Origin of the sequence: Haemophilus sp. oral taxon 036 (genome assembly GCF_002998595.1) — a bacterium.
GTDB lineage: Bacteria > Pseudomonadota > Gammaproteobacteria > Enterobacterales > Pasteurellaceae > Haemophilus > Haemophilus haemolyticus_K.
In genome coordinates, this window is record NZ_CP027235.1 from 461,371 (window position 1) to 547,500 (window position 86,130).

Below are 86,130 nucleotides of genomic sequence, written 5' to 3' on the forward strand. Positions count from 1 at the left end.
GACCGCATAAAAGTGACCACGCGGTGCATTGTATTCTTTTGCAAATGAATAACCGCCCCAAAGAACAATTAAGCGTGGATTTTCTTCATCGGCATAAATAATTTTTTCGCCGTTGCCGTTTGCAGTTGAACGCCAGCTGTTATATTGATTTGGATATTTTTCTGCAAATTTTTCATTTACAGATTCAATTTTCAAATCTGGTTTTACTGGTTCAACAGGTTGTTCTAATGGCTTATAAACCATATCAGCTACCGCTGAGTTAAATAAGCTTAAACTCGCGAAAGACGCTGCCACAATGAGGCTTTTTTTGAATGCGTTCACGATAATCACTCCATTTGTTGTAATAAAAAGGTTAGGTTAAATAGAAAGTTGAGAATTATTCTTAATACCACATAAAGTATGTGGATATAGATTCATTCGAGCGTAAAATAACAAAATAAAAAAGTTTTTCTACTGTCTCTGTAGAAAAACTTGAGATCGATCAAACTTATTTTTCAAAATACCAAAATATAGGTACAAACCCAATAAGAGTTAACTCTTTTTTGTTAAATTTTGAGAGGTTATACCTATTATTTTTTCTGACATCTAGAACAAAAAAAGCTATTTCTTTGTCCAATTACTAAACTTTCAATTTTTGTACCGCACTTCGGACAAGGTTTATCTTTATTGCCATATACCAATAATTCTTGTACAAAATAACCTGGGCGCCCATCTGGCTGTAAAAAATCTTTAAGTGTAGTTCCACCTTGAATAATGGCTTTTCTCAAAACATCTTTAATCGTATTCACTAAGGAAATACATTGATTGCGGGTCAAATTTTTAGCGAGTTTTAAGGGATGAATACCACAAATAAACAAACTTTCATTCGCATAAATATTTCCAACGCCCACCACCACAGCGTTATCCATCAAGAAGGTTTTAAGTGCGGTCGATTTTTGACGAGATTTTTTGAATAAATATTCGGCATTAAATTCATCAGAAAGCGGTTCAGGTCCTAGCTTTAAGAAAAGATGAAAGTCATCTAAATTCTCCGTCCACAACCATGCACCGAAACGACGAGGATCGTTATAACGTAATAATTTGCCATTGTTCATCACAATATCAATATGATCATGTTTATCTATTGCGCTATCCTGTGGCACAATTCGCACCGAACCTGACATGCCCAAATGCCCGATGATATAGCCTTTTTCCGTGTGAATAATCAAATATTTTGCTCGCCGAGTGAGATCGACAATTTTTACATGTTTAAGGGTTATCAATTCCTCTGATACAGTCCAGCGCAATTTGGGCTGGCGCACGACAACTTTCTCAATCGTAAAATTCTTAAGATAAGGGCTAATACCGCGTAGTGCAGTTTCGACTTCGGGAAGTTCCGGCATGATTTATTCCTTAATGAATTTGTGATACAAAAAAACCCGAACAATGTCGGGCTTTTTCTAAATAAGCAAAATTATTTGATTTTTGCTTCTTTATAGATAACGTGTTTACGCACTACTGGATCAAATTTTTTGATTTCCATTTTTTCAGGCATATTACGTTTGTTTTTATCAGTTGTGTAGAAGTGACCTGTCTCTGCAGTAGAAACTAAACGGATTTTCTCACGAGCGCCTTTAGCTGCCATTTTTTAGCTCCTTAGATTTTTTCGCCACGAGCACGGATTTCAGCTAATACTGCATCAATGCCTTTTTTATCAATAATACGCATACCTTTCGCAGTTAAACGTAAGGTTACGAAACGGTTTTCACTTTCAACCCAGAAACGGTGAGTGTGAAGGTTTGGAAGAAAACGACGACGTGTCGCATTCATCGCGTGTGAGCGGTTATTACCCACAGCTGGACGCTTGCCTGTTACTTGACAAACTCTAGACATAATAATCTCCAATAATTAAATATAAGCTCGAGCTTACGGTTCGGATTGTTTAAAGCCAGTTAAAACCAGCTTGCTACCTCGTCAGGTCGCGCTAATCCGACCCGCTTACTATATTAAAGGTCGCAAATTATACTGGCTTTGTTTTCATTTCTCAAGTGTAAATGCGATTTTCCTAGATGTAATCGGTAAAAAAATGGTCAACATTATAAAAATTTATAATAAAAAGTTCTCTGCAAAAGAATAGCAATCTGTTTTTCCGACAATTAAGTGATCAAGCACTCTGATTTCCATTAGTTCTGCAGACTCCTGAATTTTTTTAGTAATAAGCTGATCCGAATAACTCGGCTCCGTTATACCCGAAGGATGATTATGCGCCAAAATTAAAGCCGCCGCATTACAATAAAGTGCCTCTTTAATTATTTCCCGAGGATAAACCGCTGATACATTAATTGTACCTAAAAATAACCGCTCTTTTTTAATCAGACGATGTTGATTGTCCAAAAATAAAACCATAAACACTTCTCTTTCCTCATGTTGCAATTCAGTGAGTAAAAAAAGTTTTACCGTTTCAGGATCATTAATAATCGGTGTACTTAACATCTCTTGCTTTAAATAACGCTTGGTCATTTCCGTAGTCGCTTGCAGCTGAATAAATTGCGTAATGCCTAAGCCTTTTACGGAACAGAAGGCCTTTTCATCTGCAGAAAGTAACGCATGCAAAGAGCCAAAATGTGATAAGACATTTTTCGAAAGCTGAATGAGGGGGCAGCCTTTTATGCCAGTTCGTAAAAAGATCGCTAGCAATTCATAATCAGCGAGCGTTTCTACACCAAATTTAAGCAATTTTTCCCGTGGCATTAAATCATCATTGTTTTCCATAAAATATTAAACGCAAAATAGAAAAAATTTTGACCGCTCTTTTCTTGTTTTACGACTAACTTATACAAAGTCTGCGATATGTATCGTAAAAATAGCATTGGGCATTCAATAAAATTAAAGTAAAATAACTGAATTGTGGCTAAGTACTAACAAAGGTTGAAACATGAAATTAAACGGAAAGCATATTGTAGTTGGCATAACTGGCGGCATTGCTGCCTATAAAACAATAGAGTTGATTCGTTTATTACGCAAAGCAAAAGCTGAAGTACGTGTAGTATTAACCCCCGCTGCGGCAGAATTTGTTACGCCTTTAACGCTTCAAGCCATTTCAGGCAATGCTGTCGCACAATCTTTACTTGATCCACAAGCAGAGCTGGCAATGGGGCATATTGAGCTTGCCAAATGGGCCGATGCCATTATTATTGCGCCAGCTAGTGCAGACTTTATTGCCCGTCTTACTGTAGGCATGGCGAATGATTTACTTTCGACAATTTGCCTTGCGACTGAGGCGCCAATTTTTCTTGCCCCAGCAATGAATCAGCAGATGTATCGCCAATCCATTACTCAACAAAATTTAACGGCTCTTCAAACGCGTGGAATTGAGCTTATTGGCCCGAATAGTGGTTTTCAGGCTTGCGGCGATATGGGGAAAGGACGTATGTCAGAACCAGAGGAAATTTTTACCGCACTTTCTGACTTTTTCTCTCAAAAACAAGATCTACAGGGATTAAATGTCGCCATTACAGCAGGCCCAACGCGTGAGGCAATCGATCCTGTTCGTTATATTTCTAACCATAGTTCAGGGAAAATGGGATTTGCGATTGCTGAAGCATTTGCCGAACGTGGGGCGAACGTCACGCTAATTTCAGGGCCAGTGAATTTAACAACACCAAAAAATGTAAATAGAATTAATGTCATCTCAGCACAAGAAATGTGGCAAGTTTCTCTTGAAAGTGCGGTGAAAAATCAAATTTTTATTGGCTGTGCGGCTGTTGCTGATTACAGAGTAGCTGAAGTTGCTGACCAAAAAATTAAAAAATCTGGCGATGAAATATCTATCAAGTTAATTAAAAATCCCGATATTATCTCAGATGTAGGCCATTTAAAAACACATCGTCCTTTTACTGTTGGATTTGCGGCCGAAACCCAAAATGTTGATGATTATGCAAAAGATAAACTTGAACGCAAAAATCTTGATATGATTTGTGCCAACGATGTATCTGGCGGACAAGTTTTTAACGCTGATGAAAATGCCTTGCAGCTTTTCTGGAAAAATTGTCATAAAAAATTATCGCTAAAATCAAAAGTGGAACTTGCAGCTGATTTAGTTAATGAAATCATTGAACGCTATCAAAAAACCTTATAATTCCAACCGCACTTTTACCTAAAAATGAATTTCAAACGGAGTATGACATGAAAAAAATTGACGTAAAAATTTTAGATTCTCGCATTGGAAATGAATTTCCTCTGCCAACTTATGCAACTGAAGGTTCGGCAGGTCTTGATTTACGTGCTTTGATCGATGAAAGCTTTGAAATTCAACCAGGTGAAACCAAATTAATTCCGACGGGCCTTTCAATTTATATTGCAGATCCAAATTTAGCGGCAGTGATTTTGCCTCGCTCTGGTCTTGGTCATAAACACGGCATTGTGCTGGGAAACCTCGTTGGGTTAATTGACTCCGATTATCAAGGGCCATTAATGGTATCAATGTGGAACCGTGGAAATGAGCCATTCAAAATTGAAGTCGGCGATCGCATTGCTCAACTTGTTTTCGTGCCAGTGGTACAAGCTGAATTTAATATTGTAGAAGATTTTCAACAAACCGAACGTGGTGAAGGCGGTTTCGGTCATTCAGGTAAACAATAATTTATGGTAGAAGAACAATTATCTTTATCGGGCGTGGAAGAAATTACGCCTAAAATTGAAACACCAAAAATTGAAAAAAGAACGGTAAAAGAACGTCGTCAACAAGTGCTTACTGTATTGATACATATGCTTCATTCCGAACGCGGTATGGAACGTATGACAACGGCTCGTCTAGCAAAAGAAGTTGGGGTATCTGAAGCTGCGTTATATCGTTACTTTCCAAGCAAAACAAAAATGTTTGAAGCCTTAATCGAGCATATCGAAAATACCCTACTAAGCCGTATTACCGCTTCTATGCGTAACGAAACCCAAACAATGAATCGCATTCATGATATTTTACAAACGATCTTAGATTTTGCCCGTAAAAATCCTGGGTTAACTCGAATTCTAACGGGCCATGCATTAATGTTTGAAGATGCGCAATTGCAAGTTCGAGTCGCACAATTTTTTAATCGTCTTGAAATGCAGTTTGTCAATATTTTACAAATGCGAAAATTGCGTGAAGGACGCGGCTTTAATGTGGATGAACGCATAATTGCTTCGCATTTAGTCACACTATGTGAAGGACAATTTATGCGCTATGTTCGTACTAATTTCCGTCTGAATGCAAGCCAGTCTTTCGAACAACAATGGCGTTTTATCGAGCCACTTTTTGCCTAATTGACTTTACCGAGTAAATATATGATTATTCCTTGGCAAGAACTGGAAGCAGAAACATTAGATAATATCGTAGAAAGCGTAATTTTACGCGAAGGAACCGATTACGGTATAGAAGAACTTTCACTCAACCAAAAAAAACAACTTTTACTGACTCAAATTCGCAATGGAATTGCGGTGATTGTATGGTCTGAATTGCATGAATCCATTGACATCAAAAATAAAACGGAATTTTTGAAACAGGAATGTAAGGAGCACGAATGTCAAATGAATTAACCGAAATTGATGAAGCATCAGTTCCACCACAGGAAGAAGAATCAACGACTCGAGATCCTATTTTAGACTGGTTTCTTACGCATTGCCACTTACACAAATATCCAGCAAAATCTACGCTAATTCATGCGGGAGAGGATGCAACTACACTTTATTATGTGATTAAAGGTACTGTAATGGTCTCTGCAAAAGATGATGAAGGAAAAGAAATGATCCTAACTTATCTAGGAGCCGGACAATTCTTTGGAGAAGCAGGGCTATTTGATGAAGGCTCAAAACGTTCAGCATGGGTTAAAACAAAAACAACATGTGAAATTGCTGAAATTTCCTATAAAAAATATCGTCAATTAATTCAAGCTAACCCAGAAATCTTAATGTTTTTAACCGCACAATTGGCAAGACGTTTACAAAATACTTCACGCCAAGTGAGTAATTTAGCATTCTTAGATGTGGCAGGTCGTATTGCTCAAACTCTAATGAACTTAGCTAAACAGCCTGAAGCAATGACACATCCTGATGGAATGCAAATCAAAATTACACGTCAAGAAATTGGACAAATGGTTGGTTGTTCACGAGAAACTGTAGGACGTATTATTAAGATGTTAGAGGATCAAAATCTTATTCATGCCCATGGAAAAACCATTGTTGTATATGGAGCAAGATAATTTTTCATCATAAATTATTCAATAATGAAACCATCCAAAATCAATTTGGATGGTTTTTGTTTAATTAGAAATAATATTCAAAACATTAATTGACAATTAATATAAAGGATTCTATCATTATTCAACTTCTTACGAATATAGTGGGAAGACAGGATTGGTCTCCTGATATAGTGGCTTTTAAAGGTTTATAACCTTATTGCATAGTTTTATGCCGCAAAAGCTAGAACACCAAGATGCATTTTCTAATCTATGGTGGGCTAGGTAGAAATCCCGCAGGGATGCGTGCAGTAAGCCACTTGCTGTTAAGACCAATTCTGCTTAGTTCCACCACCCTTCTTTCAAATCCCCAACCTTTTTATATTTCTTTAACTCTTCTTTTTTCTTTGTAGTAAAACTAATACTTCATAATGAGATGTTTGTGGAAACATATCAAAGAGTTGAATTTTCAATGGTTTATAAAAAGTGAGATACTGTAAATCCTTACCCATTGTTACAGAATTACAACTAGAATATAAAATAAAGTCCGATTGCATTTCGTTAAGAAATTCACTTAATTCCTTTCCAATTCCACGACGTGGTGGATTTACAATCACAAGATCTGGCTTATTCTCATTCTGATTTTTCATTACACTTGCGGCGTCTAGTGACTGGAAATCTACATGTTCTAAACCCAATATTTTAGCGGAATGACTCGCAGCAAAAATAGCGGATGAGGAAATTTCAATTCCAGTCAACTCAATACGTTTTCCCCATTTTTCCTGTAAAGCTTTAGCGCAATGTAAGCCAAATCCTCCCACGCCACAAAATAAATCCCAGACTTTATAGATTGGTAATTCACTCACCCATTTCTGGGCTGTAGCATATAATCCCGCCGCCACTTTAGGGTTAGTTTGAAAGAAACCTTGTGGGCGAATAAAGAGCGGAATATCATTGAAATTTTCAGGCAAAAATTGTTGTTCTGTCAGAAAAATTTCTTGTTCACCTTCTAAAATGGCCGCGTGCTGTGGCTGTAAATTAATGCTAACCACTTCTAAGTGCGGTAATTTTGCCAATAATTTTGGTAATTCTCGACGAATTAATGGCAATTTATGTTCTGTGCGCAACACAAAGCGCAACATTAATTTTCCCATCGCGATACTTTCTGTGAGCAGAATATATTTAAGCTCGCCTTTTTGTTTAGCAATGTTATAAGGTACTAAACCAGCACGGCCAATAAAATCCTTAAGAACAGGAAAAATCAATGAAAAATGAGTTGGATAAAGGGGACAATCACACAAATCAATCGAGCTTTGTGGATCATTAGGATTTTTTAAAATGCCAAGTATCGGGCGTTCAACACTGCCACTAACAACCATTTTAGCTTTATTACGAAAGCCTTGTTCATTAGATTGAAAAGGAGCCAACCATTGAGGTCCATCGCAATTAATAGAAATCAGTTGCTGCTTTAAATGATGTTGTTTTTCAGTCAGCTGCTGACTATAAGGTATTTCAAGCCATTGACAAGAACGACATTCATTTTGTTGATAGTATCGACAATCAATCATTTTCTTGCAGCCTGAATATCTAGCCAACGGCTTTGAATATCTGCGAGACTTCGATGATTCAGTTTCCAACGTTGATCTAAAACCAAGTCATTCCAATTAATCACTCCGCGTTTAAACAAACTTTGTAAACGAGCTTGACGAGCCATAAAGGGCGGTTCATTTTCAGTAAGTTTTAGATTATCTAATACTTGAATGACACCTTCACGTTCATTGCACAGTAATAAAAGATCACAACCTGCATTGAGTGCTTTTTTGCTACGCTCTACAAAATCACCCATTACGCCAGCACCTTTCATACCGAGATCATCGGAAAAAATTGCGCCTTGGAAATTTAGTTGTTTTCGTAAGATTTCTTTCAACCAATATTTTGAACCACTTGCTGGTTGACTATCACATTGTCTATAAATGACATGCGCAGGCATAATGGCATCGAGTTTATTTTGTGAAATCAACTGTTGGAAAGGTTGAAGATCGTAACTAAAAATTTCATCTTTTGTACGATCATCATAAGGTGTCTCTAAATGAGAATCAGCTAATACATGACCATGACCAGGGAAGTGTTTACCTGTAGAGGCCATACCTGCTTGATGCATACCATCAATAAAAGCGGTTGCTAAATTTACCGCACTTTTTACATCAGATGAAAAACTACGATCACCAATCGCTCGACATTCGTGTCCCAAATCCAACACTGGCGCAAAACTCAAGTCAATATCCAAAGCGATCATTTCTACCGCCATTTGCCAACCTGCTTCTTTAGCAAAACTCACTTGTTCAGTTGCTGACAATGTTTCTTGAAAAGCCTGCATTGAAGGTAACATTGTGAATCCATCGCGGAAACGTTGAACTCGTCCGCCTTCTTGATCCACCGTAATCAATAAAGGCTTTTTCACTCGTTGACGAACAGAACGAATCAATTCTTGAATTTGTTCTCTATCTTCAAAATTTCGAGTAAATAAAATCAATCCCGCAACAAGAGGGTGAGAAAGTAACTCAACTTCCTCTTGTTCCAACTCTTTTCCTTTTAAATCAATTAACAACGTGCTCATAAATTATTTTAAATAAAGTCGGTAATTTTTACTTTCTACAGTAGGTTTAATTAAATCAATCGATTTCTCTTCTTGTGGTTTTAGTAAAAATTGAGCGGAATAGCTTTCTTGCTGATTTTCCCAAGTTTGGGTTACCCCTAAATGATCGTACCAATACAAGTAGTAACTTATATTCAAAAGTTGCTGACTTTTATTTTTTATAACCGCTGATTTTTGACTCGTTTCAACTTGAATTAAAGGTGAAAGATTAGATGTGATATTCAAAATCGGCTTCGTTGAATAAGTTAAGTTTTCTACTGAACTTGAACAAGCAGCGAGCACAAGGCTCGCCAAAATTAGAAAATATTTTTTCATTATTTCGCTAACATTCTACCTAAAGGTTCACCACCGACTAAATGCATATGTAAATGGAATACTTCTTGTCCACCATGTTTATTACAATTCACAATTAGGCGGTAACCGTCTTCCGCAATACCTTCTTCTTTAGCGAGTTTAGCCGCTACACTAAATAATCGACCTAGCGTTAGTTCATCTTGCTCCGTCACGTCATTCACTGTTGGGATTACTTTATTTGGAATGATCAAAATATGTGTTTTAGCTTGCGGTGAAATATCACGAAACGCAGTGACTAATTCATCTTGATAGACGATATTTGCAGGAATTTCTTTACGGATAATTTTGCTAAAAATTGTTTCCTCTGCCATTGTTTGCTCCCTATAAAAAAGTGCGGTGAATTTACCGCACTTTTTATCAAAATTTATCTGAGATTGCAATTTAATCAATTATTGCTGTGCTTCATCATCTTGATTAATGAAAGAGTCATTGACTTCAATTTTTGCTCTCTCACGCAATCCTTGCATTAATTGCGCTTGAACTTCAGCCTGACTTGTACGTAATAATTGGGCACTAAATTGGCTTAATTCTTTATCGTTAAGCACGCCGTCTTCTACTTTATTTAAAGCAATAATAACTACATCGCCTTTCTCATTATGAGCAACTTGGTAAACCGTTTTACCTGATGTTGGTTTAGCAATTGAAAATACATCATTTGTTAAAATTGGATCTTTATTTTCACTTAAAGTAAAACTCTGCTCACTTGAGAAATTAATTCCATCCACTTTCGATTCAGCATTTTCGCTTAATGCTTTCACCACTTGTTGTGCTTTTTCGTTAAGAACATTTTCAGACTTCTGGCGTTTTAAGAACATTTCAATATCTGCTTTCGCATCTTCCAATGTTCTCACACCTTCAGGTTTGTGCTCTAACACACGCACTACAATAGCGTGATAATCGCCAACATTCAAAGGCTCTGAATTAGCGCCTCCATTGGCAATATCAGATTCAAAAACCGCAGAAACTACATTAGGGAAATTTAATTCTGCAGGTACATTTTGACGAGAAAAATAACCGCTTTCTTGAACTTTAACACCTGCAACTTGTGCCGCACTATTCAACGATTTACTATCCTCAAAAGCCTTATCACGAACTTGCTTTTCAATTGCGTAATAACGATTTTCTAACAAGGATTTACGAACTAAATCTGCAACCTGTGCTTTCACTTCATCTAAAGTTTGAGCTTTACGCTCTTGCACTAAAACAATATGGTAATTGCCATCCACATTGATTGGTTGGCTATATTGACCTACCTGCAATGCAGCTGCAGCATCTTCAAAGGCTTTTGGTAATTCATTCGCATTTACCCAACCTAAATCACCACCATTCTCACCAGAAACTTTATCTAAAGATTTAGCTTTAGCTACATCAGCGAAATTTGCACCTTTTTGTAATTCATCGTAAGCCACCTTAGCATCTTGATCATTTGCAAATTGAATATGTGCTAAACGCTGAGTCATAAATTGAGCTTTATTATCTTGATAATATTGCGCAATTTCTACATCTTTAACTTCGATACCTTTTTCGATTTGGCTACCAGAGAGATCAATATATTGAACCTTCACTTGCTCTGGCTGAACAAAAGATTTTTGATTAGCCTCGTAATAAGCTTTAATTTCATCATCAGATACCGCTTGCTTTGCCATTTCATCAGCAAGAGATAATGTTGCTAAACGAACTGAACGCTTTTGAAAGAAAACTTCTGCGGTATTTTTTGCTTGAGCAGGCACGATAAACTCACTGTTAGCAACACCACTTTGCATTTGTTCAAGGGTTAATGCGCCACGCAAAATAGCTGCATAACCATCTGACGTTAAACGATTTTGTTGTAATACTTGTTGATAAACACCGTTATCAAATTTTCCATTAACTTGAAAATTAGGATCCGTCACGATTGCTCGTTTAATCATTTCATCACTGACGCCTAATTTTAATTCTTTCGCATATTGACGGAGCAATTCTTGATCAATCATTCGATTAATGGTGCTTTGACGAAGTGCGGTAACAAATTCAGGAGAATCTGACTGAGCCATAAATGCTTCGCCTTCGCGTTGTGCACGAGCCTCAAATTCTTGGTTATAGCGATTTAAAAAATCTTGTTGCGAAATCACTTCACCATTAACTTTTGCAGCGTAAGTATCATTTGAACTAAAAAGATAGCCAGACATACCGCCGACTAAAAACGATAACGTGATCAAAGCCAGAATAAACTTAGCAGCCTTTGAATTTGATAAATTGTGCATTTTTTCAATTAACATTCTATAACCCTTGTTATAAATATAAAATTTTCCCCGATTATAATCTAAACGTAGAAAATTAGCATCTTAAAAAGTGAAAACACCGTGCTCATAAAGCAAGCTAATGCCAATTCCAATCAGCACTATGCCACCCAAAATCTCCGCTTTTGATCTAAATTTTTGCCCAAGAAAATGACCGCACTCTACTCTTGCTATTTTCCAATACAGAAAGAACTAAAAATATTACCTAGCAAGTCATCTGATGTGAATTCACCTGTAATTTCACTCAAGTGAGTTTGTACTAAGCGTAATTCTTCCGCTAAAAGTTCTCCCGCGTGAAATTCTGTAAGTTGAACCAAACCGATTTGTAAATGCTCTGCGGCTTTCTCAAGGGCATCTAAATGACGACGACGAGCTAAAAAGCCGCCTTCCATGCCTGTTTGGAAACCCATTGCTTGTTTCAAATGATCACGTAAAAGTTGTACACCATCATGTGTTTGAGCAGAAAGACTAATCATTTGATACCCGTCTTCTTCGCTTTTATTTGCTTGTTCGCCATTTAAATCAATTTTGTTTCGAACAATAGTGACAGGCAACGTTGTGGGTAATTTTGCTAAAAATTCTGACCGAACTTTACTTAAATCTGCACTTTCAGGATCGCTACTATCTAACATCAAAATAATACGATCGGCTTGTTCAATCTCCGTCCATGCGCGAGAAATGCCAATGCGCTCGACTTCATCGGTTGCATCTCGAAGACCCGCTGTATCAATAATATGCAATGGCATACCGTCGATATGAATATGCTCACGCAGTACATCACGCGTTGTACCCGCAATATCTGTAACGATAGCCGCTTCGCGACCAGCAAGCGCATTAAGCAAGCTAGATTTGCCTGCATTTGGGCGACCGGCAATCACCACTTTCATGCCTTCACGTAAAATAGAACCTTGTTTGGCTTCTGAGCGAACATCTTCTAACTGATTAATAATACCGCGTAAGTTTGCTTCAATTTTTCCATCCGCCAAGAAATCAATTTCTTCATCAGGAAAATCAATGCTTGCTTCTACATAGGTGCGTAAGTAAATAACAGAATCAACTAATTCATTTACTTTCTTTGAAAATTCACCTTGTAAAGATTTTAATGCTGAGCGTGCGGCTTGTTCTGATGTTGCATCAATTAAATCCGCAATGGCTTCCGCTTGAGCAAGATCCAATTTATCATTCAAAAAAGCTTGTTCAGAAAACTCACCTGGTCTGGCCAAACGGATTCCATCAATTTGTAAAATACGTTTGAGTAATAAATCTAATACAACCTGCCCACCGTGACCTTGCAATTCCAATACATCCTCACCAGTAAATGAATTTGGTGATTTGAAGTAAAGGGCAATCCCTTGATCTAAAACAGTGCCATCAGCATCCTTAAAAGGGAGATAATCAGCCATTCTTGGCTTAGGACATTTTCCCAACACCGCTTGTGCAACTTCTGTTGCTAAAGGCCCAGAGACTCTTAAAATCCCAATACCACCACGACCTGGCGCAGTAGCTTGAGCAACGATTGTTTCTTTCATAAAAAACTCTTTAAAATCTAGCCGCACTTTTAATTTAGAGGGATAACCCTTATCCCTGTTTCTACTAAAAAAACTCTATCTCTACAAAATGCGGAATATATTAAGATCAAATAATAAAGAAAGGCACTATTCGTGCCTTTCTTTTTGCCAGTTAGTGACTATTTCTTACGGGAATGTAACCCTTTTTTCTCTAACCCTCGATAAATTAATTGCTGTTGTGCAATTGTAATTAAGTTAGAAACTAACCAGTACAACACTAAACCAGCAGGGAACCATAAAAAGAAGAACATAAAGACTAATGGCATAAAGTTCATCACTTTTTGCTGCATTGGATCAGCCACTGGTGTTGGCGACATTTTTTGCAACAAGAACATTGAGATACCCATTAAAATAGGGAAAATATAATAAGGATCTTGTGCTGATAAATCTTGAATCCAACCAAAGAACGGAGCGTGACGTAATTCAACTGCTTCCATAAACGTCCAATACAATGCGATGAAGATTGGCATTTGAAGAAGAATTGGCAAACAACCACCAAGTGGATTTACTTTTTCTTCTTTATAAAGTTTCATCATTTCTTGGCTCATACGTTGGCGATCATCACCGAAACGTTCACGCATTTCTTGCATTTTAGGTTGCAACATACGCATTTTAGCCATTGAAGTATATTGTGCTTTCGTAAGTGGATACAAAATTGCTTTCACCACGATTGTTACACAGATAATCGCTAAACCCCAGTTAGACACAATCCCTTGAATAAAGGTTAATAACCAGAATAACGGTTTAGCAATAAACCAAGCCCAACCATAATCAACTGTTAAATCTAAGTGATTTGCCACAGTAGCCATTTGATTTTGAAGTTTAGGGCCAGTCCATAATGAACTTGTAATCGTCTCTTGACCACCAGCAGGAATAGTGACAACTGGGCCACGATAACCGATTGAAGCGACATTATTTTTAGTATCTGTAATTGTGTAAAGCTGATTATTTACATCTTGATTAGGGATCCAGGCAGATACGAAATAATGCTGTAATACTGCAACCCAACCAGCTTTAGTATCAATAGAAAGATTATTATCCTTCATATCGCCAAAACTATATTTTTTATAGTTAGTTTCTGAAGAAGAATATGCGCCACCAGTGTAAGTTGGCATTGCGACATTACCAGAGCTTTCAACAATAGAATGTTTTAATTGACCATAAGGTTCCACTTCAATAGCTTGACCACTTTGGTTATCAATCTTGTAATCTACGCCTAAATCATAGCTACCGCGTTTTAATACAAATATTTTTTGATAAGTCACACCATCTTTTTCAAAAAGAAGAGGAACTGAAAGAGACGCTTGACCATCTGCTAATTTAAAATTATCGCCTTCAATTTGATATTGCGCACGACCAGAACGAGTATCGATACCGTTCTTACCAATTAAACCACTTTGTGCAATATACACATGTTCTTTGGTGTCTTTTAATAACTCAAACGGTGTTTTTGAATCCAATTCTGCATCATATTTTAATAATTCAGAACTAATTACATCACCACCTAAAGTATCAACTTTCAAACGGAATACATCGTTTTCAAGGGTAATAATACGGCCATGAGTTTGAGAATCTGCTACAACTTGTGAATTAGAAGAAGGAGAACTTGCCGGAACATCAGAATTGGCAGTCATTGAAGTTGTTTGCTCAGTTGGCACCTGTGGATTTTTATCCAACTGCCATTGCTGATAAACAAGGAAAGAAATAAAAATTAGCGCTAACACTAATAGGCTACGTCTTGAGTCCATTATTTTTTCTCATCGTTATTATTGATTTTAGGTGGAACAGGATCGAATCCACCAGCGTTCAAGGGGTGACATTTTAATACACGTTTTAGAGTAAGCCAACTACCTTTTAACAATCCATGTGTTTTTAACGCTTCAATGCCATAGCAAGAACAAGTAGGCACAAACCGACAACGCGGTCCGATAAGAGGACTAATAACAAATTGATAGAAACGAATAAATCCAATTAAGATTTTTGCACCAAACGAATGTGTCGTTGCCATAATTTTTCTAAGATTTGCACAAAAGAGCTATTATCAAGATTACCAATACCACCTTTTGCAACAAAAACAAAATCACATGCGGGTAAACGATGTTGCGATAAACGAAAACTTTCTCGTACTAAGCGTTTAATACGATTACGATCATGAGCTCGTTTTAAGTGTTTTTTAGCGACAGTCAAACCTAAGCGAGGATGCTCAAGATTATTTTTTCTGGCAAGGATGGTTATTTCTGGAGTGCTAGCTCTGAACGGTTGTTCGAAGACATTTTTGAATTGAATGGGAGTTAACAAACGTAACTCCCTTGAAAAGTTCAGCTTAACCACTAAGAACGGTGATTATGCAGATAAACTTTTACGACCTTTAGCACGACGACGCGCTAAAACTTGACGGCCATTTTTAGTTGCCATACGAGCACGGAAACCGTGAGTACGACTACGTTTTAATACAGAAGGTTGAAATGTACGTTTCATTGTAATCTACCTAAATCCAGATTATGAGTTAATAAAAATAGAGCGCAATTTTAATCATAAAATACGCGTTCGTCAAATAAGAAACGGAAATTTTTCGGGAAAAACTCTCGGACTTCCAAAATCGGGAGGATTATACGGATTTTTGTATAAATCTCAAGCCGATTTTTTAGAAGATCTTTCCACGCATTTATTGTAAAATCTCCGCCAATTTTTACCGCACTTTTCTCTATTAAAAAAACAACAAGGATCCTTTTGTGAATCTCTCAAATCTTTGGCAAAGTTGCCTGTTACAACTTCAAGATCAAGTTTCAGCCAGCGATCTTAGCACTTGGCTTCGTCCTTTACAGGCTGATGTGGTGGCGGATAACCACATTGTTTTATATGCTTCTAATATGTTTGTGAAAGGTTGGGTGGAAACTCATTATCTCGCACAAATCCAGCAAATTTGTCAAACACTTGCACAAAATCCTGAACTGCGTATTTCTTTAAAAGAAGGGATCAAGCCTGCACCTAAAGTAGTAGAAAGCGTACCAAGTGGCAATCCTAAAACAGAAAGTGCGGTAGATTTTCAAGCTGAATCTACTGCTTCAGTAAAATTTGAATCTCATCTAAACACTAAACACTTATTTGATAACTTTGTTGAAGGTAAATCGAACCAACTCGCACGCGCAGTCGGTCAAAAACTTGCTCAAGCACCAGGCGAACCTTCGGCCAATCCTTTCTTTTTATATGGTGGTACAGGTTTAGGTAAAACCCACTTGTTACACGCGATTGGCAACGGCATTTTAGCCAATAAACCGAATGCGCGTGTGCTTTATATTCACGCAAATAACTTTATGCAACATATGGTAAAAGCAGTGCGTGATAATAAAATGGATCAGTTCAAAAAATTCTATCGTTCTCTCGATGCACTTTTAGTAGATGACATTCAATTTTTCGCTGAAAAAGAAAAAACTCAAGAAGAATTCTTCCATATATTCAATAACTTATTTGAAACTGGTCGCCAAATTATCTTAACATCAGATCGTTATCCTAAAGAAATTGAAAAAATTGAAGAACGTTTAAAATCACGTTTTGGCTGGGGCTTAACAACAGCCATTGAGCCGCCCGATCTTGAAACGCGTGTAGCGATTTTATTGAAAAAGGCGGAAGAACATAATATGAACTTGCCAGAAGAAGTCGCTTTCTTCATTGCTCAACGCTTGCGTACCAACGTGCGTGAACTTGAGGGTGCGTTAAATCGCGTGAAAGCAATGCAAGACTTCAAAGGTGGCGACATTGATATTGATTTCGTGCGTGACACCTTAAAAGATATTTTGGCTCTTCAAGAACGCTTAGTTACTATTGAAAACATTCAAAAGGTAGTGGCTGAATATTATCGAATTAAGGTTTCAGATTTAAAATCAAAAAGTCGTGCGCGCTCAGTGACTCGTCCACGCCAAATTGCAATGGCATTAGCAAAAGAATTAACAAACCGCAGTTTGCCAGAAATCGGTCGCGCCTTTGACCGTGATCACACGACCGTATTAAACGCTTGCCGCGAAGTACCAAAATTCCGCGAACAAGACAATAGTATTCAAGAAGATTGGGCGAATTTGATCCGCACTTTGTCCGCATAAAAAGGAGAACGCAATGCAATTTAGTATTTCAAGAGAAAATTTATTAAAACCGTTGCAACAAGTATGTGGCGTATTGAGTAATCGTCCAAACATTCCTGTATTAAACAACGTGTTGTTGCAAATTGAAGACAATCGTCTGACTATCACAGGCACAGATTTGGAAGTTGAACTCTCTAGTCAAACTCAGCTTTCATCGTCTTCTGAGAATGGCACCTTTACGATTCCAGCAAAAAAATTCTTAGATATTTGCCGCACTTTATCTGATGATTCAGAAATCACGGTTACTTTTGAAGAAGACCGTGCATTAGTGCAGTCTGGACGTAGCCGTTTTACGCTAACAACCCAACCTGCCGAAGAATATCCCAACCTCACGGATTGGCAGTCTGAAGTAGATTTTGAACTACCGCAAAATACCTTGCGCCGTTTAATTGAAGCCACTCAATTTTCTATGGCAAACCAAGATGCGCGCTATTTCTTGAATGGTATGAAGTTTGAAACAGAAGGCAATTTATTGCGTACAGTGGCAACAGATGGCCATAGACTTGCAGTGTGCACCATCTCGCTTGAACAAGAATTACAAAATCATTCTGTGATTTTACCGCGTAAAGGCGTGTTAGAACTGGTTCGTTTATTAGAAACAAGTGATGAGCCGGCACGTTTACAAATCGGTACCAACAATTTACGTATCCATTTAAAAAATATTGTATGTACATCAAAATTAATTGATGGTCGTTTCCCTGACTATCGCCGAGTGTTGCCTCGTAATGCAACGAAAATTGTCGAAGGCAGCTGGGAAATTCTTAAACAAGCCTTTGTTCGCGCATCAATCTTATCGAATGAGCGCGTGCGTAGCGTGCGTTTAAATTTAAGCGAAAACCAACTAAAAATTACCGCCTCTAACACCGAGCATGAAGAAGCGGAAGAAATCGTTGATGTTAATTACAATGGCGAAGAATTAGAAGTGGGATTTAATGTCACCTATATTCTTGATGTACTAAATGCACTTAAATGCAATCAAGTTCGCATGCGTCTAACTGATGCCTCTTCTAGTTGCTTAATCGAAAACTGCGAAGACAGCAGTAGCGAATATGTAATTATGCCAATGCGTTTATAATATGGCGATTTCGCGTTTATTGGTCGAAAAATTTCGTAACTTAACAGCCGTGGATCTGAATTTTGATCCCGGCTTTAACTTTTTGGTCGGTAACAATGGCAGCGGGAAAACGAGCCTATTAGAAGCAATTTTTTATCTTGGTCACGGACGCTCATTCAAGAGTGCGGTAACAAATCGCATCATTTCTTACGACGAACCTCACTTTACCTTATTTGGACAAATCCAAGAAAGCCAACATCAATGGTCAGTGGGGTTACAAAAACTTCGTCAAGGCAACACGTTAGTAAAAATTAACGGTGAAGATGGCAATAAAATTTCCGATCTTGCTCATCTTTTGCCAATGCAATTAATCACCCCAGAGGGCTTAACCTTACTGAATGGTGGTCCAAGTTATCGTCGGGCATTTTTGGATTGGGGACTTTTTCACCATCAAACAAGTTTTTATACTGCTTGGAGCAATCTTAATCGATTACTCAAACAAAGAAATGCAGCGCTTGCACAAAATCAGCCCTACTCCGCTATTAAAGTTTGGGATGTCGAGCTTGCCAAACTCGCTCATCAAGTGAGTCAATGGCGTGCCGAATATGCAGAAGCACTACGCCCTAAAATCGAGCAAACTTGCCAACTTTTCCTCCCTGAATTAGAAATTAATGTCAGCTTTCATCAAGGATGGGAAAAAAATACGGATTACGCTGAGGTTCTTGAGCAAAATTTTGAACGAGATCGTGCCTTAAATTACACATTTTCTGGACCTCAAAAAGCTGATTTTCGTTTCAAAGCACAGGGATTGCCAGTGGAAGATGTACTTTCTCGCGGACAGCTTAAACTTTTAATGTGCGCATTGAGACTGGCTCAAGGCGAGCATTTAATGAAAGAAAAGCAACGCCATTGTATTTTTTTGATCGATGATTTTGCATCGGAATTGGATCAATATAAGCGAGCACTGTTGGCAGAACGATTACAACAAAGTGGCTCACAAGTGTTTGTCACAGCCATTACTCAAGAACAATTAAAAGAGATGCAAGTCGAAAACAGAAAAATGTTTTCAGTCGATAATGGAATCATTAAAACCTTAGATTAGATCAAAAAGTACGGTGAAAAATCACCGCACTTTCATCTTTTTTAGCGCAAGAACGCTGGGATGTTTTTCTCGTATTCTGAGATTTTGTCTTCATGCTGAAGGGTTAAACCGATATTATCCAAGCCGTTTAACAAACAATGACGGCGGAATTCATCCAGTTCAAAGGTATAAACTTTGTCGCCGACTGTCACGGTCATGGCTTCTAAATCAACATGGAGCTGATTGCCTTCATTTGCCCACACCCACTGGAAGATTTCTTCTACTTCTTCTTCGCTTAAACGGATCGGTAACATATGATTGTTCAAGCTGTTGTTATAGAAAATATCTGCAAAACTTGGTGCGATCATCACTTTGAAACCGTAATCGGCTAATGCCCAAGGCGCATGTTCACGAGATGAACCACAGCCAAGGTTTTTACGTGCTAATAAAATGGTCGCGCCTTGATATTGTGGATAATTCAACACAAAATCTGGATTTGGTTTAGTGCCTTCTACATCCAAATAACGCCATTCATGGAATAAGTGTTTACCGAAACCTACGCGCGTAATGGCTTGTAAAAATTGTTTTGGAATAATCGCATCCGTATCCACGTTTGCCGCATCCAATGGCACTACTAGGCCTGAAAGTTGTTTAAATCCTGCCATTTTCTGCTCCTTAGTTTAATGTTACGTCACGAATATCAACGAATTTACCGAACATTCCCGCAGCCGCTGCCATCGCAGGGCTCACCAAGTGAGTACGACCATTACGGCCTTGGCGACCTTCAAAGTTACGGTTTGAAGTAGAAGCACAACGTTCCCATTCGCCTAAACGGTCATCGTTCATTCCTAAGCACATTGAACAACCTGGATTACGCCATTCAGCACCTGCTTCAATAAAGATTTTATCCAAGCCTTCTTTTTCCGCTTGTTCTTTCACTAAACCGGAACCTGGTACCACTAAAATCCGTTTTACATTGTCGGCTTTTTTACGACCTTTCATCACTGCCGCTGCTGCGCGTAAATCTTCAATGCGCGAGTTGGTGCAAGATCCGATAAATACTTGATCAACTTTAACTTCTTTTAAATTAGTGCCAGCTTCTAAGCCAATATAATGTAAGGCTTTTTCTGCCGAAGCACGCTGTACAGGATCTGCCATTTCTTGCGGATTTGGTACGGTTTCATTCACAGAGATCACCTGCCCCGGGTTGGTACCCCAAGTTACTTGTGGTGCAATGTTTTTTGCTTCTAATGTTACCACCGTATCAAATTTTGCATCGTCATCAGATTTTAAGGTTTTCCAATAAGCGACAGCATCATCCCAATCTTTACCTTTCGGTGCATGTGGACGACCTTTTAAGTATTCGAAAGTGGTTTCATCTGGTGCGATTAAGCCGGCTTTCGCGCCCATTTCAATCGCCATGTTGCACACCGTCATTCTGCCTTCCATAGAAAGATCTCGAATAGCCTCGCCGCAGAATTCCACTACATGGCCTGTGCCGCCCGCCATAGTGGTTTTACCGATAATGGCAAGAATAATGTCTTTGGCGGTAATGCCCGGTGCCACTTTGCCGCGAACTTCAATTTTCATGCTTTTTGCGCGAGCTTGTTTTAAGGTTTGTGTGGCTAATACGTGTTCTACTTCGGAGGTGCCGATACCAAATGCCAAAGCACCAAATGCGCCGTGTGTTGCGGTGTGTGAATCGCCACAAACGATCGTCATGCCTGGTAAGGTTAAGCCTTGTTCAGGCCCCATCACATGTACGATTCCCTGCTCTTTTGTTGTCATATCAAATAATTTGATACCCGTCGCTTTGGTATTTTTATCAAGTTCTAACACTTGGATTTTCGCTTGTCCTTCAAGTTTGTTCACATCACGTACTTGAGTAGAAATGCTGTGATCCATTGTGCCAAAAGTTTTATTCACTTGGCGCACTTGGCGCCCCGCAACACGCAAACCATCAAAGGCTTGTGGACTAGTCACTTCATGGATCAAATGACGGTTAATATACAAAATCGGCGTTTCGCCCTCTGCTTCATACACAATGTGCGAATCAAATAATTTTTCGTAAAGAGTTTTTGCCATAATATTTCTCAATTCGTTAGAGGCTTTTGTTAGGGTAAGTACGGTTAAAATCCGAGGTATTTTTGAACCGCACTTTCATTGTTTTTTATTAGATTGCTTCAGCAATCAATGTACCCATTTCCGCCGTTGAAACAGGAGCAGAATCATCGGCTAAATCACCAGTACGGTGACCTTTTGCTAAGACTTTTTGTACCGCATTTTCAATGGCATCTGCGGCTTCGTTTAAGTTGAAGCTGTAACGCAGCATCATTGCCGCAGAAAGAATTTGTGCGATTGGATTAGCAATGCCTTTGCCTGCGATATCTGGGGCGGAACCGCCAGCCGGTTCATATAGGCCGAAACCTTCTTCGTTTAAGCTAGCGGATGGCAACATCCCCATAGAACCCGTGATCATTGCCGCTTCGTCAGAAATAATGTCGCCGAAAATATTAGAGCAAAGTAAAACATCAAAAGATTCTGGTGCTTTGATTAATTGCATTGTGGCATTGTCGATATAAATGTGTTCTAAAGTGACTTCAGGGTAGTTTTTTGCCATTTCTGTCACGGTTTCACGCCATAAAATAGAAGACTGCAATACGTTCGCTTTATCCACAGAAGTGACTTTTTTATTGCGTTTCATCGCTGCCTCAAAAGCCGCACGTGCAATGCGTTCAATTTCATATTTGTAATAAACTTCGGTATCGAATGCTTTGGTTTGTGCACCTTCGCCTTCACGGCCTTTAGGCTGACCGAAATAAATCCCGCCCGTTAATTCACGCACTACCACCATATCAAATCCTTTCGCCGCAATATCCGCACGTAATGGGCAGAATTTTTCTAAGCCTTTATAAAGGGTTGCCGGGCGAAGGTTACAGAATAATTTGAAGTGTTTACGCAATGGCAATAACGCACCACGTTCCGGTTGTTGATCCGGTGGTAAATTTGTCCATTTTGGCCCCCCTACAGAACCAAACAAAATCGCATCCGCTTCATCACAACCTTTTAAGGTTTCTGCAGGTAATGGGCAACCACAATGATCAATTGCAGCACCACCTACATAAAATTCATTGAAGTTAAGTTTAAAACCGAATTTTTCTTGAACTTTATTTAATACTTTAATGGCTTCAGCCATCACTTCTGGACCAATACCGTCTCCCGGTAGAACAGCGATGTTGTATGATTGCATATTATTTTTCCTATTTCAGTCACACTAAAGTGCGGTTAATTTTTTTCACATTTTCTCCCCTCTTTTATAAAGAGGGGAATTGGGTTAATGATGTTTGTGGCTTTTAATATCGGCGACTTTATGCGCTCGATAAATCGCATTGATCGCGTGGACTAAAGCAAGTGCAGAAGATTCAACGATGTCTGTTGCTAAACCAACACCATGGAATTTACGCCCTTCGTGTTCAACGACAATATCCACTTGCCCTAATGCTTCTGCCCCCTCGCCTTTAGCGGTTAAGTTATAGTGAGACATTTTGATTTCTAAGCCAGTTAAATTTAAGATGGCGTTGTAAACCGCATCCACTGGGCCATTGCCGCCAATTGAAGACGTACTTAATTTTTCGCCATCCAACTTCAATTGAACAAAGGCTGTTGCAGGATATTCTTTCGTTGAATGAGCAGAAAGTTTATCTAATATCAAACGATCCTCATCGCCTTGTTGCATATCAATAAACGCCAAGGCTTCTAAGTCATAATCAAATACCTGACCTTTTTTATCCGCTAATTTTAAGAACGCATCATACAATTTATCCAAATCATAATCTTGTTCATTATAGCCCATATCCGTCATATGGCCTTTCACAGCCGCACGACCAGAACGTGCAGTTAAATTCAATTTTTCTTTTTTTAAACCGATCGTTTCTGGAGACATAATTTCGTAGGTATTTTTGTTTTTCAACATACCATCTTGATGGATGCCAGAAGAGTGCGCAAAAGCATTTGAACCCACAATGGCTTTATTCGGCTGAATCGGCATATTGCAAAGCTGGCTAACCATTTGACTCACACGATGAATTTCTTGCGTGTTGATGCGTGTATCCACACCCATAAATTCTTGGCGAACTTTCATTGCCATCACCACTTCTTCCAAGGCGGTATTGCCTGCTCGCTCGCCGATACCGTTGATAGTACATTCAATTTGACGCGCACCATTTTGTACTGCAGTTAAAGAATTAGCGGTTGCCATACCTAAGTCATTATGGCAATGAACAGAAATCACAGCTTTGTCGATATTCGGCACGCGGTTGCGCACTTGAGCAATAATGTTGCCGTATTCATTTGGTAAACAAAAACCTACTGTATCGGGAATATTTACTGTAGTTGCACCCGCATTGATTGCTGCTTCAACAATACGACAGATATTATCAATACCTGTACGGCCGGCATCTTCGCAAGAGAACTCAACATCATCCGTATAATTACGTGCGCGTTTCACTGCTGCAACAGCCATTTCTACCACATCATCAAAAGAACGTTTTAATTTCGCTTCAACGTGCAATGCTGAACTTGCAATAAAAGTATGAATACGGAATGCTTCAGAGACTTTCAATGCTTCGTATGCAGCATCAATGTCTTTATCTACAGCTCGAGATAACGCGGCAACACGAGAATTTTTGATATGACGCGCAATGGTTTGAACAGACTCAAAATCTCCTTGAGAAGAAACGGGGAACCCCACTTCCATTACATCCACGCCTAAACGTTCAAGTGCTAAAGCAATCTGTAATTTCTCTTTTACCGTCAAACTTGCTTTTAATGCCTGTTCCCCATCACGCAAAGTCGTATCAAAAATAATAACGCGATCTATCATAATTTATATCCTTCTTAAATCACTCCGAAAGTGCGGCGCATTTTCCTGTATTTTTTAGACAAAAAACCCGCAGCTTATAAAGTGCGGGTTTAAAATTGGGTATTTACATCTGATGTTTTTCATCCACAACTTAGCCGCACACAAAATGTGAGAGCAGCAGGTTGAGAGATAAAGAAACAATACGAGACATAAATAAAAATCCTTCTGTGTAAAACACTTTTCATATTACGAATAAAAAACTGGCTGTCAAACTATTTTTTAGCGTTTTATATCAAAAACAATCATCTCAACACAAAACAAAATATACATTTAACTAATAAATTCAAAATAAAAAGAATATTCAACCAAGTAGATTATAATCGGCAAATTTTTATTATTGAATTTTCTACATTTTCAAAATAAGAAAAATTTTGCAATTTTTTACTCATCAAAAAGAATTTTTGCGATCTATATCGCAAAATGCTTTCAAGTTAATCGTTTCTTTCACTCGTTTTTTCCATACTAAATTTTCAAATCAAAAAGGAAAAAGCATGCACGATATTACTTACACGCTACTCCGCCTAATGCAAGTCCCTAAACTTGGCGGAGTGGGCATTGATAAAATTTTATCCAATATTACGCTAGATGAGTTGCTCAATTATGATGATGTTGCTTTTCGACAAATGGGATGGGGAGCCATTCAAATTCGTCGTTGGTTCAAGCCTGAAACAAAATTTATTGAGCCAGCGCTAGAGTGGTCACAAAAAGAGGGAAATCATTTGGTGAATTATTTTTCCCCTTTTTACCCCTTTCTATTGAAACAGATAGCGAGCTTTCCTCCTCTGCTATTTGTAAAAGGAAATTTAACCGCACTTTCACAACGTCAAATTGCTATGGTGGGAAGTCGCTACTGCACAGCTTATGGTGAATATTGGGCTAAATATTTTGCTACGGAACTTTCATTGGCTGGCTTTACGATTACCAGTGGACTTGCGTTGGGAATAGATGGGCATTGCCATCAAGCAGTTGTTGATATTCAAGGACAAACCATTGCAGTTTTAGGAAGCGGATTAGAACAAATTTATCCCGTAAAGCATCGAAAACTTTCAGAACTCATTTTGCAAAACAACGGTACATTAGTTTCTGAGTTTTTACCAAACCAAGCACCAATTGCGATAAACTTCCCTCGTCGTAATAGGATTATTAGCGGGCTTTCGGTTGGGACATTAGTGGTTGAAGCCACGGAAAAAAGCGGCTCTCTGATTACCGCTCGGTATGCATTGGAACAAAACCGAGAGGTTTTTGCTGTGCCAGGCAATATTCAAAGTGAATTTAGCCAAGGTTGTAATCGTCTCATTAAACAAGGCGCAATGTTGGTGGAAAATGCAAAGGATATTTTGGAAACCCTCTACCAACATTCGATCCATAGCCAAACTGAAATCGATTTTGACCAGATCGCAGTGCCTAATTACACGCCACCACCCGATCCTCGCCGATTAGTAGAAGCACCAAGTCACCCGAAACTTTACTCGCGTATCGGTTACACGCCTGTGAGCATTGATGATTTAGCTGAAGAATTTAACTTGAGTGTCGATGTTTTACTTGTTCAGTTGCTCGATCTTGAATTGCAAGATTTAATTTTGAATGAAAATGGACTATACAAGCGTGTCTAACGCTATAAAAAACGGCTGAAAATCATTAAATTTTCAGCCACAATTAATCACTGATTTTATTCTTTTAATACTCGAACACTTCCTAAAGAATGATCCAATTGCTGGATTTTCGTTCTCAACACATCTTCTATTTGTAGTGTTTTATTCTTTTCTTGTGTTAATTCAAAACTCAAATTGAGAGCCACAATCGAAAGCACACGATCAAGCTGAATAAGGCCTGTCTTTTCTTTCATTTCGGAAACCAATATATCTAAATTACGCGCAGCTTGGCGCAGTAATTCTTCTTGTTCAACGGGCACGTTTAAACGCAAGACCTGACCCAAAACTAAAATTTCGACCAATTTTAACGACATTTGATTTCCTTAAATTAAATATTTGAGTGGTTGATATTATGCCATAGCAAAAAACGTTCGTCACAAATTTTACATTGAATCCGCCGTTCGCTCATCACCATAAATTACGCTATAATGCCCGCATTTTTCAGTTTAAAACGAGATTTTTATGGCCCAAATTGCAACAAATCCGCTTGTGCTAGTGGATGGTTCTTCTTATTTATATCGTGCATTTCATGCCTTTCCTCCTTTAACTAATGCCGCAGGTGAGCCAACAGGTGCGATGTATGGCGTTTTAAATATGTTAAAAAGCCTCATCTCACAAGTGCAGCCCACTCATATAGCTGTTGTTTTTGATGCAAAAGGGAAAACATTTCGTGATGAAATGTTTGAACAATATAAATCTCACCGTCCACCAATGCCTGATGATTTACGCAAACAAATTCAGCCTTTGCACGATATGATTCGTGCACTGGGGATTCCGCTTTTAGTGGTGGAAGGGGTTGAAGCTGATGATGTGATCGGCACTCTCGCACTACAAGCATCGCGTTTGGGTAAAAAAGTGCTCATTAGTACTGGCGATAAAGATATGGCACAGTTAGTTGATGACAATATTATGCTCATCAACACCATGAATAATAGCTTATTGGATCGCGAGGGCGTGATTGAAAAATACGGTATTCCACCTGAACTCATTATTGATTATCTAGCACTCATGGGCGATAGTGCAGATAATATTCCGGGCGTTGCTGGCGTTGGCGAAAAAACCGCTCTTGGTTTACTGCAAGGTATCGGAAGTATGGCTGAAATTTATGCCAATCTTGAGAAAGTAGCAGAATTGCCAATTCGTGGGGCGAAAAAACTAGGTGAAAAATTATTGGCAGAAAAAACTAATGCCGATCTTTCTTATACATTAGCAACCATCAAAACAGATGTTGAACTTAACGTGACAACAGATGAATTGTTGCTTGGAGAAAGCAAAAACGATCAACTTATTGAATATTTTGCTCGCTACGAATTTAAACGCTGGCTTAATGAAGTGATAAATGGCGCAGACTCCATAACCCAAACCGGTGAACAACCAGTGAAAATGAACCAGTATCAGGCGACATCACCAGCTCAAAATTCGGTGGGAAATAGTGCGGTGGAGAACGCGCCTAAAATTCAAATCGATCGTACAAAATATGAAACCTTGCTCACTCAAACAGATTTAACGCGCTGGATTGAAAAACTCAATGCAGCAAAACTCATTGCAGTCGATACTGAAACAGACAGTCTTGATTATATGTCTGCAAATTTAGTAGGTATCTCTTTTGGTCTTGAAAATGGCGAAGCAGCTTATTTACCATTGCAATTAGATTATTTGGATGCACCAAAAACACTCGAAAAATCGACCGCACTTGCGGCTATCAAACCAATTTTAGAAAATCCTGACATTCACAAAATTGGACAAAATATTAAATTTGATGAAAGTATTTTTGCCCGTCATGGCATTGAATTACAAGGTGTTGAATTTGATACGATGTTGCTTTCTTATACGCTAAATAGTACGGGTCGTCATAATATGGACGATTTAGCTAAACGTTATTTAGGGCATGAGACTATCGCATTTGAAAGCATTGCAGGAAAAGGGAAAGGTCAGCTTACGTTTAATCAAATTCCATTAGAACAAGCCACAGAATACGCGGCAGAAGATGCTGATGTGACAATGAAATTACAGCAAGCGCTGTGGTTGAAACTGCAAGAAGAACCAACACTTGTTGAATTATATAAAACAATGGAATTACCATTACTTCATGTGCTTTCTCGTATGGAACGCTCAGGCGTTTTGATTGATAGTGATGCCCTCTTTATACAATCTAACGAAATTGCTGCAAGATTAACCGCACTTGAGGAACAAGCTTACGCATTAGCAGGTCAGCCATTTAATTTGGCCTCCACCAAACAATTACAAGAAATTTTGTTCGATAAACTTGGACTACCTGTTTTACAAAAAACGCCAAAAGGTGCGCCATCAACGAATGAAGAAGTATTGGAAGAATTAGCCTATAGCCACGAATTACCAAAAATTTTGGTCGAACATCGTGGGTTGAGCAAACTCAAATCCACTTACACGGATAAACTGCCTCAAATGGTCAATTCACAAACAGGCCGAGTACATACTTCTTACCATCAAGCAGTCACGGCAACAGGGCGTTTATCATCAAGTGATCCAAACCTACAAAATATTCCAATTCGGAATGAAGAAGGTCGTCGTATTCGACAAGCATTTATCGCACGTGAAGGTTATTCTATTGTCGCCGCTGACTATTCTCAAATCGAGTTACGTATTATGGCGCATCTTTCGGGCGATCAAGGTTTAATTAACGCCTTCTCTCAGGGCAAGGATATTCACCGATCCACGGCTGCTGAAATTTTCGGTGTATCATTAGATGAAGTCTCCAGTGAGCAACGTCGCAATGCTAAAGCGATTAATTTCGGCTTAATTTATGGAATGTCTGCCTTTGGACTTTCACGTCAACTGGGAATTTCCCGTCCAGATGCACAAAAATACATGGATTTATATTTCCAACGCTACCCTGGCGTACAGCAATTTATGACCGATATCCGTGAAAAAGCGAAAGCACAAGGCTATGTGGAAACGCTATTTGGTCGCCGTTTATATTTACCTGATATTAATTCTAGCAACGCAATGCGTCGTAAAGGGGCTGAACGTGTAGCAATTAATGCACCGATGCAAGGCACGGCTGCAGATATTATTAAACGAGCGATGATTAAAATTGATGAAGTAATCCGTCACGATCCAGATATTGAAATGATTATGCAAGTACATGATGAATTAGTGTTTGAAGTGCGGTCAGAAAAAGTAGAATTTTTCCGTGAGCAAATTAAACAACACATGGAAGCCGCTGCTGAATTAGTCGTTCCATTGATTGTGGAAGTGGGTGTTGGACAAAATTGGGATGAAGCGCACTAAGGAATTTATCCATGAATAAAGTTATTCAAAGTCACCACTTTACGGCAGAACGCGCCTGGGGAGCCCTTGATATTACCAATATGAATGGTATTTCCGTGCGTCTTCACTGGACAGATAAACCTTACAAATGGCATATCAATGACGGTGAAGAAGTCTTTGCAGTGATGGATGGTACGGTCGAAATGCGCTACAAAGAAAATGGCCAAGAGAAAGCCGTATTGCTCCATACGGGTGATATTTTTTATGCGAGTATCGGTACCGAACATGTAGCTCATCCACAAGGCGAAGCGCGTATATTAGTCATAGAGAAAGAAGACAGTATTTAAAAAGAATTTTATGAATCAAGAAAGACTCAACGAAATCGAAAAAACATTAATTCAAATTGTAGAACGCGATGTGGTTCCCGCACTTGGCTGTACTGAGCCTATTTCTCTGGCACTTGCAGCAGCAACAGCGGCTAAATATTTAGGAAAAATACCTGAACGCATTGAAGCCAAAGTGTCTCCTAACTTAATGAAAAATGGGTTAGGCGTTGCAGTACCAGGAACCGGCATGGTGGGCTTACCAATTGCCGCAGCGATTGGTGCTTTGGGCGGTGACCCTGAAGGTGAGTTAGAAGTGTTAAAGCACATCACGCCAGAGCAAGTTTCCCAAGCTAAAGCGATGCTTGATAAAAAGCTCGTTAATGTGGATATTCATCAAACCGAGCATATTTTATATTCAGAAGCGGTGTTGTTTACGGATAATGACCGAGTGAAAGTCGCCATTCAAGATCAACACACTAACATCATTTTGATTGAAAAAAATGGCGAGATCATTTTTGAGAAAGAGCACGATAAATGCGCTGATTGTGATCCTTATGATATTTTCAAGCAGGTGAGCGCACGTGAAATTTTTGAATTTTCTTGTGAAGTTGGGCTCGATAAAATCCACTTTATCGGACAAGCCGCTGAGATCAATCGTGCACTATCTAACGAAGGATTACGGGAAAATTACGGCCTACATATTGGTAGAACGCTACGCAAACAAGTCGGTAGCGGTTTAATGTCGGATGATTTACTCAGTAAAATAATGATTGAAACCACCGCCGCCTCCGATGCCCGCATGGGTGGGGCTACATTACCGGCAATGAGTAATTCAGGTTCAGGCAACCAAGGTATTGCCGCCACTATGCCCGTAGTTGTGGTCGCCGATTATTTAAACGTGAGTGAAGAAAAACGTCTCCGCGCCCTCTTCTTATCACACTTAATGGCCATTTATATCCACAGTAAATTACCCAAACTCTCTGCGCTTTGCGCAGTAACAACCGCATCAATGGGAAGCTGTGCAGGTATCGCTTATTTACTTACAGGTAAATTCGAAACAGTGAGCATGGGGATTTGCAGCATGATCGGCGATATCAGTGGCATTATCTGCGATGGAGCATCGAATAGCTGTGCAATGAAAGTCTCCACCAGCGTTGCTTCAGGCTATAAATCAGTACTTATGGCAATGGATGAGACCCACGTTACGGGCAATGAAGGTATCGTTGAGCATGATCTCGATCGCACTATCGATAATCTATGCTCAATTGCTTCGAAGAGTATGCACCACATCGATCGCCAAGTAATTGAAATTATGGTGAGTAAACCCTGCCCTTAACACTAAGATAACTTACGACAAAGTGCGGTCAGAAAACACTCAAATTTTTGACTGCACTTTTTTTATATCAAAAAAACATATTTTCTAGCTAAAAGTTATTGGCGCTACCTTCTTATTTTTTTAGAAAATACCAACCTACTTAGTTCTAAAATAGAAGGAATATTTATGCTTTTAACCGGATTACTTTGCGGAATTTTACTCGGATTTGTGATGCAGCGTGGGCGCTTTTGTATTGCTGGCGCATTTCGCGATATGTATGTCACCAAAAATAACAAAATGTTTGTAGCCCTTTTATTGGCGATTACCGTGCAATCTATTGGTTTCTTTCTCTTAAAAGAAATCGGTATATTAAATGTGGATCCGGCTGAAAATTTTGCTTTTCTAGCCGTGATTATCGGTGCCTTTGTGTTTGGTATCGGCATTGTTCTTGCTGGCGGTTGTGCAACAGGCACATGGTACCGAGCTGCAGAAGGCTTAGTCGGCAGTTGGGTCGCGTTATTCACTTATATATTATTAAGTGCCATCATGCGCACCGGCCCATTAGGCGAATTCAATAAAGCTTTACGCAGTATCAATATCGAACAACGCAACATTTACGATACATTCGGTATTTCACCTTGGTGGTTAGTCGCATTATTAACTTTAGTGACAGCCTTTTATGTATACAAACATCTCAGTAAACCAAGCGTAAAAATCGCGGCATTAAAACCAAAGAAAACGGGACTTGCTCACTTATTATTTGAAAAACGCTGGCACCCATTTTTCTCTGCTGTATTAATCGGATTAATCGCACTTGCTGCTTGGCCACTCAGTATCGCTACTGGTCGTGAGTTTGGACTTGGGATCACGGGTCCATCCGCTAATATTATGCAATTCCTCGTTACTGGCGACGGTAAATTTATTAACTGGGGCGTATTCTTAGTTTTAGGGATTTTTATCGGCTCATTCATCGGCGCGAAAGCAAGCAATGAATTTCGTGTCCGCGTACCGGATGCCACCACGATTCTACGCAGCGGACTCGGCGGTATTCTTATGGGTATTGGCGCAACCCTTGCGGGGGGCTGTTCTATCGGTAATGGCTTAGTCGAAACAGCCTTTTTCTCCTGGCAAGGTTGGGTATCATTGCCATTGATGATTCTCGGCACTTGGGTAGCCGCCTACTTCACCATTATCCGACCACAACGTTTAAAACTAGCAAAAGCATCATAAGGAGTTTATATGATCATTAAATTACCAACACTCGGACTTGTTTGCCCCTTTCCTCTCGTTGAAGCTAAGGAAGCCATGGCTAAGTTAAATAAAGGCGATGGCCTAGAAATTGAATTTGACTGCACCCAAGCTACTGAAGCCATTCCTGCTTGGGCGGCAGAAGAAGGCTATGAAGTGACAAACTTCGAGCAAATTGATGATGCAAAATGGTCAATTACGGTGATTAAATAATAAAAAAGGGCGGTTAAAAACAAAAACATGTTTAACCGCCCTTTTTCAAAAATTAAATTAATTTAACAGGTACTTTTACGACTAATTTTTTAATTTTTTCTGTTTTTCCATTCACTATGCAGCAAGGTTTATGAGGTTCGTAAGGATAAAATACAGCGAACATTTTTGGCTTCATTGTGACGGTGAATTTATCATCAATATCTTCACAAAGTTGATAATCATCCGCTTCGTTGTAAGATTCATACTTAGACAAATCAGGATAATTAGCGCCAACTTCTATATTTTCCGTACCGCGGATTAACACCTGAACATCTAAGTATTCATGATGTAACTCTGCTTTTTTACTGCTTGATTCTGCAGTTTCTGGTTCCATTACGTTCATATAAATTTGATCGTTAATATCATGGCGACCATTTTCTAACGCATTCAAATCTAACGTATTCAAATAATCACATACTTCAGCAATCACTTTTGGTAAACCAACTTTAAAATTAGGGCTGGTTAAGTTGCTAATAATCATAGAATTTTCCTTATCGTGGATAAAAGTTATCCTATGATACCAAGTCAGTTAAATGAAATAAAGTTACCGATTACATCATCTCTCTTGATTAGTCCAATTCGCTCTTACAGTACCGAGTGGAAGAGAGCAAATATCTTGCCAAGTTATTGACGCATAAAGTCTAAACAATGAAATTACGGCATTAACACAAGTATTCTCAGAAAAAATATTATCGAGAGGCTTATGAGGACCTGTAAAATGAAAAATAACAGGAGAAATATCAAAACTATTAATTGAAATCATATGATCTAATTGAAAATTATAACGCTTGTCTAATGGAATCCACTGATCCTCAAAATAGTAATTTAGAATATCTTGATCACCATAAATTAAACTTTCTTTTAACTTTTCATGTAATTCAACTAATTCTTTAGAAAATGATGAAATACCTAATCGATACTTCTCCATATTAAAATATAAAACTCCCGCATTAAAATAATCCCTATTCTTATAAGGATGGCCTATGCGAGTTACATAAGGATCTAAAACTGCGGCCAATGAATGACTAGAAAAATCTAAGCATTCAAAAGGAAGCGTAATATTGCCATTAAGCACGATATCACAATCAAGATAAATCCAATAAGGAATATCACTATAATGAAGTAAGCGATCAATATAAAATCTTAAATAAGTAGCAGAAGTAATATAATTATTTGCACTAAAAGAATCTAATTCTGATTTATCTATATGAACTAATTGTAATGTTGAATAGCGTTTAGCAAAATAAGGTTGAAGATCATTTTGCCACGACTCAGAAATATCTCCTGTATGTAAAATAAAAACAGAGAGATTTTCATGGTGCATTAATAAAGATTTCAGTGTAATTTCTACATAAGGAAGATAGTTGGCATCACTAGCCATAATTACATTATATTTCATAAGGGGAATCTAATTTGAGTGAGTCACAATCAACTTTTTAGAGCAAAATAAAAGTGACACAATCATAACAAGTTGACAATGTGAAATAAAGTTACCCACTAAGGCAAAACATCCTGTATAATGCTCAGGCTTTATTTTCTACATTAGCGTGCGGCTATCAAAAGCAATTTTAAGCGCTCGAAAGTGCGGTTATTTTTACAAAAGATTTCTTTTGCTAGTCGCAATCTGGAAAATAAAGCATTGTTTTTAATATAAATTTTAAGGAAAACATTGTGAATCCAATTGTTAAACAATTTAAATACGGTCAACATACCGTTACTCTAGAAACCGGCACAATTGCACGTCAAGCAACGGCTGCGGTCATGGCAAGCATGGACGATACCACGGTATTCGTGACTGTTGTTGCTAAAAAAGATGTAAAAGAAGGTCAAGACTTCTTCCCATTAACTGTAAACTACCAAGAGCGTACTTATGCAGCAGGTAAAATCCCAGGTGGTTTCTTCAAACGTGAAGGTCGTCCATCTGAAGGCGAAACCTTAATTGCACGTTTAATCGACCGTCCAATTCGCCCATTATTCCCAGAAGGTTTCTTCAACGAAATCCAAGTTGTGGCAACTGTGGTTTCTGTAAACCCACAAATCAGCCCTGACTTAGTGGCAATGATCGGTGCTTCTGCAGCATTAACCTTATCTGGCGTGCCTTTCAATGGCCCTATCGGTGCGGCGCGTGTTGGTTTTATTGACAACCAATTCGTATTAAACCCAACGATGGCTGAACAAAAACAAAGCCGTTTGGACTTAGTGGTTGCAGGTACAGACAAAGCCGTATTAATGGTTGAATCTGAAGCTGACATTTTAACTGAAGAACAAATGTTAGCGGCAGTAGTATTCGGTCATCAACAACAACAAGTTGTGGTTGAAGCAATCAAAGAATTTGCAAAAGAAGCAGGCAAACCACGTTGGGATTGGGTTGCGCCACAACCAAATACAGATTTAATCAACAAAGTAAAAGCAATTGCTGAAGCACGTTTAGGCGATGCATACCGCATTACTGAAAAACAAGCTCGTTACGAACAGATCGATGCAATTAAAGCAGATGTGATTGCGCAAATCACAGCTGAAGATGAAGAAATCAGTGAAGGTAAAATCGTGGATATTTTCACCGCACTTGAAAGCCAAATCGTTCGTGGCCGTATCATTGCTGGTGAACCACGTATTGATGGTCGTACCGTTGATACCGTTCGTGCATTAGATATTTGTACTGGTGTATTACCACGTACTCACGGTTCTGCAATTTTCACCCGTGGTGAAACGCAAGCATTAGCTGTTGCAACGTTAGGTACTGAACGTGATGCACAAATCATTGATGAATTAACAGGTGAACGTCAAGATCACTTCTTATTCCACTACAACTTCCCTCCATACTCTGTAGGTGAAACCGGTATGATCGGCTCACCAAAACGTCGTGAAATTGGTCACGGTCGTTTAGCAAAACGCGGTGTATCGGCTGTTATGCCAAGCCTTGCAGAATTCCCGTATGTTGTGCGTGTTGTATCTGAAATCACTGAATCTAACGGTTCTTCTTCTATGGCATCTGTATGTGGTGCATCTTTGGCGTTAATGGATGCAGGTGTACCAATCAAAGCTGCTGTTGCAGGTATCGCAATGGGCTTAGTGAAAGAAGAAGAGAAATTCGTGGTGCTTTCAGATATTTTAGGTGATGAAGACCACTTAGGTGATATGGACTTTAAAGTAGCGGGTACACGCGAAGGTGTAACAGCACTTCAAATGGACATCAAAATTGAAGGTATCACCCCTGAAATTATGCAAATTGCATTAAACCAAGCGAAAAGTGCACGTATGCACATTCTTGGTGTAATGGAACAAGCAATCCCTGCTCCACGTGCTGATATCTCCGATTATGCACCGCGCATCTATACAATGAAAATTGATCCTAAAAAAATCAAAGACGTCATTGGTAAAGGTGGTGCAACAATTCGTTCACTAACTGAAGAAACTGGCACTTCTATCGATATCGATGATGATGGTACAGTGAAAATTGCCGCAGTAGATAGCAATGCAGCGAAAAACGTAATGGGACGTATTGAAGAAATCATTGCAGAAGTTGAAACTGGCGCAATTTACAAAGGTAAAGTCACTCGCCTTGCTGATTTTGGCGCATTCGTAGCAATCGTTGGAAATAAAGAAGGTTTAGTTCATATTTCTCAAATTGCTGAAGAGCGCGTAGAAAAAGTTAGCGATTACCTCCAAGTGGGCCAAGAAGTAAACGTAAAAGTTGTTGAAATCGATCGTCAAGGTCGTATTCGTTTAACAATGAAAGACTTGGCTCCAAAACAAGAAACTGAAATTAACCAAGAAGATTCTGTAGAAGAACAAGAATAATCTTGGAATATCGAATCAGAACTTGGTAGCACTCGCTACCAAGTTTTGTTGTTTTCCAACTTTTAGGCATCAAGAAAGCAAATGCGGTGTTTTCGCTTATCTCGTCATTTTATAGTCTATTTATTTAGCTTATGTGCGATCTTACTCCTTGCAGGCTGTGTTCAGTCTAGGGGTGGTTTTGTGTCTAAAAATCATGTCGTGTTGGCTGAACAAAATCCGAATACTCACTTTGAACAAGAAGTGATGATAGTGCGGTTAAGCCAAGTACTACTTGTTGGAAAAATGAGTAATGAAGAACGTGCATCGCTACATTTTGAACGTGGCGTACTCTATGATTCCCTTGGATTATGGGGCCTTGCTCGTTACGATTTTACTCAAGCCCTTACATTACAGCCTAAAATGGCATCTGTGTACAATTACTTAGGGCTTTATTTATTGCTTGAAGAAGATTACGACGGCGCATTGGAAGCATTCAATACGGTATTTGAATTAGATTCAAGTTATGACTATACCCACCTTAATCGTGGTTTAAATTTTTATTATGTAGGGCGCTACCATCTTGCTCAGCAAGATTTCTTACAGTTCTACCAAGCCGATACAAAAGATCCCTATCGTGTCTTATGGCTATATTTGAACGAACAAAAATTAAAACCACAGGAAGCCCAAACAAACCTTGTTGAACGAGCAAAAGGGCTATCAGAGGACTTTTGGGGTACACACATCGTTCAATATTACTTAGGACACATCTCTGTAGAAGAATTACAACAACGTGCGAGTGAATTTGCCGAAAATTCACAACAATATGCTGAAATTCTCACAGAAACCTATTTTTATCTAGCAAAACAAAAACTCAATGTAGGGCTAGTAGATGAAGCAGCAGCTTTATTTAAACTAGCTATGGCAAATCAGGTTTATAACTTTGTTGAGTATCGTTTTGCCGCGTTTGAACTAATGAAATTAAAACCGGTTCAAACAGAAGACGAAAAAGAAGAGAAAAGTGCGGTAACAAAAGCGATTGTTTTCTAAAAATCAATCCAAAACTCACCGCTCTTTGCAGTAGAACGAATAGAAAAATTCATTCGCTTTGCTCAACTTAATAAACCGAAGGCCTCTTTGAGCTTTCCTTATTTATATTCGAGTATTTTAATGACTGACAAAATTACTTTTAATGACTTAGGCTTACCTGAGTTCATCTTAAAAGCTGTTTCTGACTTAGGTTTTGAAACCCCTTCTCCAATTCAACAAGCTTGTATCCCACATTTGCTCAGTGGCAATGATGTGCTAGGTATGGCACAAACGGGTAGTGGTAAAACCGCTGCCTTTGCACTGCCTTTATTAGCGCAAATCGATCCAAGTGAAAAACATCCACAAATGTTAGTGATGGCGCCTACTCGAGAACTTGCTATTCAAGTTGCCGATGCGTGCGAACAATTTGTTAAATATGCTCATGGCTCGCGCATTGTTACCTTATATGGTGGTCAACGTTATGACATCCAGCTTCGTGCACTAAAACAAGGCGCACAAGTGGTTGTGGGTACACCTGGTCGTATTCTTGACCATATTCGTCGCGGAACATTAAATCTTTCTGAACTTCGTTTTATCGTATTAGATGAAGCAGATGAGATGCTACGCATGGGTTTCATTGATGATGTAGAAACCGTCATGGCAGAATTACCAGAAAATCACCAAACAGCGTTATTCTCTGCAACAATGCCTGAACCGATCCGTCGTATTACGAAACGTTTTATGAATGATCCAAAAGAAGTGAAGATCAAAGTTAATAACGAAAATGCCCCAGATATCGACCAAAGTTGCTGGTATGTGCACGGCGTGCGTAAAAATGAAGCCCTTCTTCGTTTCTTAGAAGTGGAAGATTTTGATGCGGCAATTATCTTTGCTCGCACTAAAACAGCTACTTTAGACATTACAGAACTACTTGAAAAAAATGGTTTCCGTTCTGCCGCACTTAATGGTGATATGACACAACAACTCCGCGAACAAACCCTCGATCGTTTACGTAACGGCAGTTTAGATATTGTTGTGGCAACCGATGTGGCCGCACGCGGTATTGATATTGAGCGTATCAGCCTTGTGGTGAACTACGACATTCCGCTTGATGCAGAATCTTATGTGCACCGAATTGGACGTACTGGTCGTGCAGGCCGTTCTGGTCGTGCTTTATTATTCGTTGAGCCTCGTGAGCGTCGTTTACTTCGTAATATTGAACACCTAATGAAAAAAGGTATCAATGAAGTAGAATTGCCAAATCATCTTGTGTTACAAGAATGCCGCCGCAAAAAATTCGTCGCAAAAATTACGAAACAACTCGAGCATCACGATTTAGAACAATATCGTAGTTTATTAGAAGACTTATTCACAGCCGATCAAGATCAAGAAGATATTGCAGCTGCAATGTTAATGTTGCTACAAGGCAAACAAAAATTAATTCTTCCACCAGATCCACCAATGGAAAAACGTCGTCGTGAACGTAATGAACGAGGTGATCGCCGTGACAATCCACGTTCAGCTGAACGTCGTGGAGAACGTAAAGGCTATGGAAATCCACAACCAATGGATTTATATCGTATCGAAGTCGGTCGTGCGGATGGTGTAGAAGTTCGCCATATCGTGGGTGCGATTGCTAACGAAGGTGATATCAATAGCCGCTATATTGGTCATATCAAACTTTATGATGACCACACTACCGTTGAATTGCCACAAGGTATGCCGAAAGAATTATTGCAACAATTCGGTAAAACACGCGTATTGAATAAACAAATGCAAATGTCTTTCTTAGGTGCTGTGAAGTCTGATAGTTCTCGCGGTGGCGATGATTTTAATGGTAAACGTAAAGGCCGTGGTGGCGATTTCCGTGGAGAACGCGGACGTAATGAACGCAGTAATGACAATCGTGGAAATCGTAAATTTAATGAAAAAAGTAACCGCTCTTTTAGCGATAAACCACGCCGTGATCGCCGAGGGTAATATCCTTACGATATAAAGAATAGTGCTGTTTCCTAATGTTTTTTGCATCATTTAAAATTTAGCACTATTCGGTGAACAAAGCTTAGCCCCTTGAACCTCAAGGGGCTTTTTATTGTCTATTGCTTAAATTCTAGCTACAATCCCGCAAGCTTTTTATATAGGAAAAATCATTGAAAGGTCTCTTTTTACGTATTATTACTGCCTTGGCTTTATTGCTTTGGGCTATTGATATGGTATTCCCATGGCAATTTCTACGCTATGCTGAAGAAAACCACTATACAGCAATTCAAGAACGAGGCTCACTCATTGTGGGCACAATAAACAACCCTATTTCTTATTTTATCAATAAAGACGGTGAACGAGGCTTTGAATATGAATTGGCTAAAGCATTTGCTGATTCATTGAGTGTAGAACTCGAAATTAAAACTTTCGATAATCAAGAACAATTATTTAATGAGCTAGATAAGCATAATATTGATTTAGCTGCGGCTCACCTTTTATATCATCCTAATAATGCAGAACATTTCCAAATTGGCCCAGCATATCATTCAGCTTCATGGCAATTAGCTTATCAAAAAAATGAACAACGCCCTAAAAATCTAGGCGATATCAAGAAAGAAATTTATATCGCTAACAATTCATCATTGGAAGAAAAACTAAAAGAATTACAAAAACAATATCCACAATTAACTTGGAAAAGAAATCAAGCGTTTACTCAAGAAGAACTATTGCTACAGCTGTCTGAAGGCAAAATTCCTTACGTTATTGCCAATTCCATTGATATCGCGGCTATCCAACAAATCAAACCAGAATTAGCCATTGCCTTTGATATTACTGATGAAGCAAACATTCACTGGTATTTACCGAATAATGCCTACAATGATCTGCAAGCTGCCTTACTCAATTTTATGAATAATGCACAAGAAACAGGGCTAGTCGATAATTTAAAAGAAAAATATTTAGGGCATATTTCACAATTTGATTACGTGGATACGCGCTCTTATATGAACGCAATTGAAAATACACTGCCACAATTCTCACCGCTCTTTGAAAAATACAAAGGTGAATTAGATTGGCGATTACTCGCGGCCGTCGCTTATCAAGAGTCTCATTGGAATCCTGATGCAACATCGCCTACGGGCGTGCGTGGCATAATGATGTTAACTAAAGATACCGCGCAACATATGAAAATCAGCGATAGAACAGATCCTGAACAAAGCATTAAAGCGGGCTCAGAATATTTACACTGGCTGATTAGTCAAATTCCAGAAACCATTGAAAAAGAAGAAAGAATTTGGTTTGCCTTAGCCGCCTATAACATGGGACTAGGCCACTTAATTGATGCACGTCGTTTAACTAAAAACCTTGGAGGAAATCCAGATAATTGGCTCGATGTGAAAAAAAATCTGCCTTTATTAGCAGAAAAACGCTATTATTCCCAACTGAAATACGGCTATGCACGAGGCTATGAAGCCCATCAATATGTAGAAAATATTCGCCGCTATATGAATAGCATTGTGAATTATCATCGGGTCCAAGAAAATCAAACAACAAATGATAATGCCAACAATGAAAGTGCGGTTGAAAATTCAGAAGAAATAAAAGGAAAAAAGGATAAATAAAATGTTAAAACGCAAAACTTTTCTTAAAAAGAAAACCAATTTACAACAAACCTCTTTATCTCGAAATTCACGTTTAAGACGTTTAAAACATCGAAAAAAGCAACAATTTGCACGCCATGCACTTCAATTTGTGGTACAAGATATTTGTTGTTAACAAAATGAAAAGGATTGAGCATTGCTCAATCCTTTTTTACCTCTACTAAGAACACACAATCTTAACTGCAAGTCCGCCCTGAGATGTTTCACGATACTTGGCGTTCATGTCTTTGCCTGTTTCGTACATTGTTTCAATCACTTTATCCAAGGTTACTCTTGGATTAGTGGTACGGCGTAAAGCCATACGTGATGCATTGATTGCTTTAACTGAAGCAATTGCATTGCGTTCGATACAAGGTACTTGAACTTGACCGCCGACAGGGTCGCAAGTTAATCCTAAGTTATGCTCCATTGCAATCTCAGCTGCGATGCATACTTGCAGTGGATTGCCACCCAAAATTTCAGCTAGTCCCGCAGCAGCCATTGAACAGGCTACACCCACTTCACCTTGGCAACCCACTTCTGCGCCAGAAATCGAAGCATTCATTTTATAAAGTGAACCAATCATCCCTGCTGCTAATAAATAGCGTTCAATGATTTCAGATGTTAATGGTGAGATGAACTTCTCATAGTAAGCTAATACAGCAGGAATAATCCCGCATGCGCCGTTTGTTGGTGCTGTGACTACACGTCCACCCGCTGCATTTTCTTCATTGACAGCAAGCGCAAACATATTAACCCAGTCGATCACTCGCATTGGATCGTTGGACAAATTAGTATTTGCTTGCAACATACGATAAAGAGATGCTGCACGACGTGGCACACGTAATGGCCCAGGTAAAATTCCTTCAGTGTGAATACCGTGTTCGATACAAGCTTGCATCGTCTTCCAGACATTCTCTAAATGAGCACTGACAGCTTCTTTGCCATGCAAGGCGACTTCATTTTCTAGCATCACAGTGGAAAGCATTAAGCCGTTATCACTGCAATGTTTCAAAATATCTTCTGCATTTTTGTAAGGATAAGGCATTTGGACCGTATTTTTTTCTTCTTGGCCAAAATGGGCTTCATCGACAATAAAACCACCCCCGATCGAATAATAGGTTTGGCGATAAAGTTCTGTGCGATTTTCATCAAGAGCGGTAATTGTCATGCCATTTTCGTGCAATTTTAAAAAAGTGCGGTGGAAAATGAGATTATTTTCAAAATCAAATTTTACCGTTTTTTGACCAACATTAATTGGTAAAAGAGCAGTTTGTTTCACTTTCTCGATGAAACCTGAAATCATATCGATATCCACATTATGTGGTAAATAACCCGCTAACCCCATAATGATGGCGATATCCGTACTATGACCTCTCCCTGTCATTGAAAGAGAACCATATACATCCACATGAATTTCAGCGGTTTGTTCAAACTGATTTCGTTCAATTAAGTCGTCTATAAATTGTTTGCCGGCTTTCATCGGACCGACAGTGTGGGAACTGGATGGCCCAATTCCCACTTTAAACATATCAAATACGCTAATCATAAATTTCTCAAAATTCGCTAAACTTTAAAGGGCGCTTATAATAATCCATAAACAACCGCAGAGATAGCGATTAATCCCATAATCGTTACAAAAACATTGCTGAAACGTCCGCTGTAGCGTTTCATCGCTGGGATTTTGCGAATCGCGTACATTGGCATGATAAACAAAATCATCGCAATGATTGGGCCGCCAAGAGATTCGATTAAGCCTAAGATACTTGGATTAATAATCGCAACGCCCCATAAAGTGAATAAGAAGAAAAGAGCGGTCGCATAATTGAGTTTTTTACGATTTACAGATTCGCCTTTCATTTTCAAATATAAGCCTTCTAAGCCTTCACGTGCGCCCATATAGTGACCAAAGAATGAGCTAGTAATCGCTAAGAATGCGACAAGCGGGCCAAAATAAGAGATATATGGATTATCAAATTTATTCGCTAAGAAAGACAAGATACTGATATTTTGTGCTTTTGCTGCCACTAATTCTTCAGGTGTTAATGTTAATACACAGCTAAATACGAAGAACATTACGAAGAATAACAAAATCGTTGAGGTGCCTTTTTCTGTATGGCCGATATGGCGTTCTGCACCATCGAAAGTTTTGTATTCACGGAATTGTGAGCAAGTGAAAGATGAAATTGCTGGTGAATGGTTAAATGAGAATACTAACACAGGAATAGTAAGCCACAATGTTGTGATGAAACCGCCTGCTGTTGGGAATTCATGTAACATCGCACCATTCCATTCTGGAATTAAGTAAATAGAAAGTGCGAATAAAATTAATACTAACGGGTAAACAAGCCATTCTGTGATTTTTAACATCACTTTTTCATTAAATAGCATGACGGAAATCAATATTGCAATTAATACAAAAGAGAGAACGGCTCGGTTTGGTGACGCCATGCCAAGTTGATTCACAATGAAAGAATCGACAGTGTTAGTAATACCGTTACCGTAAATTAAAAGAATAGGGAAAATAGCAAAGAAATAAAGTAGGGTGATAAGTTTACCCGCTGTTTTACCAAAGTGTTCTTCAACTACTTCCGTAATATCGCTGCCAGGATTTTTTGATGAAAGTACAAAATAGGCTAAGCCACGGTGAGCAAAATAGGTCATAGGTCCGACAATAATTGCCATTAAAACTAACGGCCAAAATCCCCCCATCCCTGCGTTAATCGGTAGGAATAAGACACCTGCGCCAACCGCCGTACCGAAAAGGTTTAACATCCATGTTGCATCAAATTTGTTCCATTTGAGTTTTTCTGTTGGTTTCATAGTTTGCTCCAAAGCATAAATTACTTAAATTTGTCAATTTGCAGAGCAAAATATGCCCTAACAAAATTTGAGTATTATGTTATGCCGATAAATAGAGAATCTCAAAGAGCAAATTCTAAAATTGTGATCAAGTTAAAATTTTTTTATAAAAAGTGCGGTAAATTCGAACAATAAAAAATCGGTACTCCTATAAGAGTACCGACTATATAAAAGAGTTTTAAAATATTTCTTTCTATGAGCGTTTCATTACTTCAAAAAACTCTTCATTGGTTTTTGCAACCATAAGTTTATCAATAAGGAATTCCATTGCTTCTACCTCTCCCATAGGATTAAGAATTTTACGTAGAATCCACATTTTTTGAAGCTCTTCAGGTGAAGTAAGTAAATCTTCCTTACGAGTACCTGAACGATTGAAATCAATTGCAGGGAATACACGTTTTTCTGCGATTTTACGAGAAAGGTGTAATTCCATATTACCTGTACCTTTAAATTCTTCGAAAATAACTTCATCCATTTTCGAACCGGTATCTACTAGCGCAGTCGCAATAATAGTTAAACTGCCGCCTTCTTCCACATTACGTGCAGCACCAAAGAAACGTTTTGGACGATGCAATGCATTAGCATCCACACCACCAGATAAAATTTTACCTGAAGCTGGAGTGACTGTATTGTAAGCGCGCGCTAAACGCGTAATAGAGTCAAGCAGAATTACCACATCTTTTTTATGCTCTACTGAACGTTTCGCTTTTTCGATTACCATTTCTGCCACTTGAACGTGACGAGTTGCAGGCTCATCAAAAGTAGAAGCAATCACTTCACCTTTTACAGAACGTTGCATTTCTGTCACTTCTTCTGGGCGTTCATCGATCAATAACACGATAAGCTCCACATCAGGATAATTATGCGTGATACTTTGCGCAATGTTTTGCAGCAACATGGTTTTACCCGCTTTTGGCGGAGCAACAATCAAACCACGTTGACCTTTACCAATTGGTGATGCTAAATCCAAAATACGTGCGGTTAAATCTTCTGTTGAGCCATTTCCTCGCTCCATTCTTAAACGAGAGTTAGCATGTAATGGCGTTAAGTTTTCAAATAAGATTTTGCTGCGAGAAACTTCAGGTTTGTCATCATTAACTTGATCGACTTTTAAAAGTGCAAAATAGCGTTCGCCTTCTTTTGGTGGACGAATTTTGCCTTCGATTTTATCACCAGTTTGAAGATTAAAACGACGAATTTGACTTGGGGAAACATAGATATCATCGGGGCCTGCAAGGTAGGAACTGTCAGCAGAACGAAGAAAACCAAAACCATCCGGTAAGATTTCTAACACACCACCGCCGAAAATATCTTCGCCACTTTTGGCGTGCTGTTTTAAGATTGCAAAGACAATATCTTGTTTACGCAAACGTGCTAAATTCTCTAAGCCCATTTGTTCTTCGCCAAGTTTCACAAGATCAGAAACAGGCGTATTTTTAAGTTCAGTTAAATGCATAATGAATAAATATTGGAATTAATAAGAATTGATGATTCGAATGGTGAGCCAATGCTCTTTGAATGGGCGTAAATTACCACTAAAACCCTGTACTGTCTAGCGTTTCTTTATATTTAATCTAAAAAATTACCGCACTTTTCTTTCTCTTTTTAACATAGAAGTTTAGCCGTCTAGATTGTTATTTATTTGATTTTTCATTAGAATACGGACAATTTGTAAGGTTATCAATAAGCACTAAGGTAAATTATGGCAGATTGGGACGGAAAATATATCAGCCCTTATGCAGAACATGGCAAAAAAAGCGAGCAAGTAAAAAAAATCACTGTGTCTATTCCAATCAAAGTATTGGAAATTTTGACGAATGAACGCACTCGCCGCCAATTAAAAAGTTTACGTCATGCAACTAACAGTGAATTACTTTGCGAAGCATTTTTGCATGCTTTCACCGGTCAACCTTTGCCCACCGATGCAGATTTAATGAAAGAGCGTAACGATGAAATTCCCGAAGATGCTAAAGTGCTTATGCGTGAATTAGGTGTCGATCCAGAAAGCTGGGAATATTAACCGCACTTTCCATTTATCCTTTTAACCCATTCAAAATTGAACACTCAGGGCAGTCATTGCCCTGACAGTTATCATGCCAACGTTGCAATTCTTGTACCATCTTTTGTAACTGTTCTATTTGTTGATTCAACATCGCAATATGTTGAGCCGTTAGCGCTTTTACTTCGCGGCTGCTACGCTTAGGATTATCTTGTAGTTCTAATAATTGTGCGATTTGATGTAGCGAAAATCCCACATCGCGTGAGTGTCGAATAAAATGCAACCTTTCTAAATCACTTTCTCCATAATTTCGATAGCCTGACAAACTACGCACAGCGGGTTTAATTAAACCCATTTTTTCATAATCACGGATTTGTTTCGTAGATAAACCTACTAATTTTGCGGCTTCACTAATATTCATAAAAAATTTCTTGACCTTAACCTTACGTAAAGGTTTATAGTGTAGCCATCAATAAAACGACTCACAAGGAGTAAAAATGAAAACTATCACATTAAACATAGAAGGCATGCATTGCGGCGGTTGCGTAAAAAGTGTTACTCGAGTTTTAACTGAATTAGATGGTGTACAGTCTGCTGATGTGCAATTAGAAGGGAAAGCAAATATTACTTTTGATGAAAATCGAGTTAATGTTGCACAGTTGATTGAGGTAATTGAAGATGCCGGATTTGACGCCACAGAGTAAAAAAATTTCGATTCAGATTGGTGGGATGACCTGCCAATCTTGTGCCAATCGCATTGAAAAAGTTTTAAATAAAAAACCATTTGTGCAACAAGCGGGAGTGAATTTTGCCGCCGAAGAAGCACAAGTTGTATTTGACTCTACGCAAGCAAGCGAAACTCAAATTATAGAGATTATCCATAAAACAGGTTTCTCTGCTCATATCAAACAAGCCAACGAATTACCAATAGAAGAAAAAAATACATCACTTCCTTGGCGATTAATCGTACTTTGGATAATCAATATTCCATTTCTAATTGGTATGCTTAGCATGATGAGTGGCTCACATAGCTTGATGCTTCCCCCTATTTGGCAATTTGCATTAGCGAGCATTGTGCAACTTTGGTTAGCCATTCCATTTTATCGCGGAGCAATCGGTAGTATTCGTGGTGGACTTGCCAATATGGATGTCCTTGTCAGTACAGGAACACTCACCATTTATCTTTATTCTGCTTTCATGTTGTTTTACCACGCCAATCATGCAATGGGGCATGTTTACTTTGAAGCTTCTGTTATGGTAATTAGTTTTGTCAGTCTTGGAAAATTTCTTGAAGAGCGCACTAAAAAGCACAGCCTAAATAGTTTAAGCATGCTCTTGCAACTGACACCGAAAAAAGTCACTGCTCTACGTAATGACAAATGGACTGAAATTGCTCTTGATCAAGTCAATATCGGCGAAATCATTCGTGCGAATCAAGGCGAGCGTATTGCGGCAGACGGTATAATTGAAAGTGGAAATGGGTGGTGTGATGAAAGTCATTTAACGGGTGAATCTCGCCCAGAAGAAAAACAGAAAGGTGGAAAAGTATTAGCTGGGGCGATGGTAACAGAAGGTTCTATTATCTATCGAGCAAATCAGCTTGGTAGCCAAACTTTACTTGGCGATATGATGAATGCATTATCAGATGCGCAAGGCTCAAAAGCGCCAATTGCACGATTTGCTGACAAAGTTGCGTCAGTGTTTGTGCCTGCTGTATTACTGATTTCACTTATTACTTTCGCCCTCACTTACGTTCTAACTAATGATAGTGTGTCTTCACTTATTCACGCGGTATCCGTGCTTGTGATTGCCTGCCCTTGTGCCTTGGGATTAGCCACACCAGCATCCATAATGGTTGGTTTAGGTAAAACGGTCAATGCTGGCGTATGGTTTAAAAATGCAGCAGCGATGGAGGAAACTGCCCACGTGGATACTGTTGTGCTTGATAAAACAGGCACGCTAACAAAAGGCGAGCTTGAAATCTCTGCTTTATGGCAGCCACAAAGTGCGGTATATTCTGAAGAAGATTTGTATCGTTTTGCCGCAGCCGTTGAACGACAAGCTAACCACCCAATTGCAAAAGCCATTGTGCAAGCAGCAGAACAAAAAATGTTAGACATTCCCACCGCACTTTTTTCAGAGATGGAAGTTGGTCAAGGCATTCAAGCCGAATTAGAACAAGTAGGAACAATAAAAGTCGGTAAACCAGATTATTGCGGTTTAATCTTGCCTAAAAATTTAGAGGATGTCTGGCAAATTGCGAGTATTGTCGCGGTATCTATAAATGATGAACCCATTGGTGCATTTGCACTAACGGATACCTTAAAAAACGATAGCTTGCACGCCATTCAACGCTTACAACAACAAAATATTGATGTGGTAATTATGAGTGGCGATCAACAATCTGTCGTGGATTACATAGCTAAACAACTCGGCATTAAGAAAGCCTTTGGTGGACTCAGTCCTAGAGATAAGGCGGAACAAATTCAAAAGCTGAAAGCTCTAGGTCATGTTGTAGCAATGGTAGGTGATGGAATAAATGATGCGCCTGCTTTAGCCGCTGCAAATGTCAGTTTTGCGATGAAATCAGGTTCAGATATTGCAGAACAAACGGCCTCAGCAACGCTTATGCAACATTCGGTGAATCAACTTGTAGATGCGCTTTTTATTGCAAGGGCGACCTTGAAAAATATCAAACAAAATCTATTTTTTGCTTTGATTTACAATATTCTCGGCATACCCCTTGCTGCTTTAGGTTTTCTCAATCCAGTCATTGCAGGCGCCGCGATGGCGATGAGTTCAATTTCTGTATTGATGAATGCCTTAAGATTGAAAAAAGTAAAAATATGACAACTACCCTTTTGATTCATTGATGATACGCTTCACTAATTTTTGCAAATCGGGAATGACCTTTTCGCCAAACCAAGGATTTCTTTCTATCCAAAATTGATTTCTAGGTGAAGGATGAACTAAAGGAATAAAGTGCGGTAAAAATTTTTGATAATTTTTAACTGTTTCAGTTACGTTATTTTTATTATCCGAAAGGTAAAATTTCTGTGCATATTGACCAATCAAAAGGGTTAACTGAATATTCGGTAAATTTTCTAGAATCTGGGAATGCCATTTTTCTGCAAACCCAGACCTTGGAGGTAAGTCTCCAGATTTTCCTTTTCCAGGATAATAGAAATCCATAGGAAGAACCGCAAACATCCCTGAATTATAAAAATAATCGTAATCCACACCTAGCCAATCACGCAGACGATCACCGCTTTTATCATTCCAATATAAACGAGTTTGCTCAGCCTTTAATCCAGGTGCTTGACCAACAATATTAATCCTAGCTGTTTTAGGGGCCGAAAATAAAGGAAAAATTCCACGTTCTGTAAACTCTTTATTTTGGGAATCAGCGATAATACTTGAAGTTATTTCGTCTAAATTTTTAAGCATAATAGATGAGATTAGAAATGAGTATATAAAGTCTATTTGAAAAATATAACAAATCAAAACTCTAAATGATATAAATAGGTATATTTATTAAAATTATATTGTAGGCAATACAAAAGTAAAAACTCGTTATTGAAATAAGATTTCTATCTTCTACTTTAATTCTTTTCATGAAATCATGAATAGATTATAAAAAACAAAAACCCCAGTCCTTCAACTGGGGTTCTTCTGTTTTTATTTTATTTTATTTAATTTAGATTCATATTTGGTAACCTGGCGGTGCCCTACTCTCACATGGGGAAGCCCCACACTACCATCGGCATTACAGCGTTTCACTTCTGAGTTCGGTATGGTGTCAGGTGGTTCCACCGCACTATCGCCGCCAGGATAATTCTTTGATAACTTTTATTCTAATTTCTATCTATGTTCTTCATTGGCTACAAGCTGAACATTTAGTTAATTTCTTTTTCTTTCACTCTGTTTTCCAAAAACACTTGAGCGTTGTATAGTTAAGCCTCTCGGGCAATTAGTACAGGTTAGCTCAATGACTCACATCACTTACACACCCTGCCTATCTACGTCTTAGTCTTAAACAACCCTTACAGGTTTATAACCTGGGAGAACTCATCTCTTGGCAAGTTTCGTGCTTAGATGCTTTCAGCACTTATCTCTTCCGCACTTAGCTACCCGGCAATGCGTCTGGCGACACAACCGGAACACCAGTGGTGCGTCCACTCCGGTCCTCTCGTACTAGGAGCAGCCCCAACCAATTCTCCAACGCCCACGGCAGATAGGGACCGAACTGTCTCACGACGTTCTAAACCCAGCTCGCGTACCACTTTAAATGGCGAACAGCCATACCCTTGGGACCTACTTCAGCCCCAGGATGTGATGAGCCGACATCGAGGTGCCAAACACCGCCGTCGATATGAACTCTTGGGCGGTATCAGCCTGTTATCCCCGGAGTACCTTTTATCCGTTGAGCGATGGCCCTTCCATTCAGAACCACCGGATCACTATGACCTACTTTCGTACCTGCTCGACTTGTCTGTCTCGCAGTTAAGCTTGCTTATACCATTGCACTAACCTCACGATGTCCGACCGTGATTAGCAAACCTTCGTGCTCCTCCGTTACTCTTTGGGAGGAGACCGCCCCAGTCAAACTACCCACCAGACACTGTCCGAGACCGCGTTCCGCAATCTTCGTTAGAACATCAAACGTTAAAGGGTGGTATTTCAAGGTCGACTCCAACAATACTGGCGTATCATCTTCATAGTCTCCCACCTATCCTACACATCAAAATTCAATGTTCAGTGTCAAGCTATAGTAAAGGTTCACGGGGTCTTTCCGTCTAGCCGCGGGTACACCGCATCTTCACGGCGATTTCAATTTCACTGAGTCTCGGGTGGAGACAGCCTGGCCATCATTATGCCATTCGTGCAGGTCGGAACTTACCCGACAAGGAATTTCGCTACCTTAGGACCGTTATAGTTACGGCCGCCGTTTACTGGGGCTTCGATCAGGAGCTTCTCTTTCGATTACACCATCAATTAACCTTCCAGCACCGGGCAGGCATCACACCCTATACGTCCACTTTCGTGTTTGCAGAGTGCTGTGTTTTTAATAAACAGTTGCAGCCAGCTGGTATCTTCGACCGGTTCAACCTTCAGGGGCTAGCCCTTACAATCTACGCCGGCGCACCTTCTCCCGAAGTTACGGTGCTATTTTGCCTAGTTCCTTCACCCGAGTTCTCTCAAGCGCCTGAGTATTCTCTACCTGACCACCTGTGTCGGTTTTCAGTACGGTTTAGTAAAGCCTTTCGCTTAGTGGCTTTTCCTGGAAGTGTGGTATCAGTTACTTCAGCTCCTTAGAGCCTCGTCATCATCTCTCAGTGTTAAGGAAGTCCGGATTTGCCTAAACTTCCCACCTACCAACTTAAACGCACATATCCAACAGTGCGATAACCTAACCTACTCCGTCCCCACATCGCAGCTTTACCAAGTACAGGAATATTAACCTGTTTCCCATCGACTACGCTCTTCAGCCTCGCCTTAGGGGCCGACTCACCCTGCCCCGATTAACGTTGGACAGGAACCCTTGGTCTTCCGGCGAACGGGTTTTTCACCCGTTTTATCGTTACTTATGTCAGCATTCGCACTTGTGATACGTCCAGCATGCTTCTCAACACACCTTCTTCCGCTTACACAACGCTCCCCTACCCAACAGACTTACGTCTGATGCCGCAGCTTCGGTGCTATATTTCAGCCCCGTTACATCTTCCGCGCAGGCCGACTCGACTAGTGAGCTATTACGCTTTCTTTAAATGATGGCTGCTTCTAAGCCAACATCCTAGCTGTCTAAGCCTTCCCACTTCGTTTCCCACTTAATATAGACTTTGGGACCTTAGCTGGCGGTCTGGGTTGTTTCCCTCTCCACGACGGACGTTAGCACCCGCCGTGTGTCTCCTGAGTATCACTCTTTGGTATTCGTAGTTTGCATCGGGTTGGTAATCCGGGATGGACCCCTAGCCGAAACAGTGCTCTACCCCCAAAGGTGTCCGCTCAAGGCTCTACCTAAATAGATTTCGGGGAGAACCAGCTATCTCCCGGTTTGATTGGCCTTTCACCCCCAGCCACAAGTCATCCGCTAATTTTTCAACATTAGTCGGTTCGGTCCTCCAGTTAGTGTTACCCAACCTTCAACCTGCCCATGGCTAGATCACCGGGTTTCGGGTCTATACCTTGCAACTAGTCGCCCAGTTAAGACTCGGTTTCCCTTCGGCTCCCCTATTCGGTTAACCTCGCTACAAAATATAAGTCGCTGACCCATTATACAAAAGGTACGCAGTCACCCTTGCGGGCTCCCACTGCTTGTACGTACAAGGTTTCAGGTTCTATTTCACTCCCCTCACCGGGGTTCTTTTCGCCTTTCCTTCACAGTACTGGTTCACTATCGGTCAATCAGGAGTATTTAGCCTTGGAGGATGGTCCCCCCATCTTCAAACAGGATATCACGTGTCCCGCCCTACTTCTCGTTAACTTAGTACCACAGCCTGGATGTCGAGTACGGGGCTATCACCCTGTGTCGCTAAGCTTCCCAGCTTATTCCTCTATCTCTGCTGTTATCATTAACAGGCTCTTTCGCTTTCGCTCGCCGCTACTGACGAAATCTCGGTTGATTTCTTTTCCTCGGGGTACTTAGATGTTTCAGTTCTCCCGGTTTGCCTCAACAAGCTATGTATTCACTTGTTGATAGTGGATTCTTCACCCACTGGGTTTCCCCATTCGGATATCTTGGATTAAACGCCTCTTATCGACTCATCCAAGCTTTTCGCAGATTAGCACGTCCTTCTTCGCCTCTGATTGCCAAGGCATCCACCTTGTACGCTTAGTCACTTAACTATACAACCTCAAATGTTTTCAATCACTTTAAGTTTTCACTTCAAAGTGAGGTCAATTTGATGCGTATTTTCATTCAACTAAACACTTGATTGCTTTTGTTCAATCAAGATTTATCACAAAACAGGTTTGCTTTCAGAGTTTCCTTCTCAGTTCCCTCTTTTCACTTTCCTATCTTGCCTACTCAGACTTTCTCTCGAAAATCTCTTGTTTTCAGCTTGTTTCCAATTTTTTAAAGAACACTAAGATAATCTAACAAAGTTATCTTTAATTGGCGTCCCCACGGGGATTCGAACCCCGGTTACCGCCGTGAAAGGGCGATGTCCTAGGCCTCTAGACGATGGGGACATCAATTAAAGATACTCTATCTTCTTTTTATCTTTCAACGTTGCTTTCGCTTCGTTTTCAATCTTGTCTACAACTATCAGTCAATCTGTGTGAGCACTCGCTGTCTCTCGTCTTTGGTAAGGAGGTGATCCAACCGCAGGTTCCCCTACGGTTACCTTGTTACGACTTCACCCCAGTCATGAATCATACCGTGGTAAACGCCCTCCAAAAGGTTAAGCTATCTACTTCTGGTACAACCCACTCCCATGGTGTGACGGGCGGTGTGTACAAGGCCCGGGAACGTATTCACCGCGACATTCTGATTCGCGATTACTAGCGATTCCGACTTCATGGAGTCGAGTTGCAGACTCCAATCCGGACTTAGACGTACTTTCTGAGATTCGCTCCACCTCGCGGCATCGCCGCCCTCTGTATACGCCATTGTAGCACGTGTGTAGCCCTACTCGTAAGGGCCATGATGACTTGACGTCATCCCCACCTTCCTCCAGTTTATCACTGGCAGTCTCCTTTGAGTTCCCGACCGAATCGCTGGCAACAAAGGATAAGGGTTGCGCTCGTTGCGGGACTTAACCCAACATTTCACAACACGAGCTGACGACAGCCATGCAGCACCTGTCTCATGGTTCCCGAAGGCACTCCCGTATCTCTACAGGATTCCATGGATGTCAAGAGTAGGTAAGGTTCTTCGCGTTGCATCGAATTAAACCACATGCTCCACCGCTTGTGCGGGCCCCCGTCAATTCATTTGAGTTTTAACCTTGCGGCCGTACTCCCCAGGCGGTCGATTTATCACGTTAGCTACGGGCACCAAGCTTTAAGCCCAATCCCCAAATCGACAGCGTTTACAGCGTGGACTACCAGGGTATCTAATCCTGTTTGCTCCCCACGCTTTCGCACATGAGCGTCAGTACATTCCCAAGGGGCTGCCTTCGCCTTCGGTATTCCTCCACATCTCTACGCATTTCACCGCTACACGTGGAATTCTACCCCTCCCTAAAGTACTCTAGTTACCCAGTCTGAAATGCAATTCCCAGGTTAAGCCCGGGGCTTTCACACCTCACTTAAATAACCGCCTGCGTGCCCTTTACGCCCAGTTATTCCGATTAACGCTCGCACCCTCCGTATTACCGCGGCTGCTGGCACGGAGTTAGCCGGTGCTTCTTCTGTATTTAACGTCAATAATGTATGCTATTAACATACACTCCTTCCTCAATACCGAAAGAACTTTACAACCCGAAGGCCTTCTTCATTCACGCGGCATGGCTGCGTCAGGGTTGCCCCCATTGCGCAATATTCCCCACTGCTGCCTCCCGTAGGAGTCTGGACCGTGTCTCAGTTCCAGTGTGGCTGGTCATCCTCTCAGACCAGCTAGAGATCGCAGGCTTGGTAGGCCTTTACCCCACCAACTACCTAATCCCACTTGGGCTCATCTCATGGCATGCGGCCTTGCGGTCCCGCACTTTCATCTTCCGATTCTACGCGGTATTAGCTACAGTTTCCCGTAGTTATCCCCCTCCATAAGCCAGATTCCCAAGCATTACTCACCCGTCCGCCACTCGTCAGCAAGAAAGCAAGCTTTCTCCTGCTACCGTTCGACTTGCATGTGTTAAGCCTGCCGCCAGCGTTCAATCTGAGCCATGATCAAACTCTTCAATTCAAGTTCAATCGCTCAATAAACTGCTTAGCTATAAATAAAACACTACTTAAAAAGTAATTATGAATTTTTCAGTTAAGCACCTATTAAGACTTCAAAATTAAAAATATTTTAAAAACAAGTCAATCAACAAGTGCCCACACAGATTGTCTGATATATTGTTAAAGAGCAAAATAAAGTGGTCGGCGAGATAGGATTCGAACCTACGACCCACTGGTCCCAAACCAGTTGCGCTACCAAGCTGCGCTACTCGCCGTCAGATCTTATAAAGATAAGATGGGGTGGCTAATGGGATTCGAACCCACGACAACTGGAATCACAATCCAGGGCTCTACCAACTGAGCTATAGCCACCATTAAAAGTTGTTATTGCACTGACCTGGCGCGCTCGACAAGATTCGAACTTGCGACCTTTGGCTCCGGAGGCCAACGCTCTATCCAACTGAGCTACGAACGCGTTATTGCGTCGTTGCGGGGGCGTATATTAATGATTTAATAAAACCTTGTCTAGCACTTTTTGAAAAAAAATGTTTGAGCGATAGTTTTTTATTCAGTTTGTTTAAAATTCACTATTTTTTCGACTATTTTTACAACTTGGCAAATCATTATATATGTTGAATCATCCAACAATTATGAATTTGTTTATTACGTTCAAAATCTAGCGGTAACGTTTTATGCGAAATTTCTACCGCACTTAAACCTAATTCTTCCAACGCAACTAAATTCATTTTGAATCCACGTTTATTATTCGAGAAAACAATTGTGCCATTATTCGACAAAACTCGTTTTAGGTTGCTCATTAATTTCACATGATCTCGTTGAACATCCCAACTCTCTTCCATACGTTTAGAATTCGAAAACGTCGGTGGATCTACAAATATCAAATCAAATTGACGATCACATTTTTCTAACCATTGAAGGCAATCTGCTTGAATTAATTTATGTTGTTTACCTTCAATATCATTCAAAATAAGATTTTGCTCCGCCCAATTAAGATAAGTATTGGACATGTCAACGGTAGTTGTCGATTTAGCACCACCAAGTGCTGCATGAACAGTTGCTGAGCCGGTATAAGCAAATAAGTTTAAGAAATCTTTACCTTTTGCCAAGTCACCAATCATTTTTCTTGTTAAACGGTGATCTAAGAATAATCCAGTGTCTAAATAATCCGTCAAATTTACCCAAAGTTGTATTCCATATTCATTCACATAAAAGTATTCACCTTTATTGGCTAACTTCTCATATTGATTGGCACCTTTTTGTTTCTGACGAACTTTGAGGATCAACTTATTCGTTTCTACACCTGTAACGTACAAAGTTGCAGTAACCGCATCTAATAAACGTTGACGCGCTTTATTTTCATCAATATTTTTCGGTGCTGCATATTCTTGCACAACAATGTAATCTGCATAACGATCGACGGCTAAATTATATTCAGGCAAATCAGCATCATATAAACGATAAGCATCTAATCCTTGTTGCTTTGCCCATTTACTAATTTTCTTAATATTTTTTTGTAATCGATTAGCAAAATCGGTTGCCACCTCCGAAGTGCGGTTAAATTCTAGTTCATTTTCAGCTGTAATTTCGTCAGATTTTCGTTCTGAAACTTGATAATTCTTCTGCACACAATCTAGTGGGCCATTTTTTGCTTTAAACTGTCGGCTGGCACGCATTCTCAAACAATCAAGCAACGTGGATTCGCTACTAAAAACAGAAACATTCCAACCACAAAATTCTTTTTTAAGTCTTTGCCCAAATACAGAATATAGCGCGATTAAAGCTGGTGTTGTTCCTAAACGTTCCCCATAAGGTGGATTACAGATAACCGTACCGATTTCATTTAAACGAGGATTTTTCAACGCTGCAACATCACATTGTTGCCATTTAATTAAATGTGAAACGCCTGCATTTTGTGCATTCTTCTGCGCCTTTTTTAATACGCGGTGATCGAGGTCAAATCCATAAAAGTGCGGTTGAATTTCACTTTGTTTTTCTTCTGCTAATTCAATCGCTTCATTTTTTACTTTTTCCCAAGCAGCTTGATTATGCGCTTTCCAAAAATCAAATCCCCAATGTAAACGATAAAATTGCGGCGCAATTTTGGCTTCTATTTGCGCTGCTTCAATTAAAAGAGTACCTGAACCACACATTGGATCTACTAATGGAGAACCCGCTTGCCAACCTGAACGCATAACAATTGCCGCCGCTAGAGTTTCACGTAAAGGCGCTTGACCAGTATCTTCACGATAGCCTCGTAAATGCAATGCTTCCCCACTTAAATCTAAAGAAATCACTAAATTTTCACGATTCAAATAAGCATGGATACGTACGTCCGGCTGAATTTTATCTACACCAGGGCGAGTTTTACCCTGACGTTCAAAGTAATCGACAATTCCATCTTTAACGCGCATCGCACCAAATTGAGTATGACGAATTTCTTGGTTGGTTCCATTAAAATCTACAAAGAATGTAACTCGTTCATCAAATTGCGCTAACCAATTAAAGCCCGAAACAGCCGCATAAAGATCCAAATCACTGTAAATCTTGGTTTCAATCAAAGGAAATAAAATGCGTGAAGCAAGGCGTGACCAAAGCAAAGTACGGTATAAAGTTTCGTCATCAGCTTGATAATGAACGCCACCTTGAACCACTTTTGCCTCTTGTGCGCCAAGTTCAGTGAGTTCAACTTTTAATAATTCTTCAAAGCCACGAGAAGTCGTTGCAAATAATTGTTTCATTTAGGTACCGGTTTTGAAAATTTTGAGGGATTATAGCATAGAAAAAGATGATCTAATTGAGATCATCATAGCGAGTTAAACTGTAAAAAGAAAAGCCCTGATTTTCTTAAATCAGGGCTTTAGAATTTGTTGGTTGCGGGGGCCGGATTTGAACCGACGGCCTTCGGGTTATGAGCCCGACGAGCTACCAAGCTGCTCCACCCCGCGTCTGATGTGGTGCACTATACGCTATTAATATTTTTTTGCAAGAATTAAACAAAAGTTTATGTTTCATTTGTTAATAAAATGTTCAATGTGAGTTTTTATTAATCAGCTTGACTAAATAACACTGGTTGTTTTGAAGGATTTTTGATAGCGTATGCAGCCTTATTTAAGCTTATTTAGGATTAAAAATGTCAGTTCGAAAATTTTTCTCATTAAAAACATTTTCTATTGCAGTGACAACCGCACTTTTAGTTGCCTGTGGCTCTTCTAATACCACAAAAACTCAAATTCCCACCACCTCAAATGGCAGCGATCCTCAACAATTTGGTGCGAAATATTCCGGTCGTAATTATCAACAAGCTGTGTTTATGCCAGTTTCTCAAGTTGAAAACCAAAGTGCGGTCATTAATCAGGGCGATTTTTTAACTCAACTTTCAAATGTACAAAGTTATTCAAGCAAACTATCTGATCGTTTCTATGGTAACTATGAAAAAATTACGAATTGGGTACTTTCTGGCGCCAATGTAAGTGAGCTTTCTAAATTTGGTATTAACCCGCAAATTATGCGTGGGTTCGATGGATATCAAAATGTTTTGATGACAGGCTACTACTCTCCTGTCCTTCATGCACGTCGTTCACCGCAAGGTCAATTCCAAAATCCAATTTATCGTATGCCAGTAAATAAACGTTTTAGCCGTGCGCAAATCTATGCCGGTGCATTAGCGGGTCAAGGATTAGAATTAGCATATAGTGATTCCATGTTAGAGAACTTTTTACTTGGGGTACAAGGCAGCGGTTACGTAGATTTTGGTGATGGCAATCTTAATTACTTCGCTTATGCAGGTCAAAATGGCTTTCCCTACACAGCTGTTGGCCGTTTATTGGTTGAAGATGGTGAAGTACCAAAAGAGAAAATGTCTATTCAAGCAATTCGTGAATGGGGCAATCGTAATCCTTCTCGCGTACAAAGTTTGTTAGAACGTAATTCTTCTTATGTATTCTTTAAAAATGATCCGAGTGGCAAAGTAAAAGGTTCTGCTGGTGTACCGCTTGTACCAATGGCTTCTGTGGCATCAGATCGTAGCGTTGTACCATCTGGTACTGTTCTTTTAGTCGAAGTACCTGACATTGATAATAACGGAAACTGGCTTGGCACACACAAATTGCATTTAATGGTTGCACTTGATGTGGGCGGTGCGGTGAAAGGCCACCACTTTGACTTATATCGTGGCATTGGTGATCAAGCGGGTCATATTGCAGGATTATCAAAACACTATGGCCGAGTATGGGTGTTGCAATAATGGCTCCAGTGGACAATTATGAACAGCGATTTGGCGGTATTGGTCGACTTTATACAGCTGATGGACTCGCGCGCTTACGCAAAGCCCATATTTGTGTAATAGGCATTGGAGGCGTGGGTTCTTGGGTCGTAGAAGCCTTAGCACGTTCGGGAATTGGTGAACTCACATTAATTGATATGGATGATATTTGCGTCACGAATATCAATCGCCAACTTCCTGCGATGAGCGGCACAATCGGCAAACTAAAAACTGAAGTGATGTCAGAGCGAGTAAAATTAATTAACCCAGAATGTACCGTCAATATTATTGATGATTTTATCTCGCCAGAAAATCAATCAGATTACCTCAACCGAGGCTATGACTATGTCATTGATGCCATTGACAATGTGAGAACTAAAGCGTCGCTGATTGCTTATTGTAAACGCAACAAAATTAATGTGATTACTATTGGTGGTGCTGGCGGTCAAACTGATCCAACCCAAATTCAAATTGCCGATCTTAGTAAAACCATTCAAGATCCACTCCTAGCCAAAGTGCGGTCGGATTTGCGCAAGGATTACAATTTTAGCCAAAATCCAAAACGCAAATTTAGTATCGATGCGGTATTTTCAACACAACCTCTAATATTCCCACAAATGACTGAAGGTTGTGCAATTTCTGCCACAATGAATTGCGCAAACGGATTTGGCGCAGCCACGATGATTACGGCAACCTTTGGTTTTTTTGCTGTTTCTCGTGTAATAGATAAATTACTAAAGAAAAAATCTTAATCTCCTCTTGAAAATGCACATTGACCATAAATGTGCATTTTTTATCGAATGAAACCTATTTACTTTGAAAATGAAAAATTTTCCCTCAGATTCTCTATAAAATCGTTGCAATTTATATAAAAAGGCGTAGTCTTTTTCCCTTTGAGAATTATTACTAACAAGTAAGGAAACAGAAATATGAAAAAACTTTTAAAAATTAGCGCCGTTTCTGCCGCACTTTTAAGTGCGCCAATGATGGCGAATGCCGATGTATTGGCATCAGTAAAACCTTTAGGTTTTATTGTTTCATCTATTGCAGATGGCGTAACTGGCACACAAGTCCTTGTTCCTGCAGGCGCCTCTCCGCATGACTACAATTTGAAATTATCTGATATTCAAAAAGTAAAATCTGCAGATTTAGTTGTATGGATTGGTGAGGATGTTGATTCATTTTTAGACAAACCAATTAGCCAAATTGAACGTAAAAAAGTGATTACCATTGCAGATCTTGCTGATGTAGAACCTTTATTAAGTCAAGCTCACCACGAGCATTTCCATGAAGATGGCGATCACGATCATAAACATAAACATAAACATGAACATGAGCACAAACACGAACATAAACACGATCACGAACATGAACACGACCATGATCATAAGCACGAGCATGAACACCACGACCATGATCACGATCACCATGATCATGACGAAGGTTTAACAACAAACTGGCACGTTTGGTATTCTCCAGCGATCAGCAAAATTGTTGCACAAAAAGTAGCGGATAAATTAACTGCACAATTCCCAGATAAAAAAGATTTAATTGCACAAAATCTTTCAGATTTTAACCGCACTTTGGCAGAACAAGGTGAAAAAATCACAGCACAACTTGCGAATGTTAAAGATAAAGGTTTCTACGTTTTCCACGATGCTTATGGTTATTTCAACGATGCTTATGGTTTAAAACAAACCGGTTACTTCACCATCAATCCATTAGTTGCACCAGGTGCAAAAACTTTAGCGCACATTAAAGAAGAAATCGCAGAACATAAAGTAAATTGCTTATTCGCAGAACCACAATTTACGCCAAAAGTGATTGAATCTTTAGCTCAAAATACTAAAGTCAATGTAGGACAACTCGACCCAATTGGCGATAAAGTCACTTTAGGCAAAAATTCTTATGCAACATTCTTACAATCTACTGCAGATAGTTATATGGAATGCTTAGCTAAATAAACCATTCTAAAAACAATGACCGCACATAAAAGTGCGGTCATTTTCTTTTCTAAATTTGATATTTTGTTTTATCTCCAATATCAAAATGCAAAGGCATTCGCCATTTTTGTATCGCTAAAACTAAAAGTAATACACCAGAAATAATAGAAAAAATGCGTAATGCGATAAGATTATTTAACACCCATGAAAACCACAAGCAAGCCACAAATATCGGCTGTAAATTTAAAAAAGGTACGCGGAAACAAAAATATTCTTTAAAACACAAACCACCTAAAGTAAGTAACGTACCGCCAAGGGCCAAAGCGGGATAATGATTAATATAAAAAAGTAATCCTATCCAAGTAGCAAATTGAAAAAGCAATCGGAAGGATTTGAGATAAATATGTAATGAAGAAGCACAGCAAGTTGCCGCAATTAGTATAAATGTAAGCGGTAAATCTGGATACCAACTCATGGCAAGAATAGCCAACGCCGCTATCACAAAGCCAGAGCGATAAATAATGACGGTCAGATTATCTAAAAAATCCATCGGTGATTTAATATGTGGATCAGCCATTCTACAAAGATTCCTTTTATAAATTACAAATTAAATGTTACGTTAACTCAATAAAAAGTGCGGTCAACTTAAAAACATTTTCTAAATTAACCGCACTTTTATTATTTCTGTTTAAGCTTATCAAGAATTTTTTGATGAATGCCACCAAAACTGCCGTTAGACATCACCAAAATATGATCTGTAGGTTGGGCCTCAGCTACAATCATATCGACTAATCGATCTAAATTTGCATTCCAATAGGCAGGTTGTACACATTGGTTTGCAATATCTGCCACTTCCCAAGGAAGCTGTTCTGGTTGAAGCATAAACACTTCATCAGCTCGACCAAGTGCAGGCGCAATTTCATCTTTATGAACGCCCATTTTCATTGTGTTAGAACGAGGTTCAAGCACTGCAAGAATTCGCACTCCGCCCCCTACTTTATCTCGTAAAGCGGTTAGCGTAGCGAGAATAGCTTCTGGATGATGAGCAAAATCATCATAAACGGTGATGCCATTAACTTCGCCTTTTACTTCTAAACGACGTTTAGCATTTACAAAAGATCCCAATGCTTTACATGCTTCTTCAATAGACACACCCGCATGATGAGCAGCCGCTATTGCCATTAAAGCATTATGCATATTATGTTGTCCGACTACATTCCATTTTACTTCTGCCACTTTTTCACCATGATGGAAGACCGCAAAATGTGAGGCATCATTTGTTATACGTTCAGCAAACCACTCATTATCTTTGCCTAAAAATTGTTGTTGTGACCAACATCCCAATGCCAGCGTTTCTTTTACACTTTGTTCACTCGCCGAAGTTAATACCAAGCCACTTGCCGGAATAGTTCGAATCATATGATGAAATTGGCGTTGGATCGCTTTGAGATCATCAAAAATATCTGCATGGTCAAAACTAATGTTATTTACGATAAGTGTACGAGGATTGTAATGGACAAATTTCGAACGTTTATCAAAGAAAGCTGTATCATATTCATCAGCCTCAATAACAAAATAAGGGCTGTCTCCTAAACGAGCTGAAATGCCAAAATTACCGGCAATTCCGCCAATTAAAAATCCTGGTTTTAAGCCATTTTGTTCTAAGATCCACGTTAGCATGCCTGTTGTAGTTGTCTTTCCATGCGTACCAGAAACTGCCAATACCCAACGATCGCGCAATAAATGATCATGTAACCATTGAGGACCAGATGTGTATTTCAAATTATTTTCCAACACATATTCTACGCAAGGATTACCGCGTTTCATCGCATTACCAATGATTACCATATCAGGCGCTGGTTGTAATTGTGCGACATCATAATTTGGAATAATCTCGATACCTTGCTCTTCTAAAAAAGTGCTCATTGGAGGGTAAACATTAGTATCGGAACCCGTCACGTGATAGCCCATTTGTTTAGCAATCATCGCCACGCCGCCCATAAACGTCCCACAAATACCTAAGATATGAATATGTTTCATTGTACTTCTCTACTTAACTTATCAAGGAAAATGAAAAGTATAATAAAACAACTTCTATGAACTTTCAAAATAAAAGACTGTCATAAAGGCTCGCATAGGCTATAATTGATCACTTGAAAAACGAGTACAACTCAACTAACAAAATATAATGAAGGAATTTACAATGAAATTTAATAAATCTTTTCTCTTTGCAAGTATCATCGCAGGTTCAATTGCATTAACAGCTTGTAACGATAAAGAAGAAAAAGTAGCAGAAAAACCTGCAGCAACAGAAACTACTCAACCGACTCAACAAGCAGTACAACAACCTCAAGTAAAAACGGATGATTTAGTCACTCAAGCAAATGCAGAGTTTCTAAAAGTTGCGAATGTAAAAGTAACAAATGTTTCTGTAACAGATGATTTAAAATCGTTTTCTATCACTTATGAAATTACAAACTTAAGTGATAAAGCTATTTTAGAAGCGCAATGGTTAACTGTTTATAAAGAAAATAACCAACCATTCTATGTGGCAAATCTTCCAGCATTACAATTTGGAAAAACAATTGCTCCAAAAGCTAGCGAAACAGTAACATTATCAACAACTGAAGAAGCCGTGCTTTCTCAAATTCGTCCGCACTTGCAACAAGGGAAAAATATCCAAGTAGACATTATCGGGACTTCAGTACATTTTGCTGACGGTTCGAAAATTGGCTTAGTGTCAGAGCAAAAATAATCCTATAAAAAAATGCCTGTGTAAAACAGGCATTTTTTTATCCGCACTTTCAGGCAATTCGCTCAAATCCAGCTTTTAAATCTGCAATCAATTCATCTACATCTTCAAAGCCGATATGCACACGAATTAATGAACCAGTAAGGTTACGTTTAATATTTGGACGAATATGTGCAATTTCTTCTGGTTGATTACAAAGAATTAGAGACTCAAATCCTCCCCATGAATAAGCCATAGTGAACAGTCGAAAATGATCCATGAAATGTGAGACTTGTTCCGATGTCAATCGCTTAGTTAGTTCAAAAGAAAATAAGCCACTGCTACCACTAAAGTCTCGTAAAAAGAATTCATGACCAGGGCAACTTGGTAAGGCTGGATGGTACACAGTTTTTACTTCTGGTTGCTCACTCAACCATTTTGCTACTTTAATACTGCTTTCCTGATGTTGTTTTAATCGTACACCCAATGTACGAATACCACGAGCAGTCGTATAAGCAGAATCTGCATCCACCATTTGCCCCATTAAATAGGAATGTTCTCTAAGCTGATCCCAAGTTCGGGCATTAGCAACAGCAGTACCAATCATAATATCAGAATGCCCCACTAAATATTTCGTACCCGCTTGAATAGAAATATCAATGTCATGCTCTAACGCTTTAAATAGAACACCTGCCGACCAAGTATTATCAATCATAATCACAATATTAGGATTCACCTTTCTTGCAACCTTCACAATAGTCGGAATATCTGGAATTTCCATTGTAATAGAACTCGGTGCTTCCAAGAAAAGTACTTTTGTATTAGGTTGAATAAGCGTTGCAATATCAGCACCAATAAGAGGATCGTAATAAGTGGTATCGATCTGCATTTTTTTCAGCACAATATTACAGAAATCTTGGGTTGGCTCGTAAGCTGCGCCACTCATTAACACATGATCGCCAGTTTTTACAAAAGAAAGAATCGAATTAGTTACTGCTGCTGCACCACAAGGATAAAGATAACAACCTGCGCCGCCCTCCATTTCGCACATTAAATCTTGTAAAGCAAAATGTGTTAGCGTCCCTCTTCTGCCATAAAATAATTCGCCTTTTGCTCTATGTTGAGTAGCGTGTTTTTTATCTTCAATACTGTCAAATACTAATGAAGAAGCTCGCTGTAAAACGGGGTTTACAGATCCTTGTGAAAAGCGTTTTTTACGCCCTGCATGGACAAATGTTGTTGAGAGATTGTGTTGTTGCATATTTCCACCTTATTTTAGATAAGATTAATTGCTTTAATAGATAAAATCGAGTATAAAATGTCGGCGTTTCAAATAGAACCGCGCCGCTATTTTGTGTGGCAAAACTTTAACTTAACTTTATATAGGAATTATGACTATGGTATTAGTAACCCGTCAAGCACCAGATTTTACTTCATCTGCTGTATTAGGCAATGGCGAAATCGTTGATAACTTCAACTTTAAAAAACACATTGCTGGAAAAGCTGCAGTAATCTTTTTCTACCCATTAGACTTTACCTTTGTTTGCCCTTCTGAGTTAATCGCATTTGACCACCGTTATGAAGAATTCAAAAAACGTGGCGTAGAAGTAGTTGGTGTTTCTATCGACTCTCAATTCACTCACAATGCATGGCGTAACACCCCAACTGAAAATGGTGGTATCGGCCAAGTTAAATATGCATTAGCAGCAGACGTAAAACACGAAATTGCTCAAGCATACGGTATTGAACATCCTGAAGCAGGCGTTGCATTACGCGCTTCATTCTTAATCGACAAAAATGGTGTCGTTCGTCACCAAGTAGTAAACGATCTTCCATTAGGTCGTAACATCGATGAAATGTTACGTATGGTTGATGCATTACAATTCCACGAAGATCACGGTGAAGTTTGCCCTGCTCAATGGGAAAAAGGTAAAGAAGGGATGCAAGATAACCCTGAAGGCGTTGCAAAATACTTAAAACAAAACGCTGATAAACTTTAATTCGTAATTATTTACAAGAAAGCCACATAATGTGGCTTTTTTTATATTCTTAGATACTTTAGAATAGGTGTATCTCTAACACCAAGAGCGGTTCATTTCTATGAAATTTAATATTCCTATTTTCCTAACGATGTTTCGCGTAATTCTGATTCCGTTTTTCGTGATTGCATTTTATTTACCTATCGAATCCTCCTCTTTTATTACTACATTCATATTCTTTATTGCCGGTGTTACTGATTGGCTTGATGGTTATTTGGCTCGTAAATGGAAACAAACTACAAGATTTGGCGCTTTTTTGGATCCTGTTGCGGATAAAGTAATGGTTGTCGCCGCCTTGGTTCTCATCGTTGAATATCAACACTCTCTGTGGATTACGATTCCTGCGATTATTATGATTTCTCGCGAAATTATTATTTCCGCATTACGTGAATGGATGGCTGAACTCGGAGAGCGTAGTAAAGTTGCTGTCTCTTGGTGGGGAAAATGGAAAACAACCGCACAAATGTTAGCCCTAGGCGGATTATTATGGCGTTACAATAACTATATGGAAATTGCCGCTATAATCTTGCTTTACATCGCAGCCATTTTAACAGTATGGTCAATGATCCAATATTTACAGGCAGCAAAAGGTAGCCTACTAGATGACCTAAAACTCTAATTTTGGATAAAGTGCGATATTTTCTAGCGTACTTTTATTATTTTGTCTTATTTTTAATCAAATAAAGCTTTTTTTTATTTTTTTATTTGACACAAGACTATAAAACCGTAAAATACGCCCCGTTGTCAATCAGCAATGCTGATTAGCGATAAATGCGGGAATAGCTCAGTTGGTAGAGCACGACCTTGCCAAGGTCGGGGTCGCGAGTTCGAGCCTCGTTTCCCGCTCCAATTTGCCCGAGTGGTGGAATCGGTAGACACAAGGGATTTAAAATCCCTCGCCTTTCGAGGCGTGCCAGTTCAAGTCTGGCTTCGGGCACCATTTAAAACCAAATCTGAAGATTTTAAAAATATTTAAAATCAATTTATGGGTCGTTAGCTCAGTCGGTAGAGCAGCGGACTTTTAATCCGTTGGTCGAAGGTTCGAATCCTTCACGACCCACCACTCTCTGATTTAGTTGTCCAGTTGGGTTGTTAGCTCAGTTGGTAGAGCAGCGGACTCTTAATCCGTCGGTCGAGAGTTCGAGCCTCTCACAACCCACCATCCTTATTTTTATTATTATTCATCTCTAATATTTTAAATTTCTTTAATTTGCTTAAATTCTTGACTATTTTTAGCGGTTATTGTGGTAGAATACCCTTAAATTTTAGTCGGGCATCATTATGTTGGAAAATATTCGTATTGTTTTAATTGAGACTTCGCATAGCGGTAATATTGGTTCTGCTGCTAGAGCAATGAAAACAATGGGATTGACCCAGATTTGTCTTGTTTCACCAAAATCTGTTGATGAACAATCTTATGTTCTTTCAGCTGGCGCAGAAGATATAGTAAAAAATGCCAGAGTTGTCGATAGTTTTGATGAAGCTGTCTATGATTGCTCTTTAGTGATTGGAACAAGTGCTCGTTTACGTCATTTGCAAAGTACATTGATCGAGCCTCGAGAATGCGCGGAAAAAGTTGTAGCGCATGAAGGCAAGATAGCTATTGTGTTTGGTCGTGAACGTATTGGATTAACGAATGAAGAATTGTTGAAATGTCATTACCATTTGAATATCCCAGCTAATCCTGATTATTCTTCTTTAAATTTGGCAATGGCGGTACAGTTGGTAAGCTATGAATTGCGTATGGCATTTTTAGCTAAAGATAAGAAGGAAAATTCACTTTCTTTAATAGAACAAAACTATCCAACTGCAGAACAACTTGCTTATTTTTTTGAGCATACTGAGCGTGTATATCAATCACTAGGATTCATTCAAAATCAAGGTGTTATGCATAAATTAAAGCGTTTATATTATCGCGCTCAACTTGAAAAAAATGAATTAAATATTTTAAATGGCATGCTAAGTGCGGTCGAAAAACGAATTGATCTTGATTTAGATTAATTGACTGATTTAGTAGGATATGTAAATATTGCAACATCACTTTTTAGGAACACTTTATGAAACTTACATCAAAAGGTCGTTATGCAGTCACTGCGGTTTTAGATATCGCTTTAAATGCAGAAAAAGGTCCTGTGAGCCTTGCAGATATTTCTGAACGTCAACATATTTCGTTATCTTATTTAGAACAACTTTTTGCTAAATTACGTCGTGATGGATTAGTAAAAAGTGTTCGTGGACCTGGTGGAGGTTATCAGCTAGGTTTACCAAGTGACCAAATTTCAGTGGGAATGATTATTTCAGCGGTAAATGAAAATATTCATGTGACAAAATGTCTTGGTCGTGGAAATTGTCAAAATGGCGTAGAATGTTTAACTCATACATTGTGGGAAGATCTGAGTAATCGCATTGAAAGTTTTCTCAATGAAATTACTTTGGCTGAATTGGTGAGTAAACGTGAATCAAAACGCCAAACTCATAGCGATTTTGAGAATTTATTAATTGTTAATCAATAAAGGAAAGTAGTCCGTACAGTGCAAAATGCATTAAAAGTGCGGTCAAATTTAGAATGATTTAGGAGTGAAAAATGAAATTACCTATTTATTTAGACTATGCAGCAACTTGTCCTGTGGACGAGCGTGTTGCGAAGAAAATGATGGAGTTTTTAACCATTGACGGTACATTCGGTAACCCAGCTTCTCGCTCGCATAAATTTGGTTGGCAAGCAGAAGAAGCGGTTGACGTGGCTCGTAATCAAATTGCGGATCTTATTGGTGCCGATTCTCGTGAAATTGTGTTTACTTCTGGTGCGACAGAATCAGATAACCTTGCAATTAAAGGCGCTGCGCATTTTTATCAAACTAAAGGTAAACATATTATCACTTGCAAAACTGAGCATAAAGCCGTCTTAGATACTTGTCGTCAATTAGAGCGCGAAGGTTTTGAAGTGACTTATTTATCACCCGAGTCTGATGGTTTAATTGATTTAGAAAAATTTAAAGCCGCACTTCGTCCAGATACTATTTTAGTTTCAATTATGCATGCCAATAATGAAATTGGTGTGTTGCAAGATATTAAAGCTATTGGTGAGCTTTGTCGTGCAAATAAAACTATTTTCCATGTGGACGCAACTCAAAGTGTGGGCAAAGTTGCGATTAACTTGGAAGAGTTGCCAGTTGATTTATTATCTATGTCTAGCCATAAACTTTATGGGCCTAAAGGTATTGGTGCGTTATATGTTCGTCGTAAACCACGTATCCGTTTAGAAGCGATTATTCATGGTGGTGGTCATGAGCGCGGAATGCGTTCAGGTACATTACCTGTTCACCAAATCGTGGGAATGGGCGAGGCCTATCGAATTGCAAAAGAAGAAATGGCATCAGAAATGCCACGTTTAAAAGCTCTTCGTGATCGTTTATATAATGGCTTAAAAGGTATTGAAGAAACCTACGTAAATGGCTCAATGGAGCACCGTTTAGATAGCAATTTAAATATTAGCTTTAACTATGTTGAAGGTGAATCTTTAATGATGGCGTTGCGTGATATCGCTGTATCTTCTGGTTCTGCTTGTACATCAGCTAGCCTAGAGCCATCTTATGTATTGCGCGCACTTGGTTTAAATGATGAATTGGCACACAGTTCAATTCGTTTTACACTTGGCCGTTATACTACTGAAGAAGAAATTGATTACACTATTAATTTAGTAAAAGGTGCGGTGGAAAAACTTCGTGCATTATCGCCATTATGGGATATGTTTAAAGAAGGTATCGACCTCAGTACAATTGAGTGGTCAGCTCACTAGGATTTAACTGCTATTATTAAATGGCGTTTCTCAAGGATTTAAAAAAGGAAAGTTAAAATGGCTTATAGCGAAAAAGTAATCGATCATTATGAAAATCCACGCAATGTGGGTTCTATGGATAAAAAAGATAGCAATGTTGGTACTGGCATGGTGGGTGCGCCAGCTTGTGGTGATGTAATGCAGTTACAAATTAAAGTAAATGATAACGGCATTATTGAAGATGCAAAATTCAAGACTTATGGTTGCGGTTCTGCTATTGCATCTAGCTCATTAATTACAGAGTGGGTGAAAGGTAAATCTTTAGAAGAAGCAGGCGCTATCAAAAATAGCCAAATTGCAGAAGAATTAGAATTGCCACCAGTAAAAGTACACTGTTCTATTTTGGCGGAAGATGCAATTAAAGCGGCAATTGCTGATTACAAATCCAAAAAAGGCGAATAATATGAAAAAGTGCGGTCGGTTTTGACCGCACTTTTAGTGGTTTTGGGGGATATATGAGTATTACATTAACAGAAAAAGCCGCTCAACGAGTGAAAGCTTTTTTGGATAATCGTGGCAAGGGTATTGGTTTGCGTTTAGGAGTGAAAACATCAGGCTGTTCTGGCTTAGCTTATGTGCTTGAATTTGTTGATGTCTTAAATGAAGAAGATCAAGTTTTTGAACAGCACGGTGTGAATATTATTGTTGATCCAAAAAGCTTAGTTTATCTCAATGGTATTGAGTTGGATTATGTGAAAGAAGGCTTAAATGAAGGCTTCAAATACAATAATCCAAATGTAAAAGAATCTTGTGGCTGTGGTGAAAGTTTCCATATTTAAGGTAATAATCTGATGTTAAATCCTTTTCAAATTTTTGATTTACCCATTGATTTTCAGTTAGATGAGAAGGCGCTAAATACACGTTATTTAGAATTGCAAAAGACGCTACATCCAGATAATTTTGTATCAAGTAGTGCGTTAGAACAACGCGTTGCGATGCAAAAATCCACCGAAGTGAATGATGCCTTAAAAACGTTAAAAGACCCAATTTTGCGAGCGGAAGCTATTATTGCGCTTAATACTGGTGAACAGATAGATCTTGAACAAAAAAGTACACAAGATGTGGCGTTTTTAATGCAACAGTTACAGTGGCGAGAACAACTAGAAGAACTTGAACATCAGAAAGATGAAGGTGCATTAAACGTTTTTGTAAAAGAAATTAAACAAGAAACTCAGTCATTATTAACCGCACTTTCGGATAGTCTGAAATCCCAACAATGGACGAAAGCATCTCAACAGTGTGATAAATTACGTTTTACTAGTAAGCTTTCTGAAGAAATTGAACGTGTAGAAGAACGCCTTTTTGAACTGTAATAGATCTATATCTCAATATCCCTTGATATTATGCAAACTCTCGAACAACTAATATCTCCAGAAAACTCTGCTTGGCCTATACTTTCCCAATGGATTGAAAGTGCACAGAATCATTGTTATGTCATTAAAAAAGATCAATCAAGTGCAGAACGTGAACTTTTTACCATGCAAATGCCTACGTCATCACCAATGGGGGCTGTGATTTATGAAACAGGTGGAATTTTAATTCATCATGGTTGGTTGCGTATTTTAGGTTCAGGAAGTTTTAAATTACCGCGTGGATTGATGGATTGGAATTTTAGTAAGTCTTTTAGTGAGTCTGGTGAAAAACCAAAGTATTTATTGGTTGCTGATGATGTGATAGGCGGTTACTTTGCATTAAATGGTGGTTCCTTAGGCGATAACCTTGGCAAAATTTATTATTTTTCACCAAAAGATCTTACTTGGCATAATTTAAATTTTACTTATACAGAATTTTTAGCTTGGGCATTGAATGGTGATTTAGAGGCTTTTTATCAAGGTCTATTTTGGCAAAATTGGCAAGATGATGTGAAACAATTGGATGGTAATCAAATTTTTGTATTCTCGCCTGACTTTAGCGAAGAGAGAAAAATAGCGATTGATGAACGTCAAAAACACGAAGTCAATATTGAAACCCATTACCAATCAAGCTTTGCAGAAAAAAATAAATTTGATTTGGCGTATTCCGTCGCATAACCAGTAGAAAAATAGCATATGGCATTATTACAAATTGCAGAACCAGGACAAGCTGCTGCACCGCATCAACATCGTTTAGCCGTTGGGATTGATTTGGGAACAACCAATTCTTTGGTTGCATCCGTGCGTAGTGGGCAATCCGTGATTCTTAATGATGAAAAAGAGCGTAGTCTTTTACCATCAGTTGTTCATTATGGCGTTGAAGAGACGAAAGTTGGTTTAGAAGCCTTTGAACAAGCCTCACTTGATCCAAAAAATACGATAATTTCGGTAAAACGCCTAATTGGTCGTAGCCTTGCTGATGTTCAGTCTCGTTATCCTAGTTTGCCTTATGAATTTGTGGCGAGCGAAAATGGATTACCTTTAATTGTTACGGCACAGGGGCCTAAAAGTCCAATTGAAGTGTCTTCAGATATTTTATCACGCTTAAATCACATTGCAGAACAACGACTTGGTGGTGAGCTTTCTGGGGTTGTGATTACGGTTCCTGCTTATTTCGATGATGCTCAACGTCAAAGTACTAAGGATGCTGCGCGTTTAGCTGGGCTAAATGTATTACGTTTATTGAATGAACCTACTGCAGCTGCAGTCGCTTATGGATTAGATAGCGGACAGGAAGGGATTATTGCCGTTTATGATTTAGGTGGTGGTACATTTGATATTTCAATTTTACGCTTATCAAAAGGTGTCTTTGAAGTTCTAGCCACGGGTGGCGATACTGCGCTAGGTGGTGATGATTTTGACCATTTAATAGCAGATTGGGTCGTTGAACAAACCCAAGTAAAACCACAAACCCCAAATCAACAGCGCGAACTGATAACGCTTGCTAGCCAAGCCAAAATTGCTTTAAGTACTGAGAAAAGTGCGGTAATTTCTTGGCAGAATTTTTCAGTAGAAATTTCACGAGAACAATTTAATGATTTGATTCATTCACTGGTAAAACGTTCATTGCTAACTTGTCGCCGAGCTTTGAAAGATGCCAATGTTGAATCTAAAGAAGTGCAAGCGGTGGTAATGGTTGGTGGTTCAACTCGAGTGCCATATGTACGAGAACAGGTTGGCGAGTTTTTTGGTCAAACCCCACTCACTTCCATTGATCCAGATAAAGTTGTAGCACTTGGTGCCGCAATTCAAGCGGATGTTTTAGTCGGTAATAAAACTGATTCTGATATGTTGTTGCTGGATGTTGTTCCGCTTTCTTTAGGCATTGAGACGATGGGTGGATTGGTGGAAAAAATTATTCCACGTAACACAACAATTCCTGTGGCTCGTGCACAAGAGTTTACTACTTTCAAAGATGGTCAAACAGCAATGACCGTTCATGTCGTACAAGGTGAACGTGAGCTGGTAGATGATTGTCGCTCTTTAGGGCGTTTTACTCTACGAGGTATTCCGGCAATGGCTGCGGGTGCTGCTCATATTCGAGTGACTTATCAAGTCGATGCAGATGGTTTATTAAGTGTGACTGCAATGGAAAAATCGACGAAAGTGCAGGCATCAATTCAAATTAAACCTTCTTATGGTTTAACAGATGAAGAAGTGACCGCAATGATAAAATCTTCTTTTGATAATGCACAAGAGGATTTACAAGCTCGCGAATTAGCCGAGCAGCGAGTAGAAGCAGATCGTGTGATTGAAAGTGTGATTGTTGCGTTGCAAGTTGATGGTGCTGAATTGCTTAGCACAGAAGAGTTCCATCATATTGAAAGTGTGTTAAAACAATTAATGGATGTAAAACATGATTCAGATCGTGATGCAATCGCGCAAGCAATTAAAGCCTTGGATATTGCTACACAAGAATTTGCAGCACGTCGAATGAATGCATCGATTAATAAAGCTTTGACAGGCAAAAATTTGTCAGATATTGAAAAACCGTAAAAGTGCGGTCAGATTATTAAATAATTTTGAGGAAAGTGTTATGCCAAAAGTGATTTTTTTACCTAATGAAGAATTTTGTCCCGAAGGTATGGTTGTTGATGCTGCGGCAGGTGATAATTTATTAGAAGTTGCACACAATGCAGGAGTAGAAATTCATCATGCTTGTGATGGCTCCTGTGCTTGTACAACCTGCCATGTGATTATCCGTGAAGGTTTTGACTCTCTAAATGAAACGAGTGATCAAGAAGAAGATATGCTGGATAAAGCTTGGGGATTAGAAATGGATAGTCGTTTATCTTGCCAATGTGTGGTGGGAGACGAAGATCTTGTGGTAGAAATTCCGAAATATAACATTAACCATGCCAATGAGGCCGCCCACTAATGAAATGGACAGATGCCCAATTAATAGCGGAAGAACTTTACGATCGTAATCCAAATTTAGATCCAAAAACAGTTCGTTTTACTGATTTACATAAATGGATTTGTGAACTTGAGGATTTTGACGATGATCCTAATAAATCAAATGAATCAATTCTTGAGGCTATTTTATTGAAATGGTTGGATGAATTTGAATAAATATAAAAAACCTAAGTCAGTGACTTAGGTTTTTTATCAAAATTTGATGGCGGAGGAATAGGGATTCGAACCCTAGGAGGGCGTAAACCCTCGCCGGTTTTCAAGACCGGTGCCTTCAACCACTCGACCATTCCTCCGTGATTTAATGCGCACGCATAATACGTTTTTTGAGAAAGACCGTCAAGCAGAAATTATCTCGTTTTTATCAAGTGATTATTTTTACTGCAACCCCAAAATAAAAAGAATTGACGTAATAAAAATCACGCCAATTCTAACTTTTTATTTTAGATTACTCTGATTCTGCTCGGGTAGGCTCAGAATATACATGGCTAATCGCACAATGATGCCCTGCTGACCCTTTACCATAAAAATAATAACGAGAATCTTGCCATTCAATAATTGGGAATGGCTGAGGCATTTCATCACTCGCTTTTGCCAAAGTCATCTCCGCTTTTGTATGAGTAACTGAAGAAATAGTCCCTAAACGCCCATTAAACTCATAAGTACGAACAAAGGTTGGTTCATTTACAATTTCAGGCTCATTTACGGTAATCGTTGACTCAATAGACTCAACCATTTCTTGAGGTTTATGAGAATTTAAACGCTCTAAAGATTCTTGTACTTTTTTCTGTACAGATTCATTAGCTGGCTGAGTAATAAAATCTAATGCTGGTTTTACTTCAAGAGATTTTTCTTCAACAACAATTCCCATTGCTGGCGTGATAAAACCTTTTTTAGTTTTCTCTTGCTCGAGCAATTCATCCACAGATAAGAAATTATTTTCTTTCTGAGCGTTCACTGTTGAATAGTCTACCCAAGCTTTTCCACTTGCCAATTCAGGTGAAGCCACTGCAGCAAATAATGGCATTGGTGATTTTGGCTCTTGATTACGGCGACGACGTTGATTATTAGCTGCACGTAAATGACGTGGAGTACGACGTTGACGATCTTGACGTTCAGAACGTTCTTGGTTTTGACGAGCTGGTTTTTCATCATCTTGAACGGCCTGAAGTTCGACAACCGCCACTTCTGGCATTTGTTCAACAATGTTTTCGTTATTTTCAACAGCCATCTCATTATCTTCAACACGCACGCGTTTACGTAAATCACGACGTTGACGGCGTTGAGTCACTTGCTCAGTTTTTTCATCTTTAGCCTCAAAAACCGGTGTAGAATTTACCGCACTTTCAGCGATACTTTCTTCCACTAAGTTACGGCGCGGACGGCGTTGATTACGCTCACGAATATTACGAACTTGTTCTTCGGTTCTTTCCGTTTCGTTATTTTCAGAACGAGGACGACGAGAAGTTCGACGATCCTGTGGACGACGTTGATTACGATTAGAATTGCGCGAAGTGCGGTTATTTTTTGGTTTATTTTCTTCGGATTCAGAAGCAAACAAGCCTTTAATCTTCGCGATAATTTTCGCTAACAAAGACGGTTCATTCGATTTACGCTCAACTGGAGTCGGAGCAGCTTCAGAAATAGAAAGCGCCACTGCCGCACTTTCAACTGCGGGTTGTTCAGCAACAACAGTTGTTTCCACATTACGAGAAACAAGAGATTCCTCAGTGCTTTCATCTTTCTCACAGTGAATTTTCGCTAAGTTATAGCTTAATTCATTCACTTCTTCGCCATCGCGTAAACGGAAAACGCTAAAGTGAGGTGTTTCCATTGCTTCATTTGGCGCAACAATAACATCTACATTGTGACGTTTTTCAATATTGCTAATTGCTTTACGTTTTTCGTTAAGAAGATAAGAAGCAATTTGTACAGGCACAATCGTATGCACTTGCTTGGTGTTTTCTTTTAACGCTTCTTCCTCGATTAAACGCAAGATAGACAAGGAAAGAGACTCGTTATCACGCACTTTACCTGTTCCTTGACAACGAGGACAAATGTGATGTGAAGACTCACCTAATGAAGGACTTAAACGCTGACGCGACATTTCTAACAAACCAAAACGAGAAATGCGGCTAATTTGAATACGAGCACGATCTTGGCGAACGGCATCACGAATACGATTTTCCACTTCACGTTGGTGACGAACTGGCGTCATATCAATGAAATCGATAACCACTAAACCACCTAAGTCACGCAAGCGTAATTGGCGAGCAATTTCATCTGCCGCTTCAAGGTTAGTATTCAATGCAGTTTCTTCAATATCGCCACCACGGGTAGAACGCGCGGAGTTAATATCAATAGCAGTTAAGGCTTCAGTTACATCAATAACGATTGAACCGCCAGAAGGTAAACGCACTTCACGTTGGAATGCTGACTCGATTTGAGATTCGATCTGATAGTGGCTGAAAAGAGGCACTTCGCCTTGATAAAGTTTCACGCGATTGATGAAATCTGGGCGAACAAGTTTGATATGCTCTTTTGCTTTCTCAAACACTTTAGGGCTATCAATAAGGATCTCGCCTATATCACGGCGCAAATAATCACGAATAGCACGTACAATCACATCACTTTCTTGGTGAATCAAGAAAGGCGCTGGACGATTTTGAGATGCTTGTTTAATTGCTTCCCAATGGTGAAGTAAAACTTTTAAGTCCCACTGCAACTCTTCTGGAGATTTGCCCACACCAGCGGTACGAACAATCAAGCCTACGCCTTCAGGCACATCTAATGAACTTAATGCCTCTTTTAATTCAGTGCGCTCATCCCCTTCGATACGACGAGAGATCCCACCCGCACGCGGATTATTTGGCATAATGACCAAATAACTACCCGCAAGAGAAACAAAAGTGGTTAAGGCTGCGCCTTTGTTTCCGCGTTCTTCCTTATTAACTTGAACAATAACTTCTTGGCCTTCGCTCAAGATATCGCGAATATTCGGACGACCTTGGAAAACATAATCATCGGGAAAATATTCACGAGCAATTTCTTTTAATGGCAAAAAACCATGACGTTCTGCACCATAATCCACAAAAGCCGCTTCTAAGCTTGGCTCAACGCGAGTAATTTTCCCTTTGTAGATATTCGCTTTTTTTTGCTCATGTCCTGGGCTTTCAATATCCAGGTCAAATAAGCGCTGTCCGTCAACTAGCGCTACACGCAACTCTTCTTTTTGAGTCGCATTGATTAACATTCTTTTCATTGTCAATTCTCTTATTAAATATTTTAAAAGACCTCAAAATAAACTGCACTTTGCTTCGTTATCGACCTCGTGTTTCTCGCGCCAGTCAATCTCACGACTGTATGTTGCTGGGTGCATTGATAACGTTATTAAGCATAAACGTTTGCTTTATAAAACAACGCGATATTCCGCACGCGTTGCAAGCGGCTAATTCATTTTAAGAAAAATGTTGATTATCAATGTCTTATGCCGATTGCCGCATTGAGTTTTCACCAACAAAACTTATCCTTTTTTACGCAAATTCTTAGGCGTAAAAAGACGCTCTATTATCCATGGAAAATAGGGAATTAGCAAGGTATATATGGTTTAATAAATATCGGTTTTATAAATATAAATTAATTATTTCATCTTTGATGATTTCGACTGTCTTTCCTATACGATCACATCAAATTTTGCTAGACTTACCCCCAAAAATTTTCCTATAAATGAATTATCAAGATCAACTCTCTCACATATTCTCTCTCAATGGACAATTAAGTCAAAATATAAAGGACTTCAGTCCAAGGGCAGAACAACTCAGCATGGCTCAAGCCGTTGGTGATACCATTTATAATAAGTCTTCTCTTGTTATTGAAGCAGGTACAGGCACGGGCAAAACTTTGGCATATCTAGCACCAGTATTACTATTTAACAAAAAAACCATTATTTCGACTGGATCCAAAAATTTACAAGATCAGCTTTTCAATCGAGATCTTCCTGCTATCAAAAAAGCGCTTAATTTCACAGGAAAAATAGCCTTACTCAAAGGAAGAACAAACTATCTATGTTTAGAACGATTAGATCAAGTTATTGCACAAGGAGTGCTTGGTGATAAATCTGTTTTAACGGATTTAAGTAAAGTTAGAAAGTGGAATAACAGCACAAAAACAGGTGATTTTACTGAATGTGTAGAACTTGCCGAAGACAGCCCTATCATTTCACAGCTAACTAGTACCGCGGAAAGTTGTTTAGGAACGGATTGTCCTAATTATAGCGAATGCTATGTTGCAGCAGCTCGGAGAAAAGCACTAAATGCGGATCTAGTGGTCATTAATCATCATTTGTTTTTTGCTGATATGGCTGTGAAAGAAACTGGATTTGGGGAATTAATTCCTCATGCAGAAGTGATTATTTTTGATGAAGCACATCAATTGCCCGATATTGCCAGTCAATATTTTGGGCAATCGCTCACCTCTCGACAGCTATTTGATTTATGCAAAGATATTAATGTTGTTTATCGTACCGAACTAAAAGATATGCTGCAACTTGGCAGCACATCAGATACATTACTTAAAGTTGTACAGGATTTTCGTCTTTTATTAGGTGAAGAAAATAATACTCGTGGAAATTGGCGTGAATTTTATAAACAAAGTGCGGTAAAAAAAGCCTTTGATTTATTACAAGAAAAAATTAATTTTCTCTCCGAGGTGATTAAGCTTACATTAGGGCGTTCACAAACACTTGATAGTATTTTTGAACGTGTCGAATCAATAAAAAGTCAATTAAAGCGCCTAACCGAAACTAATATTGTGGGGTTTTGTTATTGGTATGAGGGAAATGGTCGTCAATTCGGCTTACATATTACACCGCTAACCGTGGCCGACAAATTTGGAGAACAACTGAAGATCAAAGAGGCCGCATGGATTTTTACTTCTGCAACATTAGAAGTAGGTGGAACCTTTAATCATTTTTGTCAACGATTAGGGATTGAACATGCAACACAAAAGATTTTACATAGTCCATTTAATTATCCTGAACAATCGTTACTTTGTGTTCCTCGTTATTTGCCAACTACCAATAAAACGCATACTTTAACATCATTAGGTGAAATGTTACTGCCAGTAATTGAAGCCAATAAAGGACGCTGCTTTGTACTTTGCACTTCTTATACAATGATGCGAGGATTAGCAGAATATTTTCGTGAAAAAAGTATGCTTTCAATTTTAGTGCAGGGAGAAACCTCTAAAGGCAAATTATTGGAACAATTCACTTATACCTCTCATAGTGTACTTGTTGCAACATCTAGTTTTTGGGAAGGAATCGATGTTCGCGGTGATGCACTTTCCCTGGTGATTATCGATAAACTTCCGTTTACTGCACCTGATGACCCTTTATTAAAAGCACGTATTGAAGATTGCAAGCTACAGGGAGGCGATCCATTCAATGATATTCAAATTCCAGAAGCCGTGATTACGCTAAAGCAAGGCGTTGGGCGTCTAATTCGAGGTGTAAGCGATCGTGGCGTAGTGATTATTTGTGATAATCGTTTGGTTATGAGAAATTATGGCGAAACGTTTTTAAAGAGTTTGCCAAACTCAAGTCGTACCCGAGATCTCAATAAAGTGATACAATTCTTACAAAATCAATAAATGAGAAAAAATAATGACAAAGCTAACTTTATTAGCATTAGATACCTCTACTGAAGCCTGCTCAGTTGCACTACTATATAACGGTGAAAAAACACATTTAAATGAATTAGCGCAACGCACACACACCAAACGAATTCTTCCTATGGTTGATAAAATCTTGGCAAACTCAGGCTTGCATTTAAATCAAGTTAATGCTCTGGCTTTTGGGCGTGGTCCTGGTAGTTTTACAGGTGTAAGAGTGGGGGCTGGTATCGCACAAGGTTTAGCATTAGGTGCTGATTTACCAGTTATTCCTATATCAAATTTAACAGCAATGGCACAGGCTGCATTTGAATTATATCAAGCAAAAAAAGTTGCAGCCGCAATCGATGCGCGCATGGGGGAAGTATATTTTTCACAACTTATATGTGAAGATGTACACACTAATTTTGGAGAGGTTTCTCAATGGAGAGAAATAACACCGGAGCAAGTTTGCCCACCTGAACAAGCAATTTCTCAACTTCAAAATAACGATATTTTTTATGTAGGTACAGGTTGGGCTGCTTACCCACAATTTACAGAAAAAAATCTGAACGGTTCAGAAATTGAATTGCCAAATGCCTTATATATGTTATCCCTTGCTCAAACAGCATGGAAACAGCAACAAACTATTTCAGCGTTAGAAATTGAGCCTATTTATTTACGAAATGAAGTCACGTGGAAAAAGTTACCTGGACGCGAATAATATCATCATGGAGAATAAGTGAAAATGAAAGGGAAAATAAGCATATTTTTGACCACACTTTGTTTAGGTCTAACAGGCTGTATTACTCCACCAAGAGGATTAGAAAATGAACAGTTTTCTATTACTAGCTATAAAGAAATTACATCTCAAGATCTGAGTTGCCACTGTAAAAATATCCGATTAGGCGGCAAAATTGTACAAACTACCATTTTACCTCATCATACTAAAATCGAAGTACTTAGTTTACCAGTATCATCTTTATCTGGAAAACCTTTCGTAGAATCACAATCTGATGGCCGTTTTATTGTTTATTTCGATGGTTTTATAGATCCCGAAAATTTAAAAGACCGTTATATCACAATTGGCGGACAATTAATTAGTTCAGAACCAGGTAAAATAGAACAGGCTAATTATACTTATCCTGTTATTAAACCAAATAAATACCGTCTTTGGACGCTAAGTACAAACTATTATTATCCTGAAGATGATTGGGACGATGATTGGGGATTCTGGAGATGGCGATACCAACCTCGGTATATCCAACCCGAAATTCGCTATTATTTGAATTAAATGATAAAATCTTGGAAATTTTCCAATAAACTAGGATAAAAAATGGAAAAAATTTGGTTTCAAAACTATCCAGAAGGTTCTGAAAAATTTCTGGATACATCAAAATATGAGTCAATTCTGGATATGTTTGATAAAGCTGTACGTGAGCACCCCGACCGTCCAGCTTATATCAATATGGGACAAATACTTACATTCCGAAAATTAGAAGAGCGTAGTCGTGCTTTTGCTGCCTATTTACAAAACGAATTTAAACTTCAACGTGGCGATCGTGTAGCATTGATGATGCCAAACTTATTGCAGTACCCTATTGCACTTTTTGGTATTTTACGGGCTGGTCTGATCGCAGTAAATGTTAACCCACTTTACACACCAAGAGAATTAGAACATCAACTACAAGACAGTGGTGCGGTGGCAATCATTGTTGTATCTAATTTTGCCTCAACTTTAGAAAAAGTTGTCTTCAACACAAATGTAAAACATGTCATTTTAACAAGGATGGGGGATCAGCTCTCTTTCGGTAAACGTACAATCGTTAATTTCGTTGTAAAATATATCAAAAAGCTCGTCCCTAAATACAAGTTGCCACATGCAGTAACATTTCGAGAAGTATTAAGCATCGGAAAATATCGTCAATATGTACGCCCCGATGTTGTTCGAGGAGATCTGGCATTCCTACAATATACTGGAGGTACAACTGGTGTCGCTAAAGGGGCAATGTTAACGCATGGAAATATTATTACTAATGTTTTCCAAGCTAAATGGATCGCAGAACCCTTTATTGGTGATCATACGCGTACTCATTCTGCAATTTTAGCCTTACCGCTCTATCACGTTTTTGCATTAACCGTAAATTGCTTATTATTTTTAGAATTAGGCGTTACCGCAATTTTAATCACTAATCCACGTGATATTGATGGTTTTGTAAAAGAGCTAAAAAAATATCAATTTGAAGCTATTACAGGAGTAAATACGTTATTTAATGCTTTATTGAATAACGAAAACTTCAAAGAGGTGGATTTTTCAGCATTAAAACTCTCTGTCGGTGGAGGAATGGCAATTCAACAATCAGTTGCAACACGTTGGCATGCTCTAACGGGTTGTAATATTATTGAAGGCTACGGCATGACAGAGTGTTCACCGCTTATTGCTGCTTGCCCAATTAATGTAGTAAAACACAATGGCACCATAGGCGTACCAGTTCCAAATACTGACATTAAAATTATCCAAGATGATGGAACCGAAGCCAAAATTGGTGAACCTGGCGAATTATGGGTAAAAGGCGAACAAGTCATGAAAGGTTATTGGCAACGCCCAGAGGCAACAAGTGAAGTTTTAAAAGATGGTTGGATGGCAACTGGCGATATTGTAATTATGGATGAAACTTATAGCCTTCGTATTGTTGATCGTAAAAAAGATATGATACTAGTTTCAGGCTTTAACGTATATCCAAATGAAATTGAAGACGTAGTAATGCTTAATGATAAAGTCTCAGAAGCTGTTGCTATCGGGGTACCACATGAAGTATCAGGTGAAACTATCAAAATTTTTGTAGTAAAAAAAGATGATAGTCTAACACGTGATGAAATTCGCCAGCATTGTCGACAATATCTTACAGGCTATAAAGTTCCAAAAGAAATTGAATTCCGTGATGAATTACCAAAAACGAATGTAGGAAAAATTCTACGTCGCGTACTTCGAGATGAAGAAATCGCAAAACGTTCCGTTCATTAAATAAATGGGATAGCAATATCCCATTTCCTTGTTAAATCTTCCTGTTGAAATACGACAATGATAAAAGAATGCCAAAATTTACCGCACTTTTCTCTTATTACAACTAATACTGAGCTTTCAGAAATTTGCCTTTTGGCCCAACAACAGGATATAGTTGCGTTAGACACCGAATTTATACGCATATCAACTTATTTCCCAAAACTGGGATTAATCCAACTTTATGACGGCAAACGAGTGTCTTTAATTGATCCACTTATAATCACTGATTTTTCGCCTTTTGTTAAACTACTTGCTGATTCTCATGTTCTCAAAGTATTACATTCTTGTAGTGAAGACTTAGTAGTGTTCTCGCAGGAATTTAATCAGTTGCCTACCCCCATGATAGATACACAAATTATGGCTCGTTTCCTTGGACTCGGTATGTCTGCAGGTTTGGCAAAATTAGTCCAACAATATCTGAATATAAAAATAGATAAAGGTGCAACTCGTACTGATTGGATTAAACGTCCTCTTTCAAAAATACAATTACAATATGCGGCGGGTGATGTATGGTATTTACTTCCTCTGTATCACATTCTGCAACAAGAACTCTCCCAAACGCCTTGGTTAAAAGCTGTAAAGGAAGACTGTGAACTCGCACTTATCAAAACATATAAATTAAAAGAACGAGATTCGAATAAAGCCTATTTGGATATTCCAAATGCATGGAAACTGAAGCCTTTAGAATTAGCTCGCTTAAAAGTTTTAGCAACATGGCGACAAAATATTGCTGTAAAGCGAAATTTAGCCTTGTCTTATATTGTAAAATCAGAACATCTTTGGAAAGTAGCAAAGTACAATCCTCGTAATATAGCTGAGATGCTTGAACTGGGTCTAACTCATAATGAGATCCGAATCTATGGAAAAAAAATTCTTCAGCTCCTTGTCCAAGCTAGCCAGATATCTCCTAATAATTATCCACAGAAAATAGTTAGAATTTCTGAAGATCCTCGTTATAAACAAACAATTCGTTCACTACAAGAGCAAGTGACTGCACTCACTCCAGTAGGGCTATCACCAGAAATCATAGCGAGTAAACGAACATTAGAAGAATTAATAAAATGGGTATGGAAAAAAGAATGTTCACCCAATAAATTACCAGAATTACTCATAGGCTGGCGTAAACAAATAGGTGATATATTAGTGAAAGAAATCAAAATAATAACAAATTCCTAGTCTACATATCCAAGAGATCTGAATTAAGTTAACCTCTAATTAGAAGTATTATCTAGTATCTAAACTAAAAAATAGTAATATTTATCTCTCAAGAGATATCTAAAAGATTATTAAGAATACATAAGTTCTGTATATCACAAATCCAATAATACTTGATTTTTTCTAAATAATCGGAATATAGGCCCATATCTCTTTCGGCACGAGCTATTATCTTTAATTCTATTTTTTATAATAGTAGTTAATTAAAATCCATAAACAAAAACCCCAGTCCTTCAACTGGGGTTCTTCTGTTTTTATTTTATTTTATTTAATTTAGATTCATATTTGGTAACCTGGCGGTGCCCTACTCTCACATGGGGAAGCCCCACACTACCATCGGCATTACAGCGTTTCACTTCTGAGTTCGGTATGGTGTCAGGTGGTTCCACCGCACTATCGCCGCCAGGATAATTCTTTGATAACTTTTATTCTAATTTCTATCTATGTTCTTCATTGGCTACAAGCTGAACATTTAGTTAATTTCTTTTTCTTTCACTCTGTTTTCCAAAAACACTTGAGCGTTGTATAGTTAAGCCTCTCGGGCAATTAGTACAGGTTAGCTCAATGACTCACATCACTTACACACCCTGCCTATCTACGTCTTAGTCTTAAACAACCCTTACAGGTTTATAACCTGGGAGAACTCATCTCTTGGCAAGTTTCGTGCTTAGATGCTTTCAGCACTTATCTCTTCCGCACTTAGCTACCCGGCAATGCGTCTGGCGACACAACCGGAACACCAGTGGTGCGTCCACTCCGGTCCTCTCGTACTAGGAGCAGCCCCAACCAATTCTCCAACGCCCACGGCAGATAGGGACCGAACTGTCTCACGACGTTCTAAACCCAGCTCGCGTACCACTTTAAATGGCGAACAGCCATACCCTTGGGACCTACTTCAGCCCCAGGATGTGATGAGCCGACATCGAGGTGCCAAACACCGCCGTCGATATGAACTCTTGGGCGGTATCAGCCTGTTATCCCCGGAGTACCTTTTATCCGTTGAGCGATGGCCCTTCCATTCAGAACCACCGGATCACTATGACCTACTTTCGTACCTGCTCGACTTGTCTGTCTCGCAGTTAAGCTTGCTTATACCATTGCACTAACCTCACGATGTCCGACCGTGATTAGCAAACCTTCGTGCTCCTCCGTTACTCTTTGGGAGGAGACCGCCCCAGTCAAACTACCCACCAGACACTGTCCGAGACCGCGTTCCGCAATCTTCGTTAGAACATCAAACGTTAAAGGGTGGTATTTCAAGGTCGACTCCAACAATACTGGCGTATCATCTTCATAGTCTCCCACCTATCCTACACATCAAAATTCAATGTTCAGTGTCAAGCTATAGTAAAGGTTCACGGGGTCTTTCCGTCTAGCCGCGGGTACACCGCATCTTCACGGCGATTTCAATTTCACTGAGTCTCGGGTGGAGACAGCCTGGCCATCATTATGCCATTCGTGCAGGTCGGAACTTACCCGACAAGGAATTTCGCTACCTTAGGACCGTTATAGTTACGGCCGCCGTTTACTGGGGCTTCGATCAGGAGCTTCTCTTTCGATTACACCATCAATTAACCTTCCAGCACCGGGCAGGCATCACACCCTATACGTCCACTTTCGTGTTTGCAGAGTGCTGTGTTTTTAATAAACAGTTGCAGCCAGCTGGTATCTTCGACCGGTTCAACCTTCAGGGGCTAGCCCTTACAATCTACGCCGGCGCACCTTCTCCCGAAGTTACGGTGCTATTTTGCCTAGTTCCTTCACCCGAGTTCTCTCAAGCGCCTGAGTATTCTCTACCTGACCACCTGTGTCGGTTTTCAGTACGGTTTAGTAAAGCCTTTCGCTTAGTGGCTTTTCCTGGAAGTGTGGTATCAGTTACTTCAGCTCCTTAGAGCCTCGTCATCATCTCTCAGTGTTAAGGAAGTCCGGATTTGCCTAAACTTCCCACCTACCAACTTAAACGCACATATCCAACAGTGCGATAACCTAACCTACTCCGTCCCCACATCGCAGCTTTACCAAGTACAGGAATATTAACCTGTTTCCCATCGACTACGCTCTTCAGCCTCGCCTTAGGGGCCGACTCACCCTGCCCCGATTAACGTTGGACAGGAACCCTTGGTCTTCCGGCGAACGGGTTTTTCACCCGTTTTATCGTTACTTATGTCAGCATTCGCACTTGTGATACGTCCAGCATGCTTCTCAACACACCTTCTTCCGCTTACACAACGCTCCCCTACCCAACAGACTTACGTCTGATGCCGCAGCTTCGGTGCTATATTTCAGCCCCGTTACATCTTCCGCGCAGGCCGACTCGACTAGTGAGCTATTACGCTTTCTTTAAATGATGGCTGCTTCTAAGCCAACATCCTAGCTGTCTAAGCCTTCCCACTTCGTTTCCCACTTAATATAGACTTTGGGACCTTAGCTGGCGGTCTGGGTTGTTTCCCTCTCCACGACGGACGTTAGCACCCGCCGTGTGTCTCCTGAGTATCACTCTTTGGTATTCGTAGTTTGCATCGGGTTGGTAATCCGGGATGGACCCCTAGCCGAAACAGTGCTCTACCCCCAAAGGTGTCCGCTCAAGGCTCTACCTAAATAGATTTCGGGGAGAACCAGCTATCTCCCGGTTTGATTGGCCTTTCACCC

75 protein-coding genes, 10 tRNA genes and 5 rRNA genes (2 of these 90 cut by a window edge) are annotated in these 86,130 nt (G+C 39.3%); 47 read left to right on the forward strand and 43 right to left on the reverse strand.

Annotated elements, in window-relative coordinates; all coding sequences use genetic code 11:
• The 5 genes from nrfA to radC all read right to left on the reverse strand — a co-directional run.
• Positions 1-321, reverse strand: the 5' end (the start) of a protein-coding gene (gene nrfA / locus C3V42_RS02210) for an ammonia-forming nitrite reductase cytochrome c552 subunit (protein ID WP_048954238.1). It extends 1,206 nt beyond the left edge of the window; the window shows 321 of its 1,527 coding nt (coding positions 1-321); its start codon is at positions 319-321; its stop codon lies beyond the left edge, outside the window.
• A gap of 248 nt (positions 322-569) precedes the next feature.
• Positions 570-1,382 (reverse strand): DNA-formamidopyrimidine glycosylase, encoded by an 813-nt coding sequence (gene mutM / locus C3V42_RS02215; protein ID WP_106013498.1) that lies wholly within the window; start codon positions 1,380-1,382, stop codon positions 570-572.
• 71 nt (positions 1,383-1,453) lie between these two features.
• Entirely contained in the window at positions 1,454-1,624 is a 171-nt protein-coding gene (gene rpmG / locus C3V42_RS02220; protein WP_005613503.1) for a 50S ribosomal protein L33, read from the reverse strand.
• An 11-nt stretch (positions 1,625-1,635) separates the two neighbouring features.
• Positions 1,636-1,872, reverse strand: coding sequence for a 50S ribosomal protein L28 (rpmB, locus tag C3V42_RS02225; protein WP_005542826.1), 237 nt, complete (start codon positions 1,870-1,872; stop codon positions 1,636-1,638).
• 213 nt (positions 1,873-2,085) lie between these two features.
• On the reverse strand, positions 2,086-2,751 hold the full coding sequence (gene radC, locus C3V42_RS02230; RefSeq protein WP_106013499.1) for a DNA repair protein RadC: 666 nt from the start codon (positions 2,749-2,751) through the stop codon (positions 2,086-2,088).
• A 163-nt stretch (positions 2,752-2,914) separates the two neighbouring features.
• Between radC and coaBC the strand changes: the two genes are divergently transcribed.
• The 5 genes from coaBC to crp are packed head-to-tail and all read left to right on the forward strand — an operon-like array spanning position 2,915 to position 6,215.
• Entirely contained in the window at positions 2,915-4,117 is a 1,203-nt protein-coding gene (coaBC, locus tag C3V42_RS02235) for a bifunctional phosphopantothenoylcysteine decarboxylase/phosphopantothenate--cysteine ligase CoaBC (RefSeq protein WP_106013500.1), read from the forward strand.
• A gap of 47 nt (positions 4,118-4,164) precedes the next feature.
• Complete coding sequence (gene dut / locus C3V42_RS02240) at positions 4,165-4,620, forward strand: dUTP diphosphatase (RefSeq protein WP_005631431.1); 456 nt, start codon at positions 4,165-4,167, stop codon at positions 4,618-4,620.
• A 3-nt stretch (positions 4,621-4,623) separates the two neighbouring features.
• Positions 4,624-5,280, forward strand: coding sequence for a nucleoid occlusion factor SlmA (gene slmA / locus C3V42_RS02245; RefSeq protein ID WP_048954244.1), 657 nt, complete (start codon positions 4,624-4,626; stop codon positions 5,278-5,280).
• Positions 5,281-5,301: 21 nt separating this feature from the next.
• On the forward strand, positions 5,302-5,553 hold the full coding sequence (locus C3V42_RS02250) for a YheU family protein (protein WP_005631427.1): 252 nt from the start codon (positions 5,302-5,304) through the stop codon (positions 5,551-5,553).
• Entirely contained in the window at positions 5,538-6,215 is a 678-nt protein-coding gene (crp, locus tag C3V42_RS02255) for a cAMP-activated global transcriptional regulator CRP (RefSeq protein ID WP_048954245.1), read from the forward strand. The genes C3V42_RS02250 and crp overlap by 16 nt, the downstream gene beginning before the upstream one ends.
• A gap of 365 nt (positions 6,216-6,580) precedes the next feature.
• Here crp and rlmC read toward each other — a convergent pair whose 3' ends face one another.
• The 10 genes from rlmC to rpmH all read right to left on the reverse strand — a co-directional run bounded on the left by rlmC (position 6,581) and on the right by rpmH (position 15,526).
• Positions 6,581-7,759: a 23S rRNA (uracil(747)-C(5))-methyltransferase RlmC gene (gene rlmC / locus C3V42_RS02260; protein ID WP_106013501.1), complete on the reverse strand. Its 1,179-nt coding sequence runs from the start codon at positions 7,757-7,759 to the stop codon at positions 6,581-6,583.
• Positions 7,756-8,808 carry a beta-N-acetylhexosaminidase gene (nagZ, locus tag C3V42_RS02265; protein WP_106013502.1) on the reverse strand — a complete coding sequence of 351 codons (1,053 nt, stop codon included), beginning with the start codon at positions 8,806-8,808 and terminating at the stop codon, positions 7,756-7,758. Before nagZ ends, rlmC begins: the two co-directional genes overlap by 4 nt.
• 3 nt (positions 8,809-8,811) lie before the next feature.
• Positions 8,812-9,162: a DUF1425 domain-containing protein gene (locus tag C3V42_RS02270; protein WP_106013503.1), complete on the reverse strand. Its 351-nt coding sequence runs from the start codon at positions 9,160-9,162 to the stop codon at positions 8,812-8,814.
• Positions 9,162-9,512 (reverse strand): purine nucleoside phosphoramidase, encoded by a 351-nt coding sequence (gene hinT / locus C3V42_RS02275; RefSeq protein WP_065246130.1) that lies wholly within the window; start codon positions 9,510-9,512, stop codon positions 9,162-9,164. The genes C3V42_RS02270 and hinT overlap by 1 nt, the downstream gene beginning before the upstream one ends.
• 78 nt (positions 9,513-9,590) lie before the next feature.
• Complete coding sequence (gene ppiD, locus C3V42_RS02280) at positions 9,591-11,459, reverse strand: peptidylprolyl isomerase (RefSeq protein ID WP_106013504.1); 1,869 nt, start codon at positions 11,457-11,459, stop codon at positions 9,591-9,593.
• A 191-nt stretch (positions 11,460-11,650) separates the two neighbouring features.
• Complete coding sequence (mnmE, locus tag C3V42_RS02285) at positions 11,651-13,009, reverse strand: tRNA uridine-5-carboxymethylaminomethyl(34) synthesis GTPase MnmE (protein ID WP_106013505.1); 1,359 nt, start codon at positions 13,007-13,009, stop codon at positions 11,651-11,653.
• Positions 13,010-13,167: 158 nt separating this feature from the next.
• Complete coding sequence (gene yidC / locus C3V42_RS02290) at positions 13,168-14,796, reverse strand: membrane protein insertase YidC (RefSeq protein ID WP_106013506.1); 1,629 nt, start codon at positions 14,794-14,796, stop codon at positions 13,168-13,170.
• Complete coding sequence (gene yidD / locus C3V42_RS02295) at positions 14,796-15,056, reverse strand: membrane protein insertion efficiency factor YidD (protein WP_106013507.1); 261 nt, start codon at positions 15,054-15,056, stop codon at positions 14,796-14,798. The genes yidC and yidD overlap by 1 nt, the downstream gene beginning before the upstream one ends.
• Positions 15,020-15,379 carry a ribonuclease P protein component gene (gene rnpA / locus C3V42_RS02300; protein ID WP_106013508.1) on the reverse strand — a complete coding sequence of 120 codons (360 nt, stop codon included), beginning with the start codon at positions 15,377-15,379 and terminating at the stop codon, positions 15,020-15,022. Before rnpA ends, yidD begins: the two co-directional genes overlap by 37 nt.
• 12 nt (positions 15,380-15,391) lie before the next feature.
• Complete coding sequence (gene rpmH, locus C3V42_RS02305) at positions 15,392-15,526, reverse strand: 50S ribosomal protein L34 (RefSeq protein ID WP_005539760.1); 135 nt, start codon at positions 15,524-15,526, stop codon at positions 15,392-15,394.
• A 254-nt stretch (positions 15,527-15,780) separates the two neighbouring features.
• On the opposite strand from rpmH, the gene dnaA reads away from it, so the two are divergent.
• The 3 genes from dnaA to recF are packed head-to-tail and all read left to right on the forward strand — an operon-like array spanning position 15,781 to position 19,340.
• A complete protein-coding gene (dnaA, locus tag C3V42_RS02310) occupies positions 15,781-17,145 on the forward strand; it encodes a chromosomal replication initiator protein DnaA (protein WP_106013509.1) in 1,365 nt (454 codons plus the stop codon).
• A gap of 13 nt (positions 17,146-17,158) precedes the next feature.
• The gene (gene dnaN, locus C3V42_RS02315) at positions 17,159-18,259 is read left to right on the forward strand and encodes a DNA polymerase III subunit beta (protein WP_106013510.1); all 1,101 of its coding nucleotides are present in this window, start codon (positions 17,159-17,161) and stop codon (positions 18,257-18,259) included.
• A 1-nt stretch (position 18,260) separates the two neighbouring features.
• A complete protein-coding gene (gene recF / locus C3V42_RS02320) occupies positions 18,261-19,340 on the forward strand; it encodes a DNA replication/repair protein RecF (protein WP_106013511.1) in 1,080 nt (359 codons plus the stop codon).
• Between the two features lie 41 nt (positions 19,341-19,381).
• Here recF and leuD read toward each other — a convergent pair whose 3' ends face one another.
• The 4 genes from leuD to leuA all read right to left on the reverse strand — a co-directional run bounded on the left by leuD (position 19,382) and on the right by leuA (position 24,201).
• Entirely contained in the window at positions 19,382-19,984 is a 603-nt protein-coding gene (gene leuD / locus C3V42_RS02325; protein WP_106013512.1) for a 3-isopropylmalate dehydratase small subunit, read from the reverse strand.
• 10 nt (positions 19,985-19,994) lie between these two features.
• Positions 19,995-21,404 (reverse strand): 3-isopropylmalate dehydratase large subunit, encoded by a 1,410-nt coding sequence (leuC, locus tag C3V42_RS02330; RefSeq protein WP_048954269.1) that lies wholly within the window; start codon positions 21,402-21,404, stop codon positions 19,995-19,997.
• An 88-nt stretch (positions 21,405-21,492) separates the two neighbouring features.
• On the reverse strand, positions 21,493-22,569 hold the full coding sequence (leuB, locus tag C3V42_RS02335) for a 3-isopropylmalate dehydrogenase (RefSeq protein WP_106013513.1): 1,077 nt from the start codon (positions 22,567-22,569) through the stop codon (positions 21,493-21,495).
• An 84-nt stretch (positions 22,570-22,653) separates the two neighbouring features.
• Complete coding sequence (gene leuA, locus C3V42_RS02340; RefSeq protein ID WP_106013514.1) at positions 22,654-24,201, reverse strand: 2-isopropylmalate synthase; 1,548 nt, start codon at positions 24,199-24,201, stop codon at positions 22,654-22,656.
• A 530-nt stretch (positions 24,202-24,731) separates the two neighbouring features.
• Here leuA and dprA point away from each other — a divergent pair.
• On the forward strand, positions 24,732-25,853 hold the full coding sequence (gene dprA, locus C3V42_RS02345) for a DNA-processing protein DprA (protein ID WP_048954274.1): 1,122 nt from the start codon (positions 24,732-24,734) through the stop codon (positions 25,851-25,853).
• A 56-nt stretch (positions 25,854-25,909) separates the two neighbouring features.
• Here the strand turns inward: dprA and C3V42_RS02350 are convergent, their stop codons facing one another.
• The gene (locus C3V42_RS02350) at positions 25,910-26,206 is read right to left on the reverse strand and encodes a cell division protein ZapA (RefSeq protein ID WP_048954276.1); all 297 of its coding nucleotides are present in this window, start codon (positions 26,204-26,206) and stop codon (positions 25,910-25,912) included.
• A gap of 148 nt (positions 26,207-26,354) precedes the next feature.
• Here C3V42_RS02350 and polA point away from each other — a divergent pair, with 148 nt between their 5' ends.
• The 5 genes from polA to C3V42_RS02375 all read left to right on the forward strand — a co-directional run bounded on the left by polA (position 26,355) and on the right by C3V42_RS02375 (position 32,243).
• Positions 26,355-29,162, forward strand: coding sequence for a DNA polymerase I (gene polA / locus C3V42_RS02355; RefSeq protein ID WP_106013515.1), 2,808 nt, complete (start codon positions 26,355-26,357; stop codon positions 29,160-29,162).
• Between the two features lie 11 nt (positions 29,163-29,173).
• The gene (locus C3V42_RS02360) at positions 29,174-29,488 is read left to right on the forward strand and encodes a cupin domain-containing protein (RefSeq protein ID WP_106013516.1); all 315 of its coding nucleotides are present in this window, start codon (positions 29,174-29,176) and stop codon (positions 29,486-29,488) included.
• Between the two features lie 10 nt (positions 29,489-29,498).
• Entirely contained in the window at positions 29,499-30,803 is a 1,305-nt protein-coding gene (locus C3V42_RS02365) for an L-serine ammonia-lyase, iron-sulfur-dependent, subunit alpha (RefSeq protein ID WP_106013517.1), read from the forward strand.
• A 165-nt stretch (positions 30,804-30,968) separates the two neighbouring features.
• The gene (locus C3V42_RS02370) at positions 30,969-32,012 is read left to right on the forward strand and encodes a YeeE/YedE family protein (protein ID WP_106013518.1); all 1,044 of its coding nucleotides are present in this window, start codon (positions 30,969-30,971) and stop codon (positions 32,010-32,012) included.
• A gap of 9 nt (positions 32,013-32,021) precedes the next feature.
• Entirely contained in the window at positions 32,022-32,243 is a 222-nt protein-coding gene (locus tag C3V42_RS02375) for a sulfurtransferase TusA family protein (protein WP_046938969.1), read from the forward strand.
• A gap of 52 nt (positions 32,244-32,295) precedes the next feature.
• Here the strand turns inward: C3V42_RS02375 and nanQ are convergent, their stop codons facing one another.
• Positions 32,296-32,763 (reverse strand): N-acetylneuraminate anomerase, encoded by a 468-nt coding sequence (gene nanQ, locus C3V42_RS02380; RefSeq protein ID WP_106013519.1) that lies wholly within the window; start codon positions 32,761-32,763, stop codon positions 32,296-32,298.
• Between the two features lie 75 nt (positions 32,764-32,838).
• Entirely contained in the window at positions 32,839-33,681 is an 843-nt protein-coding gene (locus tag C3V42_RS02385) for a glycosyltransferase family 8 protein (protein ID WP_106013520.1), read from the reverse strand.
• Between the two features lie 272 nt (positions 33,682-33,953).
• Here C3V42_RS02385 and pnp point away from each other — a divergent pair, with 272 nt between their 5' ends.
• From pnp to C3V42_RS08655, 5 genes are all read left to right on the forward strand, one after another.
• On the forward strand, positions 33,954-36,083 hold the full coding sequence (gene pnp / locus C3V42_RS02390) for a polyribonucleotide nucleotidyltransferase (RefSeq protein WP_106013521.1): 2,130 nt from the start codon (positions 33,954-33,956) through the stop codon (positions 36,081-36,083).
• A gap of 81 nt (positions 36,084-36,164) precedes the next feature.
• The gene (gene nlpI, locus C3V42_RS02395) at positions 36,165-37,109 is read left to right on the forward strand and encodes a lipoprotein NlpI (RefSeq protein ID WP_106013522.1); all 945 of its coding nucleotides are present in this window, start codon (positions 36,165-36,167) and stop codon (positions 37,107-37,109) included.
• A gap of 120 nt (positions 37,110-37,229) precedes the next feature.
• Complete coding sequence (locus C3V42_RS02400; RefSeq protein ID WP_106013523.1) at positions 37,230-39,068, forward strand: DEAD/DEAH box helicase; 1,839 nt, start codon at positions 37,230-37,232, stop codon at positions 39,066-39,068.
• 170 nt (positions 39,069-39,238) lie between these two features.
• The gene (gene mltF / locus C3V42_RS02405) at positions 39,239-40,690 is read left to right on the forward strand and encodes a membrane-bound lytic murein transglycosylase MltF (RefSeq protein ID WP_106013524.1); all 1,452 of its coding nucleotides are present in this window, start codon (positions 39,239-39,241) and stop codon (positions 40,688-40,690) included.
• Position 40,691: 1 nt separating this feature from the next.
• Positions 40,692-40,844, forward strand: coding sequence for a hypothetical protein (locus tag C3V42_RS08655; RefSeq protein WP_164994211.1), 153 nt, complete (start codon positions 40,692-40,694; stop codon positions 40,842-40,844).
• Positions 40,845-40,889: 45 nt separating this feature from the next.
• Here C3V42_RS08655 and C3V42_RS02410 read toward each other — a convergent pair whose 3' ends face one another.
• From C3V42_RS02410 to rho, 3 genes are all read right to left on the reverse strand, one after another.
• Positions 40,890-42,257, reverse strand: coding sequence for an L-serine ammonia-lyase (locus tag C3V42_RS02410; RefSeq protein WP_106013525.1), 1,368 nt, complete (start codon positions 42,255-42,257; stop codon positions 40,890-40,892).
• A 35-nt stretch (positions 42,258-42,292) separates the two neighbouring features.
• On the reverse strand, positions 42,293-43,531 hold the full coding sequence (locus tag C3V42_RS02415; protein WP_106013526.1) for an HAAAP family serine/threonine permease: 1,239 nt from the start codon (positions 43,529-43,531) through the stop codon (positions 42,293-42,295).
• A 232-nt stretch (positions 43,532-43,763) separates the two neighbouring features.
• Positions 43,764-45,026: a transcription termination factor Rho gene (rho, locus tag C3V42_RS02420; RefSeq protein WP_048954295.1), complete on the reverse strand. Its 1,263-nt coding sequence runs from the start codon at positions 45,024-45,026 to the stop codon at positions 43,764-43,766.
• Positions 45,027-45,272: 246 nt separating this feature from the next.
• Between rho and metJ the strand changes: the two genes are divergently transcribed.
• On the forward strand, positions 45,273-45,590 hold the full coding sequence (gene metJ, locus C3V42_RS02425) for a met regulon transcriptional regulator MetJ (protein ID WP_005634287.1): 318 nt from the start codon (positions 45,273-45,275) through the stop codon (positions 45,588-45,590).
• A 13-nt stretch (positions 45,591-45,603) separates the two neighbouring features.
• On the opposite strand, the gene cueR is transcribed toward metJ, so the two are convergent.
• Positions 45,604-45,990 (reverse strand): Cu(I)-responsive transcriptional regulator, encoded by a 387-nt coding sequence (gene cueR, locus C3V42_RS02430; protein WP_106013527.1) that lies wholly within the window; start codon positions 45,988-45,990, stop codon positions 45,604-45,606.
• Positions 45,991-46,066: 76 nt separating this feature from the next.
• Between cueR and C3V42_RS02435 the strand changes: the two genes are divergently transcribed.
• On the forward strand, positions 46,067-46,273 hold the full coding sequence (locus tag C3V42_RS02435) for a heavy-metal-associated domain-containing protein (RefSeq protein ID WP_005634291.1): 207 nt from the start codon (positions 46,067-46,069) through the stop codon (positions 46,271-46,273).
• The gene (locus C3V42_RS02440) at positions 46,248-48,419 is read left to right on the forward strand and encodes a heavy metal translocating P-type ATPase (protein WP_106013528.1); all 2,172 of its coding nucleotides are present in this window, start codon (positions 46,248-46,250) and stop codon (positions 48,417-48,419) included. Before C3V42_RS02435 ends, C3V42_RS02440 begins: the two co-directional genes overlap by 26 nt.
• 3 nt (positions 48,420-48,422) lie before the next feature.
• Here C3V42_RS02440 and C3V42_RS02445 read toward each other — a convergent pair whose 3' ends face one another.
• The 10 genes from C3V42_RS02445 to C3V42_RS02490 all read right to left on the reverse strand — a co-directional run bounded on the left by C3V42_RS02445 (position 48,423) and on the right by C3V42_RS02490 (position 57,361).
• Positions 48,423-49,016, reverse strand: coding sequence for a uracil-DNA glycosylase family protein (locus C3V42_RS02445; protein WP_106013529.1), 594 nt, complete (start codon positions 49,014-49,016; stop codon positions 48,423-48,425).
• 268 nt (positions 49,017-49,284) lie between these two features.
• Positions 49,285-49,400, reverse strand: a 5S ribosomal RNA gene (rrf, locus tag C3V42_RS02450).
• 118 nt (positions 49,401-49,518) lie between these two features.
• Positions 49,519-52,415: ribosomal RNA gene (locus C3V42_RS02455) — 23S ribosomal RNA — on the reverse strand.
• Positions 52,416-52,684: 269 nt separating this feature from the next.
• Positions 52,685-52,760, reverse strand: a tRNA-Glu gene (locus tag C3V42_RS02460).
• A gap of 117 nt (positions 52,761-52,877) precedes the next feature.
• Positions 52,878-54,417, reverse strand: a 16S ribosomal RNA gene (locus C3V42_RS02465).
• The 16S, 23S and 5S rRNA genes sit together here with 4 tRNA genes alongside, the layout of an rRNA operon.
• A 176-nt stretch (positions 54,418-54,593) precedes the next feature.
• Positions 54,594-54,670 (reverse strand) — tRNA-Pro (locus C3V42_RS02470).
• A gap of 21 nt (positions 54,671-54,691) precedes the next feature.
• Positions 54,692-54,767 (reverse strand) — tRNA-His (locus C3V42_RS02475).
• A 26-nt stretch (positions 54,768-54,793) separates the two neighbouring features.
• Positions 54,794-54,870: transfer RNA gene (locus C3V42_RS02480), tRNA-Arg, on the reverse strand.
• Between the two features lie 148 nt (positions 54,871-55,018).
• Positions 55,019-57,154: a bifunctional 23S rRNA (guanine(2069)-N(7))-methyltransferase RlmK/23S rRNA (guanine(2445)-N(2))-methyltransferase RlmL gene (gene rlmKL / locus C3V42_RS02485; RefSeq protein ID WP_106013530.1), complete on the reverse strand. Its 2,136-nt coding sequence runs from the start codon at positions 57,152-57,154 to the stop codon at positions 55,019-55,021.
• A gap of 130 nt (positions 57,155-57,284) precedes the next feature.
• A tRNA-Met gene (locus C3V42_RS02490) sits at positions 57,285-57,361 on the reverse strand.
• A gap of 185 nt (positions 57,362-57,546) precedes the next feature.
• On the opposite strand from C3V42_RS02490, the gene mltA reads away from it, so the two are divergent.
• The 3 genes from mltA (at position 57,547) to znuA (ending at position 60,641) form a co-directional block, all read left to right on the forward strand.
• On the forward strand, positions 57,547-58,659 hold the full coding sequence (gene mltA / locus C3V42_RS02495) for a murein transglycosylase A (protein WP_106013531.1): 1,113 nt from the start codon (positions 57,547-57,549) through the stop codon (positions 58,657-58,659).
• Positions 58,659-59,429, forward strand: a complete 771-nt coding sequence (gene tcdA / locus C3V42_RS02500) for a tRNA cyclic N6-threonylcarbamoyladenosine(37) synthase TcdA (RefSeq protein WP_164994212.1) — start codon at positions 58,659-58,661, stop codon at positions 59,427-59,429. Before mltA ends, tcdA begins: the two co-directional genes overlap by 1 nt.
• Before the next feature lie 177 nt (positions 59,430-59,606).
• Complete coding sequence (gene znuA / locus C3V42_RS02505; protein WP_106013533.1) at positions 59,607-60,641, forward strand: zinc ABC transporter substrate-binding protein ZnuA; 1,035 nt, start codon at positions 59,607-59,609, stop codon at positions 60,639-60,641.
• Positions 60,642-60,690: 49 nt separating this feature from the next.
• Here the strand turns inward: znuA and C3V42_RS02510 are convergent, their stop codons facing one another.
• Complete coding sequence (locus C3V42_RS02510; RefSeq protein WP_106013534.1) at positions 60,691-61,197, reverse strand: DUF2301 domain-containing membrane protein; 507 nt, start codon at positions 61,195-61,197, stop codon at positions 60,691-60,693.
• Between the two features lie 101 nt (positions 61,198-61,298).
• A complete protein-coding gene (gene mpl / locus C3V42_RS02515; protein ID WP_106013535.1) occupies positions 61,299-62,660 on the reverse strand; it encodes a UDP-N-acetylmuramate:L-alanyl-gamma-D-glutamyl-meso-diaminopimelate ligase in 1,362 nt (453 codons plus the stop codon).
• Positions 62,661-62,823: 163 nt separating this feature from the next.
• On the opposite strand from mpl, the gene C3V42_RS02520 reads away from it, so the two are divergent.
• Positions 62,824-63,375: a hypothetical protein gene (locus C3V42_RS02520; protein ID WP_106013536.1), complete on the forward strand. Its 552-nt coding sequence runs from the start codon at positions 62,824-62,826 to the stop codon at positions 63,373-63,375.
• Positions 63,376-63,424: 49 nt separating this feature from the next.
• Here the strand turns inward: C3V42_RS02520 and metC are convergent, their stop codons facing one another.
• A complete protein-coding gene (gene metC / locus C3V42_RS02525; RefSeq protein ID WP_106013537.1) occupies positions 63,425-64,612 on the reverse strand; it encodes a cystathionine beta-lyase in 1,188 nt (395 codons plus the stop codon).
• A 136-nt stretch (positions 64,613-64,748) separates the two neighbouring features.
• Between metC and C3V42_RS02530 the strand changes: the two genes are divergently transcribed.
• The 16 genes from C3V42_RS02530 to iscX all read left to right on the forward strand — a co-directional run bounded on the left by C3V42_RS02530 (position 64,749) and on the right by iscX (position 73,712).
• Entirely contained in the window at positions 64,749-65,351 is a 603-nt protein-coding gene (locus C3V42_RS02530; protein WP_106013538.1) for a peroxiredoxin C, read from the forward strand.
• A gap of 100 nt (positions 65,352-65,451) precedes the next feature.
• Positions 65,452-66,009: a CDP-diacylglycerol--glycerol-3-phosphate 3-phosphatidyltransferase gene (gene pgsA / locus C3V42_RS02535; RefSeq protein WP_106013539.1), complete on the forward strand. Its 558-nt coding sequence runs from the start codon at positions 65,452-65,454 to the stop codon at positions 66,007-66,009.
• Between the two features lie 154 nt (positions 66,010-66,163).
• A tRNA-Gly gene (locus C3V42_RS02540) sits at positions 66,164-66,239 on the forward strand.
• A 4-nt stretch (positions 66,240-66,243) separates the two neighbouring features.
• Positions 66,244-66,330 (forward strand) — tRNA-Leu (locus tag C3V42_RS02545).
• A gap of 47 nt (positions 66,331-66,377) precedes the next feature.
• A tRNA-Lys gene (locus C3V42_RS02550) sits at positions 66,378-66,453 on the forward strand.
• Positions 66,454-66,476: 23 nt separating this feature from the next.
• Positions 66,477-66,552: transfer RNA gene (locus tag C3V42_RS02555), tRNA-Lys, on the forward strand.
• A 119-nt stretch (positions 66,553-66,671) separates the two neighbouring features.
• A complete protein-coding gene (gene trmJ, locus C3V42_RS02560) occupies positions 66,672-67,391 on the forward strand; it encodes a tRNA (cytosine(32)/uridine(32)-2'-O)-methyltransferase TrmJ (RefSeq protein ID WP_106013540.1) in 720 nt (239 codons plus the stop codon).
• Between the two features lie 56 nt (positions 67,392-67,447).
• Positions 67,448-67,903 (forward strand): Fe-S cluster assembly transcriptional regulator IscR, encoded by a 456-nt coding sequence (gene iscR, locus C3V42_RS02565; protein ID WP_005630093.1) that lies wholly within the window; start codon positions 67,448-67,450, stop codon positions 67,901-67,903.
• Positions 67,904-67,974: 71 nt separating this feature from the next.
• Positions 67,975-69,189, forward strand: coding sequence for an IscS subfamily cysteine desulfurase (locus tag C3V42_RS02570; RefSeq protein WP_106013541.1), 1,215 nt, complete (start codon positions 67,975-67,977; stop codon positions 69,187-69,189).
• A gap of 57 nt (positions 69,190-69,246) precedes the next feature.
• On the forward strand, positions 69,247-69,630 hold the full coding sequence (iscU, locus tag C3V42_RS02575) for a Fe-S cluster assembly scaffold IscU (RefSeq protein WP_005626962.1): 384 nt from the start codon (positions 69,247-69,249) through the stop codon (positions 69,628-69,630).
• 53 nt (positions 69,631-69,683) lie between these two features.
• A complete protein-coding gene (iscA, locus tag C3V42_RS02580; RefSeq protein ID WP_106013542.1) occupies positions 69,684-70,007 on the forward strand; it encodes an iron-sulfur cluster assembly protein IscA in 324 nt (107 codons plus the stop codon).
• A gap of 12 nt (positions 70,008-70,019) precedes the next feature.
• Entirely contained in the window at positions 70,020-70,541 is a 522-nt protein-coding gene (gene hscB, locus C3V42_RS02585) for a Fe-S protein assembly co-chaperone HscB (protein WP_106013543.1), read from the forward strand.
• Positions 70,542-70,571: 30 nt separating this feature from the next.
• Positions 70,572-71,258: a DUF2625 domain-containing protein gene (locus tag C3V42_RS02590; RefSeq protein ID WP_106013544.1), complete on the forward strand. Its 687-nt coding sequence runs from the start codon at positions 70,572-70,574 to the stop codon at positions 71,256-71,258.
• Positions 71,259-71,276: 18 nt separating this feature from the next.
• Positions 71,277-73,136, forward strand: a complete 1,860-nt coding sequence (gene hscA, locus C3V42_RS02595) for a Fe-S protein assembly chaperone HscA (protein WP_106013545.1) — start codon at positions 71,277-71,279, stop codon at positions 73,134-73,136.
• Between the two features lie 40 nt (positions 73,137-73,176).
• Complete coding sequence (gene fdx, locus C3V42_RS02600) at positions 73,177-73,518, forward strand: ISC system 2Fe-2S type ferredoxin (protein WP_005629440.1); 342 nt, start codon at positions 73,177-73,179, stop codon at positions 73,516-73,518.
• Positions 73,518-73,712, forward strand: coding sequence for a Fe-S cluster assembly protein IscX (gene iscX, locus C3V42_RS02605; protein WP_106013546.1), 195 nt, complete (start codon positions 73,518-73,520; stop codon positions 73,710-73,712). The genes fdx and iscX overlap by 1 nt, the downstream gene beginning before the upstream one ends.
• Before the next feature lie 47 nt (positions 73,713-73,759).
• Here iscX and C3V42_RS02610 read toward each other — a convergent pair.
• Positions 73,760-73,849: transfer RNA gene (locus C3V42_RS02610), tRNA-Ser, on the reverse strand.
• Positions 73,850-74,001: 152 nt separating this feature from the next.
• Positions 74,002-76,815, reverse strand: a complete 2,814-nt coding sequence (gene rne / locus C3V42_RS02615) for a ribonuclease E (RefSeq protein WP_106013547.1) — start codon at positions 76,813-76,815, stop codon at positions 74,002-74,004.
• Positions 76,816-77,279: 464 nt separating this feature from the next.
• Here rne and C3V42_RS02620 point away from each other — a divergent pair, with 464 nt between their 5' ends.
• The 5 genes from C3V42_RS02620 to rnd are packed head-to-tail and all read left to right on the forward strand — an operon-like array spanning position 77,280 to position 83,442.
• Entirely contained in the window at positions 77,280-79,202 is a 1,923-nt protein-coding gene (locus tag C3V42_RS02620; RefSeq protein ID WP_106013548.1) for an ATP-dependent DNA helicase, read from the forward strand.
• A gap of 13 nt (positions 79,203-79,215) precedes the next feature.
• Complete coding sequence (gene tsaB, locus C3V42_RS02625; protein ID WP_106013549.1) at positions 79,216-79,926, forward strand: tRNA (adenosine(37)-N6)-threonylcarbamoyltransferase complex dimerization subunit type 1 TsaB; 711 nt, start codon at positions 79,216-79,218, stop codon at positions 79,924-79,926.
• Between the two features lie 24 nt (positions 79,927-79,950).
• The gene (locus C3V42_RS02630; RefSeq protein WP_106014302.1) at positions 79,951-80,496 is read left to right on the forward strand and encodes a Slp family lipoprotein; all 546 of its coding nucleotides are present in this window, start codon (positions 79,951-79,953) and stop codon (positions 80,494-80,496) included.
• 42 nt (positions 80,497-80,538) lie between these two features.
• Entirely contained in the window at positions 80,539-82,227 is a 1,689-nt protein-coding gene (gene fadD / locus C3V42_RS02635) for a long-chain-fatty-acid--CoA ligase FadD (protein WP_106013550.1), read from the forward strand.
• Between the two features lie 57 nt (positions 82,228-82,284).
• Positions 82,285-83,442 carry a ribonuclease D gene (gene rnd / locus C3V42_RS02640; RefSeq protein WP_106013551.1) on the forward strand — a complete coding sequence of 386 codons (1,158 nt, stop codon included), beginning with the start codon at positions 82,285-82,287 and terminating at the stop codon, positions 83,440-83,442.
• Positions 83,443-83,772: 330 nt separating this feature from the next.
• On the opposite strand, the gene rrf (C3V42_RS02645) is transcribed toward rnd, so the two are convergent.
• Together rrf (C3V42_RS02645) and C3V42_RS02650 are read right to left on the reverse strand one after the other, a co-directional pair.
• Positions 83,773-83,888: ribosomal RNA gene (gene rrf, locus C3V42_RS02645) — 5S ribosomal RNA — on the reverse strand.
• 118 nt (positions 83,889-84,006) lie between these two features.
• A 23S ribosomal RNA gene (locus C3V42_RS02650) occupies positions 84,007-86,130 on the reverse strand (it continues 773 nt past the right edge of the window).

Excerpts from the sequence above, each read along its gene's own strand:
- C3V42_RS02445 (WP_106013529.1), bottom strand. The coding sequence starts at position 49,016 with ATGCTTAAAAATTTAGACGAAATAACTTCAAGTATTATCGCTGATTCC.
- nlpI (WP_106013522.1), top strand. The coding sequence starts at position 36,165 with ATGCGGTGTTTTCGCTTATCTCGTCATTTTATAGTCTATTTATTTAGC.
- leuD (WP_106013512.1), bottom strand. The coding sequence starts at position 19,984 with ATGGCAGGATTTAAACAACTTTCAGGCCTAGTAGTGCCATTGGATGCG.
- trmJ (WP_106013540.1), top strand. The coding sequence starts at position 66,672 with ATGTTGGAAAATATTCGTATTGTTTTAATTGAGACTTCGCATAGCGGT.
- C3V42_RS02250 (WP_005631427.1), top strand. The coding sequence starts at position 5,302 with ATGATTATTCCTTGGCAAGAACTGGAAGCAGAAACATTAGATAATATC.
- radC (WP_106013499.1), bottom strand. The coding sequence starts at position 2,751 with ATGGAAAACAATGATGATTTAATGCCACGGGAAAAATTGCTTAAATTT.
- leuC (WP_048954269.1), bottom strand. The coding sequence starts at position 21,404 with ATGGCAAAAACTCTTTACGAAAAATTATTTGATTCGCACATTGTGTAT.
- C3V42_RS02415 (WP_106013526.1), bottom strand. The coding sequence starts at position 43,531 with ATGAAACCAACAGAAAAACTCAAATGGAACAAATTTGATGCAACATGG.
- nanQ (WP_106013519.1), bottom strand. The coding sequence starts at position 32,763 with ATGATTATTAGCAACTTAACCAGCCCTAATTTTAAAGTTGGTTTACCA.
- mnmE (WP_106013505.1), bottom strand. The coding sequence starts at position 13,009 with ATGAAAGAAACAATCGTTGCTCAAGCTACTGCGCCAGGTCGTGGTGGT.
- C3V42_RS02520 (WP_106013536.1), top strand. The coding sequence starts at position 62,824 with ATGAAATTTAATAAATCTTTTCTCTTTGCAAGTATCATCGCAGGTTCA.
- C3V42_RS02440 (WP_106013528.1), top strand. The coding sequence starts at position 46,248 with ATGCCGGATTTGACGCCACAGAGTAAAAAAATTTCGATTCAGATTGGT.
- rlmKL (WP_106013530.1), bottom strand. The coding sequence starts at position 57,154 with ATGAAACAATTATTTGCAACGACTTCTCGTGGCTTTGAAGAATTATTA.
- ppiD (WP_106013504.1), bottom strand. The coding sequence starts at position 11,459 with ATGTTAATTGAAAAAATGCACAATTTATCAAATTCAAAGGCTGCTAAG.
- metJ (WP_005634287.1), top strand. The coding sequence starts at position 45,273 with ATGGCAGATTGGGACGGAAAATATATCAGCCCTTATGCAGAACATGGC.
- tcdA (WP_164994212.1), top strand. The coding sequence starts at position 58,659 with ATGGCTCCAGTGGACAATTATGAACAGCGATTTGGCGGTATTGGTCGA.
- C3V42_RS02435 (WP_005634291.1), top strand. The coding sequence starts at position 46,067 with ATGAAAACTATCACATTAAACATAGAAGGCATGCATTGCGGCGGTTGC.
- C3V42_RS02360 (WP_106013516.1), top strand. The coding sequence starts at position 29,174 with ATGAATAAAGTTATTCAAAGTCACCACTTTACGGCAGAACGCGCCTGG.
- fadD (WP_106013550.1), top strand. The coding sequence starts at position 80,539 with ATGGAAAAAATTTGGTTTCAAAACTATCCAGAAGGTTCTGAAAAATTT.
- leuA (WP_106013514.1), bottom strand. The coding sequence starts at position 24,201 with ATGATAGATCGCGTTATTATTTTTGATACGACTTTGCGTGATGGGGAA.
- iscU (WP_005626962.1), top strand. The coding sequence starts at position 69,247 with ATGGCTTATAGCGAAAAAGTAATCGATCATTATGAAAATCCACGCAAT.
- rpmG (WP_005613503.1), bottom strand. The coding sequence starts at position 1,624 with ATGGCAGCTAAAGGCGCTCGTGAGAAAATCCGTTTAGTTTCTACTGCA.
- iscR (WP_005630093.1), top strand. The coding sequence starts at position 67,448 with ATGAAACTTACATCAAAAGGTCGTTATGCAGTCACTGCGGTTTTAGAT.
- rne (WP_106013547.1), bottom strand. The coding sequence starts at position 76,815 with ATGAAAAGAATGTTAATCAATGCGACTCAAAAAGAAGAGTTGCGTGTA.
- coaBC (WP_106013500.1), top strand. The coding sequence starts at position 2,915 with ATGAAATTAAACGGAAAGCATATTGTAGTTGGCATAACTGGCGGCATT.
- mutM (WP_106013498.1), bottom strand. The coding sequence starts at position 1,382 with ATGCCGGAACTTCCCGAAGTCGAAACTGCACTACGCGGTATTAGCCCT.
- hinT (WP_065246130.1), bottom strand. The coding sequence starts at position 9,512 with ATGGCAGAGGAAACAATTTTTAGCAAAATTATCCGTAAAGAAATTCCT.
- hscB (WP_106013543.1), top strand. The coding sequence starts at position 70,020 with ATGTTAAATCCTTTTCAAATTTTTGATTTACCCATTGATTTTCAGTTA.
- crp (WP_048954245.1), top strand. The coding sequence starts at position 5,538 with ATGTCAAATGAATTAACCGAAATTGATGAAGCATCAGTTCCACCACAG.
- C3V42_RS02410 (WP_106013525.1), bottom strand. The coding sequence starts at position 42,257 with ATGATTAGCGTATTTGATATGTTTAAAGTGGGAATTGGGCCATCCAGT.
- yidD (WP_106013507.1), bottom strand. The coding sequence starts at position 15,056 with ATGGCAACGACACATTCGTTTGGTGCAAAAATCTTAATTGGATTTATT.
- C3V42_RS02620 (WP_106013548.1), top strand. The coding sequence starts at position 77,280 with ATGAATTATCAAGATCAACTCTCTCACATATTCTCTCTCAATGGACAA.
- fdx (WP_005629440.1), top strand. The coding sequence starts at position 73,177 with ATGCCAAAAGTGATTTTTTTACCTAATGAAGAATTTTGTCCCGAAGGT.
- iscA (WP_106013542.1), top strand. The coding sequence starts at position 69,684 with ATGAGTATTACATTAACAGAAAAAGCCGCTCAACGAGTGAAAGCTTTT.
- leuB (WP_106013513.1), bottom strand. The coding sequence starts at position 22,569 with ATGCAATCATACAACATCGCTGTTCTACCGGGAGACGGTATTGGTCCA.
- C3V42_RS02630 (WP_106014302.1), top strand. The coding sequence starts at position 79,951 with ATGAAAGGGAAAATAAGCATATTTTTGACCACACTTTGTTTAGGTCTA.
- tsaB (WP_106013549.1), top strand. The coding sequence starts at position 79,216 with ATGACAAAGCTAACTTTATTAGCATTAGATACCTCTACTGAAGCCTGC.
- mpl (WP_106013535.1), bottom strand. The coding sequence starts at position 62,660 with ATGAAACATATTCATATCTTAGGTATTTGTGGGACGTTTATGGGCGGC.
- znuA (WP_106013533.1), top strand. The coding sequence starts at position 59,607 with ATGAAAAAACTTTTAAAAATTAGCGCCGTTTCTGCCGCACTTTTAAGT.
- C3V42_RS02530 (WP_106013538.1), top strand. The coding sequence starts at position 64,749 with ATGGTATTAGTAACCCGTCAAGCACCAGATTTTACTTCATCTGCTGTA.
- C3V42_RS02365 (WP_106013517.1), top strand. The coding sequence starts at position 29,499 with ATGAATCAAGAAAGACTCAACGAAATCGAAAAAACATTAATTCAAATT.
- dnaN (WP_106013510.1), top strand. The coding sequence starts at position 17,159 with ATGCAATTTAGTATTTCAAGAGAAAATTTATTAAAACCGTTGCAACAA.
- dut (WP_005631431.1), top strand. The coding sequence starts at position 4,165 with ATGAAAAAAATTGACGTAAAAATTTTAGATTCTCGCATTGGAAATGAA.
- iscX (WP_106013546.1), top strand. The coding sequence starts at position 73,518 with ATGAAATGGACAGATGCCCAATTAATAGCGGAAGAACTTTACGATCGT.
- C3V42_RS02270 (WP_106013503.1), bottom strand. The coding sequence starts at position 9,162 with ATGAAAAAATATTTTCTAATTTTGGCGAGCCTTGTGCTCGCTGCTTGT.
- C3V42_RS02570 (WP_106013541.1), top strand. The coding sequence starts at position 67,975 with ATGAAATTACCTATTTATTTAGACTATGCAGCAACTTGTCCTGTGGAC.
- C3V42_RS08655 (WP_164994211.1), top strand. The coding sequence starts at position 40,692 with ATGTTAAAACGCAAAACTTTTCTTAAAAAGAAAACCAATTTACAACAA.
- C3V42_RS02350 (WP_048954276.1), bottom strand. The coding sequence starts at position 26,206 with ATGTCGTTAAAATTGGTCGAAATTTTAGTTTTGGGTCAGGTCTTGCGT.
- C3V42_RS02590 (WP_106013544.1), top strand. The coding sequence starts at position 70,572 with ATGCAAACTCTCGAACAACTAATATCTCCAGAAAACTCTGCTTGGCCT.
- C3V42_RS02510 (WP_106013534.1), bottom strand. The coding sequence starts at position 61,197 with ATGGCTGATCCACATATTAAATCACCGATGGATTTTTTAGATAATCTG.
- metC (WP_106013537.1), bottom strand. The coding sequence starts at position 64,612 with ATGCAACAACACAATCTCTCAACAACATTTGTCCATGCAGGGCGTAAA.
- C3V42_RS02370 (WP_106013518.1), top strand. The coding sequence starts at position 30,969 with ATGCTTTTAACCGGATTACTTTGCGGAATTTTACTCGGATTTGTGATG.
- hscA (WP_106013545.1), top strand. The coding sequence starts at position 71,277 with ATGGCATTATTACAAATTGCAGAACCAGGACAAGCTGCTGCACCGCAT.
- pgsA (WP_106013539.1), top strand. The coding sequence starts at position 65,452 with ATGAAATTTAATATTCCTATTTTCCTAACGATGTTTCGCGTAATTCTG.
- mltA (WP_106013531.1), top strand. The coding sequence starts at position 57,547 with ATGTCAGTTCGAAAATTTTTCTCATTAAAAACATTTTCTATTGCAGTG.
- rpmH (WP_005539760.1), bottom strand. The coding sequence starts at position 15,526 with ATGAAACGTACATTTCAACCTTCTGTATTAAAACGTAGTCGTACTCAC.
- cueR (WP_106013527.1), bottom strand. The coding sequence starts at position 45,990 with ATGAATATTAGTGAAGCCGCAAAATTAGTAGGTTTATCTACGAAACAA.
- rnd (WP_106013551.1), top strand. The coding sequence starts at position 82,285 with ATGATAAAAGAATGCCAAAATTTACCGCACTTTTCTCTTATTACAACT.
- yidC (WP_106013506.1), bottom strand. The coding sequence starts at position 14,796 with ATGGACTCAAGACGTAGCCTATTAGTGTTAGCGCTAATTTTTATTTCT.
- polA (WP_106013515.1), top strand. The coding sequence starts at position 26,355 with ATGGCCCAAATTGCAACAAATCCGCTTGTGCTAGTGGATGGTTCTTCT.
- rpmB (WP_005542826.1), bottom strand. The coding sequence starts at position 1,872 with ATGTCTAGAGTTTGTCAAGTAACAGGCAAGCGTCCAGCTGTGGGTAAT.
- C3V42_RS02385 (WP_106013520.1), bottom strand. The coding sequence starts at position 33,681 with ATGAAATATAATGTAATTATGGCTAGTGATGCCAACTATCTTCCTTAT.
- dprA (WP_048954274.1), top strand. The coding sequence starts at position 24,732 with ATGCACGATATTACTTACACGCTACTCCGCCTAATGCAAGTCCCTAAA.
- nagZ (WP_106013502.1), bottom strand. The coding sequence starts at position 8,808 with ATGAGCACGTTGTTAATTGATTTAAAAGGAAAAGAGTTGGAACAAGAG.
- C3V42_RS02400 (WP_106013523.1), top strand. The coding sequence starts at position 37,230 with ATGACTGACAAAATTACTTTTAATGACTTAGGCTTACCTGAGTTCATC.
- rlmC (WP_106013501.1), bottom strand. The coding sequence starts at position 7,759 with ATGATTGATTGTCGATACTATCAACAAAATGAATGTCGTTCTTGTCAA.
- slmA (WP_048954244.1), top strand. The coding sequence starts at position 4,624 with ATGGTAGAAGAACAATTATCTTTATCGGGCGTGGAAGAAATTACGCCT.
- recF (WP_106013511.1), top strand. The coding sequence starts at position 18,261 with ATGGCGATTTCGCGTTTATTGGTCGAAAAATTTCGTAACTTAACAGCC.
- C3V42_RS02375 (WP_046938969.1), top strand. The coding sequence starts at position 32,022 with ATGATCATTAAATTACCAACACTCGGACTTGTTTGCCCCTTTCCTCTC.
- rho (WP_048954295.1), bottom strand. The coding sequence starts at position 45,026 with ATGCATTTAACTGAACTTAAAAATACGCCTGTTTCTGATCTTGTGAAA.